The 112331-nt window shown below is 72.8% G+C and carries 101 protein-coding genes, 2 tRNA genes, 1 other RNA gene and 1 riboswitch (2 of these 105 cut by a window edge); of the genes, 74 read left to right on the plus strand and 30 right to left on the minus strand.

The genetic code is table 11. From position 1 onward, the window contains the following. Positions 1 to 152, minus strand: partial view of an ABC transporter substrate-binding protein gene (locus AB0411_RS13505; protein WP_366417449.1) — the 5' portion only. The gene continues 1231 nt to the left of window position 1, outside the view; the window shows 152 of its 1383 coding nt (coding positions 1-152); the start codon lies at positions 150 to 152; its stop codon lies off the left edge, out of view. A gap of 354 nt (positions 153 to 506) precedes the next feature. Beyond that, a complete protein-coding gene (locus AB0411_RS13510) occupies positions 507 to 4070 on the minus strand; it encodes an FtsK/SpoIIIE domain-containing protein (RefSeq protein ID WP_366417797.1) in 3564 nt (1187 codons plus the stop codon). A gap of 492 nt (positions 4071 to 4562) precedes the next feature. Here AB0411_RS13510 and AB0411_RS13515 point away from each other — a divergent pair, with 492 nt between their 5' ends. The 4 genes from AB0411_RS13515 to AB0411_RS13530 all read left to right on the plus strand — a co-directional run bounded on the left by AB0411_RS13515 (position 4563) and on the right by AB0411_RS13530 (position 10273). Continuing rightward, the gene (locus tag AB0411_RS13515) at positions 4563 to 6200 is read left to right on the plus strand and encodes a serine/threonine-protein kinase (RefSeq protein ID WP_366417450.1); all 1638 of its coding nucleotides are present in this window, start codon (positions 4563 to 4565) and stop codon (positions 6198 to 6200) included. 337 nt (positions 6201 to 6537) lie between these two features. Then, positions 6538 to 7845 carry a serine/threonine-protein kinase gene (locus AB0411_RS13520; protein ID WP_366417451.1) on the plus strand — a complete coding sequence of 436 codons (1308 nt, stop codon included), beginning with the start codon at positions 6538 to 6540 and terminating at the stop codon, positions 7843 to 7845. Between the two features lie 167 nt (positions 7846 to 8012). Further along, positions 8013 to 9119: a peptide chain release factor 2 gene (prfB, locus tag AB0411_RS13525; protein ID WP_366417452.1), complete on the plus strand. Its 1107-nt coding sequence runs from the start codon at positions 8013 to 8015 to the stop codon at positions 9117 to 9119. 323 nt (positions 9120 to 9442) lie between these two features. Further along, on the plus strand, positions 9443 to 10273 hold the full coding sequence (locus AB0411_RS13530; protein WP_366417454.1) for a hypothetical protein: 831 nt from the start codon (positions 9443 to 9445) through the stop codon (positions 10271 to 10273). A gap of 102 nt (positions 10274 to 10375) precedes the next feature. Here the strand turns inward: AB0411_RS13530 and AB0411_RS13535 are convergent, their stop codons facing one another. Beyond that, positions 10376 to 10570, minus strand: a complete 195-nt coding sequence (locus AB0411_RS13535; protein WP_366417456.1) for a hypothetical protein — start codon at positions 10568 to 10570, stop codon at positions 10376 to 10378. A gap of 250 nt (positions 10571 to 10820) precedes the next feature. On the opposite strand from AB0411_RS13535, the gene ftsE reads away from it, so the two are divergent. From ftsE to AB0411_RS13575, 8 genes are all read left to right on the plus strand, one after another. After that, positions 10821 to 11510, plus strand: coding sequence for a cell division ATP-binding protein FtsE (gene ftsE, locus AB0411_RS13540; protein WP_018091242.1), 690 nt, complete (start codon positions 10821 to 10823; stop codon positions 11508 to 11510). Between the two features lie 32 nt (positions 11511 to 11542). Next, positions 11543 to 12457, plus strand: a complete 915-nt coding sequence (gene ftsX, locus AB0411_RS13545) for a permease-like cell division protein FtsX (protein ID WP_366417457.1) — start codon at positions 11543 to 11545, stop codon at positions 12455 to 12457. A gap of 68 nt (positions 12458 to 12525) precedes the next feature. Then, complete coding sequence (locus AB0411_RS13550) at positions 12526 to 13743, plus strand: S41 family peptidase (protein WP_366417458.1); 1218 nt, start codon at positions 12526 to 12528, stop codon at positions 13741 to 13743. An 18-nt stretch (positions 13744 to 13761) separates the two neighbouring features. Next, positions 13762 to 14259 carry an SsrA-binding protein SmpB gene (smpB, locus tag AB0411_RS13555; RefSeq protein WP_350251211.1) on the plus strand — a complete coding sequence of 166 codons (498 nt, stop codon included), beginning with the start codon at positions 13762 to 13764 and terminating at the stop codon, positions 14257 to 14259. Between the two features lie 122 nt (positions 14260 to 14381). Continuing rightward, positions 14382 to 14751: a transfer-messenger RNA gene (gene ssrA / locus AB0411_RS13560) on the plus strand. Between the two features lie 252 nt (positions 14752 to 15003). Beyond that, positions 15004 to 15303, plus strand: coding sequence for a hypothetical protein (locus AB0411_RS13565; protein WP_366417459.1), 300 nt, complete (start codon positions 15004 to 15006; stop codon positions 15301 to 15303). Next, positions 15303 to 16259 carry a WXG100 family type VII secretion target gene (locus AB0411_RS13570; RefSeq protein ID WP_366417460.1) on the plus strand — a complete coding sequence of 319 codons (957 nt, stop codon included), beginning with the start codon at positions 15303 to 15305 and terminating at the stop codon, positions 16257 to 16259. The genes AB0411_RS13565 and AB0411_RS13570 overlap by 1 nt, the downstream gene beginning before the upstream one ends. Beyond that, positions 16256 to 16939 (plus strand): hypothetical protein, encoded by a 684-nt coding sequence (locus AB0411_RS13575; protein WP_366417461.1) that lies wholly within the window; start codon positions 16256 to 16258, stop codon positions 16937 to 16939. Before AB0411_RS13570 ends, AB0411_RS13575 begins: the two co-directional genes overlap by 4 nt. On the opposite strand, the gene AB0411_RS13580 is transcribed toward AB0411_RS13575, so the two are convergent. Further along, a complete protein-coding gene (locus AB0411_RS13580) occupies positions 16932 to 18218 on the minus strand; it encodes an MFS transporter (RefSeq protein ID WP_366417462.1) in 1287 nt (428 codons plus the stop codon). The genes AB0411_RS13575 and AB0411_RS13580 overlap by 8 nt on opposite strands. Positions 18219 to 18348: 130 nt before the next feature. Between AB0411_RS13580 and AB0411_RS13585 the strand changes: the two genes are divergently transcribed. Together AB0411_RS13585 and AB0411_RS13590 are read left to right on the plus strand one after the other, a co-directional pair. Further along, positions 18349 to 19323 (plus strand): LysR family transcriptional regulator, encoded by a 975-nt coding sequence (locus AB0411_RS13585; protein ID WP_366417463.1) that lies wholly within the window; start codon positions 18349 to 18351, stop codon positions 19321 to 19323. A gap of 135 nt (positions 19324 to 19458) precedes the next feature. After that, the gene (locus tag AB0411_RS13590; RefSeq protein ID WP_366417464.1) at positions 19459 to 19998 is read left to right on the plus strand and encodes a DUF4232 domain-containing protein; all 540 of its coding nucleotides are present in this window, start codon (positions 19459 to 19461) and stop codon (positions 19996 to 19998) included. 6 nt (positions 19999 to 20004) lie between these two features. On the opposite strand, the gene AB0411_RS13595 is transcribed toward AB0411_RS13590, so the two are convergent. Then, complete coding sequence (locus AB0411_RS13595; RefSeq protein WP_366417465.1) at positions 20005 to 20265, minus strand: DUF397 domain-containing protein; 261 nt, start codon at positions 20263 to 20265, stop codon at positions 20005 to 20007. Further along, positions 20262 to 21047, minus strand: a complete 786-nt coding sequence (locus AB0411_RS13600) for a helix-turn-helix transcriptional regulator (RefSeq protein WP_366417466.1) — start codon at positions 21045 to 21047, stop codon at positions 20262 to 20264. Before AB0411_RS13600 ends, AB0411_RS13595 begins: the two co-directional genes overlap by 4 nt. Positions 21048 to 21200: 153 nt before the next feature. On the opposite strand from AB0411_RS13600, the gene AB0411_RS13605 reads away from it, so the two are divergent. The 11 genes from AB0411_RS13605 to AB0411_RS13655 all read left to right on the plus strand — a co-directional run bounded on the left by AB0411_RS13605 (position 21201) and on the right by AB0411_RS13655 (position 33901). Beyond that, the gene (locus tag AB0411_RS13605) at positions 21201 to 21605 is read left to right on the plus strand and encodes an ATP-binding protein (protein ID WP_366417467.1); all 405 of its coding nucleotides are present in this window, start codon (positions 21201 to 21203) and stop codon (positions 21603 to 21605) included. Between the two features lie 172 nt (positions 21606 to 21777). After that, positions 21778 to 23244: a nitrate/nitrite transporter gene (locus AB0411_RS13610; RefSeq protein WP_366417468.1), complete on the plus strand. Its 1467-nt coding sequence runs from the start codon at positions 21778 to 21780 to the stop codon at positions 23242 to 23244. 259 nt (positions 23245 to 23503) lie between these two features. After that, positions 23504 to 24700, plus strand: coding sequence for a uroporphyrinogen-III synthase (locus AB0411_RS13615; RefSeq protein WP_366417469.1), 1197 nt, complete (start codon positions 23504 to 23506; stop codon positions 24698 to 24700). A 325-nt stretch (positions 24701 to 25025) separates the two neighbouring features. Then, positions 25026 to 25559 carry a hypothetical protein gene (locus AB0411_RS13620; RefSeq protein ID WP_366417470.1) on the plus strand — a complete coding sequence of 178 codons (534 nt, stop codon included), beginning with the start codon at positions 25026 to 25028 and terminating at the stop codon, positions 25557 to 25559. Between the two features lie 45 nt (positions 25560 to 25604). Beyond that, on the plus strand, positions 25605 to 26414 hold the full coding sequence (locus AB0411_RS13625; protein WP_366417471.1) for a hypothetical protein: 810 nt from the start codon (positions 25605 to 25607) through the stop codon (positions 26412 to 26414). A gap of 259 nt (positions 26415 to 26673) precedes the next feature. Next, complete coding sequence (locus tag AB0411_RS13630) at positions 26674 to 27342, plus strand: CGNR zinc finger domain-containing protein (RefSeq protein ID WP_366417472.1); 669 nt, start codon at positions 26674 to 26676, stop codon at positions 27340 to 27342. A 101-nt stretch (positions 27343 to 27443) separates the two neighbouring features. After that, on the plus strand, positions 27444 to 27983 hold the full coding sequence (locus AB0411_RS13635) for a sigma-70 family RNA polymerase sigma factor (protein ID WP_088797889.1): 540 nt from the start codon (positions 27444 to 27446) through the stop codon (positions 27981 to 27983). After that, entirely contained in the window at positions 27980 to 28723 is a 744-nt protein-coding gene (locus tag AB0411_RS13640; protein WP_366417473.1) for an anti-sigma factor family protein, read from the plus strand. Before AB0411_RS13635 ends, AB0411_RS13640 begins: the two co-directional genes overlap by 4 nt. A gap of 221 nt (positions 28724 to 28944) precedes the next feature. Continuing rightward, the gene (locus AB0411_RS13645) at positions 28945 to 31446 is read left to right on the plus strand and encodes a HelD family protein (RefSeq protein ID WP_366417474.1); all 2502 of its coding nucleotides are present in this window, start codon (positions 28945 to 28947) and stop codon (positions 31444 to 31446) included. Between the two features lie 437 nt (positions 31447 to 31883). Next, positions 31884 to 33317, plus strand: coding sequence for an NAD-dependent malic enzyme (locus AB0411_RS13650; protein WP_366417475.1), 1434 nt, complete (start codon positions 31884 to 31886; stop codon positions 33315 to 33317). Between the two features lie 302 nt (positions 33318 to 33619). Next, positions 33620 to 33901, plus strand: coding sequence for an HU family DNA-binding protein (locus AB0411_RS13655; protein WP_006605312.1), 282 nt, complete (start codon positions 33620 to 33622; stop codon positions 33899 to 33901). A gap of 747 nt (positions 33902 to 34648) precedes the next feature. Here AB0411_RS13655 and murA read toward each other — a convergent pair. Continuing rightward, on the minus strand, positions 34649 to 35995 hold the full coding sequence (murA, locus tag AB0411_RS13660; protein WP_018091261.1) for a UDP-N-acetylglucosamine 1-carboxyvinyltransferase: 1347 nt from the start codon (positions 35993 to 35995) through the stop codon (positions 34649 to 34651). Between the two features lie 296 nt (positions 35996 to 36291). Here murA and AB0411_RS13665 point away from each other — a divergent pair, with 296 nt between their 5' ends. From AB0411_RS13665 to AB0411_RS13705, 9 genes are all read left to right on the plus strand, one after another. After that, on the plus strand, positions 36292 to 36963 hold the full coding sequence (locus AB0411_RS13665; RefSeq protein ID WP_366417476.1) for a YqgE/AlgH family protein: 672 nt from the start codon (positions 36292 to 36294) through the stop codon (positions 36961 to 36963). A 176-nt stretch (positions 36964 to 37139) separates the two neighbouring features. Continuing rightward, on the plus strand, positions 37140 to 37820 hold the full coding sequence (locus AB0411_RS13670) for a hypothetical protein (RefSeq protein ID WP_366417477.1): 681 nt from the start codon (positions 37140 to 37142) through the stop codon (positions 37818 to 37820). A gap of 272 nt (positions 37821 to 38092) precedes the next feature. Continuing rightward, positions 38093 to 38386, plus strand: coding sequence for a DUF3039 domain-containing protein (locus tag AB0411_RS13675; protein WP_078568732.1), 294 nt, complete (start codon positions 38093 to 38095; stop codon positions 38384 to 38386). Positions 38387 to 39079: 693 nt separating this feature from the next. Beyond that, positions 39080 to 40735 carry a beta-N-acetylhexosaminidase gene (locus tag AB0411_RS13680; protein ID WP_366417478.1) on the plus strand — a complete coding sequence of 552 codons (1656 nt, stop codon included), beginning with the start codon at positions 39080 to 39082 and terminating at the stop codon, positions 40733 to 40735. Positions 40736 to 41066: 331 nt separating this feature from the next. Beyond that, positions 41067 to 41963, plus strand: coding sequence for an FAD binding domain-containing protein (locus AB0411_RS13685; protein WP_366417479.1), 897 nt, complete (start codon positions 41067 to 41069; stop codon positions 41961 to 41963). Positions 41964 to 42063: 100 nt separating this feature from the next. After that, entirely contained in the window at positions 42064 to 44337 is a 2274-nt protein-coding gene (locus AB0411_RS13690; protein WP_366417480.1) for a 2Fe-2S iron-sulfur cluster-binding protein, read from the plus strand. A 73-nt stretch (positions 44338 to 44410) separates the two neighbouring features. Then, entirely contained in the window at positions 44411 to 46741 is a 2331-nt protein-coding gene (locus AB0411_RS13695; protein ID WP_366417481.1) for a xanthine dehydrogenase family protein molybdopterin-binding subunit, read from the plus strand. Positions 46742 to 47322: 581 nt separating this feature from the next. Then, a complete protein-coding gene (locus tag AB0411_RS13700; RefSeq protein WP_366417482.1) occupies positions 47323 to 49407 on the plus strand; it encodes an ATP-binding protein in 2085 nt (694 codons plus the stop codon). Continuing rightward, the gene (locus AB0411_RS13705) at positions 49398 to 50933 is read left to right on the plus strand and encodes an ABC transporter substrate-binding protein (protein WP_366417483.1); all 1536 of its coding nucleotides are present in this window, start codon (positions 49398 to 49400) and stop codon (positions 50931 to 50933) included. The genes AB0411_RS13700 and AB0411_RS13705 overlap by 10 nt, the downstream gene beginning before the upstream one ends. A gap of 223 nt (positions 50934 to 51156) precedes the next feature. On the opposite strand, the gene AB0411_RS13710 is transcribed toward AB0411_RS13705, so the two are convergent. Both AB0411_RS13710 and AB0411_RS13715 read right to left on the minus strand, forming a co-directional pair. Next, positions 51157 to 51228: transfer RNA gene (locus tag AB0411_RS13710), tRNA-Cys, on the minus strand. Between the two features lie 173 nt (positions 51229 to 51401). Continuing rightward, a complete protein-coding gene (locus AB0411_RS13715; protein WP_366417484.1) occupies positions 51402 to 52265 on the minus strand; it encodes an alpha/beta fold hydrolase in 864 nt (287 codons plus the stop codon). A 166-nt stretch (positions 52266 to 52431) separates the two neighbouring features. Here AB0411_RS13715 and AB0411_RS13720 point away from each other — a divergent pair, with 166 nt between their 5' ends. The 4 genes from AB0411_RS13720 to AB0411_RS13735 all read left to right on the plus strand — a co-directional run bounded on the left by AB0411_RS13720 (position 52432) and on the right by AB0411_RS13735 (position 58037). Next, the gene (locus tag AB0411_RS13720; RefSeq protein ID WP_366417485.1) at positions 52432 to 54063 is read left to right on the plus strand and encodes an MFS transporter; all 1632 of its coding nucleotides are present in this window, start codon (positions 52432 to 52434) and stop codon (positions 54061 to 54063) included. Positions 54064 to 54245: 182 nt separating this feature from the next. Next, positions 54246 to 56042, plus strand: coding sequence for a DEAD/DEAH box helicase (locus tag AB0411_RS13725; protein ID WP_366417486.1), 1797 nt, complete (start codon positions 54246 to 54248; stop codon positions 56040 to 56042). A gap of 475 nt (positions 56043 to 56517) precedes the next feature. Continuing rightward, positions 56518 to 57159: an IclR family transcriptional regulator gene (locus tag AB0411_RS13730; protein WP_366417487.1), complete on the plus strand. Its 642-nt coding sequence runs from the start codon at positions 56518 to 56520 to the stop codon at positions 57157 to 57159. A gap of 98 nt (positions 57160 to 57257) precedes the next feature. Continuing rightward, on the plus strand, positions 57258 to 58037 hold the full coding sequence (locus AB0411_RS13735) for a S16 family serine protease (protein WP_366417488.1): 780 nt from the start codon (positions 57258 to 57260) through the stop codon (positions 58035 to 58037). Between the two features lie 143 nt (positions 58038 to 58180). On the opposite strand, the gene AB0411_RS13740 is transcribed toward AB0411_RS13735, so the two are convergent. The 5 genes from AB0411_RS13740 to AB0411_RS13760 are packed head-to-tail and all read right to left on the minus strand — an operon-like array spanning position 58181 to position 62431. Continuing rightward, positions 58181 to 59194, minus strand: a complete 1014-nt coding sequence (locus AB0411_RS13740) for a glycine betaine ABC transporter substrate-binding protein (RefSeq protein ID WP_403147632.1) — start codon at positions 59192 to 59194, stop codon at positions 58181 to 58183. Continuing rightward, positions 59191 to 60075, minus strand: coding sequence for an ABC transporter permease (locus tag AB0411_RS13745; protein ID WP_403147630.1), 885 nt, complete (start codon positions 60073 to 60075; stop codon positions 59191 to 59193). Before AB0411_RS13745 ends, AB0411_RS13740 begins: the two co-directional genes overlap by 4 nt. Further along, a complete protein-coding gene (locus tag AB0411_RS13750) occupies positions 60072 to 61310 on the minus strand; it encodes an ABC transporter ATP-binding protein (RefSeq protein ID WP_366417489.1) in 1239 nt (412 codons plus the stop codon). The genes AB0411_RS13745 and AB0411_RS13750 overlap by 4 nt, the downstream gene beginning before the upstream one ends. Continuing rightward, positions 61303 to 61950, minus strand: coding sequence for an ABC transporter permease (locus AB0411_RS13755; protein WP_366417490.1), 648 nt, complete (start codon positions 61948 to 61950; stop codon positions 61303 to 61305). Before AB0411_RS13755 ends, AB0411_RS13750 begins: the two co-directional genes overlap by 8 nt. A gap of 13 nt (positions 61951 to 61963) precedes the next feature. Beyond that, positions 61964 to 62431 (minus strand): Lrp/AsnC family transcriptional regulator, encoded by a 468-nt coding sequence (locus AB0411_RS13760; RefSeq protein ID WP_086715635.1) that lies wholly within the window; start codon positions 62429 to 62431, stop codon positions 61964 to 61966. 129 nt (positions 62432 to 62560) lie between these two features. Here AB0411_RS13760 and hppD point away from each other — a divergent pair, with 129 nt between their 5' ends. From hppD to AB0411_RS13790, 6 genes are all read left to right on the plus strand, one after another. Beyond that, positions 62561 to 63715, plus strand: a complete 1155-nt coding sequence (gene hppD, locus AB0411_RS13765) for a 4-hydroxyphenylpyruvate dioxygenase (RefSeq protein ID WP_403147627.1) — start codon at positions 62561 to 62563, stop codon at positions 63713 to 63715. A gap of 248 nt (positions 63716 to 63963) precedes the next feature. Beyond that, positions 63964 to 65328: an FAD-binding oxidoreductase gene (locus tag AB0411_RS13770; RefSeq protein ID WP_366417491.1), complete on the plus strand. Its 1365-nt coding sequence runs from the start codon at positions 63964 to 63966 to the stop codon at positions 65326 to 65328. Between the two features lie 302 nt (positions 65329 to 65630). Further along, the gene (locus AB0411_RS38105) at positions 65631 to 66398 is read left to right on the plus strand and encodes a hypothetical protein (protein WP_437041973.1); all 768 of its coding nucleotides are present in this window, start codon (positions 65631 to 65633) and stop codon (positions 66396 to 66398) included. Beyond that, positions 66395 to 67384 carry an antibiotic biosynthesis monooxygenase gene (locus AB0411_RS13780; protein WP_366417492.1) on the plus strand — a complete coding sequence of 330 codons (990 nt, stop codon included), beginning with the start codon at positions 66395 to 66397 and terminating at the stop codon, positions 67382 to 67384. Before AB0411_RS38105 ends, AB0411_RS13780 begins: the two co-directional genes overlap by 4 nt. Positions 67385 to 67472: 88 nt before the next feature. Further along, positions 67473 to 67766, plus strand: a complete 294-nt coding sequence (locus tag AB0411_RS13785; protein ID WP_366417493.1) for a ribosomal protein L7/L12 — start codon at positions 67473 to 67475, stop codon at positions 67764 to 67766. A 72-nt stretch (positions 67767 to 67838) separates the two neighbouring features. After that, the gene (locus AB0411_RS13790) at positions 67839 to 69317 is read left to right on the plus strand and encodes a dihydrolipoyl dehydrogenase family protein (protein ID WP_366417494.1); all 1479 of its coding nucleotides are present in this window, start codon (positions 67839 to 67841) and stop codon (positions 69315 to 69317) included. An 18-nt stretch (positions 69318 to 69335) separates the two neighbouring features. On the opposite strand, the gene AB0411_RS13795 is transcribed toward AB0411_RS13790, so the two are convergent. Both AB0411_RS13795 and AB0411_RS13800 read right to left on the minus strand, forming a co-directional pair. Then, on the minus strand, positions 69336 to 69761 hold the full coding sequence (locus AB0411_RS13795; protein ID WP_366417495.1) for a tetratricopeptide repeat protein: 426 nt from the start codon (positions 69759 to 69761) through the stop codon (positions 69336 to 69338). A 118-nt stretch (positions 69762 to 69879) separates the two neighbouring features. Further along, the gene (locus AB0411_RS13800) at positions 69880 to 70356 is read right to left on the minus strand and encodes an SsgA family sporulation/cell division regulator (protein ID WP_366417496.1); all 477 of its coding nucleotides are present in this window, start codon (positions 70354 to 70356) and stop codon (positions 69880 to 69882) included. Positions 70357 to 70591: 235 nt separating this feature from the next. Here AB0411_RS13800 and AB0411_RS13805 point away from each other — a divergent pair, with 235 nt between their 5' ends. Both AB0411_RS13805 and AB0411_RS13810 read left to right on the plus strand, forming a co-directional pair. Then, complete coding sequence (locus AB0411_RS13805) at positions 70592 to 72130, plus strand: RDD family protein (RefSeq protein ID WP_366417497.1); 1539 nt, start codon at positions 70592 to 70594, stop codon at positions 72128 to 72130. Positions 72131 to 72318: 188 nt separating this feature from the next. After that, positions 72319 to 73194 carry an RDD family protein gene (locus AB0411_RS13810; RefSeq protein ID WP_366417498.1) on the plus strand — a complete coding sequence of 292 codons (876 nt, stop codon included), beginning with the start codon at positions 72319 to 72321 and terminating at the stop codon, positions 73192 to 73194. Positions 73195 to 73210: 16 nt separating this feature from the next. Here the strand turns inward: AB0411_RS13810 and AB0411_RS13815 are convergent, their stop codons facing one another. Next, the gene (locus AB0411_RS13815; RefSeq protein ID WP_366417499.1) at positions 73211 to 73567 is read right to left on the minus strand and encodes a hypothetical protein; all 357 of its coding nucleotides are present in this window, start codon (positions 73565 to 73567) and stop codon (positions 73211 to 73213) included. Between the two features lie 481 nt (positions 73568 to 74048). Between AB0411_RS13815 and AB0411_RS13820 the strand changes: the two genes are divergently transcribed. Together AB0411_RS13820 and AB0411_RS13825 are read left to right on the plus strand one after the other, a co-directional pair. Then, a complete protein-coding gene (locus AB0411_RS13820) occupies positions 74049 to 76439 on the plus strand; it encodes an immune inhibitor A domain-containing protein (RefSeq protein ID WP_366417500.1) in 2391 nt (796 codons plus the stop codon). 123 nt (positions 76440 to 76562) lie between these two features. Further along, complete coding sequence (locus tag AB0411_RS13825; protein ID WP_403147614.1) at positions 76563 to 76952, plus strand: hypothetical protein; 390 nt, start codon at positions 76563 to 76565, stop codon at positions 76950 to 76952. A 17-nt stretch (positions 76953 to 76969) separates the two neighbouring features. Here AB0411_RS13825 and AB0411_RS13830 read toward each other — a convergent pair whose 3' ends face one another. Beyond that, positions 76970 to 77566, minus strand: coding sequence for an isochorismatase family protein (locus tag AB0411_RS13830; protein ID WP_366417503.1), 597 nt, complete (start codon positions 77564 to 77566; stop codon positions 76970 to 76972). Positions 77567 to 77760: 194 nt separating this feature from the next. Further along, on the minus strand, positions 77761 to 79089 hold the full coding sequence (locus AB0411_RS13835; RefSeq protein WP_366417505.1) for a nicotinate phosphoribosyltransferase: 1329 nt from the start codon (positions 79087 to 79089) through the stop codon (positions 77761 to 77763). A 152-nt stretch (positions 79090 to 79241) separates the two neighbouring features. Between AB0411_RS13835 and clpS the strand changes: the two genes are divergently transcribed. The 8 genes from clpS to AB0411_RS13875 all read left to right on the plus strand — a co-directional run bounded on the left by clpS (position 79242) and on the right by AB0411_RS13875 (position 85330). Further along, positions 79242 to 79595 (plus strand): ATP-dependent Clp protease adapter ClpS, encoded by a 354-nt coding sequence (gene clpS / locus AB0411_RS13840; protein ID WP_403147612.1) that lies wholly within the window; start codon positions 79242 to 79244, stop codon positions 79593 to 79595. Further along, a complete protein-coding gene (locus tag AB0411_RS13845; RefSeq protein WP_366417506.1) occupies positions 79592 to 80185 on the plus strand; it encodes a DUF2017 domain-containing protein in 594 nt (197 codons plus the stop codon). The genes clpS and AB0411_RS13845 overlap by 4 nt, the downstream gene beginning before the upstream one ends. A gap of 321 nt (positions 80186 to 80506) precedes the next feature. Next, the gene (locus tag AB0411_RS13850; protein WP_366417507.1) at positions 80507 to 81973 is read left to right on the plus strand and encodes an amino acid permease; all 1467 of its coding nucleotides are present in this window, start codon (positions 80507 to 80509) and stop codon (positions 81971 to 81973) included. Positions 81974 to 82077: 104 nt separating this feature from the next. Continuing rightward, entirely contained in the window at positions 82078 to 82503 is a 426-nt protein-coding gene (locus AB0411_RS13855) for a M67 family metallopeptidase (RefSeq protein ID WP_366417508.1), read from the plus strand. Between the two features lie 84 nt (positions 82504 to 82587). Continuing rightward, positions 82588 to 82761 carry a putative leader peptide gene (locus AB0411_RS13860; RefSeq protein WP_366417509.1) on the plus strand — a complete coding sequence of 58 codons (174 nt, stop codon included), beginning with the start codon at positions 82588 to 82590 and terminating at the stop codon, positions 82759 to 82761. A 139-nt stretch (positions 82762 to 82900) separates the two neighbouring features. After that, entirely contained in the window at positions 82901 to 83233 is a 333-nt protein-coding gene (locus tag AB0411_RS13865; protein WP_366417510.1) for a MoaD/ThiS family protein, read from the plus strand. Next, positions 83233 to 84183 (plus strand): PLP-dependent cysteine synthase family protein, encoded by a 951-nt coding sequence (locus AB0411_RS13870; protein ID WP_366417511.1) that lies wholly within the window; start codon positions 83233 to 83235, stop codon positions 84181 to 84183. The genes AB0411_RS13865 and AB0411_RS13870 overlap by 1 nt, the downstream gene beginning before the upstream one ends. 394 nt (positions 84184 to 84577) lie before the next feature. After that, positions 84578 to 85330 carry an MBL fold metallo-hydrolase gene (locus AB0411_RS13875; protein WP_366417512.1) on the plus strand — a complete coding sequence of 251 codons (753 nt, stop codon included), beginning with the start codon at positions 84578 to 84580 and terminating at the stop codon, positions 85328 to 85330. A gap of 103 nt (positions 85331 to 85433) precedes the next feature. Here the strand turns inward: AB0411_RS13875 and AB0411_RS13880 are convergent, their stop codons facing one another. Then, positions 85434 to 86687 carry a PTS transporter subunit EIIC gene (locus AB0411_RS13880; protein ID WP_366417513.1) on the minus strand — a complete coding sequence of 418 codons (1254 nt, stop codon included), beginning with the start codon at positions 86685 to 86687 and terminating at the stop codon, positions 85434 to 85436. A 216-nt stretch (positions 86688 to 86903) separates the two neighbouring features. Beyond that, positions 86904 to 88217, minus strand: coding sequence for a PTS transporter subunit EIIC (locus AB0411_RS13885; RefSeq protein ID WP_366417514.1), 1314 nt, complete (start codon positions 88215 to 88217; stop codon positions 86904 to 86906). A gap of 215 nt (positions 88218 to 88432) precedes the next feature. Between AB0411_RS13885 and AB0411_RS13890 the strand changes: the two genes are divergently transcribed. The 5 genes from AB0411_RS13890 (at position 88433) to rdgB (ending at position 91089) form a co-directional block, all read left to right on the plus strand. Further along, complete coding sequence (locus tag AB0411_RS13890) at positions 88433 to 88672, plus strand: glucose PTS transporter subunit EIIB (RefSeq protein WP_208683897.1); 240 nt, start codon at positions 88433 to 88435, stop codon at positions 88670 to 88672. A gap of 99 nt (positions 88673 to 88771) precedes the next feature. After that, positions 88772 to 89503: a ribonuclease PH gene (gene rph / locus AB0411_RS13895; protein ID WP_366417515.1), complete on the plus strand. Its 732-nt coding sequence runs from the start codon at positions 88772 to 88774 to the stop codon at positions 89501 to 89503. Between the two features lie 122 nt (positions 89504 to 89625). Beyond that, positions 89626 to 89769 (plus strand): SCO1431 family membrane protein, encoded by a 144-nt coding sequence (locus tag AB0411_RS13900; protein ID WP_107421253.1) that lies wholly within the window; start codon positions 89626 to 89628, stop codon positions 89767 to 89769. 273 nt (positions 89770 to 90042) lie between these two features. After that, on the plus strand, positions 90043 to 90444 hold the full coding sequence (locus AB0411_RS13905) for a hypothetical protein (RefSeq protein ID WP_366417516.1): 402 nt from the start codon (positions 90043 to 90045) through the stop codon (positions 90442 to 90444). A 9-nt stretch (positions 90445 to 90453) separates the two neighbouring features. Further along, positions 90454 to 91089 carry an RdgB/HAM1 family non-canonical purine NTP pyrophosphatase gene (gene rdgB / locus AB0411_RS13910; RefSeq protein WP_366417517.1) on the plus strand — a complete coding sequence of 212 codons (636 nt, stop codon included), beginning with the start codon at positions 90454 to 90456 and terminating at the stop codon, positions 91087 to 91089. Between the two features lie 54 nt (positions 91090 to 91143). Here rdgB and AB0411_RS13915 read toward each other — a convergent pair. The 4 genes from AB0411_RS13915 to AB0411_RS13930 form a co-directional block, all read right to left on the minus strand. Next, a tRNA-Leu gene (locus AB0411_RS13915) sits at positions 91144 to 91218 on the minus strand. A 48-nt stretch (positions 91219 to 91266) separates the two neighbouring features. After that, positions 91267 to 92097, minus strand: a complete 831-nt coding sequence (locus AB0411_RS13920) for an HNH endonuclease signature motif containing protein (RefSeq protein ID WP_366417518.1) — start codon at positions 92095 to 92097, stop codon at positions 91267 to 91269. A gap of 9 nt (positions 92098 to 92106) precedes the next feature. Beyond that, complete coding sequence (locus AB0411_RS13925; RefSeq protein ID WP_366417519.1) at positions 92107 to 92727, minus strand: HNH endonuclease; 621 nt, start codon at positions 92725 to 92727, stop codon at positions 92107 to 92109. A gap of 191 nt (positions 92728 to 92918) precedes the next feature. After that, complete coding sequence (locus AB0411_RS13930; protein WP_366417520.1) at positions 92919 to 94457, minus strand: MFS transporter; 1539 nt, start codon at positions 94455 to 94457, stop codon at positions 92919 to 92921. Positions 94458 to 94803: 346 nt separating this feature from the next. Here AB0411_RS13930 and AB0411_RS13935 point away from each other — a divergent pair, with 346 nt between their 5' ends. Together AB0411_RS13935 and AB0411_RS13940 are read left to right on the plus strand one after the other, a co-directional pair. Next, positions 94804 to 95310 (plus strand): hypothetical protein, encoded by a 507-nt coding sequence (locus tag AB0411_RS13935; RefSeq protein WP_366417521.1) that lies wholly within the window; start codon positions 94804 to 94806, stop codon positions 95308 to 95310. Continuing rightward, positions 95310 to 96617: a sensor histidine kinase gene (locus tag AB0411_RS13940; protein ID WP_366417522.1), complete on the plus strand. Its 1308-nt coding sequence runs from the start codon at positions 95310 to 95312 to the stop codon at positions 96615 to 96617. The genes AB0411_RS13935 and AB0411_RS13940 overlap by 1 nt, the downstream gene beginning before the upstream one ends. Before the next feature lie 460 nt (positions 96618 to 97077). Here AB0411_RS13940 and bcp read toward each other — a convergent pair whose 3' ends face one another. Beyond that, positions 97078 to 97545, minus strand: coding sequence for a thioredoxin-dependent thiol peroxidase (gene bcp, locus AB0411_RS13945; RefSeq protein WP_366417523.1), 468 nt, complete (start codon positions 97543 to 97545; stop codon positions 97078 to 97080). Positions 97546 to 97771: 226 nt separating this feature from the next. On the opposite strand from bcp, the gene AB0411_RS13950 reads away from it, so the two are divergent. The 3 genes from AB0411_RS13950 to AB0411_RS13960 all read left to right on the plus strand — a co-directional run bounded on the left by AB0411_RS13950 (position 97772) and on the right by AB0411_RS13960 (position 99074). After that, the gene (locus tag AB0411_RS13950; protein ID WP_366417525.1) at positions 97772 to 98089 is read left to right on the plus strand and encodes a DUF3618 domain-containing protein; all 318 of its coding nucleotides are present in this window, start codon (positions 97772 to 97774) and stop codon (positions 98087 to 98089) included. 154 nt (positions 98090 to 98243) lie between these two features. Next, complete coding sequence (locus AB0411_RS13955; protein ID WP_048828920.1) at positions 98244 to 98546, plus strand: GroES family chaperonin; 303 nt, start codon at positions 98244 to 98246, stop codon at positions 98544 to 98546. A gap of 116 nt (positions 98547 to 98662) precedes the next feature. Next, a riboswitch (guanidine-III (ykkC-III) riboswitch) is annotated at positions 98663 to 98723 on the plus strand. 30 nt (positions 98724 to 98753) lie between these two features. After that, on the plus strand, positions 98754 to 99074 hold the full coding sequence (locus tag AB0411_RS13960; RefSeq protein ID WP_152104457.1) for a DMT family transporter: 321 nt from the start codon (positions 98754 to 98756) through the stop codon (positions 99072 to 99074). A gap of 60 nt (positions 99075 to 99134) precedes the next feature. Here AB0411_RS13960 and AB0411_RS13965 read toward each other — a convergent pair whose 3' ends face one another. Next, complete coding sequence (locus AB0411_RS13965; protein WP_366417526.1) at positions 99135 to 101336, minus strand: transglycosylase domain-containing protein; 2202 nt, start codon at positions 101334 to 101336, stop codon at positions 99135 to 99137. A gap of 290 nt (positions 101337 to 101626) precedes the next feature. On the opposite strand from AB0411_RS13965, the gene AB0411_RS13970 reads away from it, so the two are divergent. From AB0411_RS13970 to AB0411_RS13985, 4 genes are all read left to right on the plus strand, one after another. Then, positions 101627 to 102421 (plus strand): ABC transporter permease, encoded by a 795-nt coding sequence (locus AB0411_RS13970; RefSeq protein WP_366417803.1) that lies wholly within the window; start codon positions 101627 to 101629, stop codon positions 102419 to 102421. A gap of 67 nt (positions 102422 to 102488) precedes the next feature. Then, on the plus strand, positions 102489 to 103253 hold the full coding sequence (locus AB0411_RS13975) for an ABC transporter permease (protein WP_366417804.1): 765 nt from the start codon (positions 102489 to 102491) through the stop codon (positions 103251 to 103253). A gap of 67 nt (positions 103254 to 103320) precedes the next feature. Next, a complete protein-coding gene (locus tag AB0411_RS13980) occupies positions 103321 to 104418 on the plus strand; it encodes an ABC transporter ATP-binding protein (RefSeq protein WP_366417527.1) in 1098 nt (365 codons plus the stop codon). 9 nt (positions 104419 to 104427) lie between these two features. Next, positions 104428 to 105153, plus strand: coding sequence for a DUF1707 SHOCT-like domain-containing protein (locus AB0411_RS13985; protein WP_366417528.1), 726 nt, complete (start codon positions 104428 to 104430; stop codon positions 105151 to 105153). 25 nt (positions 105154 to 105178) lie between these two features. Here AB0411_RS13985 and AB0411_RS13990 read toward each other — a convergent pair whose 3' ends face one another. Continuing rightward, positions 105179 to 106489, minus strand: a complete 1311-nt coding sequence (locus AB0411_RS13990) for an SGNH/GDSL hydrolase family protein (protein WP_366417529.1) — start codon at positions 106487 to 106489, stop codon at positions 105179 to 105181. Positions 106490 to 106772: 283 nt separating this feature from the next. On the opposite strand from AB0411_RS13990, the gene AB0411_RS13995 reads away from it, so the two are divergent. From AB0411_RS13995 to AB0411_RS14010, 4 genes are all read left to right on the plus strand, one after another. Further along, positions 106773 to 108125: a DUF445 domain-containing protein gene (locus tag AB0411_RS13995; protein ID WP_403147598.1), complete on the plus strand. Its 1353-nt coding sequence runs from the start codon at positions 106773 to 106775 to the stop codon at positions 108123 to 108125. A 66-nt stretch (positions 108126 to 108191) separates the two neighbouring features. Continuing rightward, positions 108192 to 108977, plus strand: coding sequence for a class E sortase (locus tag AB0411_RS14000; protein ID WP_366417532.1), 786 nt, complete (start codon positions 108192 to 108194; stop codon positions 108975 to 108977). A gap of 32 nt (positions 108978 to 109009) precedes the next feature. Then, positions 109010 to 109243 carry a DUF3311 domain-containing protein gene (locus tag AB0411_RS14005; protein ID WP_366417533.1) on the plus strand — a complete coding sequence of 78 codons (234 nt, stop codon included), beginning with the start codon at positions 109010 to 109012 and terminating at the stop codon, positions 109241 to 109243. Then, a complete protein-coding gene (locus AB0411_RS14010; protein WP_366417534.1) occupies positions 109240 to 110814 on the plus strand; it encodes a sodium:solute symporter family protein in 1575 nt (524 codons plus the stop codon). Before AB0411_RS14005 ends, AB0411_RS14010 begins: the two co-directional genes overlap by 4 nt. Here AB0411_RS14010 and AB0411_RS14015 read toward each other — a convergent pair. Further along, positions 110798 to 111763 carry an SCO0930 family lipoprotein gene (locus AB0411_RS14015; RefSeq protein ID WP_366417535.1) on the minus strand — a complete coding sequence of 322 codons (966 nt, stop codon included), beginning with the start codon at positions 111761 to 111763 and terminating at the stop codon, positions 110798 to 110800. The genes AB0411_RS14010 and AB0411_RS14015 overlap by 17 nt on opposite strands. 184 nt (positions 111764 to 111947) lie before the next feature. Then, positions 111948 to 112331, minus strand: the 3' end of a protein-coding gene (locus AB0411_RS14020) for an NADH-ubiquinone oxidoreductase-F iron-sulfur binding region domain-containing protein (RefSeq protein WP_366417536.1). 1167 nt of this gene lie beyond the right edge of the window; only the last 384 of its 1551 coding nucleotides appear in the window; the start codon falls outside the window, past its right edge; it ends in the stop codon at positions 111948 to 111950.

Raw genomic sequence — 112331 nt, forward strand, 5'->3', positions numbered from 1 at the left:
CTGCCCCCCTTGGCGGCGCCGCCGCCGTTGTCCTTCGTGCCGCCGCCGCTGCCACACGCCGCCAGCACCAGGGCGAGCGCCGAGGCCGCCGCCACAGCGGTCGTGGCACGTACCGTCCTGCGGTCGAACGTGCCGTCGAGTCGTCCGCGCATCCCCGTAGCCCCCTATCGCCGCGCCTGCCGTGCCGGTGCCGAGGGGGCCGTGCCACGTCGTGCCGCGGCGCCCCTGCCGTGCCGTTCGCGTCCTGCCGTTCGCGTCGTGCCCTGCGGTGGTGCGTGATCGCGCTGCGCCTCGTCGTGCTCTGCGGTGTCCGACAGTCCTACGCCCTGCCCCCGACCACCGCAATACCGCCTCCCCCACCAACTCCCCTTTCGTGACGGTGCCGTTATGGCGGGAGGGGGCGCTGGGGGCGTACGGCGCGGGCCCGCGCGCCGGGCCTCACGGCAAGGGCGCTTCGCGCAGGAGTGAATTGCCCAGGGGCGAATTGCGCAGGGTGGGGCGGCAGGTCACAGCAGGGGTGGGGTGGCCGCCGCGCCCGAGGACTGGGCGGCCCGCTGCAGGGCGCTGGCGAGCAGGGCCAGGTCCGTCGGGCCGTTGCCCAGCTCGCGCAGCGGGCGCCGGGCCGGCGGGTCGCCCATCCGCTGCCACTCCAGCGGCACGACCGTCGGCCGGAGGGTGGACGTCCGGGGTATCCGGCCGGTCACCCGGCCCGCCTGGAACGGCGTCGAGGAGCCGTCCGCCGCGCGGTGCAGCCGTCCGCGGCCCGGGGGCACCGGCTCGGACGGATCGTCGAGGGCGCCCAACTGGACGCGCAGGCCGGACCGTTCGCTGGTCGCGGTCTCCGCCGTACGGTCCGGGTGGCCGGTGGCGGCTATCAGGTGGACCCCGAGCGCCACCCCGTCCCGGGCCACCGCCTCCAGGGCGCGCACCACGGAGCCGGCGGCGGGCCGGCCGGTGCTGCCGAGGGCGGGGGCGACCAGGGCGTCGAAGTCGTCGACGAGCACGAAGAGGCGGGGCATCGGTGCGGCCGCGGCGGGTGCGCCCTCCGGGTCGGCCGCGCCGGTGGGGGACGGGCCGGTGGCGGGGGCGCTGCGGGGGGCGCGGAGGCGGAGGGTTCCGGTGGTGGACGGGTCCGCCTCTGCGCCGCCGCCCGTTCCACTATCACGGCAACGATTACGGTGAGTAATCGGTTCCTGCTCTCCGTCACCATCGGCGCGGCTCTCGGCCGGGCGGCGCGGGGCGACGATGCGGGGAGCCGGCAGGTGCTTGGCGCGCCATTCGGAGAACGGGGTGCCGGCGAGTATTTCCGCCCGCCGCTTGAGTTCGGAGGAGAGCGCCTGGGCGAACTCCCGCATGCGGACCGGGTCCGAGGCGGCGAGGTGGGTCGTGACGTGCGGCAGGTCGGTGCAGACCCGCAGCCCTTCACCGCGTTCGCTGCCGCCGCCGTCCACCAGCACCAGCGACAGCAGGTCCGGGCGGTCGGCGGCCGCCAGCGAGGCGGCCAGGGAACGCAGCAGTTCGGTCTTGCCGGTGGCCGCCGCGCCCTCCACGACGAGGTGTGAGCCGTCGGCGGCGAGGTCGGCACAGAGCGGGCCGTGCGGTCCGGCGCCGAGTACCGCGGCGGCGGCGGGCCGGTCGGTGTCCAGCGCGGCGGCCCAACGGGCCATCAGGGAAGCCGGGGTGGCGCGGGCCAGCCCCAACTCGTCCAGCAGCCGCGCCGCGTCGGGCAGCGGGACGGCCGCGCGCGGCGCCCGGCCGCCGGCCGCGGCCGCCGTGTCGCTTTCGCGCAGCGGCGCCAGCGCCCGAGCGAACCGCTCGGCCCAGGCGCCGGAGACCGCGTCCACCGTCGCGACGGTGCCGTTGGGCCCGGAGCCCGGCTGGACGACGCGCAGCGCCGTGGCGACGTCGCCGCTGAGCACCGCGACGGCCCCGCACTCGCCGAAGGCGGGCGACGCCGCCCGGGCCGCTTCGTACGTCGCGGCCAGTGGGAAGGCGGGGGAGGCGGCCGGGGTCTCGGCCAGGCACAGGAGGTGGATGCCGGCCGCCGGGCCGCCCGCGGCGAGCCGGGCGGTGGTCTCGCGCAGCGCGGAGCTCCCGGGGTCGCCGTCGACGATCACGAGGGTGGACGGGCCCCGGTGGCGGGCGGCGGCGGAGGCGATCTCGGCGCGTTCGGCGCTGGCCCAGCCGGGGCCCAGCGGGCCGTCGCCGAGCCGGCGCACCAGCTCGGAGGTGCGGGCCGCGGCCTGTTCGGGGTCGTAGGCGAGGAGCAGCCGGCAGTCCTGGCCGTGGGCCGGGCGGACGTGCGGCAGCCAGCCGAGCCAGGACCACTGCGCCACCCGTTCCTCGGCGGGGCGGGAGCGGTCCGTGCTGATCAGTACGAGGTCGAGGGTGCCGGGGGAGTGCAGGGCCGTGAGCTGGGCGAGGGCGGCGCGGGCCAGTCCGGTCAGCCGGGCGCGCGGCCCGGCGAGGCCGAGGGAGCCCGCCCGGCGCAGGTCGACGGTGACCGGCGCGGCGGTCCGGCCGCCGTGCCGGGCGGCGGTCCCCAGCCGGACGGTCAGCGCGTCGGGGTGGTCCGGGCCGCGTTCCCAGAGCCGGGGGCCGGGCCCCAGCGCGGTGAGCAGGACGGCGGCGGCATCGGGCCAGCGTTCGTCCGCGGCCGGCCCGGAGAGCGTTTCGGGCGCCGGGGCGCCGTCGGGGGTGTCCGGGAAGGCCGGCCGGGAGGCGCCGGCCGGTTCGTACTCCGCCGTGAAGGCGTCGGCCGGCCGCTCCACGGCGGGCCGGCCACCGGCCAGTCGCCGGGCCCAGGCGCCGATGCCACCCCGCCGCCCGCCTTTGCGGCTTGCGTCCTCGACCGGTGCCAAGGACTGCTGCCCGCCGTGCGTCGGGTCCTGCGCACCGGTCGGGAAGCCGTCGCCGTGCTCCCGTACGCCGGGGCCCAAGCCGTCGGCCGGGCCGCCGGCGGGGGCGCGGTCGTAGATGTGGCCCGTGGAGGCACCGGGGAAGGGCGGAGCGGCGGCGCCGTGCTCGGCGCCCCGGCCGGGGGCGTCGTACCGGGCCGGGGTGCCGCGCAGGGGCGTGTCCCGCCGGCCCGGTACGACACCGCCCGGTGCCTGCGCGGAGGCGGGGGTGGTGGGCGTGGCAGGGGCGGAGACACCGGTGGCGGGCGCGGGATCGGCCGCGCCGTCCGTCGCCCGGCCGCGGCCCCCGGCTCCCGCGTAGCCGCCGTCGGCCGCCCGGGCGCGGCTCCCGGCTCCCGTAAAGGCGCCCCCCGCGGCGGAGGTGGCTCCCCGCGGACCCACTGCCTCTCCGTGCTGCGCGTATTGCTGCTGCCCGTACTGCCCGTACTGCCCGTGTCCCGGTGTCCGGCCCGCCGCTGCCGCCTCCGGGGCCGGACCGGCGCTTCCCGGGGCGATCCGCAGATGACCCTCGCCATCGGGGGCGGCCGGCAGGGCGGGGTCGGGGGCGGTGGGGGCGGACTGGAGGCGCAGGGCGGATTCGCCGATGCGCAGCAGGGCGCCGGGGCGCAGCGGGGCGGGCCGCTCGCCGAGGTCGGTGCCGTCCACGGCGGTGCCGTTGGTGGAGTGCAGGTCGGCGACGTACACCGCGCCGTCCGGTTCGACGGTGACGGCGCAGTGCAGCCGGGACACGTCGGGGTCGTCGAGGGGGACGTCGGCGTCGGCGGAGCGGCCGATGCGGATCTGGCCGCCGTGCAGCAGGTGCACGCCGCCGGCGTCGGGTCCGGAGACGACACGCAGGCGGGCGGAGCCGTGCGGCAGGCCGTGTGCCGGGGCGGGGCCCGGGGCCTGGAGGGAGAGCACCGCGCCGTCGATCAGCGGGGGTTCGCCGAGTGCCGCGCGCTGCGGATCGAGGCGTTCGGGTCCGGCGTAGAGCACGACGGGGCCGCTGCCGCCGCCCGCGCCGCCGACGTCCGCACCCGAGCCGGCCACGGAGGCCGCGAGCGAGCCCGCCACCGCCGCCAGGGCGGTCCCGGCGGGGGCCGTCACGAGCACGTCGCAGGTCCGTGTGGTGTGGCCGCTGCGCGGCCCGAGGACGGTCAGCCGGATCTGCATCGCCGTCAACGGTCCCTTCTGCCGGGATCCGGCAGGGGCCCGCACACTCCCCCCACCGCACCCGGGCACGTCGGCACGTACAAGTCCCAAGTGCACGTCGCGACAAGGGCCGCGCGCCCCCACCGCATCGTGCTGGGTGCATCCTCGCACCTGCCACTGACAACACGCCCGCCGACCGCCATTCAGTGATCTTGATTGGTCTTCTAAGGGCGAAAAAGTGCCTGCTTGCGTGCCGTGCCCGGCCTGTTTGCGACTGCCGTGGTCAGCTCGGAGCGGTCCGCGGCAGGATGGGGCCGGCCGGCCCCGGCACCGGTCGGGCGCGGCAGGCAACCATCCGTTCCGGAAGTGCGTCTTCCCCACAAGTCCGTCCCGGGCCGCCGGACCGAAAAGTTTGTACGACGGCACTACAGTGGGTCGGACGGGCCGCGCGGAGTTGATCAGCTGAACCCGGCGGGCCGGCAAGAGAGCCATCACGACCAGGGAGCGCATGACGTGCGGCCGGTAGGCAGCAAGTACCTGCTCGAGGAGCCGCTGGGACGCGGTGCCACGGGCACCGTCTGGCGTGCCCGCCAGCGGGAGACGGCGGGCGCCGAGGCCGCCGTGGCAGGAGAGCCCGGTGAGACGGTCGCGATCAAGGTCCTCAAGGAGGAGCTGGCGCACGACCCGGACGTGGTGATGCGCTTCCTGCGGGAGCGCTCCGTCCTGCTGCGCCTGACCCACCCCAACATCGTCCGCACCCGCGACCTGGTCGTCGAGGGCGATCTGCTCGCCCTGGTCATGGACCTGGTCGACGGCCCCGACCTGCACCGCTACCTGCGGGACAACGGCGCCCTCAGCCCGGTGGCCGCGTCGCTGCTCACCGCCCAGATCGCCGACGCGCTCGCGGCCAGCCATGCCGACGGCGTGGTGCACCGTGACCTCAAGCCCGCCAACGTCCTGCTCGCCGGGTCGGACGGCAGCGGCGAGATGCACCCGATGCTGACCGACTTCGGCATCGCCCGCCTCGCCGACTCCCCGGGCCTGACCCGCACCCACGAGTTCGTCGGCACCCCCGCCTATGTGGCGCCGGAGTCCGCCGAGGGCCGCCCGCAGACCTCCGCCGTGGACATCTACGGCGCCGGCATCCTGCTGTACGAGCTGGTCACGGGCCGCCCGCCGTTCGCCGGGTCGACCGCGCTGGAGGTGCTGCACCGCCACCTCAGCGAGGAGCCGCGCCGCCCCAGCACCCTCCCCGAGCCGCTGTGGACGGTCATCGAGCGCTGTCTGCGCAAGCGCCCCGAGGAGCGGCCCAGCGCCGAGAACCTCGCCCGCGCGCTGCGCACCGTGGCCTCCGGTGTCGGGGTGCACGCCACTCCGGCCGCGGCCGAGGCCGCGCTCGGTGTCGCCGCGCTGCTCGCCCCCGACCCCGCGCCCGCGACCGTTCCCGGGACGGGCGCGGACGGTGCCCAGGCCGGCGGGGGCGACGCCGACCCCACCCAGGTGCTGCCGTCCGGTGCCGGGTCCTACGACCCGGCGGCGGCCACCAGCGTGCTGCCGTCCACGGGCGGCCCCGGCGGCCAGGGCGCCGACCCGACCCGCGCGATGCCGCCGATGCCCATGGGCGCACCGTCCGGCGGACCGCAGGACCCCGACGGCCCCCATCCGTGGCAGTCGCAGATGCGGGCCGCGCGCGACCGCAACGAGCAGACCCAGGTGCAGTACCTGGATCCTTCCGAGGACCCGCTGCGCCGCCGTCCGCAGCGCCAGGCCGCTCCCCAGCAGCCGCCGCAGCGCCCGCAGCAGCCGCAGTACCGGCAGCCCGCTCCGCCGCCGTACGCCCAGCAGCAGCCGCAGGCGCCCCAGCGCCGCCAGGAGCCGCCGCCGCAGCGCTACGAACCGCAGCGCCCGCCCGCCCCGGAGCCCCGGCCCCGGCGCGAGCCCCGTCAGCGCAGCGCCAACCCCATGAAGATCCCGGGGCTGGGCTGTCTCAAGGGCTGCCTGTTCACGCTGATCCTGCTGTTCGTGGCGGCGTGGCTGGTCTGGGAGCTGACCCCGCTCCAGGAGTGGATCGGCACGACACGGGGCTTCTTCTCCCAGGTCGGGCACGTCTTCCACAGCGTGCAGCGCTTCGTGGAGAAACTCGGCGGCTGACCCGCCCGCCCGTGGGCCCGCCGCGGTCCGCGGGCGTCCGTGCACCCGTGCGCGCTCCTTACCGGGCCCGTGCCGCCTGTCCGCAGGCCGGCCGGGCCCGCGGCGTTTCCGGGCTCCGGGGTGCCGGTGCCGCCGGGCCCCGGTGCGTCACTGCGCCGACGTGCCGGACCGCCCTGTGAAGCGACCCAGTTGATTTGTCGACTTCCGACGGACAATTTCGCTCACAGAAGTGAAGGTTGCCACGTTCCGGGGCACGGAACCCCCTGGCACCCGCGTAGCTTTGACGCCAACCTCAGCCCCCGCAGGACGCTCGGGGGCCCGACACGTCGGAGCAGTCTTGGCACGGAAGATCGGCAGCCGGTACACCGCCCACCAGATCCTGGGGCGGGGCAGTGCCGGCACGGTATGGCTGGGCGAGGGCCCCGAAGGGGCCGTGGCCATCAAGCTGTTGCGCGAGGATCTCGCCTCCGACCAGGAACTCGTCGGCCGCTTCGTGCAGGAGCGGGCGGCGTTGCTGAGCCTGGCGGACCCGCATGTCGTCGGCGTCCGCGACCTCGTCGTCGACGGCAACGACCTGGCGCTGGTCATGGACCTCGTGCGGGGCACCGACCTGCGCACCCGGCTGGAGCGCGAACGCCGGCTGGCCCCGGAGGCGGCCGTCGCCATCGCCGCCGACGTCGCCGACGGGCTGGCCGCGGCGCACGCCGCGCGGATCGTGCACCGTGACGTCAAGCCGGAGAACGTCCTGCTGGACATGCAGGGGCCGCTGGGCCCCGGCGGCGCGCACCCCGCCCTGCTCACCGACTTCGGCATCGCCCGGCTCGTCGACTCGCCGCGCCGCACCCTCCAGCCCCCGGCCGGGGGGAGCTCCGGCGCGCTCCGCTCGGCCAAGGTCATCGGCACCCCCGACTACCTCGCCCCGGAGATCATCGAGGGCCTTCCGCCGCGCGCCTCCGTGGACGTCTATGCGCTGGCGACCGTCCTGTACGAGCTGCTCGCCGGGTTCACGCCGTTCGGCGGCGGGCATCCCGGGGCGGTGCTGCGCCGCCATGTGACCGAGAGCGTGGCGCCGCTGCCCGGCATCCCGGACGAGCTGTGGCAGCTGCTGCTGCAGTGCCTGGCCAAGGCGCCGGCCTCCCGGCTGCGCGCCCCGGAGCTCGCCGCCCGGCTGCGCGAGCTGCTGCCCGGCCTGGTGGGCATCCCGCCGCTGGACATCGACGAGCCGGAGGACGAGCAGGCCGAGGACGAGCCGGAGAGCGCCGCCGCCTCCCGCGAGGAGCCGTTCTACCCGGCGGTGCCCGCGGGGGATGCCACCCCGCCGCGCGGCGCGGTCCCGCTGGTCCAGGGCGCGGTCCCCGACTCCAACCGGGAGACGCACACCAGCATGCGGGTGCCGGGCCCGGACGAGCTGGCGGGCGGCGCCCACGGCACCGCCCGTGCCCCGCGCGCCGCCGGGGAGCGCCGGGCGGGCTCGGCCCGGCACCGCTCGTCGCCGGACGCGGTGCGCCGCCGCCGGATCCGGCTCGGCGCGGCCGCCGCCGCGGTGGTCGTGGCGGCGGGCCTGGGCGGCTGGCTGGCCTCGGGCGACGACTCGGCGGGGGACGCCACACCGGGCGTCCACCAGCCGGAACCCGACACTCCGTGAGCGCCCGCCGCGCGCCGGCCGGGCCCGGGGGACGGCCGCCCGGCCCGGCACCGGCCGGTGTACGGGGCGGCGGGCGGCCCGCCGGGGACCGGCCGTCCGCGGTGACCGGCGGACCGGACCTGGCGGGGCCGGGTCACGCTGACGGTGGCAGCCGTTAGGCTGGGTGCGTGGCAGTCGTCGATGTATCCGAAGAGCTGAAGTCCCTCTCCTCGACCATGGGGTCGATCGAGGCCGTCCTGGACCTCGACAAGATGAGGGCCGATGTCGCCGTGCTCGAGGAGCAGGCCGCGGCGCCGTCCCTGTGGGACGACCCGGAGAACGCACAGAAGATCACCAGCCGGCTGTCCTACCTCCAGGGCCAGCTGCGCAAGGCCGAGGACCTGCGCGGCCGGGTCGACGACGTCGAGGTGCTCTTCGAGCTCGCCGAGGCCGAGGGCGACGAGGACGCGCGGGCCGAGGCCGAGGCCGAGCTGACCGCCGTCCGCAAGGCCGTCGACGAGCTGGAGGTCCGCACCCTCCTGTCCGGCGAGTACGACTCCCGTGAGGCGGTCGTCAACATCCGCGCCGAGGCCGGTGGCGTGGACGCCGCCGACTTCGCCGAGAAGCTGCAGCGGATGTATCTGCGCTGGGCCGAGCGGCACGGCTACAAGACCGAGCTCTACGAGACCTCGTACGCGGAAGAGGCCGGCATCAAGTCGACCACCTTCGCCGTCCAGGTCCCCTACGCCTACGGCACGCTCTCCGTCGAGCAGGGCACGCACCGCCTGGTGCGCATCTCGCCGTTCGACAACCAGGGCCGCCGCCAGACGTCGTTCGCCGGTGTCGAGGTGCTGCCCGTCGTCGAGCAGACCGACCACATCGAGATCGACGAGTCCGAGCTGCGGGTCGACGTCTACCGTTCGTCCGGCCCCGGCGGCCAGGGCGTCAACACCACCGACTCCGCGGTCCGGCTGACGCACATCCCCACCGGCATCGTCGTCTCCTGCCAGAACGAGCGCTCGCAGATCCAGAACAAGGCGACCGCGATGAACGTCCTCCAGGCCAAGCTCCTCGAGCGCCGCCGCCAGGAGGAGCAGGCGAAGATGGACGCGCTCAAGGGCGACGGCGGCAACTCCTGGGGCAACCAGATGCGTTCGTACGTCCTGCACCCCTACCAGATGGTCAAGGACCTGCGGACCGAGTTCGAGGTCGGCAACCCCACCGCTGTGCTGGACGGCGACATCGACGGCTTCCTGGAGGCCGGTATCCGCTGGCGCAAGCAGCAGGAGAAGTAGCGGATCCGCGCGCTCCGTACGTGAAACAACTGCCTCCTTCAGGGAGGCAGTTGTTTTTGCTGTGGCGGTTTGGTCACAGTCGTATGTCCATGTACCGCCCACCGCTTGGCAATTCGGGCATCGGGACTTTATTCGACCTTGACGATAGTGGCCGAACTGGGAAGGCTGAGCGCGGCATGCGTATGTCTGGGGCGCGTGTAGGAACGGGGATTGGAGCGGCCCGCCCGTAATGGCGGCGCCGAAGCTCGTGCACCCCGACATCGGCTCGTCGCCCCGCGCAACGGTGCTCCAATGACGAGTTCAGCTACTGGGGGTAGCAGTACATGACGAAGAAGACGCGGCTGCGCGTAGCGCGCATTGCGGCCGGCGCAGTGATTGCGGCCGGTGCGTCGCTCACCGCCGCCGGCGCCGCCTCCGCCGCCAGCCCGGGTGAGACCCCGGGCCAGGGCGGCGGGTTCATCGGCGGCCTTGTCGGCGGGCTGATCGGCGGTGACTCCGGCGGTGACTCCTCGACCGGTGGTGACTCCTCGACCGGTGGCGACGACAGCACCGGCGGCGAGATCGGCGGCAGCGTCGGTGGCGACGAGACCATCGGTGGCACCGCCACCGGCGGCGACGACAGCACCGGCGGCTCGACCACCGGTGGCGACGAGACCACGGGTGGCTCGACCACCGGCGGCGACGAGACCACCGGCGGTTCCACCACGGGTGGCGACGAGACCACGGGTGGCTCGACCACCGGCGGCGACGAGACCACGGGTGGTTCCACCACCGGCGGTCACGAGACCACGGGTGGTTCCACCACCGGCGGCGACGAGACCACCGGCGGTTCCACCACCGGCGGTCACGAGACCACGGGTGGCTCGACCACCGGCGGCACCACCGGCGACCAGACCGGTGGCAGCAGCACCGGTACCGGCACCGACAACGAGGGCACCAAGCCGATCGAGCAGCCCGGCCAGGGCAAGGAGCAGATCGCTGACACGCCCGGCAAGGCGAAGCAGCAGGCCAAGGGCGGTGAGCTGGCGGAGACCGGTTCCTCCGGCACCACCTTCCTGCTGATCGGCGCCGCGACGATGATCGCGGGCGGTGTGGGCTTCCGTATGCTGCCCCGCCTGATCAACAAGAACGGCGGCGGCGCCGCGGCGGCCTGACGCTGACGCGCCACAAGCTGGAGGGGCCCGGGACGCACTGCGTCCCGGGCCCCTCGGCGTCGGCAGCGACCGTACCCGGCCGGAAAGGGTCTCGTACGGGTGTCAGACAGCCTGGTGGAGCAGTACGGACACCGCGATCAGCACGATCATCAGTGCCACCAGCATTGCTGGGCTGAGCTGGGCGAACATGCCGCCCGCTTGCTGCTGAAGACGTTCTCTGCTCGCCCGGCACACGGGGCAGCGGCCCTCGCTCACAGGGGCCGCGCAATTGGCGCACACCAGTCGGTCGTACGTCATGCGACCTCCTTCTCCACTGCACCAACGCACCGGGGGGCGCATTGGTTCCCTCTTCCACTGTGCCAGCACATCGCCGGAACGGCGCGTCCCGCGGGATTGTGCGCCCTTTTGTCCTGTAGGTGCCGTGAATAAACGCACCAACCCCCTACGCCGACTGCGCCGCCGCGCGAGGTTCGCGTATGGTCACGCACACCGACGGGAGCCGCAACTCGGCAACCGTGCCCCTATTCAGGTCGACCGTGGTGCATCAGTGATCCGATTCGACAACGTCTCCAAGACTTACCCGAAGCAGAACCGCCCTGCACTCAGGGACGTCTCGCTCGAGATCGAGCGCGGCGAGTTCGTCTTCCTGGTGGGGTCCTCGGGCTCCGGTAAGTCCACCTTCCTGAGGCTGCTGCTGCGCGAGGAGCGCGCCAGCCACGGCCATGTGCACGTCCTCGGCAAGGACCTCGGGAAGCTCTCCAACTGGAAGGTCCCGCAGATGCGGCGCCAGGTGGGCACGGTCTTCCAGGACTTCCGGCTGCTCCCCAACAAGACTGTCGGGGAGAACGTCGCCTTCGCCCTCGAGGTGATCGGCAAGCCGCGCGGCCAGATCCGCAAGACGGTTCCCGAGGTCCTCGAACTCGTCGGCCTCGGCGGCAAAGAGGACCGTATGCCCGGTGAGCTCTCCGGTGGTGAGCAGCAGCGCGTCGCCATCGCCCGGGCCTTCGTCAACCGGCCCATGCTGCTCATCGCGGACGAGCCCACCGGCAACCTCGACCCGCAGACCTCGGTCGGCATCATGAAGCTGCTGGACCGGATCAACCGGACCGGTACGACGGTGGTCATGGCCACCCACGACCAGCAGATCGTCGACCAGATGCGCAAGCGGGTCATGGAACTCGAAAAGGGCCGGCTCGTACGCGACCAGTCGCGCGGCGTGTACGGCTACCAGCACTAAGCGTGTACGGCCCCCAGCACTGAAAGGACGCCATGCGCGCCCAGTTCGTCCTGTCGGAGATCGGCGTCGGTCTCCGCCGAAACCTCACGATGACCTTCGCCGTCATCGTCTCCGTAGCCCTCTCGCTCGGCCTGTTCGGCGCCTCGCTGCTGATGCGCGACCAGGTCAGCACGATGAAGGGCTACTGGTACGACAAGGTCAACGTCTCCATCTTCTTCTGCAACAAGAACGACGCCGACACCGGTGCCAACTGCGCCAAGGGCGCCGCCACCCAGCAGCAGAAGAACGACATCAAGGCCGAGCTCGACCGGCTGCCGATCGTGCAGAAGCCGGTGGTGTACGAGTCCAGCGACCAGGCGTACAAGCACTACAAGGAGCAGTTCGGCGACACCCCCGTGGCCGGGCTGGTCACCCCCGACCAGCTTCCGGAGTCCTTCCGCGTCAAGCTCAAGGACCCGACGAAGTACACCGTCATCAAGTCGGCGTTCTCCGAGCGGCCCGGCGTCCAGGAGGTGCAGGACCAACGGGACACCGTCGAGCCGCTGTTCAACCTCCTCAACGGCATGAACATCGCCGCGCTGGTCGTGATGGGGCTGATGCTGGTCGTTGCGCTGATGCTGATCGTCAACACCGTGCGGGTGTCGGCGTTCAGCCGGCGGCGGGAGACCGGGATCATGCGGCTGGTGGGAGCGTCCAGCTTCTACATCCAGATGCCGTTCATCCTGGAGGCCGCCATCGCGGGCCTGCTGGGCGCCGCCTTCGCCTGTGTGCTGATCGTCGGCGGCAAGTACGTCCTCGTCAACAACTGGCTGGCGAAGAAGATCCAGGTGATCAACTTCATCGGCTGGGACTCGGTGGCTGCGGTCCTCCCGCTGGTCCTCCTGATCGGGCTGCTGATGCCCGCGCTCGCCGCGTTCTTCGCGTTGCGCAAGTACCTCAAGGTGTGAGCTTTGCCAAGGGGCGCCGTACGGTCAACTTGCCGTACGGCGCCCTTTTGTCCCCTAGACTCACCGGCATGTCGGGCCCGTGTTCGTACGACCGGCCCCGCCGCATTCGCCGCGGGGCGGCCCTGACGTTGTTCCTCGCGAGCGTGCTCGCCACCGGCGCCGCGACCGGCACCTGGAGCGAGGGCGCGCAGGACTCGGCCCGGCGGCCCGCCCCGGACGGCAGGGCCCTCGCCGCACACGCACCCCACTCCGCCACCGCGGACCGCGCGGCCGTCGAACGGGCCGCCGCCGAGGCCGTCGCGGACGGCAAGTCCGGTGCCCAGGCCGCCGCCGACGTCGTCAGCCGCAGCGGCGACCGCTGGTCGACGATCTACAGTCCCGGCGAGTTCAAGGACTTCCAGGCGCAGTTGGACGGCGGCTATGTCGGCGTCGGGCTCTGGGTCCGGCAGGCGCCGCACGGCCGGATCGAGGTGTCGCGGGTGCAGCCCGGCGGCCCCGCCGCGCGGGCCGGTGTCGCCGTGGGCGACCGGCTGCGCGCCGTGGACGGCCGCGCCTCCCGGGGCGCGCCGGTCACCGAGGTCGTCGCCCGGCTGCGCGGCGCCGCCGCCGGCGCGAGCCGCGGCCCGGCCGCTGTCGGCAGCCCCGTGACGCTGGACCTGCAGCGCGGCACCCGCCGCTGGTCGGCCACCTTGCACCGCACCCGGCTCAGATCCCGCAACGTCGTCGTCGACCGCCCCGCCGGCGCGCACGGCCCGACCCGCGTCAAGATCGCCGCGTTCGCCAAGGGCACCGGCGCCGCGGTCCGCCGGGCGGTGCGCGACGCCTCCCCGGAGGGCGGCATGCTGCTCGACCTGCGCGGCAACACCGGCGGCCTGGTCACCGAGGCCGTGGCGGCCGCGTCCGCCTTCCTCGACGGCGGCCTGGTCGCGACGTACGACGTCCGCGGCAGCCAGCGCGCGCTGTACGCCCGCCGCGGCGGCAACACCCGTCTCCCGCTGGTCGTCCTCGTCGACGGCGGCACGATGAGCGCCGCCGAGCTGCTGTCCGGCGCGCTCCAGGACCGGGGGCGGGCGCTCGTGGTGGGGTCGCGGACCTTCGGCAAGGGCTCGGTGCAGATGCCCAGCACGCTGCCGGACGGTTCGGTCGCCGAGCTGACCGTCGGCCACTACCGGACCCCGGCCGGCCGGAACCTCGACGGCGGCGGACTCACCCCGGACGTCGTCGTGGGCAGCGGCGCGGAGAAACGGGCCCGCACAGTATTGAGTGGCCTCGGGGGCGGGGCGTAGTGCGAAAATGGCCGCACTATGGCTAAGGACAAGGGCAAGGACAAGACCCCCGGGCGCAAGCTCGTGGCGCAGCACAAGAAGGCGCGGCACGACTACCTCATCCTGGACACCTACGAGTGCGGCCTGGTGCTGACCGGCACCGAGGTGAAGTCGCTGCGGCAGGGCCGGGCGTCGCTGGTGGACGGTTTCATCCAGATCGACCGGGGCGAGGCCTGGCTGCACAACGTACACATCCCCGAATACGCCCAGGGCACCTGGACGAACCACAGCGCGCGGCGCAAGCGGAAGCTGCTGATGCACCGCGTGGAGATCGACAAGCTGGAGGCCAAGAGCCAGGAGTCGGGGCACACGATCGTGCCGCTGGCCCTCTACTTCAAGGACGGCCGGGCCAAGGTCGAGATCGCCCTGGCCAAGGGCAAGAAGGAGTACGACAAGCGGCAGACGCTCCGCGAGCAGCAGGACCGCCGGGAGACGGACCGCGCGATCTCGGCGGCGCGGCGGCGGCAGCGGGCCTGACCGGCCCCCGCGGGACCGTTCCGGCCGGTCGCGGCGGAATACGCTGGCAAGGGCGCGCGTTGTTCCCGTACGATGGCATCGCACCCCACGAAGGGGTGTGCACCACCTTGATAAATCAACATGGGGATGATCGGTTTCGACAGCGGATGTCGAAGCAGGGGAAGCGAGTCGAGGAAGCGGCAATGATCTCGTTAACCATATGTCGCAACCAATAATCGCCAACACCAAGCGCGATTCCTTCGCCCTCGCTGCCTAAGTAGCGACTTGCGAAGTGTCAGCCCGGGGCTGTTCCCGACCCGGATCCTGGCATCAGCTAGGGAACTAAACTTCTAGACCCGGTCACGGGGTCTAGGAGGAAATCAAACAGTGGCTGAGCCCGTCGGAGACTTGTCCGCGTGATCTCCGGGGCCGAGAAAATCGCAGCGGACTGCACTCGGAGAAGCCCTGATTCCGCACCGTTGGACGCGGGTTCGATTCCCGCCATCTCCACTCATCCCATGTGAGGCCCAGGCCCCGCTGTCCCACCGGACAGCGGGGCCTGAGTCGTTTTCTCCCCCCGATTTTTCCCCGGGGGGAGTTTTTACGGGTTTCCGGTCGGTGAAGAATTCGGCCCCATATGCGAGCTTCCGGCCGTGTGGCGGGGAAATGCCCCAGAGGTGTTTGACGAATCCTTGACCCCGGGTGTGTCATTGCGCGGTAAAGCGAAGGCAATGGCCGAGCAACGGGGGAGCAATGGGTCAGGGCATGGACGTCGAGAGCGAGGCGCTGCGCCGCTATGCCCGCGCGGCGGAGAGCGCGGCGGACCGGATCGACAAGATCCGCAAGCGGACGGCCGGGCTGGATCTGTCGGACGGAGTGTTCGGGCAGCTGCCCGAGGCGAACGGCCTGCGGGCCGACTACATCGAGCAGAAGGAGCAGTCGGGCACCGACCTCGAAGGGGCCGGCGAGATGCTGCGGTCCATCGCCGACGCGGTCCGCGGCTCCGCCGACCACTACGACGCCAACGAAGAGGAGACCGCGCGCGGCTTCGGGGGCGGCGCCTAATGGGCGCGGGGCAGGCGGCGTCGAGCGCCCTGGACCGGATCAACTACACCCTGGACTGGAGCAATCCGCTCGCCGCGACCCTCGACGAGATCATCAAGGGCGTCCTGACGCAGTGCGGCGCCGACGACTGGTTCGACTGGGTCACCGGCGACAGCGAGCTGCTGGAGGAGACCGCGCGGGAGTGGCGGAGCGCGGCGCGCGATCTGCGCGGGGTGGTCGAGGACCTGGTGGCGGAGCGCAAGGCCGTGCAGCACGCGTGGCAGGGCGACGCCGCCGAGGGGTTCGACCGGACCATGACGGACTTCGAGCAGGCGCTGCTCGGTGAGGCCGACGACATGGACACGGTCGCCGAACTCCTGGAGATGGCGGCGGCGGCCTGCGCCATGGCCGAACAGGCCATGACCGAACTCCTCGTGGAGATCGTCGAGGCGCTGATGGTCACCGCCGCCACGACGGCGATCCTCTCGCTGCTCACGGCCGGTGCCGCCGCGGCGATCGGGCCGATGGCGGGCGCGGCGAACGTCGCCTACCGGGCCGCGAAGGCCACCCGGATCGCCGCCAAGCTCGCCGACAAGCTCGCCGACCTCGCCAAGCGGACGCAGGCGCTGGCCAAGCTCTCCCGGCTCCGCCGGTACCTGCGGGGGCTGGACCGGGCGAAGATCAAGGAGTGGAAGGGCGCACGGCGGCGGATCGCCGGCGACCTGCTGCACGGCAACCGGCCCTCGGGCACGGATGTCGCCCAGTTCCTCGCCTGGAAGCAGGGCAAGAAGATCGCCAAGGGTGTCCTCGGGGTCGATCCCGGGGGTGCCCTGACGGGCGCGATGATCGAGAACGGTCCGGCGCTCGCGGAGGAAACAGTGGAGTACGAGGCGCGCCCGGAGCCGAAGAGCTTCGATGAGCGCATGGACGAGTCACCGGCGCGGGCCGAGCGTTCGGTGCGGGAGGCCTTCGGGTGACATTCGCCGACAAGCTGTGGACCGGGCTCAAGTCCGCCGTGGTGCCCGTGGACCGGCATGCGCTGGCCCGTGCGGCGACGGAGCGGGCGGCGGCCGTGCTGCCGCCCGGCGAGCGGGTCGTCGCCGGCCATCCGATCGAGGCGGGCGAACAACTCCCCGAGCCGCCCCGGCAGTTCCGCCATCAGGCGTTCGCGGCGCAGCGCACCGCCGGGGACCGGCTCGTCGACGGCATGGGCCGGGCCGAACGGGGACTGCACCGCCTCAATCCCGTCAATGCCGTGGTGGACCGGTTCGACGACCGCCACCACCGCGACACCCTCCAGCTGTCCGGCGGCTGGCAGAGCCTGGCCGGGCAGCTGGCGGCCGCGCTGCGGCCCCGCTGTTCGTTCCGGTACCTGTCGGTGCTGCTGGTGACCGAGCAGCATCTTCATGTGGTGCGGGTGCGGCTGGCCGGCAACCGGCGGGAGCCGATGGCCGGTGCACCGGCGGTGGAGCACGCGTGGCGGGCGGAGCGGCGGCAGGCGGCCTGGGTGCGCAACCGCACCGACGTGCGGCACGGCACGCACGAGGCCGGCTTCACGGACGGTTCCTGGGTGACGTTCGCCTTCACGGTCGGGGGGTACGGCCCGGTCGTGGACACCTTCCCGCGGCGGCTGCGGCACACGGACCCGCTCACCTGACGGGCGCCGGCGGGCGGTCCGTGCGACGGCCCGCCGTGACCAGGGCGACGGCCGCCGCGAGGGCGGCCGCCGTCGCGGGCACCCCGTAGGCGGCGCCCGCCCCGCCCAGGTGCTCGACCGCCCAGCCGCCGCCCGCCGACCCGGCCGCGATCCCGCCCAGCAGCGCGGTCACGGCGAGCGTCATGCCCTCGTTGAGCCGGCCGGGCGGTGTCAGCGCCTGGACGAGTCCCATGCCGGTGACCATGGTCGGCGCGGTCGCCATGCCGGCCAGGAGGAGCGCGACGGCCAGCGCCGCCGGGCTGCCCGTCGCGGCCGCGGGCAGCGGGAGCAGCATCAGGGCCGCCATCGCCGCGGTGCAGACGGGGAAGCGGCGGCCGGCCGGGCCCCTCGGGCGGCGCAGGCCGTAGAGGAGCCCCGCCGCGCAGGAGCCCGCCGCCTGCAGGGCCAGCATGCCGCCCGCCGCGGCCCGGATGCCGTGCCCGTCGGCGAAGGCGATCGTCACGACCTCCAGGGAGCCGAAGACCGCACCGGTGGCGAGGAAGCCGGCCAGGAGCGGCGGCAGCCCCGGCAGGCGCAGGGGGGAGCGGGTCCGGCCGGCGGCCGGTGCCGCCACCGGGGGTTCGGTGCGGCGCCGGCCCGCGAAGAGCAGCATCCCGGTCAGCAGCAGCGCCGCGGCCACCGCCGTGCCCGCCTCCGGGAAGAGGGTGGTGCACAGCAGCGTGGCGAGCACCGGCCCGAGCAGGAAGCACAGCTCGTCCGCGGCCTGTTCGAAGGAGTGGGCGGTGTGCCGGGCGGCCGGGTCGTCGCGGAAGAGGTGCGCCCAGCGGGCACGGGACATCCCGCCGGTGTTGGGGGTGGTGGCGGTGGCGGCACAGGAGGCGAAGAGGGTCCAGTCGGGCGCGCCGTAGTGGACGCACAGGAGGAGCGACAGCGAGCCGAGGACGGCGAGCGCGGTGGCCGGGACGGCGACACGGGCCTGCCCGTGGCGGTCGATCATCCGGGCCGTCCACGGCCCGACCAGTGCCGTCGCCGCCAGCCCGGTCGCGGTGACCGCCCCGGCCAGCGCGTACGAGCCGCGCGAACCGGCGATCATCAGCACCGCGCTGACGCTGAGCATCCCCATGGGAAGCCGGGCCAGCAGGTTGGCGGCCGTGAAGGCGCGGGTGCCGGGGAGGGCGAAGATCCGGCGGTAGGGGGCGAGGAAGCGGGGGCGGGCACGCCGAGGGACAGGGCGTACGGGCGGGGCCGTGACGGGCCGGGCGGCGAGGAAGAGGATCATGCCTCTACGGTCGTGGCCGCGGCCGCCGCCCGTCCAACACCTGATCAGGCCGCATTCACGCACCTGGGTTGTTGAATCGTCGCGGCCTTCGGAAGGGGCCAGAGGGGACCGGCCCTGCCAGGATGACCCGATGCCGTACGACACCGATCCGCGTCTGCTGCGCGCCTTCCTCGCCGTCGCCGAGGAGCTGCACTTCACCCGGGCCGCCGCCCGGCTGTACGTCGCCCAGCAGGCGCTGAGCCGCGACATCCGGCGCCTGGAGCGGGAGTTGGGCGCCGCGCTGTTCCTGCGCACCACCCGCCGGGTCGAGCTGACGGCGGACGGGACGCGGCTCCTGCCGTACGCGCGACGGGTGGTGACCGCCCACGACGAACTCGCCGACGCCTTCCGGCCCGCCCCCGAGCGGCCGCTGCTGGTCGATGTGGGCGTCCCGATCGGCACCGCCCACGGGGTGCTGGAGGCGGCCAGGGAGCGGGTGCCGGACAGCTGCGAGCTGGTCGCCCGCTTCCACAGCGGGCTGACCGGGGCGGCGGCGGAGATGGCGGACGGCCGGCTCGACGTCTCCTTCGGCCGGATCGCGGCGCTGCCGCCCGGGGTACGGGCCGGTCTCGACCATCAGCCCGTCAGGCTGGAGCCGATGGCGGTGCTGCTGCGCGAGGACCACCCGCTGGCCGCCCGGCCCGCCGTCCCCCTCGCGGAGCTGGCCGGCGAGACGCTCTACGCGGCCGCCGGCAACCCCCAGACCGCGGAGTGGACGGACCTGGCCGAGCGGCTCTTCGCCGGGCGCGGCATCGTCACCGCCGCGCCGTTCCCGGAGATCGAGGGCAAGCAGGAGTTCGTCCGGGTGGTGCGCAAGCGGGGCTGGTCGGTGCTGGCGAGCGTGGAGTTCATCGAGGTGCCGGGGATGGTGCTGCGGCCGCTGGTCGCTCCCGTGCCGCTCTCGCCGGTGTCCCTGGTGTGGCGGCGCGGGCTGCGGCATCCGGGCCTGGACGCGCTGCGGGCGGCCGTCCGCGAACTGGCCCGGGAGCGGCAGTGGTTGACGCCGCCCGGGAGTGCGTGGTGGCTCCCGGAGGCGGATGCGCGGGTGATGGGCGTACGCCGGTGACGACCGGGCGTACGCCGGTGACGACCGGGCGTCCGCGGCGGCGCAGGCAAGAATGTTCGGCGCCGAAGCAACCACGGACGCGCGAAATGTTTCCTTAACGGCAGGTAATTCTCTGCGGAACGAACAGGGGGAGCCGTGCGACGGCGTTCACTTCTCGCGGCGGTGGCGGCCGCGCTGACCTTGACCGTGGCGGCGGGCGTGGCCCTGACCGGCTGCGGCTCGGCGCGGATGGCGGCGCTGCACGCCAACTGCACGACCAAGGGCCTGCGCTGGAAGCTCACCGTCCTGAAGAAGAAGCCGCACAGCGAGCAGCGCGAGGCCCGGCTCTCCATCGCCAACAAGGGCGCGGGCCCCTGTGTGTTCCACGGCTTCCCGGCCTTCGAGGTCCATCTCGGCAAGGGCCCCGAGTCGGACGCCCGGGGGCACGGCAAGGCCCTGCCGATAGACCTGGGCCGCGGCGGCACCGTCACCGCCGCCCTGCGCTACCGGGACTGCCCCACGGGCACCCCGCCCGACCCCATCATGGTCACCAACGACCTGGCCGTGGTGTCCGCGCCGCGCGACTACCCCGGCCGGCAGGCGGTCGTGGCACGCGACGAGAAGGGCAAGCGCCTGCGGATGACCGTCTGCGCGGACCGGATATGGATGGACCCGCCGCGCGAGGCGGCCGAGTAGCCGCGGTTACGGGGCCGTTGCGACGGCGGCGGCCCGCGCCGCGTACGAGGTGAACGAGGCCCAGGCCCCCGGCGAGAAGTCGAGGTGCGGGCCCTCGGGGTCCTTGGAGTCGCGGACGTGGATGGTGGAGGGGTGGGCGGCGACCTCTACGCAGTTGCCGCCTTCGTCGCCGCTGTGGCTGGACTTGCGCCATTCGTAAGCCACTTCGAGGCAGTTGCCACCCTCGCTGCCGCTATGGCTGGACTTGAACCACGTCAGATGGGTCATCGCTCTCCTAGCAGCCGGTCCAGCAGACCCACGGTTTCCTCTGCGTTGAGAGCCTGCATTCGCAGCATTCCATATTTCTGAGCGAGGATGCTGACCTCATCGGCGTCCGAAGTCAGCTCGCTGCTGCGTTGCGCCTCGGTATAGGCCAAGTGTTGATGGTCGGGGGTTTCCAGCAGCACGAACGGTCCGTCGAGCCCGGCGTGAAGCTCGCGCTTCAGTGGCAGGATCTGAATGGATACGCCGGTGAGTTCCGCGCACTGACGCAGATGGGACATTTGGCCCCGCATGACCTCGCGACCCCCGATATTGCTCAGCAAGACTGCCTCGGAGAGGACGAAGCTGGCGGAGACGGGGTCCTGTTGGCGCAGGATCTGCTGACGCTCCAGTCGGTCCGTGACGCTCTGCTCGATCTTCTCCTCGCTGAGGTGCGGGATTTTGCTGCGGAACGTGGCGCCCGCGTATCCCTCGGTCTGCAGGAGGCCGGGGACGACACCGTTTTCGTAGCCGCAGAGGGAGATCGCCTCCTGCTCATAGGCGATGAACTCCTCGGCCCAGATCGGATACTTCTCCTTCGGCGGGAGCTTCGCCACCCCCGCCGCCAGTGCCCCGCCCGTGGTCAGGAGCTGGTCGAACTCGGTCGCCAGGTGTGGCATCAGGGCCCGCCTGCCCTGTTCGATGGAGGCGATGGTCTCCTCGGAGGCGGTGGAGCGGTCGGCGAGGCTGCGCTGGGTGAGGCCGGCGTTGATGCGGTACAGCGCCAGTTGGGCGCCGATGACTTCCATGGCTGCGGAGTGTCGGTTCCTGGGCTTCGTTCGCGGCTGCATGGCGTTCCACTCCCCGTACTTCGACGCCGGTGACCGTGTGCGCACCCGTACTCACCGCGAGTACGGGTGCACGCACTGTGCAGCATAGTTACTCAGTGCGACCGTCGCCGTATGAACGGAGAGATGCAACTCACCTGTCCACGCGAGCGGTTCTACCGGCGGGAGCGGCGATCGGTGCCGCTCGCGCGGGAGTTCGTGCGGGTGGCGCTCACCGAGTGGGGGGTCGGGGAGCGGGCGGACGCGGTGTTGCTGTGCGTGAGCGAGCTGGCGACGAACGCGCTGCGCCACGGGGTGCCGCCGGGGCGCGGGTTCCAGGTGTCCGTGTGGCCGCCGGCGGGCGGAGTGCTGCGGCTGGAGGTGCACGACAGCGGGGACGGGTGGCCGCGGGTGCGGACGGGCGCCGGGCCGGTGGACGAGGCCGGGCGCGGGTTGCTGCTGGTGGAGGCGCTGGCGGACAAGTGGGGGGTGGGGGAGCGGAGTCCCGGCAAGATCGTCTGGTGTGAGTTCGCTGTGTGAGTCCGCCGGGTGCGGGCGTCCCGTGCGGACCGCCCGGCCGCATCGCCCCCGCCCTCACCCGCCCGCGCCGCACCCGGTGAGCGCAAGGTTTCGTACGTGTCACCGGGCGGCACGGTACGGAAACCCGCCCTCCCTAGCGTCATTGCGCAGGACCCGACCCCTGGGAGGCGCGATGACGGCCGCGGCAGCAGACACCCGTAGCGACACACCCGACGACACCCCCGACGGCGGCCGGACGGAGGGCCGGGCGAGGCGGGGCGGCCGGTGGATCGAGCGCTGGGACCCGGAGGACGAGGGCTTCTGGCGGGAGACGGGGGAGCGGGTCGCGCGGCGGAACCTCGCCCTGTCCGTGTTCTCCGAGCACATCGGGTTCTCCATCTGGAGCCTGTGGTCGGTGATGGTGCTGTTCATGGGGCCGGAGTACGGGATCGATCCGGCCGGGAAGTTCTTCCTGGTGGCGATGCCGACGCTGGTGGGCGGGGTGCTGCGGGTGCCGTACACCTTCGCGGTGGCGCGGTTCGGGGGGCGCAACTGGACGGTGATCAGCGCCGTGATGCTGCTGGTGCCGACCGCGGTGGCGGCGGCGGTGCTGGAGCCGGGCACCTCGTACACGACGTTCCTGCTGGTCGCGGCGCTGGCGGGGGTCGGCGGCGGGAACTTCGCCTCGTCGATGACCAACATCAACGCGTTCTATCCGCTGCGGAAGAAGGGGTGGGCGCTGGGGCTGAACGCCGGCGGCGGCAACATCGGGGTGCCGGTGGTCCAGTTGCTGGGGCTGCTGGTGATCGGGACGGCGGGGGCCGCGCATCCGCGGATCGTGCTGGCCGTCTACGTGCCGCTGATCGTCCTGGCGGCGGTGCTCGCGGCGCTGTTCATGGACAACCTCGCCCCGGTGACGAACGACACCGGGGCGGCCCGCGACGCCGCGAGGGAGCCGCACACCTGGGTGATGTCGCTGCTGTACATCGGCACGTTCGGGTCGTTCATCGGCTACAGCTTCGCCTTCGGGCTGGTGCTGCAGAACCAGTTCGCGCGCACGCCCCTCCAGGCGGCGTCGCTGACGTTCATCGGGCCGCTGCTGGGGTCGCTGGTGCGGCCGGTCGGCGGGCGGCTGGCGGACCGGTTCGGCGGCGCGCGGATCACCCTGGGCAACTTCGCGGCGATGGGCCTGGCCACCGGGGTGGTGATCTACGCGTCGGGGGAGCGGTCGCTGCCGGTGTTCCTCGTCGGGTTCATCGCGCTGTTCGTGCTGTCGGGGCTCGGCAACGGCTCCACGTACAAGATGATCCCGGGCATCTTCCAGGCCCAGGCGCTGCGGCGCGGGCTCGCGGGCGAGGCGGCCGCGGTATACGGACGGCGGCTGTCGGGGGCGGCGATGGGGCTGATCGGGGCGGTGGGGGCGCTCGGCGGGCTGGCCATCAACCTGGCCTTTCGCCAGTCGTTCCTGGTGGCCGGGTCGGGCACGCCGGCGTTCGTGTCGTTCCTGGCCTGCTATGTGGTGTGCGGCGCGGTGACCTGGGGCGTCTACCTGCGTCCCGCGGTGCGCGGGCGGCGTGCGGCGCAGGTGGCAGCGGGTACGGAGGAGGCCGGTGCGGCGGCCGTGGACGGGGAGCGGGGGCCGGTGTACGCGGAGGTGTGAGCGGCGGGGCCGGGCGGCCGGGCGGCGGGAGCTGCCCGCGCCCGCCCGCCGTGGGTGTACCGCCCGTACGGCGTGGGCGGCGGCGCACCGTCGTAACCGCGGGGAAATACTGGAGGACCGGGACCGTCACGTGCCGTTGGCACCTTGGCATCTTGACACCCTGGTACCTCGTGCCGCCCGAGCCGCGGCGGGGCGGGACGGGACGGAAGCGGTACGCAGGCACACGGCAGCACACCACTCTGGGCGGAGCGGGACGACCATGCACGAGCAGCAGCAGGAGCACGACGAGCGGGAGCCGGCGGCGGAGACGACGCCGGCCGTCCGGCCGCTGGACGGGTTCACCGTCGGGGTGACCGCCGCCCGGCGGGCGGAGGAGCTGGGCGCCCTGCTGGAGCGGCGCGGCGCCCAGGTGACGCATGCGCCGGCGCTGCGGATCGTCCCGCTGCCGGACGACACCGAGCTGCTCGCCGTGACCCGGGACCTCATCGACCGGGTGCCGGACGTCGTCGTGGCCACCACCGCCATCGGCTTCCGCGGCTGGGTCGAGGCCGCGGAGGGCTGGGGCCTCGGCGAGGCGCTGCTGGAGCGGCTGGCCGGGGTGGAGCTGCTGGCGCGCGGGCCCAAGGTGCGCGGCGCGATCCGGGCCGCCGGGCTGACCGAGAAGTGGTCGCCGGCCTCCGAGTCGATGGCCGAGGTGCTGGACCGGCTGCTGGAGGAGGGCGTGTCCGGGCGCCGGGTCGCCATCCAACTGCACGGGGAGCCGCTGCCGGGGTTCGTCGAGGCGCTGCGGGCCGGTGGCGCGGAGGTGGTCGGCGTCCCGGTGTACCGGTGGATGCCGCCGGAGGACATCGGCCCGGTCGACCGGCTGCTGGACGCGGTGCTCTCGCGCTCCGTGGACGCGGTGACCTTCACCAGCGCGCCGGCCGCCGCGTCGCTGCTGCGCCGGGCCCAGGAGCGCGGGATCCGCGCGGAGGTCCTGGCGGCGCTGCGGCAGGAGGTGCTGCCGGTGTGCGTGGGACCGGTGACCGCGCTGCCGCTCCAGGCGGAGGACGTCCCCACCCTCCAGCCGGAGCGCTTCCGGCTGGGGCCGCTGGTGCAGCTGCTGTGCCGCGAACTCCCGGGACGCGTCAGGCCGTTGCCGGTGGCCGGGCGGCGGCTGGAGATCCGCGGGCACGCCGTCGTGGTGGACGGTGCGCTGCGGCCGGTGCCGCCGGCCGGAATGGCGCTGCTGCGCGCACTGGCCCGGCGCCCCGGCTGGGTGGTCTCCCGCGCCGACCTGCTGCGGGCCCTGCCCGGGGCGGGCCGCGACGAGCACGCGGTGGAGACCGCGATGGCCCGGCTGCGGGGAGCGCTGGGCGCACCCAAGCTGATCCAGACCGTCGTCAAGCGCGGCTACCGGCTGTCGCTCGACCCCCATGCGGACACGGACAAGTACGGCGGGGAGCAGGGCGAGTAGGGGGCGCGCGGGCCGGGGCGGGGCCGGGGCCGGGGGTGACGGGGCCGACCGGCGCCGCGTCGTTGAGGCCGTCCCGGCTTCTCCGCCCGGTCTCCTGACGGCACATTATGTGATTGCGCCCCGGCGTGCGCCCCCGTAGCGTGCGGTGTGCGCGGACGGTGAGGATCTTGCCGGCCGCCCACGGGGGAACGGGGATCACGGGGATGCTCTCGGCGCTGACGTCATGTCATGTGCCTGCGCTCGACCGGCGCGGGTACGGCATGTCCGAGATGTCATGGATACGTCAGCTCCCTCCACCGTCGGCACATTCCGCGCGCACGGATTCATGACCAACGGAGGACACCCCACCATGCGCATGCGCACCTTTCTGACCTCGGCGGCCGTGGCCACCGCGCTGCTCGCCGGCTCCACCGCCCCCGCGATGGCCGCGCCGGCCCCCGCGACCGCCGCACCGGCCCCCGCGACCGCCGCACCGGCCCCTGTGATGGCCGTGCCGGCCACCGCGAGCGGCGCCGGCGTCTTCATCACCAACGGCGACCGCGTGCACATCTCCAGCACCCCGCCGCGCACCGCGTCCGCCCACGCCTGGTGGACCCACGTCAGCGGCCCCGGCACCAAGGCCAAGGTCACCATCTGGCTGCAGATGAAGTCCGGCAGGACGTGGCACTCGGTCGCCAAGAACGCGAAGAACCTCAAGTCCGGCAACGGTGGCAGCGCCCGCCGGGTCGTCGCGCGCAAGAAGTGCGCGAACAGCAGCAGGCACCAGTGGCGCACCATGATCGACGTCGACCTCATCGGCGTCGCCGACTCGCCGGAGAAGGCCTACACCAAGCCGGTCACGGTCAAGTGCGGCGTCTGATTTTCTAGTTCCGCCCTTCCCTCCGCTCGATCCAGGAGTACGACCATGAGTGATACCGGTCCGGACGCCACCCTCATCGTGGGACTGCACGGGGTACTGGACCGGTATCCCTGGATCGACCGGGTGAGCGCCGAGTTCGACCTCGAAGAGGACGTCTTCGGCCTCGCCGTGAAGCGGGCGTCCGCCTACGCCTGGAGCTCCACCGCCCTGACGGACGAGCCCGCCGACAACCTCTGGGACCACCACGACGCGGACGGCGACTGGACGCAGGACGGCCGGGTCCGTCAGGTGGCCTGGCTGCACTCGTCGCTGCCGCGGCCCGTGAACATCCCGGGCAGGAAGCAGCGCGCCCGCCGCCTCCCGGTCCTGCCCGTCATCACGGTCCTCTCGGACGCGCTGCGCCGCGTCGGCACCCTCCGCCTCACCGGCACCCACGCCCTCGTGCCGCTGCACCGCGCCGGGGACGCCCGCATCGAACTCGCCGAAGTGGCCGACTGGTTCGCCCTCGCCGACCCGTCCGGCGCGGCGTCGCTGACGGTCACCGTGTCCGCCCTGCCGTCGGCCGGCCTCGCCGCGCGGGGCGCCGAGATCCGCGAGGCGGCGCTCGAACGCACCTACGGGCACATGACGGTGAAGGCCCTCAAGCCCGCCGGCGCGCCGACTCCGGGGCTCGCCCGTCCCCTCGCCGGGGAGGTGCAGGCCGAGGGCATGCGCCCGGCGCTCGCCTTCCGCTGCGAGGTGCGCGAGTGGTCCACGGACGTGGCCGCGTGGACGACGGAGGTGTTCGCGGACTCGGTCCGGGCGGTGACGGGACTCTCGGGCCTGATCCTCATCACGGTCTCTTCGGAAGGCTGAAAACCGCGGGTGGGGGAGGGCCCGCGGAGGCAGGGGCCGCGCGGGACCGGCGGGCCGGGACAGACGCGCGGCACGGCGGCCCCGCGCGGCACGGCGGCTCACGCGGACCCGGTCCATGACGCGTGGGCACACCGCGCCCACCCGCTGTGTCCGCGTGCGGTTCCTCCGTGGAGTGCCCGCTTCCGGAGGGTTCCGGCGGGCCAGGGGGCCGGGGCACTCTGGGAGCACACACGTTTGGTCCCTAAGGAGTGACAGGCACATGGCGGCGCCTTGCGACCTGCGGTTCGACTGCGGCCGGATCTGCCTGGACCTCGCGGCCACGTCCGGCGCCCCCGCCGAACGGTTCACCGGCGAGGGGCCCACCGGTGAACGGCTCACCGGCCCCGACCAGTTGCGGGCCTGGCTGCTCGGCGCGGGCCTGGTGCCGCGCGGGACCCCGCTGGACGGCGTCGACGGCAGCTGGGTGGGCCGCTTCCGTGCCCTGCGCGAGCTGCTGCGCCGCGTGGTGCACGAAGAGCTGCGGGGCCGGGCGGCCGACGCCGATCTGGCGCTGCTGAACTCCGCGGCCGCCTCCGGACAGCCGCCCGCCCCGTGCGCGGTCCGCACCGCCGACGGCGCGCTGGCCGGCGCCCTGCCCGGCCCGCCCGACTGCGCCGGGCTGCTGGCCGCGGTGGCCCGGGACGCCATCGGCCTGCTGACCGACCCGGCGTCGCGCGGGCAGCTGCGGCAGTGCGCGGGCGAGAGCTGCACGCTGGTGTATCTGGACACCTCGCGCGGCCGGCGCCGGCGCTGGTGCTCCAGCGAGGTGTGCGGCAACCGCGAGCGGGTGGCCCGGCACCGGCGGCGGACGACGGTGCGCGGCGGGCAGGACGGAAGTGCTGGTCAGGGCGTCGTGACCGGCGCGGAAAAATTTTCCGCCGAACTCTGAGTAACCCGCCCGGCCCGTCCGTACTCCTCACCGCAAGTCCGATTCATGGCAGGGTCCCCCGGCGATCTTGGGCGATCTGGGCTATCGACCCGGGAGTTGGAGTGCGTAAGGATGCCGTCGTGGCAGACAGGACGACACCTGACGAGGAGCTCATGCGAGCCCTCTATGACGATCACGCGGGGCCGCTTCTCGCCTTCGTCCTGCGATTGGTGGCGGGCGACCGGCACCGCGCGGAGGACGTGGTGCAGGAGACGCTGGTGCGTGCCTGGCGCAACGCCGACCAGTTGCAACGGGCGACCGGCTCGATACGACCCTGGCTGGTGACCGTCGCACGGCGGATCGTGATCGACGGGCACCGCAGTCGCAAGGCGCGGCCCCAAGAGGTCGATCCGACCCCTCTGGAGACGATGCCGGCCGCCGATGTCATCGACCGGGCGCTGCGCATGATGACCATCTCGGAGGCGCTGAGCGACCTGAGCCAGGCCCATCGAGAGGCCCTCGTCGAGACGTATTTCAAGGAACGTACGGTCAACGAGGCAGCGGAGGTGCTGCGCGTACCGGCCGGGACCGTGCGGTCCCGGGTCTTCTACGCGCTGCGCTCCCTGAGACTCTCGCTAGAGGAACGAGGAGTGACGGAGTGAACCCGCCCGCGCAGCCGGACCGGCACACCGACGTCGGCGCCTATGCGCTGGGCGTTCTGGACGGTGCCGACGCCGACCGGTTCGAGGCGCATCTCGTCGGCTGCCACCGGTGTGCGGCCGAACTGGAAGAACTCATGGGCCTGTCGCCGGTACTGGCCGAGTTCAAACAGACCGCGCCCACCCCGCAGACGATCACGGCCGTCCCCGGCCCGGGGCTGCTGGACGGGCTGATGAACGAGGTCGCCGCCACCCGGCGCGGCCGTGCCCGCCGGCGGCTGTTCCTGGTCGCCGCGGCCGTCGTGCTGATCGTCGGCGGGCCGCTCGCCGCGCTCCGGCTGACGCCCCAGGCGCCCGAGGAGCAGGCGGCGCCGCCGCTGGCGAACGCGGTGCGGGCCCAGTACGCGGCGGGCGAGAAGGCGAGCTCCGTCGACCCGGAGACCAAGGTCTCCGCGGGCGTGTCCATGGCGGCCCGCCCCTGGGGCACCCAGGTCGTCCTGGAACTCGCCAACGTCAAGGGCCCGCTCACCTGCGGCCTGGTCGCCGTCGGCAAGGACGGCAAGCGGCAGACCGTCACCACCTGGGCGGTCCCCAAGGGCGGCTACGGCATCCCGGGCGGCGCCGCGAAGTGGAACCGCGAGCCCCTCTACGCGGCGGGCGGCGCGGGCTTCAACCGCGGCGACATCGACCACTTCGAGGTCACCACGACGGACGGCAAGCGGCTGGCGAAGGTGAACGTCTGAGCGGTGCGAGCGGGCGCCCCGGCCGGGTACGGCACGGCGGCGCCCGTCAAGCACCGCCACGCCGTCGGTCGGCGCTCCCCTCGACCGGGTCACGCCCGACGTAAAGGCTTGAGTCGACATCCGACCGAACTCGCCCGATTTTGTCCCTTTCTCCAGGTGCGCGCGGTGCCTGGTTCGCGTACGGTTGACGGCTGCCCTACGCACAGCAGAAGGGGGCCTGGGTGGCCGCGCACAACGCCACGCACGCACCGGACCACGCTTCGGATTCCGTTCGCGACCGCGAGATCGAAGCCGAGCAGACGCATCTGGACCGCGTCTACCGGCGCCTCGAGGAGAAGATCCACGAGGCCGAGTTCCTGATGGACGACGCCGCCAAGCGCGGCCAGGTCGGCACGCCCGGCGCGCTCGCCGAGCGCGACGCCCAGGTCTTCCAGGCCGGCGTCCATCTCCACCGCCTGAATTCGGAGTACGAGGACTTCCTCTTCGGCCGGATCGACCTGCTCCTCGGCAAGGACGGCAAGAAGGGCCCGGACGGCGCCTTCACCTCCGTCGAGCCCGCCGACGGCGCGATCGAGAACAACCGCGCCACGATCGCCGAGACGCTGCACATCGGCCGCCTCGGCGTCCTCGACGCGGACTACTCCCCGCTGGTCATCGACTGGCGGGCGCCGGCCGCCGCCCCCTTCTACCGGGCCACGCCGGTCGCCCCCGGGCGGGTCGTGCGCCGGCGGGTGATCCGCTCCAAGGGCCGCAGGGTCCTCGGCGTCGAGGACGACCTGATGCGCCCGGAGATCACCGCGACGCTGGACGGCGAGGAACTGCCGGCGATCGGCGACGGTGCGCTGATGGCCGCGCTGGGCCGGGCCCGCAGCCACACCATGCGGGACATCGTCGCCTCCATCCAGGCCGAGCAGGACATGGTGATCCGCGCCCCCGCCGCCTCCGTCACCGAGGTCGAGGGCGGCCCCGGCACCGGCAAGACCGCCGTCGCGCTGCACCGCGCCGCCTACCTCCTCTACCAGGACCGGCGCCGCTACGCGGGCGGCATCCTGATCGTCTCCCCCACGCCGCTGCTGGTCGCCTACACCGAAGGCGTGCTGCCCTCCCTCGGCGAGGAGGGCCAGGTCGCCATCCGGGCACTCGGCTCGCTGGTCGACGGCGCGGAGGCGACCGCGTACGACCCGCCGGCGGTGGCCCGCGTCAAGGGCTCCGCACGGATGCAGAAGCTGCTGCGCAAGGCGGCCCGCGGGGCGCTGGAGCTGGCCGGACCCGCGGCCGCGGCGCCCGAGGCCGGGGCCACGGACGGGGACACCCAGCTCTCCCTGGAGGACCTCGTCGCCGCGCCCGACGGGAACGGCGCCGGCAGCGGCACACGCAACGGCCGCCGCACCCGCTCCAGACCCTCCCGCCCCGCCTCCGCCGCACCCGCCCGGCTGCGGGTCGTCGCCTTCGGCGGCCGGCTGGAGCTGGACGCCGACGAACTGCACGCCATCCGGCAGTCCGCGCTCGGCGGCACCGCCCCGGTCAACCTGCTGCGCCCGCGCGCCCGCCGGCTGATCCTGGACGCCCTGTGGGCCAAGTCCGGCGCCGCCCGCCGCTACACGGACCCCGAACTCGCCGCCGAGGCCCGCGAGGGCTTCGACGAGGACATCACCACCGAGCCCGACTTCCAGGAGTTCCTGGACGCCTGGTGGCCCGAGCTGACCCCGCGCGGGGTGCTCGCCGCGATGGCCGACGAGCGCCTCCTCGGCCGCTGGGCGCGCCGGCTCCTCAACCAGCGCGAGGTGCGCCAACTGGCCCGCTCCCTGCGCCGGTTGGACGACACCGGGCACGGCCCCCTGTCGGTGCACGACGTCGCGCTCCTGGACGAGCTGCAGACGGTCCTCGGCGCCCCGATGCGCCCGCCCCGGCCGCGCGAGGCCGACCCGCTGGACCACCTGACCGGCCTGGAGGAGCTCACGACCTACACCGAGCGCAACGGCGGCGGCCGCGGCCGGCGCGAACGGCTGGAGGAGGAGCGCACCGACTACGCCCACATCATCGTCGACGAGGCGCAGGACCTGACGCCGATGCAGTGGCGGATGGTCGGCCGCCGCGGCCGGCACGCCACCTGGACCGTCGTCGGCGACCCCGCGCAGTCCTCGTGGTCCGACCCGGACGAGGCCGCCGCCGCCCGCGACGAGGCGCTCGGCACCCGCCCGCGCCGCCGCTTCACGCTCACCGTGAACTACCGCAACCCCGCGGAGATCGCCGAACTGGCCGCCAGGGTGCTGGCGCTGGCGATGCCCGGCATGCAGTCGCCGAAGGCGGTCCGCTCCACGGGCCTGGAGCCGCGCTTCGCGCTCGTCGCGGAAGGCGGTGGGCCGGCCCCGGCCGACGGCGACGCGGCGCTGGAGCGGGCCACGGTGGCCGAGGCCCGGCGGCTGCTGGGCGAGGTGGACGGCACGGTCGGCGTCGTGGTGGCCATGAACCGCCGCGCGCAGGCCCGCCGTTGGCTGGCCCCGCTCGGCGACCGGGTGGTGGCACTGGGCTCCCTGGAGGCCAAGGGGCTGGAGTACGACGCCACCCTGGTCGTCTCCCCGGCCGAGATCGCCGACGAGTCCCCGGCCGGCCTGCGGGTGCTGTACGTGGCGCTGACCCGCGCCACCCGGCAGCTGACCGTGCTGTCGGCCGAACGGGACGAGCCGGACGGGGACGGCGTCCCCGACCTGCTGCGGGACTGACGGGCCGGCGGGGCACCCGTACGGCGGGCGCGGCCGGACGCCGCGCGCCGCCGTCCGAGGGGTCTTGAAATCGGGCCCGCGGGACGGGATTCGCTTCCGGGGATGGTTTGTTAGCCTGGGTGACGGCACCGGCTCGATCCAAGCCCCCGGGCCCAACCATCGTCGCTACGAGCGACCACTTGCCGCGAGGCGAGCATGGCGGGCCGGTGTCTCAGCCCTGAGAGGCCCACGTCACCCCGTGACGTGGGCCTCTTTGCTTGGCCGATCAACTCTCGTATGGTGGAATACGTTTTCCGAAGTTGCATTGGATGGTGAACACAACGTTCGCAATCCACCACGGCTACCGCGTACTCAGGGGTAGGTGCGACGATCGGACAGCACAACGCTGTGACCCGCAGCGAAACACAGCGAAACGGTGAAAGCAGAGGAAGTCGGCCATGGCAACGGCGCCCAGCGTCTCCTACTCGATGACGGTCCGGCTGGAGGTGCCCGCGAGCGGAACCGCGGTCTCCCAGCTCACCACGGCCGTCGAGTCCCACGGAGGCTCGGTCACCGGCCTCGACGTGACCGCGTCCGGCCACGAAAAGCTCCGCATCGACGTCACGATCGCGGCGACCTCCACCGCGCACGCCGACGAGATCGTCTCCCAGCTGCGCACCATCGAGGGCGTCTCGCTGGGCAAGGTCTCCGACCGTACGTTCCTGATGCACCTCGGTGGCAAGATCGAGATGTCGTCGAAGCACCCCATCCGCAACCGCGACGACCTCTCCATGATCTACACCCCCGGCGTCGCCCGCGTCTGCCAGGCCATCGCCGACAACCCCGAGGACGCCCGCCGGCTGACCATCAAGCGCAACAGCGTCGCGGTCGTCACCGACGGCTCCGCCGTCCTCGGCCTCGGCAACATCGGCCCCAAGGCCGCACTGCCCGTCATGGAGGGCAAGGCGGCCCTCTTCAAGCGCTTCGCCGGCATCGACGCCTGGCCGCTGTGCCTGGACACCCAGGACACCGACGCCATCGTGGAGATCGTCAAGGCCATCGCCCCCGGCTTCGCCGGCATCAACCTGGAGGACATCTCCGCCCCCCGCTGCTTCGAGATCGAGGCGCGGCTGCGGGAGGCCCTGGACATCCCCGTCTTCCACGACGACCAGCACGGCACCGCCATCGTGGTGCTCGCCGCGCTCACCAACGCGCTGCGCGTCGTCGGCAAGAAGATCGAGGACGTCCGGGTCGTGATGTCCGGCGCCGGCGCGGCCGGCACCGCCATCCTCAAGCTGCTGCTCGCCGCCGGCGTCCAGCACGCCGTCGTCGCCGACATCCACGGCGTCGTCCACGCCGGCCGCACGGACCTGGTCGACGCCGACCCGGACTCGCCGCTGCGCTGGATCGCCGACAACACCAACCCCGAGGGCGTCACCGGCACCCTCAAGGAGGCCGTGGTCGGCGCGGACGTCTTCATCGGCGTCTCCGCGCCCAACGTCCTGGACGGCGACGACGTCTCGAAGATGGCCGAGGGCGCGATCGTGTTCGCGCTCGCCAACCCCGACCCGGAGGTCGACCCGGCCGTCGCCCGGCAGACCGCCGCCGTCGTGGCCACCGGCCGCTCCGACTTCCCGAACCAGATCAACAACGTCCTGGTGTTCCCCGGCGTCTTCCGCGGCCTGCTGGACGCCCACTCCCGTACGGTGAACACCGAGATGATGCTGGCCGCGGCCGGCGCCCTCGCGGACGTCGTCCTGGAGGACGAGGTCAACCCGAACTACATCATCCCCAGCGTCTTCAACGAGAAGGTCGCGGGCGCGGTCGCCGGAGCCGTCCGGGAGGCCGCCAAGAGCGGCGACCCGGCTGTGACGGCCACCACGGCGGTCTGAGTACGGCGCGTCGCTGGACACGCCGTCGTTGGGGCCCCCATAGGGTGGCGGGAAGCGACCGCCGCCCTGTGGGGCCGGCCCGGAGCGGGAATGATACGGAGCGTCACCACGACGAGGCAGTGGCGCTTTTCGTGTGACCCTCCTGGGTGCCGGATTGGCTTTACCGCCGCAGGTGGGGGCAGGATGCGTAATCGGGCGCGAGGGTCTGGCACCAGACCCGGGTCCGGGGACTGTCCGAGGGCCCTGGCAGCATCGGCTTCGATCTCACGCCTCATTGGCAAGAAGAACACGGGAGTACAAACATGAACCGCAGTGAGCTGGTGGCCGCTCTGGCCGATCGCGCCGAGGTGACCCGCAAGGACGCCGACGCCGTTCTGGCCGCCCTCGCCGAGGTGACCGGCGAGGTTGTCGCCAAGGGCGACGAGAAGGTCACCATCCCCGGCTTCCTGACCTTCGAGCGCACCCACCGTGCCGCTCGCACCGCGCGCAACCCGCAGACCGGCGACCCGATCCAGATCCCGGCCGGCTACAGCGTGAAGGTCTCCGCGGGCTCCAAGCTCAAGGAAGCCGCCAAGGGTAAGTAACACCCCTAGCACGGCATAAAAGGCGGCCACCCCTCCCAGGGGTGGCCGCCTTTTCGTGTCCCCTGGGGGCGCGGCGGCCGTCCGGGGGCCGTCTGGGGCCGCTCCGGGCCCTGTGTGCGCCCGGAGCGGCCGGGGGCGGCGGAACCGGGAGGCTGCGGGGTCCACGGCGGTCAGAGGGGCCGCCAGGGGCGTGTGGGGCGGTGGTGTGGCGCCCGTAGGGGCGGTGGGGGTGCCCTCGATGGACAGGCGGCCACGGGGCGGCGGCGAGGCCGCGCGCGGGGGCCGGACGGGCGCAGGGGCCGGACGGTCCGCGCTCGGTGGGCACCGCTTCGGCGCACCCGGCCGGACGGTGGGGCGGCCGGCCGTCACCCTGGCGGTGAAGTCCCGGCCCGGCGGGGCAGCCGTACGGGTGACGTCGCAGGACACCCGGGAGCACGCATGGGGACGGGGGCAGCACGTCGCCGGGGGAGGGGAGCGCCGGCGACGATGCCGGTGCGGACCGTTCGCCTGCTCATGACGGCGGCTCGGAGCGTGGGGCACGGCCGGCCGGGCCGGGACTGCCGCGGCCGCGGCCTCTGGGGACATGAGGCCCCCGCAGGGGCGAACGCACCGCCCCTGCCGAGGAGTTGCCGGAGGGCGTGCGGGTGGGGAGCGGCGGAAAGCCGCCCCCCATCGCTCAGTCGGCGCTCAGCCGGGCAGGGGCCGGTGCCCCGCCGGGGCACTCGGCCGACCGCCCCACCGGGGCACTCAGTTGGGCAGTGCCCCGTTCGGCAGCTCGACGTCGGCGCCCAGTTCCACGAGCTTCTCCATGAAGTTCTCGTAGCCGCGGTTGATCAGGTCGATGCCGTGCACCCGGGAGGTGCCCTGGGCCGCCAGCGCCGCGATCAGGTACGAGAAGCCGCCGCGCAGGTCGGGGATGACCAGGTCGGAGCCCTGCAGCTTGGTCGGTCCCGAGACGACCGCGGAGTGCAGGAAGTTGCGCTGCCCGAAGCGGCAGGCGGAGCCGCCCAGGCACTCCCGGTAGAGCTGGATGTGCGCGCCCATCTGGTTGAGCGCGGACGTGAAGCCGAGCCGGGACTCGTAGACCGTCTCGTGCACGATCGACAGGCCCGACGCCTGGGTCAGCGCGACGACCAGCGGCTGCTGCCAGTCGGTCTGGAAGCCGGGGTGGACGTCGGTCTCCAGGGCGATGGCGTTGAGCAGGCCGCCCGGGTGCCAGAAGCGGATGCCCTCGTCCTCGATCTCGAAGGCGCCGCCGACCTTGCGGAAGGTGTTGAGGAAGGTCATCATCGACCGCTGCTGCGCGCCGCGGACGTAGATGTTGCCCTCGGTGGCCAGCGCCGCGGACGCCCAGGAGGCCGCCTCCAGGCGGTCCGGGAGGGCGCGGTGGGTGTAGCCGTCGAGTTTGTCGACACCGGTGATCCGGATGGTCCGGTCGGTGTCCATGGAGATGATCGCGCCCATCTTCTGCAGGACGCAGATGAGGTCCTCGATCTCCGGCTCCACGGCGGCGTTCGACAGCTCGGTGACGCCCTCGGCCAGGACGGCCGTCAGCAGCACCTGCTCGGTCGAGCCGACCGACGGGTACGGCAGCCGGATCTTGGTGCCGCGCAGTCGCTGCGGCGCCTCCAGGTACTGCCCGTCGGCGCGCTTCTCGATCGTCGCGCCGAACTGGCGCAGCACGTCGAAGTGGAAGTCGACCGGGCGGCCGCCGATGTCGCAGCCGCCGAGGCCGGGGATGAAGGCGTGGCCGAGGCGGTGCAGCAGCGGGCCGCAGAACAGGATCGGGATCCGTGAGGAGCCCGCGTGCGCATCGATGTCGGCGACGTTGGCGCTCTCCACGTGGGAGGGGTCGAGGACCAGTTCGCCCGGCTCGTCGCCGGGGCGCACCGTGACGCCGTGCAGCTGCAGCAGCCCGCGCACCACACGTACGTCACGGATATCGGGCACGTTGCGCAGTCGGCTGGGGCCGCTGCCGAGGAGGGCGGCGACCATGGCCTTCGGCACAAGGTTCTTCGCGCCGCGAACCCGGATCTCGCCCTCGAGCGGGGTGCCGCCGTGGACAAGCAGTACGTCGTCAGTAGAGACGGTCATGGATCTCGCGTTCCTGGAGACGGGCAGGGCCAAGCTGAAATGGTAAGGGCGGGCGGGGGTGAGTCCGTAGGCCCGTGCAGTGTCTGAGCATGTAATGGCTTTGTCACAACACGCTCCGCTACGATCCGCCTTTGATCTGTAATCGACCTTTGGCTGGAATTGCCGGGGAATGTCGTGAATGGCCTATCCGGTGCCGGTGCTGTGCGCCGGTGCTGCCGCCGTACGCCCTGCCCTGCTCTGGAGCGGGTACGGGCGTTGACTCCCCGCTTCGGGCGGAAGTGCGGGATCATGTGGCCATGACCGAGGTGTCCTCGCTCACAGGGCGGCTTCTTGTCGCGACGCCCGCGCTCGCCGATCCGAATTTCGACCGCGCGGTGGTGCTGCTCCTCGACCACGACGAGGAGGGCTCCCTCGGCGTGGTCCTCAACCGTCCCACGCCGGTCGGCGTCGCGGACATCCTCGCGCCCTGGGCCGCACTGGCCGGCGAGCCGGGGGTGGTCTTCCAGGGCGGCCCGGTCTCGCTGGACTCGGCGCTCGGGGTGGCCGTGGTGCCCGGCGGGCTGTCCGGCGAGGGCGGCATCGCGTCCGTGGACAGCGGCGCCCTGGCGGGCGGGGAGGGCGCGGAGACGGCCGGCGCACCGGCCGCCGACCGGGCGGGCGTCCAGTCGGGTGACGAGCCGCTGGGCTGGCGCAGGGTGCACGGCGCCATCGGTCTGGTCGATCTGGAGGCCCCTCCGGAACTCCTCGCGGCGGTCCTCGGCAGCCTGCGGATCTTCGCCGGGTACGCGGGCTGGGGGCCGGGCCAGCTGGAGGACGAACTGGTCGAGGGCGCCTGGTACGTCGTCGAGTCCGAGCCGGGTGACGTCTCCTCGCCCGACCCGGAGCAGTTGTGGCGCGCGGTGCTGCGCCGGCAGCGCAACGAGCTGGCGATGGTGGCCACGTACCCGGACGATCCGTCGCTGAACTGACCCTCGTCGGACGGCGGACGGGCGGTTCCGCGGCGGCCCGGATTTTGTTGACGACTTGATTATTGTGACGGCTTCGTCATGGGGAATTGTCGGACCCCGTCGCTATGGTTCGAGATGACAGGGGACGGTGCGCGGTCGCGTCGGCGGGACCGCGCTGGACGAGCGGGGGAGTCGCCATGCACAGGCCGAGCGTGCCCGAGGATCTGGACCACCCGGAGCGGCTGTGGGCGCGCGCCGCGACGCTGGCGGTAGTGGCGGCCGCCGTGGACGACTGGGACGAATTCTCCTGGGGCGACCAGGGATTGCAGTGCTGGAACGACGGCGGAAGCTACTGGTGGCGGCTGAAGCTGTTCGAGGACGGCCGGGCCCTGCTCTGCGGCCAGGACTCGGACGGCAGCCATACGCACAGCGGCGGCCGCCAGATCGACTTCCTGGCCGGCGGCCCCGCATGGCTGCCCTGGGAGCAGGTGCGCGAGGACGCCGAGGGCAACCTCTTCGGGTTCGTCTACTGGTGGCAGGACGGCGCCTGGGCCCGCGCCCCGTACCCCGAGAAGCTGCCGGACGACGGCCTGGAGATGGCCATGAGCTGGGTCGCGCCCGGTGACGACGCGGCCAGGGACATCGCCGAGGTCCTCGTGGCGCGCACGGAGACGGAGGTCGACGCCCTGGCGGCGGTCCGCGCCTTCCTGGCCGCCGCGGAGGCCCGCAGGGTCGCCGCCCAGGACATCACCGCCCTGCTGGACGCGGTCTGCGGCCAGGACTGCTGGTACGAGGTCCGGCCGGACGCCGCGCTGGCGTTCGCCGCGCGGCTGGGCCTGACGGCCGGTTCCCGGGGCGGGGTGGCCGTGGCTTCCTAGGAGGGTGGCGGCGGCTGTCCAGGGGCCGGTCCTCCGGGATGGCGGGGGCTTCCCGGGGGTGCCGCATCGCTCCGTCCGCACCCCCGTGGGCCCCGGCCCCGGTGCGCCCCGGGGCGGCGAAGGGCCCGGCGGGCAGGCGCTCGGGGCGGGGTCGGCGCCGTACGCGCTGCGCCCGCGTGACCGGAGGGGTGGCGGGGGGGTGGGGCGTGCGCTCCCTCCGGCGGCGGACCGACGCTCCCGGGTTGCGTCGGGCGTGAGTACCCTTGGCTGTTATGAGCACTGTTGAGCCCGAGCGCGGGGCAGGTACGGGGACCCTCGTAGAGCCGACACCGCAGGTGTCGCACGGCGACGGCGACCACGAGCGCTTCGCCCACTACGTCCAGAAGGACAAGATCATGGCGAGCGCGCTCGACGGCACCCCCGTCGTGGCGCTGTGCGGCAAGGTCTGGGTCCCGGGTCGCGACCCGAAGAAGTACCCGGTCTGTCCCATGTGCAAGGAGATCTTCGAGTCCATGGGCGCCGGTGGCGACAAGGACAAGGGCGGCAAGGACGGCGGCAAGAAGTAGCCACCGGCCGTGACACCCGGCCGGCCACGGCCGGGTGCCCGCGCACGAGCCCAGCAGCAGAGCCGAGGAGCCGCAGGACGCAGCCGTCCGTCGGGACGCAATCGTCCGTCGGGCCGTACCTGCCCCTCCCGGCGTCGGTGCCCCGCCTCGGCTCGCCGGCCCGGGGAGTACGGGCCGCGTCAACAGTGCGCGCGTACGAGCGCGTCCCGCCGGCCGCCTGCGCGCACGAGGTCCTCGGCAGCAGCTGTGAGAGTTCGGGCCCCGGTCCCTCGCGGACCGGGGCCCGTCCGGCGTTCCAGAACGCCGCTGCGTGTACCGGCGCCGCCCCGCACCGGGCCGCCCCGTGCCGCGCGCCCGGCAGCGGCCCCCGCGGGCGACCGGGAGCCTCCCCGTACGCAGGGACCGGGTGCCGCCCCGCACCGGGCAACCGGGCGCCGCCACCCGCCCCGCTCCGGCCGCACAATCTCCCCCGAACTCCCGGGAATTGCCCCACGCGATCGGCCCACGGCTTCACCGGTACGCCGGACGGGATCGGCCGGGGCGCGGTCACGGTGGCCCGGATCATGGCAGCATCGGCCGTGACGGCCGGCCCCGTGCCGGCCTTCTTCTCCACCTCGCATCCTCTTCGTACTCGGGTGTACTCGTGCGGGCCGACCGGTCCTGGGCCGGGCGGCGCGGTGAAGGGCGGACGGCATGCCGGACACGGACATCACCCCCACGGCGCCGGGCGGCGGACTGGTTCCGCTGCCGCTGAGCATCGACGGACCCGGTCGCAGCGCGGTCCGCCTCGGGCAGGACACGGCCCTGGCGGCCGCGCCCGGCACCGAGGACACCGCGCACTGGCTGCGCGCCACCCTCGGCGCGGCGTTCGGCCTGCCGCTGCCGCCCGGCTCCGGCGAGGCCGCGGACACCCTCGCGCTCGCCCTGGACCCCGCCCTCCCCGCGGAGGGCTACCGGCTGGAGGCCGATCCCCGGTGGGGCGTACGGATCACCGGCGGCGGCCCGGCCGGGGTCTTCTGGGGAGCGCAGACGCTGCGTCAGCTCCTCGGCCCGCACGCCTTCCGCCGGGCGCCGCTCGCACCCGGGCGCGCGGCCGTCCTGCCGCAGCAGACCATCGAGGACGGCCCCCGCTTCGCCTGGCGCGGCATGCTGCTGGACGTCGCCCGGCACTTCCTGCCCAAGGACGGGGTGCTGCGCTGCCTCGATCTGCTCGCCGCCCACAAGCTCAACGTCCTGCACCTCCACCTCACCGACGACCAGGGCTGGCGGATCGAGATCAAGCGCTACCCGAAGCTGACCGGCATCGGCGGCTGGCGGGAGCGCACCAAGATCGGTCACCGGGCCTCCCCCCTCTGGGACGAGCGCCCGCACGGCGGTTACTACACCCAGGACGACATCCGCGAGATCGTCGCCTACGCCGCCCAGCGGCATATCACCGTCGTCCCCGAGATCGACGTCCCCGGGCACTCGCAGGCCGCCATCGCCGCGTACCCGGAACTCGGCAACACCGACGTCATCGACACCACCTCCCTGAAGGTCTGGGACACCTGGGGCGTCAACCCCAACGTACTGGCGCCCACCGACACCACCCTGCGCTTCTACGAGCAGGTGCTCGACGAGGTCCTCGCGCTCTTCCCCTCGCCGTTCGTGCACATCGGCGGCGACGAGTGCCCCAAGGACCAGTGGAGGGAGTCCGCCGCAGCCCAGGCGCGGATCGCCGAGCTGTCGCTGGCCGGTGAGGACGAACTGCAGAGCTGGTTCATCCGGCACTTCGACCGCTGGCTCGCCGACCGCGGCCGGCGGCTGATCGGCTGGGACGAGATCCTCGAAGGCGGGCTGGCCGAGCGCGCCGCGGTCTCCTCCTGGCGCGGCTGCGCGGGCGGTGTCGCCGCGGCGAAATCCGGCCATGACGTCGTGATGTGCCCCGAACAGCAGGTGTACTTGGACCACCGTCAGCACCACTCCCCGGACGAGCCGGTGCCGATCGGCTTCGTGCGGACCCTGGAGGACGTCTACCGCTTCGAGCCGGTGCCGCCGGAGCTGACCGCCGACCAGGCCGCGCACATCCTGGGCACCCAGGCCAACGCCTGGACCGAGGTCATGGACAGTCAGCAGCGCCTCGACTACCAGGTCTTTCCGCGGCTGGCCGCCTTCGCCGAGGTCGCCTGGTCGCGGCTGCCCGCGCCGGCCGACCGCGACTACCAGGACTTCACCCGGCGGATGACTGTCCACTACGCCCGTCTCGACGCCCTCGGTGTCGACTACCGCCCGCCCGGCGGCCCCCGCCCCTGGCAGAAACGGCCCGGCGTGCTCGGACGCCCGATCGACGGGGCGCCCCCAAACGTGTGAGCCCCCGCCCAAGGAGGGCGCTCGCGCGGTCGGACCCTGGGACGGTGGTGCGGTACGGCAGCCGCCCCGCACCGCGGCACTGCCGTACCGGGCACCGCCGTACGGTCGGTGCGCCGTACCGGACGCCGTTGCCGGTGCGCCGCACCGCAGTTCCCGCACGGCCGGCGGCGGACGAAACCGGACCAGCACCCTGTTCGGGGACGGATCGCCGGTTCGCGGACCCTCGCGCCGGGGGCCCGGGAAGATGTGCCAGAGTTGCCACGTCCGGGCTGTGAGCACGTACCGTACGGCGGAGCGGAACTGCCGGGACACCGGGGAAGGGGCAGCTGGCTTGACCACGCACGCACCGCACGCGTCGCACACGGTGACGTTGCCGGCCTCGCTCGACGAGGCGGTGGCGGCGCTCACCGCCATGCCCGCCGCCGTTCCGGTCGCGGGCGGCACCGATCTCATGGCGGCGGTCAACGCCGGACTCCTCAGACCCGCAGCCCTGGTGGGCCTCGGCCGGATCAGCGAGATCCGCGGCTGGCAGTACCTCGACGGCCATGCGCTGCTCGGCGCCGGCCTCACCCTCGCCCGTATGGGGCGCCCCGACTTCGCCGCGCTGATCCCGGGGCTCGCCGCCGCCGCCCGCGCCGCCGGCCCGCCGCAGGTCCGCAACGCCGGCACCCTCGGCGGCAACATCGTGACCTCCGCGCCCACGGGCGACACCCTCCCGGTGCTCGCCGCCCTGGAGGCCACGGTGATCATCGCCGGTCCCGGCGGCGGCCGGCGCGAGATCCCGGTCAGCCACCTGCTGGCCGGCCGCGAGATGCTGAGCCCCGGTGAACTCGTCGGCTTCGTACGGGTGCCGCTGCTGCACGCCCCGCAGACCTTCCTCAAGGCCACCGCCCGCACCGGCCCCGGCCGGGCCACCGCCTCCGTCTCGCTCGTCCTGGACCCGGCCAGGCGCGGCGTGCGCTGCGCGGTGGGCGCGGTGGCCGCGATGCCGCTGCGTCCGCTGGAGGCCGAGCAGTGGGTGGCCTCCCTCATCGACTGGGACGGCGAACGCGGCCTGGTTCCCGAGGCGCTGACGGCCTTCGGCGACTATGTCGCGGCCGCCTGCATCCCGGACCCGGCGCCGCCGGAGGACGGTTCGGAACCGGCCACCCTGCCGCCCGCCGCACTCCACCTGCGCCGTACGGTGGCAGCCCTGGCCCGCCGCGCACTGGGAAGGGCACTCTCATGAGCCAGCGCCGAACGGGGGCCCGCCCGGCCGAGGACCGGGGGAACGTCATCAGGAGGTGCGCGCCTCGCGAATGCGAGGCCGAGCGAAGCGAGGGCTCGGCATGAGCGACGCAGACAACCGCCATCCGTACCAGCCGCATCCCGACCAGGGCTGGCAGCCGCTGCCGCAGGGCGGCGAGTACGAGTCGGAGGCGACGGCCTTCGTGCAGCTCCCGGAGGGCTTCACCAGCGGGGTCTACGGCGGCGGATCGCCCCGGTACGGCACCCCGGGAGCCGAGCCGCTCGCCGCGCCCGGTCACGGCTACACCCCGCCGTCCTCCTTCGCCCCGCACGACCCCGCGCCGCCGGTCGCGGACCCCGGCACCGACCCGGCGTCCACCGGCCAGTGGACGATGCCCTTCGCGGACCCGTCGGCCGGATACGCCGACCCGTCCGCCGGATACCCGGCCCATGCGGAGTACGCGGCCCACCACGGCCCCGCCGAGGGCTACCACGGCGACGCCCCCGAGGCGGCCCGGTCGTGGCACGCCGACCCGGTGGACTGGCCGGTCGCGGGCAGCCCGGAGGCGGGCGGCCACGCCACGTGGTCGGTCCCCGCGGCCGCCGACGACGGCCTGGAGGAATCCGGCGAATACCTGCTCGGCGACGACGGACTGACGGGGTATCCGGCACATACGGGCGGCCACCCGGGCCACCCGGGCCATCACGACCCTTCCGACCGGACCGGTCATACGGGTCACCCCGGCCATCCGGAACACCCCGGGCATTCCGGCCCCGCGGGAGTCGGTGGCGCCGAGGGCTACCAGGGCGCCGGATACCCGGGCGCGGGTGCGTACGAGGGCGCCGGGCACGCGACGGACCCCGGCGCGGCCGCCCACACCGGGCACTGGAACTTCACCGCCGGACCGGCCGCCGCGAACGGGGCCGGCACGGCCCCTGCCGCGCCGCAGGACGGCCCGCACGGCGGGGCGGCGCACGAGCACTTCGGCGCCGCCGACGACCCGTACGCGCGCGAGCGCGGCCTCCCGGAGCACGGCGCCGGGCCGGACGCCGAACTGCCCGGCGACGGCGGCGCGTCGGGCGGCGACCCGTACGCGGCCGGCGCGGGTGCCCTGAACGGCGGGGCGACCGGGCACTGGTCGCTGCCGGCCGACGCGCTGGCCCAGTGGCCGCCCGTCGCGGAGAGGGCACAGCCGCCGCACGACGAGGCGTCGCAGGAGCACGGGACGCCGCGGCCGCACGAGGCCGCGGACGGGCCCGACGGGGCGGCGGACACCCCCGGCACGGGCGGCTGGGCGGTCCCCGGAGCCGGCGGCCGACGGCCGGAGGAGTCCGGCGAGTTCGCGCTCAACGACGCGACCGGGCCCGTGCCGCACCCCGACGGCGGCACGGACGCACCACCGGAGCACGGCGAGCACCGCGACCGGACGGCCCGCGACGGACGCACGGCCCCCGACGGCTTCGCGGACCCGGCCGGCGCCGGGCACGCCGGCGAGGGCGCCGGGACGGACGAGAGGTCCGACGAGGACGGCACCGGCGGTGCCGGTGACCTGCGGTCCGCCGACGGCGCCGACGCCACCGGTGGCGGGATGCCCGCCGGCGGCCCCGAGGGCGTTGCCGGCCCCGAGGCCGCGACCGGCCCCGAGGCCCCCACGGAGTCCGCACCCGACGCCACGCCCGCTCCGGCCCCCGCCGCCGGCCAGGAGGACGACCCCCAGGCCGCGGGCGACCCCGCCGCCGAGGCCTTCGACGAACACCCCGCCGCGTCCTACGTCCTGCGGGTGAACGGCATCGACCGGCCGGTCACCGACGCCTGGATCGGCGAGTCGCTGCTCTACGTGCTCCGTGAGCGGCTCGGGCTGGCCGGCGCCAAGGACGGCTGCTCGCAGGGCGAGTGCGGGGCCTGCTCCGTCCAGGTGGACGGGCGGCTGGTGGCGTCCTGCCTGGTGCCCGCGGCCACCACCGCGGGCAGCGAGGTGCGCACGGTCGAGGGGCTCGCGGAGAACGGCGTGCCCTCCGACGTGCAGCGCGCGCTGACCGCGTCCGGTGCGGTGCAGTGCGGCTTCTGCGTACCGGGGATGGCGATGACCGTCCACGACCTCCTGGAGGGCAACCACGCCCCCAGCGAGCTGGAGACCCGCAAGGCGCTGTGCGGCAACCTCTGCCGCTGCTCCGGCTACCGGGGCGTGCTGGACGCCGTCGACGAGGTCGTCAAGGCCCGTGCGGAGGCCGCGGAGGCCTCCTACGGCCCGGGGGACGACTCCGACGGGGCGGCGCCGGCGGACACCGCCCGCATCCCGCACCAGGCGGGCCCCGCCGACCCCACGGGCCACGCCCCGCACGACCAGGATCCGCACACGGGAGGCTCCGCATGAGCGAGCGCAGCGAGCGATTCGGGGAGAGGCGTGCGCTGAGCGAATGCGAGGCCGGGCGAAGCGAGGTTGCGGCATGAGTGGCACGTCCGACGGCGCGGGTGCCGTCACCGCGACCCCGGCGGCGGGCACCCCGGTCCCCGCCGAGGAGCCGGCGCACGGCCTGGGCGTGTCCCTGCCGTCCGCCGACGCACCGGCCAAGGCCGAGGGCACCTTCCCGTACGCCGCCGACCTGTGGGCCGAGGGGCTGCTGTGGGCCGCGGTGCTGCGCTCGCCGCATCCGCGGGCCCGCATCCTGTCGATCGACACCAAGCCCGCCGAGGAGATGCCGGGCGTGCGCGTCGTCGTCACGCACGAGGACGTCCCCGGCGACGCGGGGCACGGCCGGGGCACCGCCGACCGGCCGGTCTTCGCCAAGGACGAGGTCCGCCACCACGGCGAGCCGATCGCCGCGGTCGCCGCCGAGCACCCCGACACGGCACGGCTGGCCGCCGCCGCCATCGCCGTCGAGTACGAGGTCCAGGACGCGGTCACCGACCCCCAACTGGCCTTCGAAGCAGAGCCGCTGCACCCGGACGGCAACCTCATCCGGCACATCCCGCTCCGCTTCGGCGACCCCGATGTCGTCGGCGAGGTGATGGTCGAGGGGCTCTACCGGATCGGCCGCCAGGACCCGGCGCCCATCGGGGCCGAGGCCGGGCTCGCGGTGCCGCGCCCCGACGGCGGCGTGGAGATCTACACCGCCTCCACGGACCCGCACACCGACCGCGATCTCGCCGCCGCCTCCTTCGGGCTGGAACCGGACCAGGTCAAGGTCGTGGTGACGGGAGTGCCCGGCGCCACCGCCGACCGCGAGGACCCCGGCATCCAACTCCCGCTCGGCCTGCTGGCCCTGCGCACGGGCTGCCCCGTCAAGCTCGCGGCGACCCGCGAGGAGTCCTTCCTCGCGCACGCCCACCGCCACCCCACGCTGCTGCGCTACCGCCACCACGCGGACGCCGACGGCACGCTGGTCAAGGTGGAGGCCCAGATCCTGATGGACGCCGGCGCCTACGCGGACACCTCCGCCGATGCGTTGGCCGCCGCGGTCTCCTTCTCCTGCGGCCCGTACGTCGTCCCGCACGCCGTCGTCGACGGCTGGGCGGTGCGCACCAACAACCCGCCGTCCGGCCATGTCCGCGGCGAGGGCGCGCTGCAGGTCTGCGCCGCCTACGAGGGCCAGATGGACAAGCTGGCCGCCCGGCTGGGCCTGGACCCCGACGAGATCCGGCTGCGCAACGTCATGGCCACCGGTGACCTGCTGCCCACGGGGCAGACGGTGACCTGCCCGGCCCCGGTCGCCGAACTCCTGCACGCCGTCAAGGAAGCGCCGCTTCCCGAGCTGCCCAAGGACGCGCCCGAAGCGGAGTGGCTGCTGCCGGGCGGTCCCGAGGGCGCGGGCGAACCGGGCGCGGTGCGCCGGGGCGTCGGCTACGCGCTGGGCATGGTGCACATGCTCGGCGCGGAGGGCACCGACGAGGTCTCCACCGCCACCGTCAAGGTCAGCGGCTCGGTGGCCACCGTCATCTGCGCCGCCGTCGAGACCGGCTCGGGGTTCTCCACCCTGGCGCGGCAGATCGTGCAGGAGACGCTCGGCGTCGACGAGGTGCATGTCGCGGGCGCCGACACCGACCAGCCGCCGGCCGGACCGGCCTGCCACGGGCGGCACACCTGGGTCTCCGGCGGCGCCGTCGAGCGCGCCGCCAAGATGGTCCGTACGCAGCTGCTGCAGCCGCTGGCCCACAAGTTCGGGATGTCCACCGAGCTGCTCCAGATCAACGACGGCAAGATCACCTCCTACGACGGGGTGCTCAGCACCACCGTCGCCGAGGCGCTCGACGGCAAGGAACTGTGGGCCACCGCCCAGTGCCGGCCGCATCCGACGGAGCCGCTGGACGAGTACGGCCAGGGCGACGCGTTCGTCGGCCTCGCCTTCTGCGCCATCCGCTGCGTCGCCGACGTCGACATCGAGCTCGGCACCGTCCGGGTCGTGGAGATGACCGTCGCCCAGGACGTGGGCCGGGTGCTCAACCCGCGCCAGCTGCGCGCCCGTATCGAGGCCGGTGTCACCCAGGGCCTGGGCGCGGCGCTGATGGAGAACCTGCGCACCACCCGCGGTCAGGTCCGCCACCCCGACCTGACCGGCTACTCCCTGCCGACCGCCCTCGACGCCCCCGACATCCGCATCGTCAAGCTCGTCGAGGAACGGGACGTCATCGCCCCCTTCGGCGCCAAGCCCGCCAGCGCGGTCCCGGTCGTCACCGCACCCGCCGCCGTGGCCTCCGCCGTCCGTGCCGCCACCGGCCGCCCCATCGGCCGCCTCCCGATCCGCCCCCAGGCGGCGGTGGCGCAGGTGGTCCAGCAGTAGAGCCGCCGCGCTCCTCTGAAGTATTTCCCCGCCGCCCACCCCCCTTCGGGGGGTGGGCGGGTGTATGTGTGCCGGCTTCGGGTGGGGAGGCGCCGCGTGGGGCCGGCCCGAGAGGCGGCGGGCCGGGGCCGGCCGGGGTCCGAGAGCCGGTTCGGCGCGGCCGAGTTCGGCTGCCGGGTGCGGTGTGGCCGGGCCCTGGTACGCCGTGCGGTGTGGCCGGGCCCTGGTACGCCGGCGTGGCGTGGGACGGCCGGGCCCGCAGGTGACGTGTTCGGCGTGGACGAGTGTCCTGGAATCGAGCGGCAGGGGCGGATTCCCGCGCGCCGGCGCGGCGCGGTGCCCGCGCGGAACCGGTCGCGGACCGGCATTTTCACGGTCCGTCACGGAGATTGTCAGTGAGGTCACTTAGAGTGATTTCCGGTGTGCGGGGCGGCGTCGAACGAGGGGAGGGAAGCGGCCAGAGGGAGCCAAAGTGCTTGCGGCGCACCGGAATTGGAGGATCCTGGGGCGGCCGGAGTGAGCGCCGACCGGCCAGGGGAATCGCGGGGATCACGGGGAACGCGAGGCCGAGGGGGAGCGGGATGCCACGGGAGTGGGCGGGGGAGTCCGGGCGGGACCGGGCCGTGGAGCGGTACGTCCAGGAGCTGTTGGTGCGCAGGCCGGGCAGCCGGCCCGAGTTGCCCGCCACGCTGCTGCTGGGGCCGCGTGGCAGCGGCAAGACGACCGTGCTGCGGCATCTGGCGGACTGGGCCCGGCGGGCACCGGTGGCCCGTCTCGACCTGGCGGCGCTGGGGCAGGAGGGCCGCAAGCCGATCGATGTGCTCGCCGCATTGGTCTTCCAGCTCAACGAGCGGAAGAAGGACTTCGCCCGGCTGCGGTTTCCGGCGTTCGGACTGTTGACGATCGCCGTCGCGGCACAGGTGGAGGCGGCCGACCGGGACGCCGCGGTACGGCGGATGGAGGAGGCGCTGGTCGGGCCTCCGGGCAGCCGCTCGGAGGTGATCAATCAGCTCGCCGCCTACGCCGCGACGGTCCTCGGCGCCCCGACAGCGGTGACCGCCGCGCTGCCGCTGCTGCCGGAGTGGCGCCGCCACTGGGCGCGCCTGCGGGTGCGCTGGCAACTGGCGCGTATCCGGCGCCGCAGCCGGGGCGCCGGCTCCGTCGACGGGTTCCTGATCGACCTCAACCAGCGCTACGGGGACAGGGAGGAGGCCGAGCGGCAGCGGGCCGAGGCGGTGCTCTTCGACGCCTTCCTCGACGATCTGCGCCGCGCGTACGCCTCGCGCGGTGGCGACGCACGGCGGACGACGCAGTGCCTGGTGTTGCTGGACAACGTCGACAGCCCGCTGGGCAACGACTTCCTCAAAGCGTTGTTGGACGCCCGGCGCAAGGCGGGGGCGCCCGACCCGCTGCTGGTGCTCGCCACCGCGGGCAGCTATCCGGCGGCGCTGGAGGGCTTCGCGTTCGGCGGGCCGCGTCGGGCCGGTGCGCTGCCCGGCCGGTGGCCCGCGGAGGAGGAGAAGTTCGTTCCGGAGCGGGTCGTGAAGGGTCTGGTGGTGGGCCGGCTGCGCGATCTGGCGCGCCACGAGGTCGAGCAGCAGGCCGAAGAGGTGCTGCGGTCGGCCGGCCGCCGGGTGCCGGTGCCGGCTGCCGACAACGGTGTGCAATGGCTGGGCTGGGTGGTGCACGAACTCACCCGCGGCCATCCGGCGGGCACCGCACAGCTGCTTCAGGCCCTGCTCGAATGCCCTGCGGAGACCGGTTGGGAGGCGCGGCTGCGGCAGGTCCTGCAGCCCTCCTCGGGCCTCGTCGACACCCTGCTGGAGCGGCTGTTGCCGATCGACGCGAGCGGTGAGCTGGCGCAGGCGCTGACCCGTGCCGCGGCCGCCGTCGATCTGGCCCAGACACAGGCGGGCCTGGCGCTGTGGGACGAGTCGAGCGCCCGGGTCCAGGAGGAGTTCAACGACTTCTGCACGGACGTGCTGCGCACCATGCACCTCGACAGCGGTGACGAGGAGGCCGACGGCCCTACGGAAACTCCCCATCCGCTGCTGCGCCTTCTGCTGCTGTGCCGGCTCGCCGCGGCCCCGGAGCCCGCCATGGGGACGGCAAGGGACGGTGGGGCCCCCGACGGAGCGTCCGGCATGCGCAGGTGGCGTGCCGTGCATGCCGCCCTGAGAGACCGGGCGGCCGCCTCGGGGGAGCAGTCCACCGCGGCCTATCACGCGCTGGCGGGCGGTGATCTCGCCGCGGCAGCCGCCTACCTGGACGACGCCTTCGACCGGCTCGCCCCCGAGGAGTGGTGTGCGCAGCTGTGCCGGCTGCGGCGCGCCCCGCTCCCCGAGGCGGACGGGGCCCTGGGCCAGCCGCTGTGGGAGCGCTACGAGCGGCTGGTGGACCACCTCGGCGACGGTGCGGTGGATCAGCGGCTGCGGACCATCACCCGGCTGCTCGCGGCGGTCTGGATCAGCCCCGAGCCGCCGGACGACCCCCGGACGGACCGGGTCGGCGACCCGTATCGCGATCCGCTCGGCGATCCCGCCGCGGAGCTGTACGGCGAGATCCAGGCCCGCTTCCACACCCTCGCGGTGCACGCCGACAGCGTGCCCTGGACCTCGGCGCTGCTGCGGAAGGCGAAGCAGTACGGAAAGGAGCCGTGGCTGTGAGCACCCGGATCTTCGAACCGCCCCGGCCGCCGCGGCGCTGGGGGCTGTGGATCGCTTCGGCTCTGGTGGTGGCGGCGGTCGCGGTCGTCGCCGTGGTGCAGATCGTCGACCGCGCCGGCCGCTGCGGCGACGGCGTCCGCGAGGTGGCCGGCGGTGAGTGCGTCGGCGTCACGGACGGCGCGTACGCCTTCGGGAACATGCAGCAGCTGAGCGCCAGGATCCGCGACGAGAACGAGAAGGTCGCGGGGTCCGGGCAGCGCTCGGTCGCCATCGCCTATGTCGAGGCCATGGCGGGCGGATCCGCCGACCGCGGGCCGGAGGCCACCCGGCAGGCCGTCAGCGGCGCCTACCTCGCCCAGCGCGCGCTGAACGCCGAGCGGGCGACCCTCCCCAAGATCCGGCTGCTGCTCGCCAACACCGGCAGCGGCGACCGCCATTGGAAACAGGTCGTCGACCAGCTCATCGCGATGAAGGACAAGGAGAATCTCGTCGCCGTGGCAGGCTTCGGACAGAGCAACGACCGGACGATGAGCGCCGTGAAGCGGCTGCGGGCCGCCGGGCTGCCGATGGTCGGCGCGACCGTGGCGGCCGACGGACTCAGCTCCCGCACGGCCGGGTTCTACCGGGTCTCCTTCCCCAACCGCGACCAGACCGCGGCCGCCGCCGGCTACCTCAAGGAGCAGCAGCAAAAGCACCCCGGCTACCGCGTCCAGGTGATCCGTGACGGCAACGAGAAGGACGACTACAACACCTCCCTCTACGAGGACTTCTCCTCGGCGGCCCGGCGTGCGGGCCTGAAGGTGGACGACGAGGTCGTCCCGTTCCGCTCCGGGGAGGGCGAGGAGGCGACGGCGGGCAATGCGCTGTCCCTGGTCGCCGACAAGGTCTGCGGTGACCCGAAGCCGCCGGACGTGGTGTATTTCGCCGGCCGGGGACGGGAGCTGCGCCGGTTCATCGAGGCGGCGGGGGAGGGAGGCCGGCACTGTCCCACGACCGTGCTCTCCGGATCCAGCGCGCTGGGCGTCTACTTCGACACCGGCGGCGACCGGCACCGTGCCGAGCTCGCCACCCTCGCCGAACGCTGGAAGCACAGCCGGCTGACCGTCTACTACACCGCCTTCACCCACCCCCGGATATCCGAGGAGGTCTACGGCGCCGCCGGGAACGGCCCGTTCGCGGACTTCGCGCGTGCCTACCAAAACGAGGTCGGCGGCCCGCCCTCCGCCCTCGCCAGCGGCCAGGCGATGCTCGGCCATGACGCCGTGTACACCATCGGCAAGGCCGCCCGGAGCGCCGTCGGCGTCTACGGCACCCGCCGGGTCACCGCCCGGATGGTCCTGGCCATGCTGGAGCAGACCAACGGCAGATCCCGGGTCCGTGGCATCAGCGGCTACATAGCCTTCGACCCGGACACGGGCGAGCCGGTGGACCGCCCCCTGGCGCTGGTGGAGCTGCGCCGCCCGACGGACGCGGGCGAGGCCGGGGACACCTACCGGTTCGTGGCCGCGCTGCACGCCGATGGCTGAGGTGCGGGGAGCGGCACGGCAGCCGGGTGTCCGGGGCGCCCGGCGGGCCGAATCCGCCGGGTCGAGGGAGGCGCCCCCTGCAATCGGAGGCGGCCCGCACGGGGGTGGGGACCGCCTCCGGAGACCGACGTGGTTCTCGCACGCCCCGCGCGCTCTTCGCGCCACCGGGTGATGCTCGCGGTGGCGCGAGACGGCGCGGCGCATCGGGACACGCGGTGCGTCGAGGCCGTGGCGGGAATCGAACCCGCGTAACTCGCTTTGCAGGCGAGTCCCTGAACCACTCGGGCACACGGCCGTGTTGCTGTGCTGATCCCGACTGTAGGCCGCGTGGCGGGGTGCCCGGCAAGGGTGCGGGGCGGGGTGCCATGGAGCTGTCATGCGGGGCAACGGGGAGCAACACGGGGCAACGAGGGGCAATGCGGTGTTCGTGAAGCAGGAAAGGGGGCCGGGCGCCGGGCGGGGTTGGGCTCAGGCTGCGTGCAGGAAGTCCTCGATCACCTGGCCGAAGAGTTGCGGTGCGTCCACCCAGGGGTAGTGGCCCACCTCGTGCAGGGTCCGCACCCGGGCGTCCGGGAAGGACTCGGCCACCAGCTCGCCCGCGCGCATGCCCGTCACCCCGTCCCGGTCGCCGGTCACCACCAGCACCGGGCAGGACGCGTCGCGCAGGCCGGCCAGCAGGGCCAGTCGCAGGTGTTCGTCCACGCCCTGCCAGAAGCCGGCGCGCGGCACCGGTCCCAACTGCTCGCCCTCCGTGGCGGCGTGGGCCTGCTGCGGCTCCTCCCACCGTCCGTAGGCGAGCGGCGCCGCGGCGAACAGCAGCTCCCGCACCTCGCTCAGGTCGGACGCCTCGGCCAGCTGCTGCACCGCCGCGGAGGCCGTGGGCCACCACTCCTCGTGCGCCCGCGCGGCGAAGATCTCCTGTGCGTCGTCGGGGAGTTCGCCCTGCAGCCGGGAGCCGGGGCAGACCAGGACCAGGCGGGTCAGCCGCTGTGGGTACCCCGCCGCGTACGCCTGGGCGACCGCGGCGCCCGCGTCGTGGGCGAGCAGCGCGAACCGCTCCAGGCCCAGGTGTGCGCGGAGTGCCTCGACGTCCTCGGCGAGCTGGGGGAAGGCGTAGCGGGCGGGGTCGGCGGCGGCCGGGGAGTCGCCGGTGCCGCGGCTGTCGGGGAGGATCAGCTGCCGGTCCTCGGCCATCCCGCCGAGATCGCCCAGATACGCGGCGTCCCGTCCGGGGCCGCCGGCCAGGCACACCAGGGGCGGCAGGGGCGAGTCGGCCGGGCCGAGCACGCGGTAGTGGAGCTCGGTGTCGTCGTACGTGCGGAAGTGCGGCATACGGACAGCTTGCCCGAAACGCGGGGAGGGAGACGTGCGGAGAGGGGGAGGGGAGGGGCTGGGGGGACGTGAGTGGGGAGGGGCCGGGCGTCGTAGGACCGGCGACCGAGCCGATCCCCGTCCTCCGACAGGGGCACCGGGCTCGTATGGCCCTTACGCTGGCTCGATGAGCGCTGACCGTCCCCGCGGCACCGAACCCCGCACCGCCCCGGGCCCCGGCACCGGGGCAACCGGGCCGACAGGACCCACCGGGACCACCGCGGCCACTGCGGCCACCAGGACCGATGGGACCACCGCGGCCACCACCTCCGCAGCGCCCGTCGCGCCTGCCGCCACCGCCGAAGCCGCGCCACCTGCCGCTTCCGCCCGAGCCGCCCCGCCCGCGCCCCACCCCACCGGCGGCATCCTCGGCCGGGAGTACCGGGCGCTCACCTTCGGGATCATTTCCGTCGTGTCGGTCGTCGCGTTCGAGGCGAGTGCGGTGAACACCGCGATGCCGGTTGCCGCCCGGGCCCTGGACGGCATCGGGCTGTACGCCTTCGCGTTCTCCGCGTACTTCACGGCGAGCCTGTTCGCGATGGCCCTGTCGGGGGAGTGGAGCGACCGGCACGGGCCGCTCGCGCCGCTGTTCGGCGGGATCGCCGGGTTCGGGGCGGGGCTGCTGGTCGCGGGCGGGGCGCAGAGCATGGGGATGTTCGTCGTGGGGCGCGGGGTGCAGGGCATCGGCGGCGGGCTGGTGGTGGTCGCGCTGTACGTGGTCGTCGGCCGGGCCTACCCGGAGCGGCTGCGTCCGTCGATCATGGCGTCGTTCTCGGCGGCCTGGGTGGTGCCGGTGATCGTCGGCCCGCTGGTCGCCGGGACCGTCACCGAACAGCTCGGCTGGCGCTGGGTCTTCCTCGCCATCCCGGTGCTGATACTGCTGCCGCTCGCGGTGATGCTGCCCGCGCTGCGCAAGCTGCCGCGTACGCGGCCGGGCCCGCGCGGCGGCGTGCGGCAGGTGCTGGGCAACCGGCGCTGTCTGCTCGCGCTGGCCGTCGCGGTGGGGGCCTGTCTGCTGCAGTACGCGGGGCAGCGGCCGGACTGGTCGGCGCTGGTGCCCGCGGCCGCCGGGCTGGCCCTGCTGGTGCCGGGCATCGTGCGGCTGCTGCCGCGCGGCACGTTCCGCGCGGGGCGCGGCCTGCCGAGCGTGGTGCTGATGCGCGGTCTGGCCGCGGGGGCGCTGGTCGCCGCCGAGAGCTTCATCCCGCTGATGCTGGTCACCCAGCGCGGGCTGTCCCCGACCCTCGCCGGTCTCTCCCTCACCGGCGGCGGACTGACCTGGGCGCTGGGCTCGTACGTGCAGAGCCGGCCGCGCCTGGAGCCGTACCGGGAGCGGCTGATGGGCCTGGGCATGGTGCTGCTGGCGGCGGCCATCGTCGCGGTGCCGCTGGCGCTGCTCGACGGTGTGCCCGTCGCGATCGTGGCGGTGGCCTGGACGGTCGGCGGGTTCGGGATGGGCCTGAACATCTCCAGCGGCGGCGTGCTGCTGCTGAAGCTCTCCCGTCCCGAGGAGGCGGGCAGCAACTCCGCTTCCCTGCAGATGTCGGACGCGCTGGGGAACGTCACCTTCGTCGGGATCAGCGGGGCGCTGTTCGTGGCCTTCGGCGGTGGTTCGATCGCGGCGAACGCGCCCGTGGCGGCGGCCGGTGCGGCCCCGGCGAGCCATCCGGCGGCCTTCGCGGCGGTGTTCGCGGCGATGGCCGTGGTGGCGTCGGCCGGGGCGGGGGTCACAAGCAGGTTGCGACCCGAGCGGGCCTGAGGGCGCTGCGCCGGCACCCGCCGCACCGTTCCCACCTGCGGATCCGCCGTCGTCCGGGCCCGGACCGCGAATGTGACCTCGGTCCCACCCCGGGGTGAGCCGGTGCCGTAACACGGGGGCGTGAACCGCCGCACGGGTAGGCTGACGCGGTTGCCGATCGCCGAGTTCAGCCGACGGAGACCGTGACTACCACCACCAGCGCCACCAATAACCATCACCTGTCCCCGGCCTTTCCGGGACGGGCCCCTTGGGGTACCGCGAACAAGCTGCGTGCCTGGCAGCAGGCGGCCATGGACCGCTACATCCAGACCCAGCCCAGAGACTTCCTCGCCGTCGCGACGCCGGGCGCCGGCAAGACGACCTTCGCGCTCACGCTCGCCTCGTGGCTGCTGCACCACCACGTCGTCCAGCAGGTGACGGTCGTCGCGCCGACCGAGCACCTGAAGAAGCAGTGGGCGGAGGCGGCGGCCCGGATAGGGATCAAGCTCGACCCGGAGTACAGCGCCGGGCCGCTGGGCCGCGAGTACCACGGTGTCGCGGTCACCTACGCGGGCGTGGGCGTACGGCCCATGCTGCACCGCAACCGCATCGAGCAGCGCAAGACGCTGGTGATCCTCGACGAGATCCACCACGCCGGCGACTCGAAGTCGTGGGGCGAGGCGTGCCTGGAGGCGTTCGAACCCGCGACGCGGCGGCTGGCGCTGACCGGTACGCCCTTCCGGTCCGACACCAACCCGATCCCGTTCGTGACGTACGAGGAGGGGAACGACGGCATCCGGCGCTCCTCCGCCGACTACACCTACGGCTACGGCAACGCGCTCGGCGACGGCGTCGTCCGGCCGGTCATCTTCCTCTCCTACAGCGGCAACATGCGCTGGCGGACGAAGGCGGGCGACGAGATCGCGGCCCGGCTCGGCGAGCCGATGACCAAGGACGCGGTCTCCCAGGCCTGGCGCACCGCGCTGGACCCGCGCGGCGAGTGGATGCCCAATGTGCTGCGCGCGGCCGACCACCGGCTGAGCGAGGTCCGCAAGTCCATCCCGGACGCCGGGGCCCTGGTGATCGCCTCCGACCAGGAGCAGGCGCGGGCCTACGCCAAGTTGATCCGGGAGATCACCGGTGAGGGCGCCACCCTGGTGCTGTCCGACGACTCCGGCGCCTCCCAGCGCATCGACGACTTCGCGCACTCGCACGACCGCTGGATGGTCGCGGTCCGGATGGTGTCCGAGGGCGTCGACGTGCCGCGGCTGGCGGTCGGGGTGTACGCCACCACCATCTCGACGCCGCTGTTCTTCGCGCAGGCCGTGGGGCGCTTCGTGCGCTCCCGCAAGCGCGGCGAGACCGCCTCCGTCTTCCTGCCCACCGTCCCGATGCTGCTCGGCTTCGCCAACGAGATGGAGGTCGAGCGCGACCACGTCCTGGACAAGCCGAAGAAGGACGGCGAGGAGGACCCGTACGCCGAATCCGAGAAGGAGATGGAGGAGGCGAACAAGGAGCAGGACGAGGACACCGGCGAGCAGGAGCAGTTCTCGTTCGAGGCGCTGGAGTCGGAGGCGGTCTTCGACCGGGTGCTCTACGACGGCGCCGAGTTCGGGATGCAGGCCCACGCGGGCAGCGAGGAGGAGCAGGACTACCTCGGCATCCCCGGGCTGCTGGAGCCGGACCAGGTGCAGATGCTGCTGCAGAAGCGGCAGGCCCGGCAGATCGCGCACAGCAAGAAGCGGCCGGACGAGGAAGCGGATCTGCTGGAGCTGCCGGCCGAGCGGCGCCCGGTGGTCACGCACAAGGAGCTGCTGGAGCTCAGGAAGCAGCTGAACACGCTGGTGGGGGCGTATGTCCACCAGAGCGGGAAGCCGCACGGCGTGATCCACACCGAGCTGCGGCGGGTGTGCGGCGGACCGCCGAGCGCGGAGGCCACCGCCGGGCAGCTGAACGAGCGGATCAAGAAGGTACGGGAGTGGGCCACGCGGATGCGGTGAGCCGCCCGTGGCCCGTGGGGGCGGTGCGCCGGTGATACGGCGCACCGCCCCCGCTGTCGTTCCCGGCGGGCGGGCGGACGACGCCGCCGTACCCGGTGCGCGGACGTGTCCGGGGAGCCGCCCCGCCGTCGTGTCCGGGGAGCCCCCGGGTGCCCTCCGGCCGCGCCGGGGGCCGTCGCCGGCCCGGCCCGGCGCGAGCGCCCAAATCGCCCGGACGGTCCTGTAGCCCTACCTGAAACACAACGGGACCTTCTGGACGGACCTACGGGGATATTCCGGGCGGGGGAGCCCGGATTCTGGACGGACTCTTCCGCTCACCGGACTGGCTCGCTACTGTCCCGGTCACGCACACGCCCCGTGGCAGCGCCGCCGCGGAGCGCAGCCGGTTGCCATGCGGCCGGCGGCCTCTAGCGCGCGCTGCTCCGGGATCCGCAGCGCGTCGCGTCCGAGGGCCGCCACTCACCCAGGAGGCGTCGTGACCGCAGAGACCTCCCAGACACTCGACCGAGGGCTGCGCGTCCTCAAACTGCTCGCCGACACCGACCACGGGCTGACCGTCACCGAGCTGTCCAACAAGCTCGGCGTCAACCGCACCGTGGTCTACCGTCTGCTGGCCACGCTGGAGCAGCACGCCCTGGTGCGCCGCGACATAGGCGGCCGGGCCCGGGTCGGTCTGGGCGTGCTGCGCCTGGGCCGCCAGGTCCATCCGCTGGTCAGGGAAGCCGCGCTGCCCGCACTGCGCTCGCTCGCCGAGGACGTGGGGGCCACCGCGCACCTCACCCTCGTCGACGGCACCGAAGCGCTGGCCGTCGCCGTGGTGGAGCCGACCTGGACCGACTACCACGTGGCCTACCGGGCCGGATTCCGTCATCCGCTGGACCGGGGGGCGGCCGGCCGGGCGATCCTCAAGGCCCGGCAGGGACGCCTCCAGGACGCCGGGCTCGCCCTGACACACGGGGAGTTGGAGGCCGGCGCGAGCGGTGCGGCGGCGCCGCTGCTCGGGGTGAGCGGCATCGAGGGGAGCGTGGGCGTGGTGATGCTCGCGGACACCGTCTCCGAGCGGATCGGACCGCGGGTGGTCGACGCGGCCCGGGAGGTCTCGGAAGCGCTGCGCTGAGGGAGCCGGGGCCACGGGGTGTGAAGGGGCGGTGGCCGTGTGGTGAGGCGGCAGCGCCTTGCGGCCCTGGTGGGGCGGGGGTCAATTAGGCTGGCTGAGTGTCCTCACGCACCCGCGCCCTGGCGGTCTGCTCCGCCCTCGTCCTGGCCCTCGTCCTCACGGCGGTCCTCGCCCCGCTGCCGTTCGCTGTCGCCTATCCGGGCATGACGGCGAACGTCCTCGGCAACGACAAGGGCAAACCGGTGATCACCATCACCGGCGCCGGGACCCGTAAGACGAGCGGGCAGCTGCGGATGACCTCGATCGTCGCCACCGGCCCGGACGCCTCCGTCCACCTGCCGGACATCGTCGAGGGCTGGTTCCGCACGGACGAGGCCGTGATGCCGCGCGAGGCGGTCTACCCGGTGGGCAACAACACCGAGGAGATCGCCGAGCACAACGCGAAGCAGATGGCTCAGTCCCAGGACACCGCCACCAGCGCCGCGCTCGGGCAGCTCGGCAGGTCCACCAAGGACATCAAGGTCAAGCTGAGCCTCGCGGACGTCGGCGGCCCGAGCGCCGGCCTGATGTTCGCCCTGGGCATCGTCGACAAGCTGGACGGCGACGGCGCGGGCCACGACCTGACCGGCGGGCGCACCATCGCCGGTACGGGAACCATCACCGCGGGCGGCAAGGTCGGCGCGGTGGGCGGGGTCCCGTTGAAGACGCAGGCCGCGCACCGCGACGGCGCCTCGGTGTTCCTGGTCCCGCGCAAGGAGTGCACCGACGCGCAGGCGGAGCTGCCCAAGGGGATGCGGCTGATCCCGGTCACGACGCTCGACAGCGCGGTGGACGCGCTGCAGGCGCTGCGGACGGGCGGCCGGGTTCCGCACTGCTGATTCCGCACTGCTGAAATCCCGCTGCCGAGCGGGCCGCAGCCGGGGCCGGTCGCCTGCCCCGCGCCCGGCGGCCGGCCCGTCCCGTTTCCGGCCCGCCCGCCCCGCGTCCGGACGTCCCGCATCCGGACGTCCCGCCCCGGGCCTCACCCCTCCTTGATGAACCCCTCCTGGATCAGCCAGTTCTTCGCGACCTCGTGCGGGTCCTCGCCGTCCACGTCGACCTTGCGGTTGAGCTCCTGGGCGACGGTGTTGTCGAGGGCCTTGGTCACCGGGGCCAGGACCTCGGCCATCGCCGGGTACTTCTTCAGGGCCTCGGCGTTGATCTCGGGAGCGACGTTGTAGTTGGGGAAGAAGTGCTTGTCGTCGGCGAGGACGTGCAGGTGCATCGCCTTGATCCGGCCGTCGGTGGTGAAGACCTCGCCGAACGCGCAGGTGCCCTTCTGCGTCTCGGTGTAGACGACGCCGCCGGTCATCTTGCGGATGTTGGCCGACGGCACCTGCATGCCGTACGCCCGCGCCATGCCCGGCAGGCCGTCGTTGCGGGTGGCGAACTCGTTCTCCACGCACATCGTCACGGCGCCGGGGTTCTTGTGGGACAGCGCCGCGACCTGCGAGAGGTTGTGCACGCCCAGTTTCTTCTGGTTCGCGGTGTTCAGCGCCAGCGCGTAGGTGTTGTTCAGCCTCGACGCCGGGAGCCAGACGATGCCGTTCTTGCGGTCCTCGTCGCGGACCGCCTTCCACTGCTTCTGCGGGTCGACGATCGGCTTGGTGTGGCCGAGGTAGGTGATCCAGCCGGTGCCGGTGTACTCGTACGCGGCGTCCGCCGTGCCGGACTTGACGGCCTCCCGCGCGCCGATCGAGCCCTGGATGCTGGTCTTGTCGATGACCTTGGCGCCCGCCGCCTCGAAGACGATGCCCATCATCTGGCCGAGGATGATCTGCTCGGTGAACTCCTTCGAGGTCACGGTCAGCTGCGCCCCGGTGAGCGGCCTGCCCGGGTAGCCGGCCTTCGGCCCCGGCAGCACGGTGTCGCTCATCGCGCTGCCGCTGACCAGGCCGCAGGCGCTGAGCAGGGTGGCGAGCAGGACGAGGAGGAAGCGGGCGCCCCGGCGCCTTCCGGGACGGCGGTGCGGGGCCGGATTCGGGCGGTTCCTCATGCCGTCGCCTCCAGTCCGCGCGGCCGCAGCAGGAGTTCGGCCAGCGACGCCAGCCACTCGACCAGCAGGGCGAGCGCCACGGTCAGTACCGAACCGAGGATCAGTACGGGCATGCGCTGGGTGACGATGCCCGCCGAGATCAGGTCGCCGAGGCCGCCGCCCCCGCCGAAGGTGGCCAGCGTCGCGGTGCCGACGTTCAGCACCAGTGCGGTGCGGACGCCGGCCAGGATCAGCGGTACGGCCAGGGGGAGTTCGACCTTGGTCAGCACCCCGGTGGGGGACATGCCGATGCCGCGGGCCGCCTCGGTCAGCGTCGGGTCGATGCCGCGCAGCCCGGCGATGGTGTTGGCGAGGACCGGCAGCACGGCGTAGATGACCATGCCGACGATCGCCGAGCGGGGCCCGATGCCCAGCCAGATGACCAGCAGGATCAGCAGACCCAGGGCCGGTACGGCCTGCCCGAGGTTGGCGAAGGCCATGGCGACCGGGGTGGCCCGGCGCAGCTTGGACCGGGTCAGTGCGATGCCCAGCGGGATCGCGATGATCAGTACGAAGAAGGTGGAGATCGCGGTGAGCTGGATGTGCTGCCGCAGCGCCAGCCACACCTTCCCGTTGTCGACCGCCTGGTGGGCGATGGAGTCCAGGCGGGCGCCGCGGAACCACAGCCAGGTGGCGAGCAGCGCGAGGACCAGGAAGGCCGGCATGAAGGTCCACTTCTGCCAGCTGATCCGGCGCCGTCCCGGGGCGGCGGACCGGACGGGTGCCTCACCGGCCGCGTCCTCCCGCTCCTGCATCTCGACGTCGTCACGGACGGCGAAGCCCTCGTGGTCGCTGGGCGGTCGCCCGCCGCGGTGCGGACTGCTCCCGTCGCGGGGGCTCATGCCTCCAGGCCTTCCTGTTCCAGCTGCGTCTGGCGGGCGCGCTGTTCCCGGAGCTGGTGCTGGTGCTCCAGGGCCTCCATCCGGTCCGCCTCCAGCAGTTCCTGGACGTTGTTCATCAGCGTCTCCATGTCGACCACGCCGATGTACTCGCCGCGCCGCCCGGTGACCGAGACCCGGCCGGCGCTGTCGGTGAGCACCGCCTCCAGGGCGTCGCGCAGGGTCGCGTCCCGGGTCACGGTGTGCTGGACCGGCGTCCCGGCCCGCGCCAGCGACTCCTTGGCCAGGGCCAGATCGCCGCGGCGCAGCCACTTGTACGGGCGGTGGTTGGGGTCCAGCAGCAGCAGTTCGTTGTGGGAGCCGGATCGCAGCCGGTCGAAGATGGACTCCAGCGGGTCGTCGATCCGGGCGGTGGGGAAGTCGACCACGCCCACGTCCCGTACGCGGGTGAGGTTGAGCCGTTTGAGCGCCGCCCCGGCACCGACGAAGCCGGAGACGAAGTCGTCGGAGGGGTTGGTGAGGATGGCCTCGGGGGTGTCGAACTGGGCGATGTGCGAGCGCTCGCGGAGCACCGCGATCCGGTCGCCGATCTTGATCGCCTCGTCGAAGTCGTGGGTGACGAAGCAGATGGTCTTGTGCAGCTCGTGCTGGAGCCGGATCAGCTCGTCCTGGAGGTGGTCGCGGGTGATCGGGTCGACGGCGCCGAACGGCTCGTCCATCAGCAGCACGGGCGGGTCGGCGGCGAGGGCGCGGGCCACCCCGACGCGCTGCTGCTGGCCGCCGGAGAGCTGGCGCGGATAGCGGCCGTGGAACTCGCCGGGGTCCAGGCCGACCAGGTCGAGCATCTCCTCGACCCGGTTCCTGGTCTTCGCGGCGGACCAGCCGATCATCTTCGGGACCAGGGCGATGTTCTGGGCGACCGTCATGTGCGGGAAGAGGCCGGACGCCTGGATGGCGTAGCCGATCTTGCGGCGCAGCTTGACCGGGTCCATGTCGGTGACGTCCTCGTCGCCGATCCGGATCCGCCCGGAGGACGGCTCGATCAGCCGGTTGATCATCTTCAGGGTGGTGGACTTGCCGCACCCCGAGGGCCCCACGAGGATCACGATCTCGCCGGCCTTGATCTCCATGTTGACGTTGTCCACCGCGGGGACGGGGTTGCCCGGGTAGACCTTCGTCAGGTTCTCCAGATGGATCCTCGCCCCGGTCGTGGCGGCGTTCTCGGGCGTCTCAGGCACGGATCCCCCTGGAGATGGTCAGGCGTCCGATCAGGACGTAGGCGGCGTCGAAGAGGAGGGCGAGGATCGCGATCCCGAGGGTGCCGGAGAGCACCTGGTTGAGGGAGTTGGCGCTGCCCAGCGAGGCGATCCCGCGGAAGATCTCGTTGCCCAGGCCCGGGCCGGAGGCGAAGGCGGCGATGGCGGCGATGCCCATCAGCATCTGGGTGGCGACCCGGATGCCGGTGAGGATGGGCGGCCAGGCCAGCGGCAGTTCGACGCGGAAGAGCCGGGCGGTGCGGGACATCCCGATGCCGGTGGCCGCGTCGACCAGGTCCGGGTCCACCCCGCGCAGCCCGACGATGGCGTTGCGGACCACCGGCAGCAGCCCGTACAGGGTCAGCGCGATGACCGTCGGGGGGACGCCCAGGCCGACGATCGGGATCAGCAGACCGATCATGGCCAGGGAGGGGATGGTCAGGATGGTGGCGGTCGAGGTGGTGGCGAGGTTGCCCGCCCATTCGCTGCGGTAGGTCACGACGCCGATGAAGACCCCCAGCAAGGTGGCGAGCACCATGCACTGGAAGACGGCACTGGCGTGCTGATACGTATCCGTCAGCAGCTGGGCGTGCCGGGTGCCGACGTACTCCCAGAAGCTCACTCGGTCTCCTCGGTCAGTCTGCCGATGCCTGTTTCACCAGCGGGACGATGCGCAACGGAACCGGATTTTCCATGACGATCGCCGTGGAAGCCCGCACGATCCCATCAAAGCCCACAACCCGGTCGATCACCCGCTGTAGATCGGCGTTGGACCGAGCGACGAGCCTGCAGAGCATGTCCCCGTGTCCCGTCGTTGTATGCAGCTCCAGCACCTCGGGAACGGTCGTCAAGTGGGCGCGTACGTCATTGCCTTGGCCCTGTTTGATCTCCAGCGTGGCAAAAGCGGTCACCGGATAGCCGAGCGCCGCGGGGTCCACGTCCGGCCCGAAGCCCCGGATCACTCCATTCGACTGAAGGCGGTCGAGCCTGGCCTGGACCGTCCCGCGCGCCACCCCCAGCCGCCGGGACGCCTCCAGCACGCCGATCCGCGGCTCCTCGGCGAGCAGCTCCAGCAGCGCCCCGTCCAGATGATCGATCGCCATCGTGCGCACCGTCCCTTTCGATGGTCATCATGTACAGATAGCTCGGCGGTTTCGCCTTTTCGCTATGCATAATGCCCAGAATTTTCGCGAACTATTGCGCACCTTGTGGATCGGAGGGACTCTGCGACCATGGCAGACACCACGATGCACACCCAGCCCACCACCCCTGACACGGCTCGGCAGGCGGACCCCTTCCCGGTCAAGGGGATGGACGCGGTCGTCTTCGCCGTCGGGAACGCCAAGCAGGCCGCGCACTACTACTCGACCGCCTTCGGCATGAAGCGCGTCGCCTACTCCGGTCCGGAGAACGGCAGCCGCGAGACCGCGAGTTACGTGCTCGAATCCGGCGGCGCCCGGTTCGTGTTCACCTCCGTCATCAAGCCCACGACCGAGTGGGGCCGCTTCCTCGCCGACCATGTCGCGGCCCACGGCGACGGGGTCATCGACCTCGCCATCGAGGTCCCGGACGCCCGCGCCGCCTACGAGCACGCCGTCGCCCAGGGCGCGACCGGACTGGAGAAGCCCTACGAGCTCACGGACGAGCACGGGACCGTCGTCCTGGCGGCCATCGCCACGTACGGCAAGACCCGGCACACCCTCGTCGAGCGCTCCGGCTACGACGGGCCCTACCTGCCCGGCTACGTCGCCGCCCAGCCGCTGGTGGAGACCGGCCCGCGCCGCTTCCAGGCCATCGACCACTGCGTCGGCAACGTGGAACTCGGCAAGATGAACGAGTGGGTGGCCTTCTACAACAAGGTCATGGGCTTCACCAACATGAAGGAGTTCGTGGGCGACGACATCGCCACCGAATACAGCGCGCTGATGTCGAAGGTCGTCGCCGACGGCACGCTCAAGGTGAAGTTCCCGATCAACGAGCCCGCGATCGCGAAGAAGAAGTCGCAGATCGACGAGTACCTGGAGTTCTTCGGCGGCCCCGGCGTCCAGCACATCGCGCTGGCCACCAACGACATCGTCGCCAGCGTGCGGGCGATGCGGGCGTCCGGTGTGGAGTTCCTGGACACCCCCGACTCCTACTACGACACCCTCGGCGAGTGGGCCGGCGAGACCCGGGTGCCCGTGGAGACGCTCCGCGAGCTGAAGATCCTCGTCGACCGCGACGAGGACGGCTATCTGCTGCAGATCTTCACCAAGCCGGTCCAGGACCGGCCGACCGTGTTCTTCGAGATGATCGAGCGGCACGGCTCCATGGGCTTCGGCAAGGGCAACTTCAAGGCGCTCTTCGAGGCGATCGAGCGGGAGCAGGAGCGGCGCGGGAATCTCTGAGCCGCTGAGCCTTGCGGCGGGGCGGTGCGCCCATGTCCGTGGTGGGTGAGGGGTGCGGGCCTCCGGGGCGGTGCGGGGACTGCTTCGCTTTCGTCCCCGTACCCGGCCCCTCCGGCCCGCCCCCTCCCGCCGGTGGGCGGCTCCCCTCGTCCCGGGGTACCCCTCGGAGCTGCCGGCCGGTGGGAGTCGTGGCGTCTCGGCCGGGCGGTGATCTTCCGTGTACGGCCCATGGATGCGAGGCTGAGGGTATGGACCTCATCGCACGTCTGCGTGCCGGGCTGCCGGGGGAAGCGGTGCTCACCGACCCCGATGTGACCGGCTCCTACGCCAACGACATGGCGAGCTTCTGTGAGGCGGGGACGCCCGCCGTGGTCGTGCTGCCGCGTACCGTCGAGCAGGTCCAGCACGTCCTGCGGACGGCCTCCGAGCTGCGGGTCCCGGTCGTGCCGCAGGGGGCGCGCACGGGGCTGTCGGGCGCTGCCAACGCCTCCGACGGCTGCATCGTGCTCTCGCTGGTCAAGATGGACCGGATCATCGAGATCAATCCCGTCGACCGGATCGCGGTGGTCGAACCCGGTGTCGTCAACGCCGTGCTGTCGCGCGCGGTGAACGAGCACGGGCTCTACTACCCGCCCGATCCCTCCAGTTGGGAGGAGTGCTCGATCGGCGGCAACATCGGCACCGCCTCCGGTGGCCTGTGCTGCGTCAAGTACGGGGTCACCGCCGAGTACGTCCTCGGCCTGGACGTGGTGCTCGCCGACGGGCGGCTGCTGACGACCGGGCGGCGCACCGCCAAGGGCGTCGCGGGCTACGACCTCACCCGGCTCTTCGTGGGCTCCGAGGGCAGCCTGGGCGTCGTCGTCCGCGCCGTCCTCGCGCTCAAGCCGGAGCCGCCCGGGCAGCTCGCGCTGGCCGCCGAGTTCCCCTCCACCGCGGCCGCCTGCCGGGCCGTCTGCGAGATCATGGCCCGCGGCCACGCCCCGTCGCTGCTGGAGCTGATGGACCGTACGAGCATCCGCGCGGTCAACGACATGGCACAGATGGGCCTCCCGGACAGCACCGAGGCGCTGCTGCTGGCCGCCTTCGACACCCCCGAACCGGCCGCCGACCTCGCCGCCGTCGCGGAGCTGTGCACGGCGGCGGGCGCCACCGAGGTCGTACCGGCCGAGACCGCCGCCGAGTCCGATCTGCTGCTGCAGGCCCGCCGGCTGACCCTGACCGCGCTGGAACGGGTCAAGTCCGCGACCATGATCGACGATGTCTGCGTCCCGCGGTCCCGGCTCGCCGAGATGCTCGACGGCACCGCCGCCATCGCCGAGAAGTACGGCCTGACCATCGGCGTCTGCGCCCACGCGGGCGACGGCAACACCCACCCGACCGTCTGCTTCGACGCCGCCGACCCCGACGAGTCCCGCCGGGCCCGCGAGTCCTTCGACGACATCATGGCGCTCGGCCTGCAGCTGGGCGGGACCATCACCGGTGAGCACGGTGTGGGCGTGCTGAAGAAGGAGTGGCTGGCGCGCGAACTGGGGCCGGTGGGTGTGGAGTTGCAGCGGGGCATCAAGAGCGTCTTCGACCCGCTGGGCATCCTCAATCCCGGAAAGCTGTTCTGAGGGACGCGGAAAGCGCTTCCGAGGAATGCGGGAATTCATCGTGCAGGCGCGGGCCGGGGGTTTCTCTTTCCGGTTCCCTCCGCGGCGACTGCGTATTTTACGGGCCGTTGCGGGTGTGTGCAGAGAGGGTGTTTTCCGGCCGGGGTGCCGGCGTGGCGGGAGCGGATTGTTCTGCCTATCCTGAACACGAATATCTGCGTCCGCCGGTCCTTTGCGAGCAGTCCGACCGCGTCGGCCCTAGGGATTCTGCCGCTTGAGGTGGCGCCGTTCCCCGCGCTTTTCGCCGTGAGGGAGATCGTCCCATGGACCTCAACACCATCACCGAAGTCGTCCGGCGACCGTCCGACCGGCCAGGCGCGAACTGGCGCCCCGGCGACGCCTGGCTCGCCGGGGGAACCTGGCCGTTCTCCGTGGAACAGCCGTGCCTGCCCCGTCTGCTCGACCTGACGGCGTTGGGCTGGGAATCCCTCGTCCCGGGCGAAGCGGGCCTCGGGATCGGCGCCGCCTGCACCATCCGCGATCTGTACGGCCATGAGCTGGTGGACGAGTGGAGCGCGGGCGCCCTCTTCCGTCTGCTGCTCACCGTCACCGCCGGCACCCGGCCGGTGCGCCTGGCCTTCGACACCCTGCCCGACGCCCGGACGCGGTGGCAGCGCATCGACGACCTGCCCGCCGGCCTCTGGTTCGCCGACCCCAACGGCACCCCCGGCCAGTGCCTGCGCACCTTCCTCCGCGCGCTCGGCCACCACGGCGTCAAGAAGGGCTGCGACGCGGGCGACTGCGGCGCCTGCACGGTGTGGCCGGACGGCAGTCCGGTGCACAGCTGCATCATCCCCGCCTACGCCGGCATCCCCCGCGCCGAGGTGCTGCTGGTGGACTCGGCGGACTCCGTCGGGCCCCTGCGGCCGAAGGGCATCGCGGAGCGCTGCGTCAACCCGGTCGCGCCCGCGCCGGCGAACGCCCTGCACGACGCCACGGGCGTCCGCTGCCGCGCGCTGCCCCTGACACCGGAACGCGTCCACCGACGGCTGTGCGCGGGCGCGTCGGCGGCGACGGGCCCGGACCGATGACCACCGGGAAGGCCGCGGGCGCCGGGAAGGCGGCCGGCGCCGAGGCGACGGTCATCATCGGCCAGAAGGTCCGGCCCGGACGGGAGCGGGAGTTCGCGGCGTGGCAGGAGGAACTCAACGCCGCCGCCGCCGAGTACGCCGGGTTCCTCGGCGCCGAGGTCTCCCGGCCCACGGACCTGCAGCCCGACTGGGTGGTGGTCTACCGGTTCGACTCGATCGCCCACCTGCAGGCCTGGACCAACAGCGCCACCCGGCAGCGCTTCCTCGACCGGGGCGCCGCCTACGCGGACGGTCCGGCAACCCAGCAGGTCGTCAGCGGCGGCATCCGGCCGCCGGACCCGCTGGTGACCGTCGTGGTCACCCACCGCGTCCACCCGGACCACACCGACGCCTTCCTCGACTGGCAGCGCCGTATGAACCAGCGGGAGAGCGCCTTCGAGGGCTTCCGCGGCACCGAGCTCTTCCGGCCGGTCGAAGGGCTCCAGGACGAATGGACCACGCTGTACCGCTTCGACAGCGCCGCACACCTGGAGGCCTGGCTGACGTCGGCCGAGCGGAAGGAACTCCTCGCCGAGGGCGAGAAGTTCCACGACTTCCGCATGCGCACCATCGACAACTCCTTCGGCAGCTGGTTCGCCTTCGAGGAGAACGGCAGGGAGATGCCGCCGCCCTCGGAGACCAGGACCTCCGTCGCCGTCTGGGTCGGCCTCTACCCGACCGTGGTGCTGCTGACCCTCGCCCTGTCCCCGCTGAAGATGCCGCTCTGGCTCGGGCTGCTGGTGGGCAACCTGCTGTCGAGCTTCATCATGAGCTTCGTGACCATGCCCTTCTATGTGAACCCGCTGCTCAAGCGGTGGCTGCGGCCGCGCCCCGACGCACCGAGGGCGAGGACCCACCTCGTCGGACTCGGCACGGTCGCCGCGGTGATGGTGTTCTGGGCCGCGGTCTTCTACCTCGTGACGACCCGTATCTGGCATCTGCCCTGACCCGGCGCGCCGTCCGATCGCGACCGGGTGCGCCTCGCGGCGCCTGCCGTGTGCATGGCAGGCGCCGGGGCCTCATAGAGTCTGCGCCATGGAATACGCGTCCTTCATCGCCCTCGTCCTTGTCCTGCTCGCCGTCTACCCGCTCGCCCAGGCCGGTGACCGGCAGGCCAAGCGGACGGACCTCCGGCTCCGGCGGCTGGAGCGCAAGGTGGATCTGCTGCTCGCGCACGCCGGGATCGCCGAGCCGGCGGACCCCAGGATGGCCGAGATCGACCAGCTGCTCGCGCAGGGCAAGAAGATCCAGGCGATCAAGGTGCACCGCGAGGTGACCGGCTCCGGGCTCGCCGAGGCCAAGGAAGAGGTGGAACGCCGGATGCGCTGACGGCCCGTTGGGCAGAGGATGTCCGGGAAGGATCCGCCGGGCCCCTCACGCCCCCGCAGGAAGCGAGAGCCGATGGCAGCGACCGAAGCGACCCGAGCCGCCGACGAGGCGTACGACGTCATCGTGCTGGGGGCCGGGCCGACCGGCGAGACCGTCGCCGACCGGGCGCACGCCGCCGGGCTGAGCGCGGTGGTCGTGGAGAGCGAACTGGTCGGCGGCGAATGCTCCTACTGGGCGTGCATGCCCAGCAAGGCGCTGCTGCGCCCGGTCGCCGCCCGCGCCGAGGCCCGCCGGGTCCCCGGCCTCAAGGACGCCGCCGACGTCCCCCTGGACGTGCCGGCGGTGCTCGCCCACCGCGACGCGTTCACCTCCTACTGGAAGGACGACGGGCAGGTCCGCTGGCTGGACTCGTCCGGCATCGACCTGGTGCGCGGCCACGGCCGGCTGGCCGGGCCCCGGCGGGTGGTCGTCGACGGCGCGCGGGTGCTCACCGCGCGGCATGCGGTCGCGGTGTGCACCGGCAGCCGCGCGGTGCTGCCGCCCGTCCCCGGCCTCGCCGAGGCCCGGCCCTGGACCAGCCGTGAGGCCACCAGCGCCAAGGCCGTACCGGGCCGCCTGGTGGTGGTCGGGGGCGGCGTGGTGGGCGTGGAGATGGCCACCGCCTGGCGGGCCCTGGGCTCCTCCGTGACGCTGCTGGTGCGCGGCGACGGGCTGCTGCCCCGTATGGAGCCGTTCGCCGGCCACCTGGTCGCGGAGTCGCTCGCCGAGGCCGGGGTCTTCCTGCGCACCGGCGTCGAGGTGCGCGAGGTGCGCCGGGAGGCACCGGGCGGCCCGGTCACCGTCCTGCTGGACTCTTCCCCTGGGCCTGGCGGCCCGGGAGGCACCCCCGGCGACGAGATCGTCGCCGACGAACTGCTGATCGCCACCGGCCGGTCCCCGCGCACCGAGGACATCGGCCTGGAGACGGTCGGCCTGACCCCCGGCTCCTGGCTGGACGTCGACGACAGCCTCCGCGTGACGGGCGTGACCGGCGGCTGGCTCTACGGCGTCGGCGACGTCAACCACCGCGCGCTCCTGACCCACCAGGGCAAATACCAGGCCAGGATCGCCGGCGCCGCGATCTCCGCGCGCGCCCGGGGCGTCCCGATCCTGGAGTCCGACCGCTGGGGCGCGCACGCCGCCACCGCCGACCGTCTCGCCGTCCCGCAGGTCGTCTTCACCGACCCCGAGGCCGCCTCGGTGGGCCTGACCGCCGCCGCCGCCGAACAGGCCGGCTACCGCACCCGGGTCATCGACCAGGACCTGGCGGCCGTCGCCGGGGCCTCCCTGTACGCGGACGGCTACCGCGGCCGGGCCCGGATGGTCGTCGACCTGGACCGCGAGGTGCTGCTCGGCGCCACCTTCGTCGGCTCCGGGACCGCGGAACTGCTGCACTCCGCGACGGTCGCGGTGGCCGGCGAGGTCCCCCTCGAGCGGCTGTGGCACGCGGTGCCCTCCTACCCGACGATCAGCGAGGTGTGGCTGCGGCTGCTGGAGGCGTACCGCGGCTGAGCCGTCCGCGCCCGCCGGTCAGGCGCCGTCCGCGCCCAGCGCCGCGGCGATCCGCAGCTGCCCCGCGCCCTCGTCGGCCCGCCCCTGGCGCTCCAGGGTGCGGCCGAGCATCAGGCGGGCGTACGACTCGACCGGGTCGCGCTCCAGGACGGCCCGCAACTCGGCCTCGGCGCGCTCCAGCCGGGCGGAGTGGTAGTAGGCGCGGGCCAGCAGCAGCCGGGGTGCGACCGGTTGCGGGTCCCCGTCCACCAGGCCGCGCAGGATCCGGGCCGCGGCCGTGAAGTCCTTCGCCTCGAAGAACAGCTGCGCCCGCGCCCAGCGCTCGGCGGCGGTGCCGTGCTCGTAGTAGTCCGCTTCCCGGCCCCCGCCGTACGCCACCGGGCCGGTGCCGTACGCCGTGACAGCGGTGTCCTGGCCCGTCCGTGCGCGGAAGCTCTCGTTCATACCGCGCCCAACAGCGCGGCCCGGCGGAACATTCCACCGGGCGGGCCGCCCCGTCCGGCCGGCGCGGCGCCGGCCTCTCCGTTGCGGCCCGCCCCTTCGAAAACCGGTCCGCCACCCCCTACGCCCCGGGCTCGGGGGTCTCGTCCGAGGGGCGGGGGACGCCCGGCAGCAGATCGTCGGTCGGCGCCATGGCGAGCAGGTCGCTCAGTCCTTCGTCGAGGCCCAGGTGTCCCCGCTCGGAGCCCGGCGGGACCACCCGCAGGGTGCGCTCCAGCCAGGCGGAGACCGCGGCGGCCGGTGCCTCCAGCAGCGCCCGGCCGTCCGGCGAGTCCAGCTCCATGCAGACCAGGCTGCGGCCGTCGGACTTGGTCGGCCACACCCGCACGTCGCCGTCGCCGCACGGCCGGAAGACGCCCTCGACGAGCAGTTCGCGGGCGAAGGTCCACTGCACGGGGGAGTGGGAACCGATGTGGAAGGTGACATGGACGGCGTAGGGGTCGTCCGTCCGGTACGTCAGCCGGGCCGGCACCGGAACGCTCCGCTCCGGCGACAGGACCAGGCCCAGCTCCAACTCTCGCTCCACCACGGTGTGCATGACGTCCGCCTTTCCTTGCTCCCCGCGGGCCCCCGGTTCGGGCCCGCGCAGTGGAAGAGGCGCCGGGCGCCGAACCATTACACGACTTCGTACAACTTTTTTCCCGCGCCTCTTCCAGGTGGTCGTGGGCGGGCACGGGCCTGGCGTGACCCGGGGTCTGATAGATGTGGACGCCGCGTTGCGGCAGACTGCACCCCACACCCACCAGGCCGAGTACAGATACGGGACTTCGGACATGAGCGCCCCTACCTCAGGATCCGCCGGCGGCAGCCCCACGCCAGGCTTCTACCCGGACCCGTCCATCCCCGGCTACATCCGGTACTGGAACGGTGCCGCATGGGTGCCGGGCACCAGCCGGCCCGCCCCCGCCGAGGGGGAGGCGATGCCCGCGCCGCCGCCGGGCGCTGCCCCGCCCGCCGTCGAGGAGACCGGCCCGGTCTTCTTCGACGAGGAGGAGGCCGCCGGCGGCTCCGCCCTCCCGGCCGTCCGCCGCGGCGGCGAGGTCGAGCCCCGGCCCGCCACCGGCTGGGACGACCCGGCCCGGCTGCACGGCACCGGCCCCGAACCGGCCGCCTCCTGGCAGGCCGACGCCTCCCGGCAGGGCGGCTACGGCGGCGAGAACGACCGCCGGATCTCCTGGGGTTCACCGGACCAGGCGCCCGCCGGCACGCCGTCGGGCGGCGCCGCCTGGGGCGCGGTGCCGCCGCAGCGCGAGGAGGGCGCCGAGGCACCGGCCGCCGAGGCCCCCGCACGCCCGGAGACACCCACCGACGGGACGGTCGCCATCCGTGCCGTGAACCCGGCGGCGCGCCGCGGCGCGCCCTCCGGCGACCAGGGCACCACCGCCATCCGCGCGGTACGGCCCGACGCCGGCAAACCCGCCAAGGGCGGCGAGACGATGGCGATCCGCGTCGCCGGCGGCGGCCGCGCCCCGTCCGCCGCGCCCGACGACGGCGCCCCGCAGTCGCTGCCGTCCGTCGGCGCCCCGCAACAGGGCCGCCCGGCGCCCCAGCAGACCCCGGCGCCCCAGCAGACCCCGAGCCCGGCACCCCAGCAGCAGGCCCCGCAGAACCCGGCACCCCAGCAACAGGCCCCGCAGCGCCAGGCGCCCCCGGGCCCCGCGCAGCAGACCCCCGGTCCGCAGGCGTCCGCGTCCGCGGCCGGCTTCCCGCCGCAGGGCGGGGCCGCACCGGCCGCGTCCGGGGCGCAGGGCGCCGACTCCGACGGCGTCATCCCCTGGAAGCCGCCGGCCGCCGCCGACGCCTTCTTCGCCGCCGCCCAGGCCGCGCAGGGCCACCCGGCGGGCCTCGGCCGCAGGCTGGCGGCCCGGCTGATCGACACGCTGGTGCTGGGCGGGCTCACCGCCGCGGTGGCCGTCCCCATGTGGAGCACGGTCACGGACCACATCGACGCCAAGGTCGAGGCGGCCAAGCAGTCCGGGCGCCAGGTCACGGTCTATCTGATCGACGGCACCACCATCCCGGTCTTCGCCACGATCCTGGCCGTCCTGCTGCTCGGCGGTGCGCTCTACGAGGTGCTGCCGACCCTCAAGTGGGGCCGCACCCTGGGCAAGAAGCTGTGCGGCGTACGGGTCCTCGACATCGAGAGCCATGACACCCCGCCCCTCGGCGCGGCGCTCCGGCGGTGGTTCGTCTACGGCGTGCTCGGCGTGCTCGTCGTCGGCGTGGTGAACGTCGTCTGGTGCGTGGTCGACCGGCCGTGGCGCCAGTGCTGGCACGACAAGGCCGCGCGGACGTTCGTCGCCGCGGGCTGACGGACCCTCGCGGGGACGGCGGACGGCCGTCCCCGAGCCCGTCCCCGGTCCGCCCCCGCGTCCGTTCCGCGTCCCGCCGCGGTGGCCGTCCGCCGCCGCGGCGCACCGGGTCCCCGGCGGGCGGACATCCGTCCCCCGAACGGACTTCGCCGGATGCGGCGGGCCGCGACAAGGGGTCGACTCGGGCCATGAGTACCGACCAGCCCCGCCCCGGTCCCGGTGAGCCGCCGGAGGACGACCCGTTCCTGAAGATGCCGCAGGAGCCCCCGGCGGACGGCGCGGTGCGCAACAGCTCGCCCCGCGAGAACGGCGCCCCCCGCAACCACGCTCCGCGCGGCAACGGCACGGGCGGCGGCGGTACGGGTGCCGGTGAAGGCGGCACCCCGCCTCCCGGCGGACCGCCCCCGGGCGGAACTCCGCCGCCTCCGGGCGGTACCCCGCCGCCTCCGGGCGGAACTCCGCCGCCCCCGGGCGGTACCCCGCCGCCTCCCGGTGGCACCCCGCCGCCCTACGCGGGGACCCCGTACGGCAGCGGCCCGTACGCCGGCGACCCCTACGGCGGGCAGCCCGGTCCGGCCGATCCGCTGGCCGGGATGCCGCCGCTGGCGAACCGGGGCCGCCGGCTCGTGGCGCGCATCATCGACGCGATCATCATCGGGGTGCCGGTCTCGGTGATCATGACGCTGATCGTCGGCGGGGTGGACTACTTCAGTACCGACAGCGTGGACGCCGGCCGGCAGTCGACGGTCTCGGGCGTGACCATGCTGGTCTACCTCGTCTACGAGGGGCTGATGATCTCCAGCCGGGGCCAGACCCTCGGCAAGATGGCGATGAAGATCCGGGTGGCGATGCTCTCCAACGGCTCGATCCCCACGGCCCAGGCGTCCTGGATCCGGGCGGCCGTCTACACGCTGCCGGAGATCGTGCCGTGCTGCGGCTTCATCTTCTGGCTGGTCAACGTCCTGTGGTGTACCTGGGACCAGCCGTACCACCAGTGTCTGCACGACAAGGCGGCGAAGACCGTGGTGGTGTCCACGGAGACGGGCGGCGCCCCCGCGAAGTGAGGCCCGCCGGTCCGGCTCAGCGTGAGTGCTCGCCGATCCGGGCGTCCGGGGCGGCGGCCGGTCCGGTGAGGCTGCTCCAGCGGGCGCGGCCGGGCCCCGCCACGGGGCGGACGTGCTCGGCCGGTGCGGGGACGGCCCGCAGCGGCGTGGCCGCGGCGGGCGCCTCGGCGCGCGCCAGACGACGGCGGACCACCCGCGGCACCCCGGGCATCGGGGCCGTCATGGCGACCAGCAGCCCGAGCCCGAGTCCGGCGATGGCGATGACCGCGACCCCGACCCCGGTCTGCGTCTGCGAGAGCAGCAGCATCGCGAGGGTGGAGAGAAAGACGGTGGCCGAACCGTAGACGAGCTGTGCGGCAGTCGGACGAGGCATGGCGGAATCCGTCCTCGGAGGGTCGGCAGGGGGGTCTCGGTCAAGGGCGCGCCGGCACACGAGCCTACGGTCGTTACTGCCCGGACGGAACGCCAAGTAAGCGTGACCTAACCCACGGTTCCGAAGCACAGGGGGCGCACGATGCCGCCCCCTCTTTGCGCGCCCTCGGCCGTCATGGCTGCTGGGGGCAGGGGCGCATGCCCGGCGGGCATATACGCCGGACCTCTGCCCGGCGAGGCGCCCGCCCCGGGTGATCTTGCCGCGCGGTGCCCGAGCAGGGCGTGACGCAGGGCGCGATGCCGCCCCGGCGGGGTGCCCCGAGGGGCCACGGAGGCAGCCCGCCGCGCTGTCCGATACCCGTAACTCGCGGACCGAGAAACGTACTTCGCTGACGTGCCCAAGTCAAGATCTGTCTTTTTCCCCGTACTTCCGGTCGAATGCCGTCGAACAGTGACCGGTTCGAAGGGGAGGACAGCGCCAAGTGAGAGACAACAGAACGGTGTTCAGATCGGCCGCCCTGGCCACGGCGATTGCCGCGATCGGGGCGGCCGCTTTGTCTTCGGGGGTGGCCGCGGCCGACGCTCAGGGACCGTCGCCCGTTGCCAGGCGCCATGACCCGGCCCCCGAGCGGACCGTGGACCACGACCTCAAGGGCCCGTTCAGCGAGCGGCAGGCAGCCCAGCGCAAGGAAGCCCTCCAGCAGGTCATCTCCGGCGACGCCAAGGCGACCGAGCGGGGCGGCTCCAAGGTCGTCAAGCTCGGCAAGAGCAAGTACGTCGAGCTCGCCCGGCAGAAGACCGACAAGATCTTCACCGTCCTCGTGGACTTCGGCAGCAAGGTCGACGACACCACGATGTACGACCCGGACGGCGACGGCCCCAAGCCGCCGGTGAAGAAGTACGGCGGCGACCCCGGCCCGGCGCACAACAAGATAGCCAAGCCGGACCGTGCCACGGACAACAGCACGGCCTGGCAGAAGGACTTCAACCAGAAGCACTTCCAGGACCTCTACTTCTCGCACGACAAGAAGAAGCAGTCGCTGGCCAAGTACTACGAGAAGCAGTCCTCGGGCCGTTACTCGGTCCAGGGCGAGGTCTCCGACTGGGTCAAGGTCGACTGGAACGAGGCCCGTTACGGCTCCAACTACTGCGGCCAGACCAACTGCGCCAGCGCCTGGGACCTGATCCGCGACGGCGTCAACCAGTGGGCCAAGGACCAGAAGGCCAAGGGCCGCACCGACGCGCAGATCAAGGCCGACCTCGCCAAGTACGACCAGTGGGACCGCTACGACCACGACGGCGACGGCAACTTCAACGAGCCCGACGGCTACATCGACCACTTCCAGATCGTGCACGCCGGCGAGGACGAGTCCGCGGGCGGCGGCGTCCAGAAGACCAACGCGATCTGGGCGCACCGCTGGTACGCGTACGGCACCGACGCCGGCAAGACCGGTCCCACCGCCAACAAGGCCGGCGGCACCCAGATCGGCGACACGGGGATCTGGGTCGGCGACTACACCATGCAGCCGGAGAACGGCGGCCTCGGCGTCTTCGCCCACGAGTACGGCCACGACCTGGGCCTGCCGGACGAGTACGACACCAGCGGCACCGGCGAGTCCTCGGTGGACTTCTGGTCGCTGATGTCGGGCGGCTCCTGGCTCGGCACCGGCAAGGACTCCATCGGCGACCTGCCCGGCGACATGAGCGCCTGGGACAAGCTGCAGCTGGGCTGGCTCAACTACGGCAAGGCGAAGGCCGCGAAGAAGTCCACCCACAAGCTGGGCGTCGCCGAGTACAACACCAAGAACAAGCAGGCGGTGGTCGTCGAACTGCCCGCCAAGGCGGTCAAGACCGAGATCGTGCAGCCCGCGGAAGGCTCCCAGCAGTGGTGGAGCGGCATGGGTGACGACCTCAAGAACACCCTGACCCGGCCGGTGGACCTCACCGGCAAGTCCAAGGCGTCGCTGACGCTCAAGGGCTGGTGGGACATCGAGAAGGACTACGACTACCTCTACGCCGAGGTCTCCACCGACGGCGGCAGCAACTGGACGGCCCTGGACGGCACCGCGGGCGGCAAGGCCATCCCGCGCGACGGCAGCGACAAGCCCGCCCTGACCGGCACCGTGGCCGCCTACCAGGACCTCGTCTACCCGCTGGACGCCTACGCGGGCAAGAAGATCGACCTCCGCTTCCGCTACCAGACCGACGGCGGCGCGGCGCAGAAGGGCTTCGCGGCCGACAGCATCGGCGTCACCGCCGACGGCCAGGCGCTGTTCAGCGACAACGCCGAGGGCGGCGACAACGGCTGGACCAGCAAGGGCTTCTCGCGCATCGGCGCGTCCTTCACCAAGGACTACCCGCAGTACTACATCGCCGAGAACCGCCAGTACGTGTCGTACGACAAGACCCTCAAGGTCGGCCCGTACAACTTCGGCTGGACCACCGCCAAGCCGAACTGGGTGGAGCACTTCCCGTACCAGAACGGCGTGCTGGTCTGGCTGTGGGACACCTCGCAGGCGGACAACAACGTCGGCCTGCACCCGGGCCACGGGCAGATCCTGCCGGTCGACGCGCACCCCAAGGCCGAGCGGTGGACCGACGGCAAGCTGATGCGCAACCGCTTCCAGTCCTACGACTCGACCTTCACCGGGGCCAGGACGGACGCGCTGACCCTCCACAAGGACGGCAAGACGGTCAAGATCAAGTCGAAGCCGGGCGTGACGCTCTTCGACGACCGGCACGGCGTCTACTACGACACGGCGAACCCGACGGGTGGTGTGATCGTTCCTGACACCAACACCCAGATCAAGATCACCAAGGAGGCCCGGGACGGCTCCACGGTGACGCTCCGGGTGGGTCGCGCCGGTAAGTAAAACGTAAAATCGCAGGTCAGAGGCTATTCGGCCGTCGCCCCCTAGCGGGCGGCGGCCGATTCGCGTTTAGATGCGTTCTACAGTTCCTTGTTGACGCGAAGTCTCACGGGGGGAGATATGAGAATGTCCGGTGGCGGTTTCACCAGGCTTCCCGGCGGAAGCGTGGTGGTCGCCCTCTCGCTGCCCAGACCGCCCCACGGGGCGCGGGGCGGCCTGTACGACTGCGGTTGCCGGGTGCGGGTCCTGGTCCACGCCGTGAACCGCCAGCGCGCCCTGACCAGGCTGCGCAACCTCGGGCTGCGGGCCGTCTACCTGCGCGGCAACACCGAGCCGCCCACACCCGACGAGATCACGGCCGTACTGCACCACCCCGACGGCCTGGTCTGGCGCGAGACCCCGGAGGACGACACCGAGTCCTGGCACCCGATACGGGCGCTGCTGCGCAATGCGGCGTTCCCGGTCCGCGGGGAGGACCCGGACGGGGACGACGAGCGCCCCGCTTCGGCCGCCTGACGGCCCCCGCGGGCGGCTCAGGCGCCGAGCACCACCGGCTTGCCGGTCAGCTCGGCGCCGGCCGCCCGCAGCTCCTCCAGCGCCCGCTCGGTGGTGTGCGCGGCCACCCCGGCGGTCAGGTCCAGCAGGACATGGGTGCGCAGCCCGGCGCGGACCGCGTCCAGGGCGGTGGCGCGCACGCAGTGGTCGGTGGCGATGCCGACCACGTCGACCTCGCTGACGCGGTGCGCGCGCAGCCAGTCGGCGAGCGGGACGCCGTTCTCGTCCGAGCCCTCGAAACCGCTGTACGCGCCGGTGTGGGAGCCCTTGTCGAAGACCGCGTCGATGGCGCCGGAGGCGAGCGCCGGGGCGAAATTGGGGTGGAAGCCGCTGCCTTCCGTGCCGGCCACGCAGTGCACCGGCCAGGAGTGCTCGTAGTCCGGGGTGGCGGAGAAGTGGTCGCCGGGATCGATGTGGTGGTCGCGGGTGGCGACGACATGGCGGTAGCAGCCGCCGGCCGCCTGGCCGATCAGATCGGTGATGGCCGCCGCGACATCCGCACCTCCCGCCACCGCGAGGCTGCCGCCCTCGCAGAAGTCGTTCTGCACATCAACGACGATCAAAGCCCGGTGCATGGTGCGTGCCTTCCGGCTGGGAATCGGGGGAGGGGCGCGGCGAGCGGTGGTGTGACCGAGGGTAGCCACTGGCGGGGGATTGCGGGAGTGGTCCGGAGCCCGGCAGCACGGCGGATGCCGGGCCCGGCGCGCCCCGGCCGGGGCCCGGCGCCCCGCCGCCCGGCCGGGCCGCCGGACCGGACGCGGCCGAGGGGTCAGACGTACTCGGTGGCCAGGACGGGCTCGCCGCGGGAGAGCTGGGTCGCCGACAGCGGCAGCCGGGCGCGGGCGGCGATGTGCCGGTCGCGGGCGGCGTCCAGCGGCTCGCGGGCCACCACCTCGCCGGCGCTCACCAGCGGCACCGACAGCTGCTGGTCGGCCAGCTCCGCCGGGACCGGCCCGGTGCCGATGACCTCGGCCACGGCCACCCCGTCCTCGTCGAGCCGGCGCGCGGCCCACTTGCGGCCGCCGAGCGAGGTCTTGGCGCCCATCGACTTCTTCGCGACCGGCCGCAGCGGCGCTCCGGGTTCCTCGCTGTCGGCGCGGGCGACCAGCTTGTAGACCATCGAGCAGGTCGGGTGCCCGCTGCCGGTCACCAGCTGGGTGCCGACGCCGTACGCGTCCACCGGCGCGGCGGCCAGCGAGGCGATGGCGTACTCGTCCAGATCGCTGGTGACCACGATCCTGGTCTTGGTGGCGCCCAGCTCGTCCAGCTGCTGGCGCACCCGGTGGGCGATCAGCAGCAGATCGCCGGAGTCGATCCGGACGGCACCGAGGCCGGGTCCGGCGACCTCGACGGCGGTGCGCACCGCCTCGGTGACGTCGAAGGTGTCCACGAGCAGGGTGGTGCCGCTGCCGAGGCTGTCGACCTGCGCGGTGAAGGCGTCCCGCTCGGTGTCGTGGAGCAGGGTGAAGGCGTGGGCGCTGGTACCGACGGTGGGGATGTGGTAGCGGAAGCCGGCCGCCAGGTCGGACGTGGTGTGGAAGCCGCCGACGTAGGCGGCGCGGGACGCGGCCACCGCGGAGAGCTCGTGGGTGCGCCGGGCGCCCATCTCCATCAGCGGGCGGTCGCCGGCCGCCACCGACATCCGGGAGGCGGCCGCCGCCACCGCGGAGTCGTGGTTGAGGATCGAGAGGATCACCGTCTCCAGCAGGACCGCCTCGGCGAAGGTGCCCTCGACCCGCATGATCGGGGAGCCGGGGAAGTAGACCTCGCCCTCCGGGTAGCCCCAGATGTCGCCGCGGAAGCGGAAGTCCGCCAGCCATCGCAGCGTCGGCTCGTCGAGGATGGCGCGCTCGCGCAGGAAGCCGAGGATCGTCTCGTCGAAGCGGAAGTTCTCCACCGCGTCCAGCACCCGGCCGGTGCCGGCCACCACGCCGTAGCGGCGGCCCTCGGGGAGCCGGCGGGTGAAGACCTCGAAGACCGAGCGCCGTTCCGCGGTGCCGGACCGCAACGCGGCCTGCAGCATGGTGAGTTCGTACTGGTCGGTGAAGAGCGCAGTCGACGGCACGGCCACCGGCAGCCCCAGGTCTGCTGTGTTCATGGGGGAGATGCTACCCCCATTACTCGTCACTTTGACGATAGTGCTCCGGGGGCGACAAAAGACCGCCCGCGAGCCCCGTGGGCGGCTCGCCGACGCGGCCCGCGCGAGGGGCATTTGTGCGTCGCCCGCCCCCGGGTGGCAGCATGGGGCCTGTGAGCGCCCACCCGTCACCCACGATCACGCTCCGGCCGCATCGCTGCACCCTCAGTGTCCCGGTCGAGACCGAGCGCCCCGAGTCGAGCGAGGCCCCCTTCGAGGTCGCCGAACCCGACGTCCCGTGGGTCACGATCGTCCACAACGACCCGGTCAACCTCATGAGCTACGTCTCGTACGTGTTCCAGTCGTACTTCGGCTACTCCAAGGACAAGGCGCACCAGTTGATGCTCGACGTCCATCACAAGGGACGCGCGGTGGTCTCCAGCGGCAGCCGCGAGGAAATGGAACGCGACGTGCAGGCCATGCACGGCTACGGCCTGTGGGCGACCCTCCAGCAGGACCGCCGATGACCGGGCACTTCGAGCCGCAGCCCGGCGGCGGCGCCGCCGTACCCCTCGACGAGGTCGAGATCTCCATCCTGCGCAGCCTCGCCGTCCAGCTGATGGAGCTGATCGGTCCGGGCGAGGAGCCCGGCGGCCGCGAGGGCGACGACCTGCTGGCGTCGGTCTTCAACGACGGCCCCAGCGAGCCGCCCGCCGACCCGGTGCTGGCCCGCTTCTTCCCCGACGCCTACGGCGGGCCCGATCTCGTCCCCGACGACGACGTGCGCGCCGCCTCCGCGGAATTCCGCCGGTACACCGAGAACGACCTGCGGGCGCGCAAGCGCGAGGACGCCCTGGCGCTGATCCGTGCGCTGGACACCCTGGCGCCCGCCGGTGACAGCGCCACGCTCCGCCTCGACGCCCGTGAGTGCCGTCAGTGGCTGGGTGCCCTCAACGACCTCAGGCTGGCCATCGGCACACGGCTTGAAGTGACCGACGAAGAGGACGGCGGCGAGCTGCTGCGGCTCCCGGACAGCGATCCGCGCAAGCCGATGGTGATGGCGTATCTGTGGCTCGGGGGGCTCCAGGAGACTCTCGTCGAGTCCCTGATGGGCTGAAATCAGGGCGTAGTGCCCCGGATGTTTCCGCAGTGTTCGCTCAGCGGAGGCTCAAATCCGGATAACGATCGCATCACCGCCGCCATGTGAATTGCGGCACTTCGAGGGCCTTGTCCCCTTTTTCTCGTGGTTTGATTTGCGCCATCCCTAGGCGATCTCAGAGACGCCGTGATACATGTTCACGACCTGCCGTGAGCGACGCCACCCCTGTCGCCGCGGGAGCGCTGTGCCGGCCGACCGTCGGCGTGCAGGAACTCCATCCGGGGGGATCGGGACCCGATCCGGACAGACCGGGTCGGAATGGAGAAAGGCGCACCACTCATGACCTCTGTGCAGGTCGACAAGCAACACGACGGCAATGAGGCAGCTGAAAAGGCCCCCGAAGAGGGCTATCAGCGGGGTCTGGGAAACCGTCAGATCCAGATGATCGCCATTGGTGGCGCCATCGGTACCGGCCTCTTTCTCGGAGCCGGCAAGGCGATCTCGATGGCCGGGCCGAGCATCATCCTCGCCTACGCCATCGTCGGTCTCGTCATCTTCTTCATCATGCGGGCCCTGGGCGAGCTGCTCATGTACCGGCCCGTTTCCGGCTCCTTCTCGGAGTACGGACGCGAATTCCTCGGCCCGTTCATCGGCTTTGTGACCGGCTGGACGTACTGGCTGTTCTGGGTCGTCACCGGCATCACCGAAGTGACCGCCGCCGCCACGTACGTGCAGTACTGGAACAAGGGCATACCGCAATGGGCCGCGGCGCTCGTCTTCACGTGCGCACTCTTCGGTATCAACCTGATCTCCGTGAAGATCTTCGGTGAGCTGGAATTCTGGTTCTCGATGGTCAAGGTCACCGCGATCATCGGCATGATCCTGATCGGCCTCGGCGTGATCACCCTCGGTTTCTCCAACGCCGGTGACACCGCCTCCTTCACCAACCTGTGGTCCGACGGCGGCTTCTTCCCCAAGGGCATCGGCGGCACGCTGATGACGCTGCAGATCGTGATGTTCGCCTTCCTGGCCGTCGAGCTCGTCGGCGTCACCGCGGGCGAGGCGAACAACCCCAAGAAGGTCCTGCCCAAGGCGATCAACACCGTGCCGTGGCGGATCGGCCTCTTCTACATCGGTGCGCTGATCATCATCCTGTCCGTCGTCAGCTGGACGGTCTTCGAGCCGGGCGTCAGCCCGTTCGTCCGCGCCTTCCAGGAGATCGGCCTGCCCGCCGGCGCCGGCATCGTCAACTTCGTCGTGCTGACCGCCGCGCTCTCCTCGGCCAACTCCGGCATGTACTCCACCGGCCGGATGCTGCGCGACCTCGCGCTCAACGGCCAGGGCCCGAAGGTCTTCACCAGGCTCAGCAAGAACGGCCTGCCCACCTGGGGCACCGGCGTCTCGGTCGCGATGATGCTGTTCGGCGTCTACATCAACTACCAGTGGCCCGGTGAGGCGTTCAACTACGTCGTCTCCTTCGCCACCATCTCCGGTATGTGGGCGTGGATCGTCATCCTGGCCTCGCAGCTGCGCTACCGCGCCAAGGCGAACCGCGGCGAGCTGCCGCAGTCCGACTTCAAGGCTCCCGGCAGCCCCTACACCTCGGTCTTCGCGCTGGCCTTCATCGCCATGGTGATCGTGATGATGGGCGTCGACCCGGACGCGCGGATCTCGCTCTACGCGGCTCCCGTGTGGGCGCTCATCCTGGGCGTCGGCTACCTCTGCATCAAGCGGCGGGACGCGGCGAACGGCCTGACGGCCGGCACGACGCCGCAGGACGCCCCCGCCAAGGGCACCAAGGACTGAGGCGCCTTTCGGGCGGAACGGGGCGAATCCCCCGGTCGTCCAGCATGCGGGCCCGTGTGTACCACTCTTCGGTACGTGCGGGCCCGCTGTTTATTCTTGGCGCCATGCTGACCCTCACCAAGGCGCTCTTCGACCAGATCGTCGAGCACGCCCGCCAGGACCACCCCGACGAGGCCTGCGGCGTGATCGCGGGCCCGGCGGGCAGTGGCCGCCCCGAGCGGTTCATCCCGATGCTGAACGCCGCCCGGTCGCCCACGTTCTACGAATTCGACTCCGCCGACCTGCTCAGGCTCTACCGCGAGATGGACGACCGGGACGAGGAGCCCGTGATCATCTACCACTCGCACACCGCCACCGAGGCCTACCCCTCGCGCACCGACATCTCCTACGCGAACGAGCCCGGTACGCACTATGTCCTGGTATCGACCGCCGATGCCGATGACGCCGGGCCCTTCCAGTTCCGCTCCTACCGGATCGTGGACGGCGAGGTCACCGAGGAAGAGGTCGAGGTCGTGGCGGCCTACTCCTGAGGCCGTCCCACCTGGTGTACACCAATCGTCCGCATCATGGGACACGGTTCCAATACCCGGACCGGGAATCGATACGATGACCGCATGGTTGACCACGACGTGAGCGAGAAGAGGCCGGGCAAGCTGCTGCTCGCTCCGCTCGCCACGCGTCGCTCCGCATCCGCACTGCTCGGCGCGTTCGGCTGCGGAGCCGCACGGCTGCACGTCGATCTGTGCCGCCTTTCCAGCGCCATCTGTCCGCGCTGCGCCGCCGCCTGACCCGGCCCGTACGGGCGCGCGGCACGCGCCCCGCACCGCCCGCACCTTCCGGCGTCACCCGACGCCCTCCCGGCACGCCGTAGCGCCGTGCACCCGGGACGCACCGCCCCCGCCACCGCACTCCGACAGGAGCACTCTCATGGCCATCGAGGTCCGAATCCCCACCATCCTGCGCACCTACACCGACGGCCAGAAGGCCGTCGAGGGCAGCGGAGACACCCTCGCCGACCTCTTCGCCGACCTGGAGAGCCGGCACGCCGGCATCCGCGAGCGCCTTGTCGACGGCGAGCAGCTGCGCCGCTTCGTGAACGTCTACCTCAACGACGAGGACGTCCGCTTCCTGGAAGGCATCTCCACCAAGCTCGCCGACGGCGACAGCGTGACGATCCTCCCGGCAGTGGCGGGAGGTGCCGGGGCGCAGCCCCGTCCGGCAGGGGCGGCGGTCGGGTGGCGGGCGGGAGGCATGCGCTGATGCGGTACGACTCCCCGCTGGCGGCGGTCGGGAACACCCCTCTCGTCCGCCTCCCGCGCCTGTCCCCCTCCGAGGACGTCCGCATCTGGGCGAAGCTGGAGGACCGCAACCCCACGGGCTCGGTCAAGGACCGGCCCGCGCTGCACATGATCGAACAGGCCGAGAAGGACGGCCGGCTCACCCCCGGCTGCACCATCCTGGAGCCGACCAGCGGCAACACCGGCATCTCGCTCGCCATGGCGGCCAAGCTCAAGGGCTACCGCATCGTGTGCGTCATGCCGGAGAACACCTCCTCCGAGCGGCGCGAGCTGCTCGCCATGTGGGGTGCCGAGATCATCTCCTCGCCCGCCGCGGGCGGCTCCAACACCGCCGTCCGGGTGGCCAAGGAGCTGTCCGCCGAGCACCCCGACTGGGTGATGCTCTACCAGTACGGGAACCCCGACAACGCCGGTGCGCACTACGCCACCACCGGCCCCGAGATCCTCGCCGACCTGCCCTCCGTGACCCATTTCGTGGCGGGTCTGGGCACCACCGGCACGCTCATGGGCGTCGGCCGCTACCTGCGCGAGCAGGTGCCCGGTGTCCAGATCGTCGCCGCCGAGCCGCGCTACGACGACGTGGTCTACGGGCTGCGCAACCTCGACGAGGGCTTCATCCCCGAGCTCTACGACGAGTCCGTGCTCACCACGCGGTTCTCCGTGGGCTCGCACGACGCGGTCCGCCGCACCCGTGAACTCCTCGCCGAGGAGGGCATCTTCGCGGGCATCTCCACCGGCGCGGCGCTGCACGCCGCGATCGGCGTCGGCCAGAAGGCCGTCAAGGCGGGCCAGGGCGCCGACATCGTCTTCGTCGTCGCCGACGGCGGCTGGAAGTACCTCTCCACCGGCGTGTACACCGCCGAGACCACGGAAGCGGCGATCGCCACGCTGCACGGCCAGCTCTGGGCGTAGGGCCCGGCCGCCCGGCGGCGGGACGTCGTTCATCCGGGGGTGCACCGGCGGGGGCCGGGGCACCCCCGCGGCATCTTCTCCGCGCCGCCGGCCGGCCCCCGCGGCGAGGGGCCGGCGGCACGCCCGGCGGCGCCGCCACCGCTTACGGGCGTACGGGCGTACGGGGCGACAGCCCAGACTGGTGATTCCGCCCACAGCTCGCCCCGCCGGAGGAGCCACAGCCCCCTTTGCGCCTTACGCTCGGGGGCACCGCACCGACCGCCAAGGACCCGGCACCACCCGGCAAGGCCCCGCCGGGAAGCCCCGCATGGAGCCTTCCCCGCGCTCTCCACTGCGTCCGAGCAGGGGGGAGGCCCCCGTCCGCCGCCCCCGCCCACGGAGGTTCACGCCCGCTATGAAGCTCACCGTCGTCGGATGCTCGGGGTCGTTCCCTTCGATGGAATCGGCCTGTTCGAGCTACCTCCTGGAGGCCGACGGCTTCAGGCTGCTCCTCGACATGGGCAACGGCGCCCTGGGCGAGCTGCAGCGCCACATCGGCCTCTACGACCTGGATGCCGTACTCCTGTCGCACCTGCATGCCGACCACTGCATCGACCTGTGCGGCTACTTCGTGGTGCGCTACTACCGCCCGGACGGCGGACGTTGCGCGCCGATGCCGGTCTACGGGCCGGCCGGCACCGAGCGCCGGCTGACCGTCGCACACGCCGACCTGCCCTACGACGGCGCCATGAGCGAGGTCTTCGACTTCCGCACCCTGACGCCGGGCACCTTCACCATCGGGCCGTTCACGATCCGCACCGAGCGGGTCAGCCACCCCGTGGAGGCCTTCGCCTTCCGCATCGAACACGGCGGCAGGTCCCTGACCTACTCCGGCGACACCGGCCCCTGCGACGCGCTGGAGCGCCTCGTCGCGGGCAGCGACTTCTTCCTGTGCGAGGCGTCCTTCACCTACGGCAAGGAGGACATCCCGGACCTGCACCTCAACGGCCGGGAGGCCGGCGAGATCGCCACGAAGGCCGGTGCGGGGCGGCTGGTGCTGACCCACATCCCTCCGTGGACCGACCCGGCCATCAGCGTCCGCGACGCCCAGAAGGCCTACGACGGACCGGTCGAGGTCGCCAAGGCGGGGGCGGTCCACGAGGTCTGACCGAGGGCGCGCGGCGCGCGGCGACCGCGTGCGGCAGACGACGACGAAGGGCCCCGGAACCGAGTGGTTCCGGGGCCCTCGTGCTGCGCGGGGCCTGCGGGGCTCACGCCTTCGTCAGGTCCTCGACCTCCTCCTCGGGCTCCCGGCCCGGGGTGGTGAGGTTGAACTTGGTGATCGCGAAGCGGAACAGCAGGTAGTAGACGGCGGCGAAGACCAGACCGATCGGGATGATCATCCAGGGCTTGGTGGCCAGGTTCCAGTTCAGCGCGTAGTCGATGAAGCCGGCGGAGAAGGTGAACCCGTCGTGGACGCCGAGTGCCCAGGTCAGGGCCATGGAGACGGCGGTCAGCACGGCGTGGATGCCGTAGAGCACCGGGGCGATGAACATGAACGAGAACTCGATCGGCTCGGTGATGCCGCAGACGAAGGAGGTCAGCGCGAGCGAGATCATCATGCCCAGGACGGCCTTGCGGCGCTCGGGGCGGGCGCAGTGCGCAATGGCGAGGGCGGCGGCCGGCAGACCGAACATCATGATCGGGAAGAAGCCCGACATGAACTGCCCGGCGGAGGGGTCACCGGCGAAGAAGCGGCCGATGTCGCCGTGCGCGACCTTGCCGGCGGCGTCGGTGAAGTCACCGAGCTGGAACCACGAGACGGTGTTGACGAACTGGTGCATGCCGATCGGCAGCAGCGCACGGTTGATCAGACCGAACAGGCCGGCCCCGCCCGCGCCCAGGCCCGTCATCCACTCGCCGAAGCTGGAGATGGCGCTGCCGACGGGCTCCCAGACCAGCAGGAAGAGCACGCCGACGGCGGTGCCCACGAACGCCATGATGATCGGGACGAGCCGGCGGCCGTTGAAGAAGCCCAGCCAGTCCACCAGCTTCTTGCGGTGGTAGCGCTGCCACAGGACCGCGGCGAGCAGACCCATGATGATGCCGCCGAGGACGCCGGGGTTGTTGAGGACCGGCTCGACCCACTTGCCCTTCTCGATATGGCCTTCCGTGACCGGGAACGCCTTGAGGACATTGCTGTAGACCAGGAAGCCGACCAGCGCGGCGAGCGCCGTGGAGCCATCGGACTTCTTCGCGAAGCCGATGGCCACGCCTATGCAGAACAGCATCGGGAGGTTGTCGAAGACCGCGCCGCCGGCCGCCGCGAAGACCTTGCTGACGGCGACCCAGCCGAGGCCCTTCTCGCCGAAGACGTCCGGCTGGCCGAGGCGGTTGAGGATGCCCGCGGCGGGCAGGACGGCGATCGGCAGCTGGAGGCTGCGGCCGATCTTCTGCAGGCCCTGGAACAGGCCGGATCCCCGCTTCTTCGCGGGAGCCGCCTTGGTGGCGGTGGCCGTACTCATCGGATTCCTCCTGGTGAGGCGGGCACTCGAAGGGGGGACGGCCCGCACTTGGTCTACACCTTGGTCTACACCACTAGTGGTTTAGACCATTCTTAGCACGTAGACCCGACATAAAGGAATCCATTCTTCCAAGTGGTGTGGACCACACGACGACCGGCCCCCGGGAGGAGATCCCGGGGGCCGGCGGAGGCGGGGCGGGGGGGCTTGCCCGCCCCGCTACTTCACGTTCTCCCGCTCCATCGCGTCGCCCACCTCGTCCGGCTCGCGGCCCGGTGTCGGCAGGCGGAACTTCGTGATCACGAAACGGAAGAGGGTGTAGTAGACCACCGCGAAACACAGCCCGATGGGGATGATCAGCCAGGGCTTGGTCGCCAGTCCCCAGTTGATGACGTAGTCGATCAGGCCCGCCGAGAAGCTGAAGCTGTCGTGCACCCCCAGCGCCCAGCTCACCCCCATCGACACCCCCGTCAGCACGGCATGGATCACGTACAGCGCGGGCGCCACGAACAGGAACGAGTACTCGATCGGCTCGGTCACCCCCGTCACGAAAGATGTCAGGCCGACCGACAGCATCATGCCCGCGATCTCCTTGCGGCGATGGGGCTTGGCGCAGTGGGCGATCGCCAGCGCCGCGGCCGGCAGCGCGAACATCATGATCGGGAAGAACCCGGTGGTGAACTGCCCCGCATGCGGGTCGCCCGCCAGGAACCGGTTGATGTCACCGTGCACGACCGTGCCGTCCGGCTTGGTGAAGCTGCCGAACTGGAACCAGACGAACGTGTTCAGGAACTGGTGCAGGCCGATCACCAGCAGCGCACGGTTGGCGACGCCGAAGATCCCCGCGCCCCACGACCCCAGCCCCGACAGCCACTCGCTGAAGCTCGTCAGCGCGTCACCGATCGGCTGCCAGACGAACAGGCACAGCACCGCGAACACCAGGCCCACGAAGGCCATGATGATCGGCACCAGCCGGCGGCCGTTGAAGAAGCCCAGCCAGTCCACCAGCTTCACCCGGTGGAAGCGCTGCCAGAGCCAGGCGGACAGGAACCCCATGACGATGCCACCGAACACCCCCGGGTTCTGGAAGGACGCCTGGGTCACCGTCAGCGTCCGGTCCACGCACACCCCGCTCCACAGGCCGGCCTGGGTGTACGTCTGGCCCGCCGCGCAGCCCGCCGGGAAGGCGTGCATGACCGAGAAGTAGACGAGGAAGCCGGTCACCGCGGCCAGCGCCGTCGACCCGTCCGCCTTCTTGGCCATGCCGATCGCCACGCCGATGCAGAACAGCAGCGGCAGCCCGAGCCCCGAATCCAGCAGCGCACCGCCCGCGGCCGCGAAGACCTTGCCGACCGCGTCCCAGCCCAGTCCGTCCGCGCCGAACACATCCGGCTGGCCGAGGCGGTTGAGAATCCCCGCAGCGGGCAGGACGGCAATCGGCAGCTGCAGACTGCGCCCCATCTTCTGCAGGGCCTGGAAGAGATTCGCCCCCCAGTTCCGCCACGGTGCCGCCGCCGCTGCGTCCGAACTCATCCGTGTCCTCCCGGCAGTCGGCCCGTCGGCAACCGGCCTCGCGCTTGCCGCATACTGGTGGTGTAGACCACTCGTGGTGCACGCCGTCCCGGTGTGCACTCCGGTGATCGCCATCCTTCGTCAGACGGCGGACAAACGCCCACATAGTTGGGCTGAACGTGCGTTACGGTGTGAAAACCGCACGGCGGAACCGCCGGCGGCCGAGACAAGCAGGAGTGGACATGGCCAGCAAGGCTGAGAAGATCGTCGCCGGGCTCGGCGGACTCGACAACATCGAGGAGGTCGAGGGCTGCATCACCCGCCTCCGCACCGAGGTCGTCGACTCCTCCCTCGTCGACGAGGCCGCCCTCAAGGCCGCCGGCGCCCACGGCGTCGTCAAGATGGGCACCGCGATCCAGGTCGTCATCGGCACCGACGCCGACCCCATCGCCGCCGAGATCGAAGACATGATGTGAGCTGACGAGCCGGCCGCCAGGCCGCCGCTCCCGAAGGCCCCGCCCCGGACGTCCACGCCCCGGAGTGGGGCCCTCGCCGTTCCCGATAGGGTCTGTGCCATGTCTCGCATCGACGGCCGCACCCCCGAACAACTCCGCCCGGTCACCATCGAACGCGGCTGGAGCAAGCACGCCGAAGGCTCCGTCCTCATCTCCTTCGGCGACACCAAAGTCTTCTGCACCGCCTCCGTCACCGAAGGCGTCCCGCGCTGGCGCAAGGGCACCGGCGAAGGCTGGGTCACCGCCGAGTACTCGATGCTGCCCCGCTCCACCAACACCCGCGGCGACCGCGAATCCGTCCGCGGCAAGATCGGCGGCCGCACCCACGAGATCAGCCGCCTCATCGGCCGCTCCCTGCGCGCCGTCATCGACTACAAGGCCCTCGGCGAGAACACCATCGTCCTCGACTGCGACGTCCTCCAGGCCGACGGCGGCACCCGCACCGCCGCCATCACCGGCGCCTACGTCGCCCTCGCCGACGCCATCGACTGGGCCCAGGGCAAGAAGCTCATCAAGCACGGCCGCAAGCCGCTGACCGGCACCGTCTCCGCCGTCAGCGTCGGCATCGTCGACGGCACCCCCCTCCTCGACCTCTGCTACGAGGAGGACGTCCGCGCCGAGACCGACATGAACGTCGTCTGCACCGGCGACGGCCGCTTCGTCGAGGTCCAGGGCACCGCCGAGGCCGAGCCCTTCGCCCGCGAGGAACTCAACGCCCTCCTCGACCTCGCCGTCGCCGGCTGCGCCGACCTCACCGAGGCCCAGCGGGCGGCACTGGCCCGCACCCTCTGAGACACCCGCCCGCGCCACAGGGGGAGGAGCCCGGAACCTCCCCCTGTGACCGCCTGTGACCCTTTTCTCAATAGGGTCCGCGACTCTGGAAAAGCCCCCGCGGGCGGCGCATGGTGGGCCCCATGCCCACAACTGCCGTGACCGCGCCCCGCGTCCGCGCCCGCACCGGCGGGCCCCAGGACGACTCCCGGCTCCTGGAACACCTCCTCGGCTGGACCCTCGTCGTCGTCCTCGCCATGCTGCTCACCCAGACCGGCCTGATCTGACCGGCGGGGGCGGGCCCCGCTTCAACCGACCGGCGGCGGGCCCCGTCACGGGCTCCCGCTTCCGGCCCCGGTGGTGGCTCCGCTTCCGGGCCCCGATCCCCGCTTCTCCGGCGTCCGATCCCCGCCCCCTGGCGTCCGATCCCGCCCCCGGGGTGTCCGAACCCCGCCCCGGGTGTCCGATCCTCGACCCCGCCCCGGCGGCCGGGCAACCAAACCACCCCGCCCCGCGTTTCTTCCTTTGCCCGAGCATGACCCGAAGGAAGGAACCGCACCATGGCCCCGCGCCCGCACCGCCGCCCCGCCGTCACCGCACTCGCCGCGTTAGCAGCCGCCACCCTGGCGATACCGCTGCTCTCCGCCTGCGGAGCGGTCAACAAGGCCATGGACTGCGCCCACGCCGCCACCTCCGCCGTCAACGCCGTCGACAAGCTCCAGCAGGCCGCGGACAACGCCCTCACCGACCCGCAGAAGACCGAACAGGCCCTCGACAACATCGACAGCAACCTGAAGAAGCTCAGCAAGGACGCGGACGACCCCGCGCTGTCCAAGGCCGTCGACAAGACCAACAACGGCATCAAGGCCGCCCGCAAGGCCCTCGACAACAACAAGGCCCCCGACATCCAGCCGATCGTCGACGGGACCAGCGAGATGACCAAGATCTGCACACCGGGATAATCACGTCCCATGCAGCCTCACACCGGCGGACGCCCCGCAAGCCCCCGTCGCCTCATCCTCGCCACCCGCAACGCCGGCAAGGTCACCGAACTCCGGGCCATCCTGGAAGCCGCCGACCTCGACGTCGACCTCGTCGGCGCCGACGCCTACCCCGACGTCCCCGACGTCAAGGAAACCGGCGTGACCTTCGCCGAGAACGCCCTCCTCAAGGCCCACGCCCTCGCCCGGGCCACCGGCCACCCCGCCGTCGCCGACGACTCCGGCCTCTGTGTCGACGTCCTCGGCGGCGCGCCCGGCATCTTCTCCGCCCGCTGGGCCGGCCGGCACGGCGACGATCAGGCCAACCTCGACCTGCTCCTCGCCCAGCTCTCCGACATCGCCGACGAACACCGCGCCGCCCACTTCGCCTGCGCCGCGGCCCTCGCCCTCCCCGACGGCACCGAGCGCGTCGTCGAGGGCCGCCTCGAAGGCACCCTCCGCCACACCCCCGCCGGCACCGGCGGCTTCGGCTACGACCCGGTCCTCCAGCCCCTCGGCGACACCCGCACCTGCGCCGAACTGACCCCCGCCGAGAAGAACGCCATCAGCCACCGCGGCCACGCCTTCCGGGCACTGGCACCGGTGGTGCGGGAGTTGTTGGGCTGAGCCTGAACACACAACGGCCTCCTTGCCGAAAGGCAGGGAGGCCGTGCACGCAGGTGGGCCCGGTGGGACTCGAACCCACGACACACCGGACCTAAACCGGCGCCCTCTTGCCAGCTGGGGTACGGGCCCGCGGTCGTCTACCTTACTGTGCTCGACCGGCCGGCGGCGCGGGGATGGTCATGTGCGCCGGCAGCGGGAGAAGGTCCTCGTCTGACTGTGACAGGAGGGGCACAGGTAACGCAGGTTCTCCAGGCGGTTGTCCAGCCGGTCACCACTGAGGTGATCGATCTCCAGGACGAGCCGTCTGCCCTGCCAGATGTTGCCGATGCCGCACGCCCCGCACGTGCGGGGCACCCCCTTCTCGTCGAGAGCACGGCGCAGCAGCACCGTCTTCTCCCGTCGGGACCCGGGTTCGAGGCGCCGCAGGATGTCGTCCGCGGATCTGCGGGCCGGCGAGGGCAGGCCGCGCCCGTGCCCCTGACCGGTGAAGTGCGCGGTCGAAAGGCCGTACTCCGCGATGCCGTGTCGGACGCTGTGCCGAGATGCGGTAAGGCCGGTGCTGCGGAGGCGTCGGAGCACCTCGGCGAGGCTGTGGGAGACGGCTACGGCCTTGGCCAGTTCACCGCGCGGGAGCAGTAAGGACCCGTTCCTGCGGCGGGTGAAGTGCGAAGTGTCGATGCCGAATTGGTCCAGTTTCCTGCGGAGGTGGCTGTACGCACTGCCGTACGGCGGAACGTCCAGATAGGCCAGCATGTCCCGGATGCTGTGGGAGTGTGCGGCGGCTTCGCTCAGCAGGGGCCGGGTGTAGGCACGACGCGGACGGCGGGAGAGCGGCTCCTCGACGAAGTGCGTCGTGTCGATGCCGTAGTGCCTCAGCCGGTCCCGCAGATATCTGTACGCGCTGCTGCCCAACGGCGCGTCGAGCCGGCGCAGCATGTCGGCCAGGCTGGTGGAGACGACGGCGGTGCGGGTCAGCAGGTCCCGGGTGTACGCAATGCGTGCGACCATGCCGGCACCTCACCTCCGCCGTTTCCGGCCGCGGTACGTATCGGTCACCGCATGGCAGTTGGGGCACAGCAAGCGGAGGTTGCCGGGGCGGTTGTCCCACCAGTCCCCGTTGAGATGGTCCACCTCCAGGCGCAGTGGCCCGCCGTTCCATTCCGCGCCCGTGCGGCACATCGCACACTGCTCCGGAGTCCCTCGCCGCAGGAGTTCCCTGTGCAGGCGCCGTCCACCGATGCGGCCGTCCGCAGGAGAACCCAGAGTGAGGCGGTGCCGGATTCCGGCTTTGGGGCCCCGCCGTGGCGCGGCGGTGAAGTGGCCCGTGTCCAGGCCCAGTTCGGCGATCCGGCGCCCGATGTGGGCCTGGTTCCCGCCGACCGGGCTGATGCCGAGGCGCCGCACGACTTCGGCGACGCTGTGCGAGCAGGCCACCAGTTCGCACAGTCTGGCCTCGGTGTGGCGCACACCCGCGGGTGCGAAATGGGTGGTGTCCACGCCCGCCTCGCGCATCCTGGCGCGCAGGTACTGCCTTCTGCCGGGTGTCGGCGTCCTGCCGAACCACCGCACGGCGTCGTCGTAGGACGACGAGGCGTGTGCGGCTTCCGCCAGGTGTTCCCGTGTGTAGACGACCGGCATCGTTCCCCCTCCGTCCCGTGCGCCGGGACCACCCCCGCGCACCCCCTCGAACACATCAACGATCGAACGTCGGGCCGGTTACGGCCGTGGTGGCCGGTGGGAGCGGGGGTGGGGCCGGGACCGGGAGCGGAAATGGCCGCGGGCCTCGGGGAGGGGGGTCCCGAGGCCCGCGGAGGGGGTGTGGCGTGGGGTCAGAAGCGGGGTTCGGGGGTCTGGGACTCGATGAGTTCGACGGCTTCTTCCTTGGTGGCGACCGAGGGCGGGGAGCCCTCCAGGGGCTGCTGGGCGGTTTCCTTCATGCAGGCCACGGCGATGACGCCGACGAGGGCGGCGCCCATCGTGTAGTAGGCGGGAACCATGACGTTCTGGTGGAAGCCGTCCATGAGGGCGGTGATGACCAGGGGGGTGGTGCCGCCGAAGAGGGAGACGGCCAGGTTGTAGCCGATGGAGAGGGAGCCGTAGCGGACGTTGGTGGGGAAGAGGGCGGGGAGGGCGGCGGACATGGTGCCCAGCAGGCAGACCAGGGACAGGCCGAGGAGGGCCATGCCGCCGATGACCGCGCCGAGGCTGCCCTGGTTGACCAGGAGGAAGGCCGGGATGGCGGTGACGAAGAAGCCGAGCATGCCGGCCATCAGGAGCGGCTTGCGGCCGTAGCGGTCGTTCAGCTTGCCGACGGTGCTGATGATGCACATCAGGGCGATCATGGTGCCGAGAAGGATCAGCAGGCCGTGGGACTCCTCGTAGTGGAGGGTGTCCGTCAGGTACGTCGGCATGTACGACAGCAGCATGTAGTCGGTGATGTTGTACGCGCCGACCAGGGCGATGCACAGGATGAGGGTGGGCCACTGCTGGGCGAAGATCTCGCCGATCTTCTTCTTGGGGGCGTTCTCCGAGAGGTGGGAGAACTCGGCCTCGGCCTCGACGGCGGAGCCGGTGGCGCTGTGGGTCTGGGCGGCCTCGAACTTCTGGAAGGCGGGGGTCTCGTCCAGCTTGACCCGGAGGTAGAGACCCACCAGGCCGAGCGGACCGGCGATCAGGAACGGCAGGCGCCAGCCCCAGCTGTTCATCGCGGCATCGCCGACGGTGGTGTTGAGCAGCAGCACGATGCCGGCGGCGCCGGTGTAGCCGATGAGGGTGCCCATCTCCAGGAAGCTGCCGTAGAAACCGCGCTTCTTGTCGGGGGCGTACTCGGCGATGAAGGTGGAGGCGCCGCCGTACTCGCCGCCGGTGGAGAAGCCCTGGACCAGGCGGAAGAGGATGAGCAGGGCCGGGGACCAGAAGCCGATGGCCGAGTAGGAGGGGATCAGGCCGATGCAGAAGGTGCCCAGCGCCATCATGATCATGGTGAGGGCGAGGACCTTCTTGCGGCCGATCCGGTCGCCGAGGGGGCCGAAGTAGGCGCCGCCGAGGGGGCGTACGAGGAAGGCCACGGCGAAGGTCGCGAAGGACGACAGCAGGCTGGTGGTGTCGCTGCCGCCGGGGAAGAAGACCTTGCCGATGGTGACCGCGAGATAGCTGTAGATCCCGAAGTCGAACCATTCCATGGCGTTGCCGAGTGCCGCGGCCTTGACGGCGCGCTTGACGACGCGTTCGTCGGTGACGGTGATGTCGGTGCGCCGCAGTTTGGGGTTCCTGCGCCGGGCGACGGCACGGAAGAGCACCCGGTGACGCTTGAGCGCTTCCCGGTCCTGGTCGGGAGTGGGTTCTGCTTCGGTGCTGCCGGTCGGCACGAGGCGGTCCTCTCGGTCTGAACAGTGCGCGGTGCGCGGTGGGGATATACGACAGGTGCGCCTGCGCAGTGGAGCGAGGATCCAAACCACTCCGGGGCGAGGAATCGAGATACGTCACATGCGGCTGGGCTGTCCGGCCCCCCGGGGGCGGGTTCCGGCGGGGTCGGGGCGGGGCCGGCGCCAGGGGTGCGACGGGCCTTGTTACAGGACTGGTACACAGCCGAGCGGTCACCGCAGCGTTCGGGCAATCACCCTGTGTCGGGGGTCCGGGAGAGTGGGGCGTCGGGCGCGGCATTCATGGGTGCTGGGCGGGGGTACGGGGCGTGGTCCCCGGAAGGAGATCGTGATGACCGACCGCGAAGGGTCCCGCTGGGTCCGGGGGCGTACCGCGCTGGCGGCCTTTGTCGTGGTGACGGCGCTGGCGGCGGGCGGGGTGTGGTTCGGGCAGGCGTCGGACCGTGCCTCGGCGGTGGACGCCGCGCCGAAGACGTCGGCGGTGCAGGACGTGAAGGAGGACGCCAAGGAGCCGGGCGGGCTGCCGGGCGTCCGGGACTGCGGGATCGGCAAGCGGGCGGTCAAGCCGCATGTGATCAGATTGACCTGTGCGGATGCGGGGATGGTGGCGACCGCGATCCGGTGGAAGGTGTACGGGGCGCGGGAGGCGTACGGGGCGGGTGTGGTGCAGGTGGAGAAGACCGCCGCGGGGGCGGGCGGGGACGCGGGTTTCCCGGCGACCTTCCGGCTCTACGGGCCGAAGCCGGTCGACGGCACGCTGCTGTTCACCGGTCTCGAGGTGAGGTACGAGGGCTCGACGCCGCTCGGTGACACGACGGAGATGTACAACCTCGCGTGATGGGCATTCGAGGCCGGATCGCCCTGGCCATTTCCTGTATGACGGCGCTGGCCGTGGTGGTGCTGGGGTTCGCGGTGCACCACATAGCGGATGCGGAGCGCGAGCGGTCGGCGCGGGCGTATCAGGACGACCGGCTGAGTTCGGCGCTGCAGATCTACGAGCGGGACGGCACGCTCGCGCTGGGCGCGCGGCTGGACGACGGGACGCTGCCGTCGCCGTTGCGCGACGCGGTGTTCAAGAACCGGTCGGGGACGTATGTCAGCGGCGGTGAGGACCCGCGGGTGTGGGCGGCGACGGGGGTCGGCAACGATGCGGAGAGCGCCCCGACGCGGTCGTTGTCGGTGTCGGCGCCGTATCCGGACGACGATCCGGCGGGGCGGGCGCTGAGCCGGGCGTTGCTGATCGCGGGGTGCGGCACGGTCGTGCTGATGGCGGTGGTGTCGTGGTTCGTGGCGCAGCGGCTGTCGCGGCGGCTGCGGATGAGTGCGGCGGCGGCGCGGCGGATCGCGGCGGGGGAGGCGCCGAACGCGGATGCGCTGGCGAGCAACGGCCGGGACGAGGTGGCCGAGTTGGGCCGCAGCGTGCACCACATGGCGATGTCGCTGGCCGCCCAGGCGCAGGCGGAGCGGGAGTTCACCGCGGATGTGGCGCATGAGCTGCGGACGCCGGTGGCCGGGCTGGTGGCGGCCGCCGAGCTGCTGCCGCAGCCGCGGGCGGTGGAGCTGGTGCGGGACCGGGCGCAGGCGATGCGGCGGCTGGTGGAGGACCTGTTGGAGGTCTCGCGGCTGGACGCGGGTGTGGAGCGGGCGGATCTGGACGCCTGTGAGCTGCCGTCGCTGGTGCGCGGGATCGTGCAGCGGGCGGCGCGCCAGCGCGGGGTGGACGAGGTGTCGGTGAGCGTGGAGGGGGAGCCGCGGATCGTGGAGACGGACCGGCGGCGGGTGGAGCGGGTGCTGGTGAACCTGCTGGCGAACGCGGCCAAGCACGGCCGGCCGCCGATCGAGGTGGTGGTCGCGGGGGCGCGCATCGTGGTGCGCGATCACGGTCCCGGCTATCCGGCGGAGCTGTGTGCGGAGGGGCCGCGGCGGTTCCGTACGGCGGCGCCGGAGCGGGGGACCGGGCACGGTCTGGGGCTGACGATCGCGGCCGGCCAGGCGGATGTGCTGGGGGCGCGGCTGGACTTCGGCGCCGCCGCGGAGGGCGGCGCCGAAGCCGTACTGGAACTGCCGGACCATACGGCGGCAGCGCCGGGGGCCGGTGTTCCGCTTACCGGTACCGGCAACGGCTCCTGCCCCGGGTCACCCTGACGCGGGGTCCCGGCTCCGTGCTGGAACTGCCGGCCCATGCGGCGGCGGTGCCGGGGATGGGTGTTCCGCTTACCGGGACCGACGACGGCTCCTGCCCCGGGTCACCACGATGCGGGGCGCCGGCTCCGTGCTGGAATTGCCGGCCCATGCGGCGGCGGTGCCGGGGATGGGTGTTCCGCTGGCCGGGACCGGCGACGGCTCCTGCCCCGGGTCACCACGATGCGGGGCGCCAGCCGTGCTGGAACTGCCGGACCATACGGCGGCGGTGCCGGGGATGGGTGTTCCGCTGGCCGGGACCGACGACGGCTCCTGCCCCGGGTCACCACGACGCGGGGCGCCAGCCGTGCTGGAACTGCCGGCCCATGCGGCGGCGGTGCCGGGGATGGGTGTTCCGCTGGCCGGGACCGGCGACGGCTCCTGCCCCGGGTCACCACGATGCGGGGCTCCCCGCAGCCTACGGCTACAGCCCCAGGTCCTTGATGATCTTGGCGACGTGGCCGGTGGCCTTGACGTTGTAGAGGGCGCGCTCGACCTTGCCCTCCTCGTCGACGATGACGGTGGAGCGGATGACGCCGGTGACGGTCTTGCCGTAGAGCTTCTTCTCGCCGAAGGCGCCGTACGCCTCCAGGACCTGCTTGTCGGGGTCGCCGAGGAGGGTGACCTCGAGCTCTTCCTTCTCGCGGAACTTGGCGAGCTTCTCCGGCTTGTCGGGGGAGATGCCGATGACGTCGTAGCCGTGGCCGGCGAGGAAGTCGAGGTTGTCGGTGAAGTCGCAGGCCTGCTTGGTGCAGCCGGGGGTCAGGGCGGCCGGGTAGAAGTAGACGATGACCTTGCGGCCCTGGTGGTCGGCGAGCGAGACCTGCTTGCCGTCCGCGTCGGGCAGGGTGAAGGCGGGGGCGGTGTCGCCGGGCTGCAGTCGCTCGCTCATGGCTCTCCTTGGTGTGGGTCCGTACGCCCCCGACATTAGCCAGCCGGCGCGGGGAACGGTGCCGGGGGCGTCTCGGGGGGCGAAACGGGGGTGCTGTGGGGCGCATGGGGGCGTGAGCTGACAGACTGTCCATCACGAATCGGCAGTCAGTCAGGTGGGCCGGTTCCGTACGGGGCCTCGTGCCCGGCCCTCGTACGCATCGGCGCGAGACGACGGAGGCAGCGCGGTGGCGGAAGCCAGGACCCCGACGCAGATCGAGGCGGACATCGTCCGCAGGCGGCAGGAGCTCGCCGTCACGCTCGACGAGATCGGTGTGCGGCTGCACCCGAAAACGATCATGGATGACGCGAAGGCCAGGGCGGCGGCCGCCGTGGACCGTACGGCGGGGCGGGCGTATGTGGCCGCCAATCGTGCGGTCTCGGACGTGCGGGCCCAGCTGGTGTCGGAGGACGGGGCGCCGCGGCTGGAGCGGATCGTTCCGGTGGCGCTGGTCGGTGTGGCCGTGGTCGGCCTGCTGACGCTGCGCTCCCGGCGCCGCCGCTGAGGCCCGGTCCGCCGGATGGCGCACCGGCCCCGGCGGACCGCCGGGAGCCGGGCCCGGGGCGGCCCGCGGTGCCTCCCGGGCGCCGCCGGGCAGGTACGGTCATGCCGTGAGCCCGAATAACGCCAAGGACACCCACGACAAGCTGCCGATCCGGATGCTGCACGACCGCGTGCTGGTCCGGACGGACATCCCCGAGGGCGAGCGCCGCTCGTCGGGGGGCATCGTCATTCCCGCGACCGCGGCGGTCGGCCGCCGCCTGGCCTGGGCCGAGGTGGTGGCGGTCGGGCAGAACGTGCGGACCGTCGAGGTGGGGGACCGGGTGCTGTACGACCCGGAGGACCGGGCCGAGGTCGAGGTGCGCGGGGTGGCGTACGTGCTGATGCGCGAGCGCGATCTGCACGCGGTGGCCGCGGAGCGCCTGGAGGGCGCGGAGGACGCGACCGGGCTGTACCTGTAGTTCCTTGACAGGCCGCGGGGCCCGCGCCACGGCGGCGCGGGGGCCCGCGGCTCCCTTCTGCGGGCCCCGGGGTCCGGCGGGCGGTGACCGCGGTCACCGCCCGTTCCGCTGCCCTTTGCTAGCCTCGGGACCACCCGACGAGACGCGCCGTACCGGGTCAGGACAAGACGACGCACCCCTGTTGAAGCTCTTTCACGGAGGTGCCCCATGGCATGGATCCTGCTCCTGGTCGCCGGGCTGCTGGAGGTCGGCTGGTCGGTCGGGATGACGTACACCGACGGCTTCACCCGGCTGTGGCCCAGTGTGTTCACCGGCGCGGGCATCGTCGCCAGCATGCTGCTGCTCTCGTACGCGGCCCGGACCCTGCCGATCGGCACCGCCTACGGCGTGTGGGTCGGCATCGGGGCGGCCGGCGCGGCGGTGCTCGGCATGACGGTGCTGGGCGAGCCGGCCACCGCGGCCCGGATCTTCTTCATCTGCCTGCTGCTGGTGGCGGTGGTCGGCCTCAAGGCGACGTCGGGGCACTGACGGGGCGGGGCCGGGCCGCCCGGTCCGCCTGCCGTGCGGCCGCCGGGTGCCCGCGGCCGGCTAGCCGCCGCCCCACCGCCACCGCAGCCGCTGTTCCAGGTCGTCGCTCTGCGGCTCGAACGTCGGGAAGTCGTTGGTGGGCTCGGCGGTCGGCGTGGGCTCGGCCGGGGAGGTGGGGGTGGCCGGTCCGTCGGTCGGCCGGGTCGGGCCGCCGGGGGTCGGTGTGGGGGCGCCGGGGGAGTCGCTCGGGCCGGTGGACGGCGAGCCCGATGCGTCGGGCGAGGCCGAGTCGCTGCCGGACGGCGAGGGCGAGGCGGACTCCGCGCCCTCCTCCAGGCGCAGGCTGAAGCCGCGGACCGGGCGGCCCTTCAGCGCGGCCGCGGTGTAGTCGGCCCAGATCTGGGCCGGGTAGTCGCCGCCGTTGACCCGTGCCAGGCCCCCGGCGCCGTACAGGGGCTCCTGTGCGGCGCTCTCCGGGTTCTGGCCGAGCACCGCGACGACGGTGGCGAGGTCGGGGGTGTAGCCCGCGAACCAGGCGGCCTTGTCGTCCTCCGCGGTGCCGGTCTTGCCGGCCGCGGGCCGTCCGGCGCCCTGGGCGGCGGTGCCGGTGCCGCCGTCGACGACGCTGCGCAGGATCGAGGTGGTGGTGTCGGCGGCGGTCCGCGGGACGGCGGTGGTCTCCTCGCGCTCGGGCAGCTCGACGTCCTCCTCGCTCTTGGAGACCTTGTCGACCAGGGAGTAGGGGCGGTGGGTGCCGTGGTGGGCGAGGGTGGCGTAGACCTGGGTCATGTCCAGGACGCTGGGGGTGGCGGTGCCCAGCGAGATCGCGCCCTGGGACGAGGCGAGGCTGGGGGTGCCGGCGGGGATGCCCAGGTCGACGGCGGTGGCCTTGACCTTGGCGGGGCCGACGTCGATGCCCATCTGGGCGTAGACGGCGTTGACGGACTTGTCGGTGGCCTCGGTGACGGTGATCGGGCCGTAGGAGCGGTCGTCCTCGTTGGCGGGCGCGAAGCCGGTGGAGCGGCCGTGACTGACCGTCATCCGCTTGTTGGTGCCGTCGTAGACGGTGTTGGGGGTGATCCGGGCGCCGTCCTGGGTGGTGGAGTCGTTCTGCACGGCGGAGGCGAAGACGATCGGCTTGAAGGTGGAGCCGACCTGGTAGTCCCTGCGGGTGGCGCTGTTGACGAACTGCTTGGCGTAGTCGATGCCGCCGTAGAGGGCCACGACCCGGCCGCTCGCGGGGTCGATGGAGGCGCCGCCGGCCCGGACGTAGCGGTCGACCTTCCGGGAGTCGTCGAGGCGGTCCATCAAGCGGGTGTTGACCGCTTTGACGAGGGCGTTCTGGCGCTTCTTGCTGATGGTGGTGGTGATGCGGTAACCGCCGGCCCGCAGGGTGTCCTCATCGAGGATCTTGTGGTCGACGAGGTAGTCCTTGACCGTCTCGACGAGGTAGCCGCGCTGGCCGGACAGGCCCGCCGAGGGCTTGGCGGGCCGGGGCATGGGGAACTCCAGCGCGGCCCGGTCGGCCTTGCTGAGCCACTTCTGCTTGACCATGCCGTCCAGGACGTAGTTCCAGCGCGCCAGCACCCGCGCGCGGTTCGCGGGGCGGGCGGTGATGTCGTAGGCGCTGGGGGCGTTGAGGAGGGTGGCGAGGTAGGCGCCCTGGGCGGTGGTCAGCTGCTCCGCGTTGCGGCCGTAGTAGGACTGGGCGGCGGCCTGGATGCCGTAGGCGTTGCGGCCGTAGTAGCTGGAGTTGAGGTAGCCCTCCAGGATGTTGTCCTTGCTCACCTCGCGGTCCAGCTTGATGGCGATGAAGAACTCCTTGGCCTTGCGGGTGACGGTCTGTTCCTGGCCGAGGTAGTAGTTCTTCACGTACTGCTGGGTGATGGTGGACCCGGACTGCTTGCCCTTGCCGGTGACGGTGTTCCAGGCGGCGCGGAGCATCGCGGCGGGATCGACCGCGGACTCGGCGTAGAAGTCGCGGTCCTCGGCGGCGAGCACCGCCTGCTGGACGGATTTCGGGACCTGGCCGAGGGTGACGTTCTGCCGGTTGACCTCGCCGTCGCGGGCCAGCTCGGAGCCGTCGGAGTAGAGGTAGACGGTGCTCTGGGCCTTGGCGGCGCTGTTGGCCGGCGGGATCCCGACGAGCAGGTAGCCGGTGACCAGCCCGCCGATGATGAGCAGCAGGAAGAGCAGCACGGTGCCCAGCACCGTGCGCCAGGTGGGGAGGACACGGCGCCAGCCCGTGCGTTGTCCGCTCATGTGGGTAAGGACTCCTCGGCCGCCGCCGAAGGTTGTACTGCGACGGTCGTGTCGTGTCGGGGGGATTCGTGCGGTGCGCCGCAAGAGCAACTGCCGCCCGCCCGGAAACTCTCGCATCCTGGGCCCCGGTCAGGCGGGGTGGCGCGCACCGAAGTCCGCGAGCTGACCGGCCGAACGGCGCCCATGGCTCACCCGAAGCGGTGATAAAGCGATGGCGGGTTGCCGTGCTCCGGGCCTAGGCTCCGGTGCTTTGGCCGTCCGACGGCAACGAGGCCGGGGGGAAGAGCGTCGTGTGGTACCTCGCGGTGGCGGCCGGCAGCTTCCGGCGGTACGCCACCTATCGCATCGCCACCGTGGCGGGAGTGTTCACCAACACCGTCTTCGGCTTCATCGTGGCGTTCACCTACCTCGCGCTGTGGCACGAGCGGCCGCATCTGGGCGGCTACGACCAGGCGCAGGCGCTGGCCTTCGTGTGGACCGGGCAGTCGCTGCTGGCCTCGACCGGGCTGATGGGCGGCGGCCTGGACGAACTGCAGGAGCGGATCCGCAGCGGCGACATCGCCGTGGACCTCTACCGGCCCGCTGACCTGCAGCTGTGGTGGCTCGCCGCGGACCTGGGGCGGGCCGGATTGCAGCTGATCGGCCGCGGGGTGGCGCCGATGGTGGTGGGCGCCCTGGCCTTTCCGCTGGCGCTGCCCGGCGATCCGCTGACCTGGGGCGGGTTCCTGCTGTCGGTGCTGCTCGGGGTGGTGGTCGGGTTCTCGCTGCGCTACCTGGTCGCGCTGGCGTCGTTCTGGCTCCTCGACGGCGCGGGCCTGGCCCTGATCAGCGGCCTGGCCTGCATGTTCTTCTCGGGGATGGTGCTGCCGCTGCGGGTCTTCCCCGGCGCGCTGGGCGAGATCGCCCAGCTGCTGCCCTGGGCGGCGGTCCTCCAGGTGCCGGCCGATGTGCTGGTGGGGGCGCGCAGCGGCGGCGCGGTGCTGCGGGGGCTGGTGTTCCAGGCCGCGTGGGGCGGGGCGCTGCTGGCGCTGGGGCGGCTGGTGCAGGCGGCGGCGACCCGCAAGGTGGTGGTGCACGGTGGCTAGCGGGGAGCCGGGCGACGGCGGGGGCCGGGTCGCGCAGGGGTTCCTGGCGTACCGGCTGATCGTGCGGATGTGGGTGCGCTCCGCCCTCGCCTACCGGGCGTCGTTCCTGATGATGGCGTTCGGCAACTTCGCGGCCAACGCCCTGGACTTCGTCGCGATCATGCTGATGTTCTCGGGGATCGACGCCCTCGGCGGTTTCTCGCTGCCCGAAGTGGCGTTCCTGTACGGGACGTCCGGGGTGTCGCTGGGGCTGACGGATCTGCTGCTGGGCAGCATCGAAGGACTGGGCCGGCGGGTGCGGGACGGCACCCTCGACGTCCTGCTGCTGCGGCCCGCACCGGTCTTCGCGCAGGTCGCGGCGGACCGTTTCGCGCTGCGCAGGCTGGGCCGGCTCACCCAGGCGGTGCTGGTGCTCGGCTGGTCGCTGCCCCGTATCCCGGTGGACTGGACGGTGGGCCGGGTGCTGATGGTGCCGCTGATGGCGGTGTGCGGGGCGGCCATCTTCGCGGCGGTCTTCACGGCGGGCGCCGCCTTCCAGTTCTGGGCACAGGACGCGGCCGAGGTGCAGAACTCCTTCACCTACGGCGGCAACGCGATGCTGCAGTACCCGCCGACGGTGTTCGCCAGGGAGCTGGTGCGCGGGGTCACCTTCCTCGTCCCGCTGGCGTTTGTGAACTGGCTGCCCGCCCTGTGGCTGCTGGGCCGCCCCGATCCGCTGGGGCTGCCGGGCTGGGTGGACTTCCTGGGGCCCGTGGTGGCGGCGCTGATGTGCACGGGGGCGGGGCTGGCGTGGCGGCTGGGGCTGAGGTCCTACCGCAGCACCGGCAGTTGACAGGGCATCAACGGCCCCGGCGGCGTGGTGCTCCGGGACCGCGGCAGCAGACGGCTAAGGAGGACGGGTGACGGACGAGAGGGCCGGGGCGGAGCCGCTGATCGAGGTGGACGGCCTGGAGAAGGTGTTCTCGGTGCGGCGCAAGGCCGGCCGGCTGCGCCGGGTGCGGCAGGAGGTCCGGGCCGTGGACGGCATCTCCTTCCGGGTGCCGCGCGGCGAGATGGTCGGCTACATCGGCCCGAACGGCGCCGGGAAGTCCACCACCATCAAGATGCTGACGGGCATTCTGGTGCCCAGCGGCGGCCGGTTGCGCATCGCGGGGATCGACCCCTCCCCGGGTGCCGGGCGCCGCCCCCGGGACCGTGACGCCGCGGCCCCCGGGTTCCTGCGCGGGGGGCACTCGGACCGCGAGCGGACCCGGCTCGCCCGCCGGATCGGGGTGGTCTTCGGGCAGCGCACCACCCTGTGGTGGGACCTGCCGCTGAAGGACTCCTACGAGCTGGTGCGGCGGATGTACCGGGTCCCGGACGCCGTCTACCGCGCCAACCTGGAGCGCTGTGTCGAGCTGCTGGACCTGGCCCCGCTGCTGCCCGTACCGGTACGGCAGCTGTCGCTGGGGCAGCGGATGCGCGGCGATCTCGCGGCGGCGCTGCTGCACGACCCCGAGGTGCTCTACCTCGACGAGCCGACCATCGGCCTCGACGTGGTCAGCAAGGCGAAGGTGCGCGGGTTCCTGCGCGAGGTGAACGCCGAGCGGGGCACCACGGTCCTGCTGACCACCCACGACCTCACCGACATCGAGCAGCTGTGCCGCCGGGTGATGGTCATCGACCACGGCCGGCTGGTCTACGACGGGGGCCTCGACGGGCTGCGGGCGGCCGGCGGCGGCGAGCGGACGCTGGTGGTGGACCTGGAGCGGCCGCTGCCCCCGATCGAGGGCGTGCCGGGCGCCCGGACGGTCAAGGTGGACGGGCCCCGGCAGTGGCTGGCGTTCCCGGCCGCGCAGAGCGCGGCGCCGCTGGTGGCCGCGGTCGCCGCGCGCTACCCGCTGGTGGACCTGTCGGTGCGGGAGCCGGACATCGAGACCTTGATCGCCGAGCTGTACGCGGGCGGGAAAGGGGCGGATACCGGGCGGAGCGGGGGCAAGGAGGGCCGCGCCCTCTAATGTGTCCGTATGACTGAAGAACTCCCGGAACTGCGCGCCGCCGACGCCGACCGCGAGCGGGTCGCGGAGATCCTGCGGGACGCCGTCGCGGAAGGCCGGCTGGCGATGGAGGAGTTCGACGAGCGGCTCGACGCGGCCTACCGGGCGCGCACCTACGGGGAGTTGGAGCCGCTCACCGCCGATCTGCCGGTGTCCGCCGCCGCGCCGGCCCCGCTGTCGCTGCGCAAGGAGAGCGCGGCGCCGGCGCCGTGGGCGGAGCGGATCGCCGCGGACGGCGCGAAGGGGTCCACGGCCGGCCTCGCCGTGATGGGCGGCTTCCAGCGCAAGGGCCGGTGGACGATCGGGCGCCGCTTCACCGCGGTCTGCCTGATGGGCGGCGGCGAGATCGATCTGCGCGAGGCGGACTTCGCCGGGCCCGAGATCGTCATCAGCTGCTGGGCGGTCATGGGCGGGGTGAACGTCGTGGTGCCGCCGGGCGTCGATGTCGAGGTGCGCGGCCTGGGCATCATGGGCGGCTTCGACTCGCGCGAGGACGGGGTGCCGGGCGAGCCCGGCGCGCCGCGCGTGATCGTGGGCGGGCTGGCGCTGCTCGGCGGCGTCGGGGTCGAACGCAAGCTGCCCAGGGCGGAGAAGCGGCGGCTGAAGGACGAGCAGCGGCGGCTGAAGGACGAGCAGCGGCGCCAGAAGCAGGAGCGCCGCCGCCTCGGGGACGACTCGCGGGGGGAGTTGGACTGAGGCGGCGGCGTCTGCTCCGTTCGCGTCAGAGCGCGGCGGGCGCGGCCAGCTTGAGGTGGGCGAGGTTCACCGTGTGGGCCATCGCCCGGAAGCCCTCGTCGTTGGGGTGGAGATGGTCGCCGGAGTCGTAGGCGGGCCGCAGCCGCACCGGCGCCGCCGGGTCGCGCAGCGCCTTGTCGAAGTCCACGACCTCGTCGTAGACGGTGCCGGAGCGGATGATGCGGTTGACCCGTTCGCGCGTCGAGTTCAGCAGGGTGGAGTACCCGCGGTGACCCCCGAACGGGGTGAGGGTGCTGCCGGTGACGCGCAGGCCGCGGGCGTGCGCCTGGCGGACGATCTCCCGCATGCCCGCGACGATCTTCTCCGGGTCGAGCTGGCGGGGCGTCTTGAACAGGTCGTTCAGCCCGATCTCGACGATCACCGCCTTCACGCCGGTGCGCGAGAGCGCGTCGCGTTCCAGGCGGGACAGCACGCTGGGCCCGTTGTTCGGGGAGAACCGGGAGCCGTTGACCAGCAGCCGGTTCCCGCTGATGCCCTGGTTGAGGACGCCGTAGCGGGGCGCGCCGGGCTCGTTGCGCAGCCGGGCCGCGAGGAAGTCCGTCCAGCGGTGGTTGGCGCCCGCGGTGGAGGTGATGCCGTCGGTGATGGAGTCGCCGATCGCCACGACCGAGCCGCGGGCCTGGGTGCTCCACACGTCCACACCGGTCAGGTAGCGCCAGTACGGGCTCTGCTCGGTGTACGCCGCGCCGGTGGCGTCCTCCGCCCGGTCGCCGCGCGCCAGGTAGGAGGTCTGCCGGGCGTACGGGTGATAGGTGGCGGGCCCCGACGGGGACGGGGAGTACGTGGTGACCAGCAGATCGGCGTCGCCGGGCACCTTGAGCCGGGTCGGGTCGCTGGTGACCGCGCCGCCCGCCGGGATGGTCACCGCGGGCTTGCCGTTGAAGGACAGCCGCCGCATGGTGCCGCTCGCGGCCGTGGGGTTGCTGGGGGCCGCGGCCAGCGCCAGGGTGGCATGGCTCACCACCAGCGGGCGGGTGCCGTAGAGGTTGGAGAGCTGGATGCGGACGCCCGAGCCGCCGACGCTGGTGTGGACGACATTGCGTATCGACATTCCCGCGTAGCCGTTGAGGGTGCCGGGCTCGGCCGCCGCGGCGGCCGCCGACCAGGTGCCGACCCACTGCCCGGAGACCGCCGGCGCGGCCGGGTCGCGCGGCTTGTGCGAGGCGTCGCCCGGGCCGCCGTCGTCGCCACCGAAGCCGACGAATATCGCGGTCGAGATCAGCACCACCACTGCTGCCAGACCGGCGAGCAGGGAGTAACCCACACTTTTCTTCATGCGGGAGGGGTCTCCTGGGTAAAGCGGAGCAACACGCTCCGGGCGGGCAAGGGCAGCGGATGATCAGCGGCACCGTTGCGGTCCGATCGGTCCCCCATGATCCCACGGACCTCCGGCGCGCCGCCCGGCGCCCCGCTCGATGCCTCCCTGGCATGGACGCGGGGAACTCGTGGTTCGTTCCAGGAGTAGGTCACAGTGGGGTATACGGCCGGACCGGCGGCCGGCGCGCGGAGCCGGACGGTCCGGATGGATGGCGGGGGGCACGGTGGGAACGGTGGAACGGATGGAACGCACATCTGCGGACAGGACGCCGCATGCGGGACGGGCCCCGGCGCCGGGCGCGCCGCAGGGGGGCCGGCCCGCGCCGGCCGGCGGCTTCGCGTACGGCGCCGCCGACGAGGAGCGGCGGCGTGCCGTACGCCGGATGAAGACGCTGGCCACCGGTCTGCTGCTGGCCGTCGCGCTGGTCTACGCCCTGGCGAAGTGGGCCGGGGCCTCCGGGGCGGGCGGCTGGACCGGGTTCGTCGCGGCGGCCGCGGAGGCCGGCATGGTCGGCGCGCTGGCCGACTGGTTCGCGGTCACCGCGCTGTTCAAGCGGCCGATGGGGCTGCCGATCCCGCACACCGCGATCATTCCCACCAAAAAGGACCAACTGGGGCAGAGTCTGGGTGATTTCGTCGGCGAGAACTTCCTCTCCGGCGAGGTCGTCCGCCACCGGCTGCGCTCCGTCGGCATCGGCCGCCGGGTCGGCGGCTGGCTCGCCGAGCCCGGCAACGCCGACCGGGTCACCGCCGAGCTCTCCACCGCGCTGCGCGGCGCGCTGACCGTGCTGCGCGACTCCGATGTGCAGGCGGTGGTCGGCGAGGCCATCACCCGCCGCGCCGACGCCCAGGAGATCGCGCCCGGGATCGGCACGATGCTGGAGAAGGTCGTCGCCGAGGGCGGCCACCGGCGGGTGGTGGACCTGCTGGTCTCCCGTGTCCACGACTGGCTGGTCGAGCACGGCGACTCCGTGATGAGCGCGGTCTCCGGCGGCGCGCCCGGATGGACCCCGCGGTTCGTCGACCGCAAGGTGGGCGACCGGGTCTACAAGGAGCTGCTGCGCTTCGTCACCGAGATGCGGGACATGCCCGAGCACCCGGCGCGCGGGGCGGTCGACCGCTTCCTGCGGGACTTCGCGGACGATCTGCAGTCCGACCCGGCCACCCGGGCGAAGGTCGAGCGGCTGAAGTCCGAGGTGCTGGGGCGCGGCGAGGTGCAGGACCTGATCGCCTCGGCCTGGGGCTCGGTGCGCGCGATGATCGTCGCCGCGGCCGAGGACGAGCGCAGCGAACTGCGGATGCGGGTGCGGGCCGCGCTGCTGTCCCTGGGCCGGCGGCTGGCCGGCGAGGAGCGGCTCCAGGGGAAGGTGGACGGCTGGCTGGAGGGCGCGGCCGTCTATGTGGTGACGAGGTATCAGAGCGAGATCACGGCTCTGATCACCGACACCGTCGCCGGCTGGGACGCCGAGCAGACCTCGAAGAAGATCGAGGCGCACATCGGCCGGGACCTGCAGTTCATCCGGATCAACGGCACCGTCGTCGGCGCCCTGGCCGGGCTCGCCATCTACGCGGTCTCGCAGGCCTTCGGCGGCTGATCCCCGCCGCGGACCGGGCGCGCGCCGCCTCTGGTGGCTTCGCCCCGCAGGGCTTACGGTGCCCGCGTGCGGGAGCGGATACCGGTAGTCGTACAGGGGCGGCGCACCCGCCGCTCCCGTGCCGCGCGGGCGCTGTGGACGGGTGCGGAGCTGGCCGTGACGCTCGGCGCCGTGCTCCTGCTGCTCGTCGTCCACCAGCTGTGGTGGACCAACCGTCAGGCGCAACGCGCGGCGCACGACCAGGTGGACCGGCTGGAGCGGCAGTGGGACGCCCGGCCCGCCGCACCGGCCGCGCCCGCACGGCCCGGTGACGGCGGCGCGGCGGGGCGGACCGCGCGCGGCGGCCCGCCGTCCGGCGCAGCAGCCCGCCGCGACGCGGGACGGGCCCCGGCGCCGCCGCGGAACCTGGCGTACGCCGTCCTGCGCATCCCGCGGATCGGCCTGACCGCCCCCGTCGCCGAGGGCGTCGGCAAGGCCGCGGTCCTCAACAAGGGCTACGTCGGCCACTATCCGCACAGCGCCCAGCCCGGCGAGCGGGGCAATGTCGCGCTGGCCGGGCACCGCAACACCCACGGCGAGCCGTTCCGCCGCCTCGACCGGCTGCGCACCGGCGACACCGTGCTCCTCGACACCGCCCGGGCCCGCTACACCTATGTCGTGCGGCGCACCCTGGCGCGTACCACCCCCGCGGACGGCACGGTCCTCGCCGCCGTTCCGTACAGCAGCGTGCACCCCGCCTCCCGCTTCACGGCGCCCGGCGCCTATCTGACCCTGACGACCTGTACGCCGGAGTACACCTCCACCTACCGGCTGGTGGTCTGGGGCGTGTTGCGGTCGACACAGTCACGCTGAGGGCGGCCGTGCGTCGCCTAGGCTCTCCCCCCGTGCGAAAAGAGACCTTTGGCGGGCGGGCCCCGGGTTCGAGAAGGCGCCCCGCGCTGCTGTGGCTGCTGCTGCCGTACGTGGTGTTCCTGGCGGTGCTGCCGCTGGTGAACCGGGTGACGCCGACGGTGCTCGGCCTGCCGTTCCTGTTCTTCTGGATGCTGGTGGCGACGCTGGCGACCCCGCTGTCGGTGGGGCTGGCGCGGCGCGCCGACCGCAAGCGGGGCCGGGTGTGAACGCCGCGGTCGCCACCGCCGTCTTCGGGGCCTTCATGGTCCTCACCGTCGTCCTCGGCCTGCTCGCGGTGCGCGGCCGCGGCTCCGGCGGGGGCCTTGCCGAGTGGTCGGTGGGCGGCCGGAGCCTGGGGACGGTCTTCATCTGGGTGCTGATGGCCGGCGAGAGCTACACGAGCTTCAGCTACCTCGGCGCGGCCGGCTGGGGCTACCGGTTCGGTGCCCCGGTGCTCTACGTCCTGGCCTACATGTCCTGCGGCTATGCGCTCGGGTACGTCGTCGGGCCGATGCTGTGGTCCTACGCCCGCCGGCACCAGCTCGTCGGCATCACCGACATGGTGGCGCACCGCTACCGGGCGCCCTGGCTCGGCGCCGTCGTCGCCCTGCTGGCCACCGTCTGCCTGCTGCCGTACATCCAGCTGCAGATCACCGGCATGGGCGTGGTCGTCTCGACCATCTCCTACGGTGCCATCAGCCTCAACTGGGCCTATTTCATAGCCTTCGCCGTCACCACCGGCTTCGTCGTGATCAGCGGGCTGCGCGGCAGTGCCTGGGTGTCGGTGCTCAAGGACGTCCTCGTCATCGCGACCCTCGGCTTCCTCGCGGTCTATGTGCCGCTGCACTACTTCGACGGTTACGGGCCGTTCCTGCACCGGATCGTCGCCGAGCGGCCGCAGTGGCTGACCTTCCCGGGCCATGCGTCGGGCGGACTGGGCCCGGTCTGGTTCGTCACCACCACGGTCGTCAACTCCCTGACGGTGGTCGTCTTCCCGACGACCGTGGCGGGCTATCTGGGGGCCCGCAACGCCGAGGTGCTGCGCCGCAACGCCCTCTACCTCCCGTTCTACAACGTGCTGTTGTTCGTGCCGATGCTGCTGGGGATGGCAGCGCTGTTCGTGGTGCCCGGGCTGGTGGGAGCGGGCTCCGATCTCGCGCTGTTCACCATGGTGGTGGACTCCCTTCCGGCCTGGGCCGTGGGACTGATCGGGGTGGCCGCCGCCCTCTCCTCCATCGTGCCGATGGCCGTGTTCATGCTGGTCATCGGCACGATGTGGGGGAGGAGCGTGCTGGGGGCGCGCTCGGGCGGCGGCGGGGGAGCCGGGGAGGCTTCCGGGGACGGCGGTCGGCGGACGGTCGGCGGACGGCAGAAGCTGTGGTCGCAGCTGGTCGTGGTGGGGGCCGGGGCGCTGGCGCTGGCACTGACCTACACCGCCCCCGACACCCTCGTCAGGCTGTCCTTGATCTCGTACGAGGGCATGGCGCAGCTCGTGCCGATGCTGCTGCTGGGGCTGGTGTGGCGGCGGCTGACGCTTCGCGCCGCGGTGAGCGGCCTGGCGGCGGGCTTTGCGCTCGTCTGTGTCCTGGTCTTCGGGGGACACGACCCGGTCTGGGGGATGAACGCGGGGCTCGTCGGGCTCGCCGTGAATGTGGCGGTGGCGCTCGGGGTCACCTGGCTGGGACCGCGCGATACGGACGAGAGGCCGGACGCCGAGGTGCTGGCGCTGGACGACGAGTTCCCCCGGGGCGGTGCGGTGGCGCCGGGCGGGGCGGTCGGCCCTACGGCGTCGTCGTGATCTTCTTGCCCTCCTTGGAGACCGCGAACCACAGGCCCATCTTGCCCTGGCCGTTGATGTCACCGGGCTGCTTGTCGCCGGTGAACCAGTAGACCGGCCAGCAGTCGACGGCCAGCTGGCGGGTGCCGTCGGGGCGGGTGACGGTGGAGATGAGCTTGGGGGCGATGCCGTTGAGCTTGGAGCGGTCGGCCGGCTTGGCGGGCTTCCAGGTGTCCAGGCAGGCGTCGTTGCAGCCGAACTTCATCGGCCAGGCGCTGTCCTTGTTGAAGCGGTAGAGGGTGCGGCCCTCGCCGTCGACGAGGATCGAGCCGAGCTGCGGGTGGTCGAACACCGAGACGTCGCCGGGCTTTTGGGCGCCGGCCTTCTTGCCGTCGGCGGCCAGCGCGTTCCAGGTGCCGCCCACGCCCTGGCCCTTGGTGTCGCCGGGCTTGGTGTCCTTGGCGTAGCGGTAGGCGGGCCAGCCGCCGATGGTGAGCTGCTTGGTGCCGTCGGCGCGGGTGACCGAGCCCAGCTTGCTCTTGTCGATGCCGGCCGGGGCGCTGGCGCCGTCGGCGGGGACCACCGGCCAGGTGGTGGCGCAGGAGCCGGAGCAGTTGGACTTGGACGGGTCCGCGGTGTCCTTGTCGAAGCGGTAGAGGGTCATGCCCTTGGAGTCGGTGACGACCGGGCCGAGCTCGCTGTCCTGGTGCAGGGCCAGCGTGCCGGCGCTGGGGGCGGCCTGCGGGGCCTTGCCGCCGTTGTCGCCGCCCGCCTGGCCGCCGTAGCCGCCCGCGCCGGAGTCCGACCCGGAGGAGCCGTAGCCGTAGTCGCTGGTGCCCTGCCCGGCGGGCTGGACGTTGTCGGCGGTGGGGGTGCCGGCGCTCTGGTTGTCGCTGCTGCCGCAGGCGGCGGTCAGGGCCAGGGTGGCGACCGCCATGGCCGCGAGACCCGCACGACGTCGAGTGCTCATGTTGTCTCCTTGGTCGGTGGTGTTGCGTCGCTTGCTGAGGTGAGGGCCGGGACGGTGGCCCGGCCCTGTGGTGGCCCGGAGCCCCCGGCGGGGTGCCGTCGCCGGGGGAATACGCGCTACGGGGGGCCGGGCGTTCAACGCGGCCGGAGAATTTTCTCCGCGCGCAAAAACCGGGCCACCGGCGTCAGTTGCCGCCCTGCACGCGCAGCGCGAGTGCCGGGCAGCGGCGGACCGCGAGCTGCGCGCGGCGCCGCATCCGGGCGGGCAGCGGCATGCTCGCCTTCTCCGGATAGCCGTCCGGGCCCAGCTTGATGATGCCGGGCACCACGTCCGCGCACAGGCCGTGGCCGCGGCACAGCGTCCAGTCGACCAGCAGCCTCTCCTGCGGCGGCGCGGCCGGCCGGGAGGGCGCGGGCGCCGGCTGGGGGACGGTGGAGGGCAGCGGCCGGCTCCCGGTGACCGGCAGCGCGCCGGTCACCGGGCGGCCGCATCCGAACCCCTGCGCATGACGCTCGAACTCCTCGGGGAAGGCGGCGAGGGCCGAGGCGACGAAGCGCGCGGTGCCGTC

It is taken from the genome of Streptomyces angustmyceticus (assembly GCF_040701845.1).
Taxonomy (GTDB): Bacteria; Actinomycetota; Actinomycetes; order Streptomycetales; family Streptomycetaceae; genus Streptomyces; species Streptomyces angustmyceticus_A.

Excerpts from the sequence above, each read along its gene's own strand:
- AB0411_RS13510 (WP_366417797.1), bottom strand. The coding sequence starts at position 4,070 with ATGCAGATCCGGCTGACCGTCCTCGGGCCGCGCAGCGGCCACACCACA.
- AB0411_RS13530 (WP_366417454.1), top strand. The coding sequence starts at position 9,443 with ATGACGAAGAAGACGCGGCTGCGCGTAGCGCGCATTGCGGCCGGCGCA.
- AB0411_RS13535 (WP_366417456.1), bottom strand. The coding sequence starts at position 10,570 with ATGACGTACGACCGACTGGTGTGCGCCAATTGCGCGGCCCCTGTGAGC.
- ftsX (WP_366417457.1), top strand. The coding sequence starts at position 11,543 with ATGCGCGCCCAGTTCGTCCTGTCGGAGATCGGCGTCGGTCTCCGCCGA.
- AB0411_RS13550 (WP_366417458.1), top strand. The coding sequence starts at position 12,526 with ATGTCGGGCCCGTGTTCGTACGACCGGCCCCGCCGCATTCGCCGCGGG.
- smpB (WP_350251211.1), top strand. The coding sequence starts at position 13,762 with ATGGCTAAGGACAAGGGCAAGGACAAGACCCCCGGGCGCAAGCTCGTG.
- AB0411_RS13565 (WP_366417459.1), top strand. The coding sequence starts at position 15,004 with ATGGACGTCGAGAGCGAGGCGCTGCGCCGCTATGCCCGCGCGGCGGAG.
- AB0411_RS13570 (WP_366417460.1), top strand. The coding sequence starts at position 15,303 with ATGGGCGCGGGGCAGGCGGCGTCGAGCGCCCTGGACCGGATCAACTAC.
- AB0411_RS13580 (WP_366417462.1), bottom strand. The coding sequence starts at position 18,218 with ATGATCCTCTTCCTCGCCGCCCGGCCCGTCACGGCCCCGCCCGTACGC.
- AB0411_RS13585 (WP_366417463.1), top strand. The coding sequence starts at position 18,349 with ATGCCGTACGACACCGATCCGCGTCTGCTGCGCGCCTTCCTCGCCGTC.
- AB0411_RS13595 (WP_366417465.1), bottom strand. The coding sequence starts at position 20,265 with ATGACCCATCTGACGTGGTTCAAGTCCAGCCATAGCGGCAGCGAGGGT.
- AB0411_RS13600 (WP_366417466.1), bottom strand. The coding sequence starts at position 21,047 with ATGGAAGTCATCGGCGCCCAACTGGCGCTGTACCGCATCAACGCCGGC.
- AB0411_RS13605 (WP_366417467.1), top strand. The coding sequence starts at position 21,201 with ATGAACGGAGAGATGCAACTCACCTGTCCACGCGAGCGGTTCTACCGG.
- AB0411_RS13610 (WP_366417468.1), top strand. The coding sequence starts at position 21,778 with ATGACGGCCGCGGCAGCAGACACCCGTAGCGACACACCCGACGACACC.
- AB0411_RS13615 (WP_366417469.1), top strand. The coding sequence starts at position 23,504 with ATGCACGAGCAGCAGCAGGAGCACGACGAGCGGGAGCCGGCGGCGGAG.
- AB0411_RS13620 (WP_366417470.1), top strand. The coding sequence starts at position 25,026 with ATGACCAACGGAGGACACCCCACCATGCGCATGCGCACCTTTCTGACC.
- AB0411_RS13625 (WP_366417471.1), top strand. The coding sequence starts at position 25,605 with ATGAGTGATACCGGTCCGGACGCCACCCTCATCGTGGGACTGCACGGG.
- AB0411_RS13630 (WP_366417472.1), top strand. The coding sequence starts at position 26,674 with ATGGCGGCGCCTTGCGACCTGCGGTTCGACTGCGGCCGGATCTGCCTG.
- AB0411_RS13650 (WP_366417475.1), top strand. The coding sequence starts at position 31,884 with ATGGCAACGGCGCCCAGCGTCTCCTACTCGATGACGGTCCGGCTGGAG.
- AB0411_RS13655 (WP_006605312.1), top strand. The coding sequence starts at position 33,620 with ATGAACCGCAGTGAGCTGGTGGCCGCTCTGGCCGATCGCGCCGAGGTG.
- murA (WP_018091261.1), bottom strand. The coding sequence starts at position 35,995 with ATGACCGTCTCTACTGACGACGTACTGCTTGTCCACGGCGGCACCCCG.
- AB0411_RS13665 (WP_366417476.1), top strand. The coding sequence starts at position 36,292 with ATGACCGAGGTGTCCTCGCTCACAGGGCGGCTTCTTGTCGCGACGCCC.
- AB0411_RS13670 (WP_366417477.1), top strand. The coding sequence starts at position 37,140 with ATGCACAGGCCGAGCGTGCCCGAGGATCTGGACCACCCGGAGCGGCTG.
- AB0411_RS13675 (WP_078568732.1), top strand. The coding sequence starts at position 38,093 with ATGAGCACTGTTGAGCCCGAGCGCGGGGCAGGTACGGGGACCCTCGTA.
- AB0411_RS13680 (WP_366417478.1), top strand. The coding sequence starts at position 39,080 with ATGCCGGACACGGACATCACCCCCACGGCGCCGGGCGGCGGACTGGTT.
- AB0411_RS13690 (WP_366417480.1), top strand. The coding sequence starts at position 42,064 with ATGAGCGACGCAGACAACCGCCATCCGTACCAGCCGCATCCCGACCAG.
- AB0411_RS13695 (WP_366417481.1), top strand. The coding sequence starts at position 44,411 with ATGAGTGGCACGTCCGACGGCGCGGGTGCCGTCACCGCGACCCCGGCG.
- AB0411_RS13700 (WP_366417482.1), top strand. The coding sequence starts at position 47,323 with ATGCCACGGGAGTGGGCGGGGGAGTCCGGGCGGGACCGGGCCGTGGAG.
- AB0411_RS13715 (WP_366417484.1), bottom strand. The coding sequence starts at position 52,265 with ATGCCGCACTTCCGCACGTACGACGACACCGAGCTCCACTACCGCGTG.
- AB0411_RS13720 (WP_366417485.1), top strand. The coding sequence starts at position 52,432 with ATGAGCGCTGACCGTCCCCGCGGCACCGAACCCCGCACCGCCCCGGGC.
- AB0411_RS13740 (WP_403147632.1), bottom strand. The coding sequence starts at position 59,194 with ATGAGGAACCGCCCGAATCCGGCCCCGCACCGCCGTCCCGGAAGGCGC.
- AB0411_RS13745 (WP_403147630.1), bottom strand. The coding sequence starts at position 60,075 with ATGAGCCCCCGCGACGGGAGCAGTCCGCACCGCGGCGGGCGACCGCCC.
- AB0411_RS13760 (WP_086715635.1), bottom strand. The coding sequence starts at position 62,431 with ATGGCGATCGATCATCTGGACGGGGCGCTGCTGGAGCTGCTCGCCGAG.
- hppD (WP_403147627.1), top strand. The coding sequence starts at position 62,561 with ATGGCAGACACCACGATGCACACCCAGCCCACCACCCCTGACACGGCT.
- AB0411_RS13770 (WP_366417491.1), top strand. The coding sequence starts at position 63,964 with ATGGACCTCATCGCACGTCTGCGTGCCGGGCTGCCGGGGGAAGCGGTG.
- AB0411_RS38105 (WP_437041973.1), top strand. The coding sequence starts at position 65,631 with ATGGACCTCAACACCATCACCGAAGTCGTCCGGCGACCGTCCGACCGG.
- AB0411_RS13780 (WP_366417492.1), top strand. The coding sequence starts at position 66,395 with ATGACCACCGGGAAGGCCGCGGGCGCCGGGAAGGCGGCCGGCGCCGAG.
- AB0411_RS13785 (WP_366417493.1), top strand. The coding sequence starts at position 67,473 with ATGGAATACGCGTCCTTCATCGCCCTCGTCCTTGTCCTGCTCGCCGTC.
- AB0411_RS13790 (WP_366417494.1), top strand. The coding sequence starts at position 67,839 with ATGGCAGCGACCGAAGCGACCCGAGCCGCCGACGAGGCGTACGACGTC.
- AB0411_RS13795 (WP_366417495.1), bottom strand. The coding sequence starts at position 69,761 with ATGAACGAGAGCTTCCGCGCACGGACGGGCCAGGACACCGCTGTCACG.
- AB0411_RS13800 (WP_366417496.1), bottom strand. The coding sequence starts at position 70,356 with ATGCACACCGTGGTGGAGCGAGAGTTGGAGCTGGGCCTGGTCCTGTCG.
- AB0411_RS13805 (WP_366417497.1), top strand. The coding sequence starts at position 70,592 with ATGAGCGCCCCTACCTCAGGATCCGCCGGCGGCAGCCCCACGCCAGGC.
- AB0411_RS13810 (WP_366417498.1), top strand. The coding sequence starts at position 72,319 with ATGAGTACCGACCAGCCCCGCCCCGGTCCCGGTGAGCCGCCGGAGGAC.
- AB0411_RS13815 (WP_366417499.1), bottom strand. The coding sequence starts at position 73,567 with ATGCCTCGTCCGACTGCCGCACAGCTCGTCTACGGTTCGGCCACCGTC.
- AB0411_RS13825 (WP_403147614.1), top strand. The coding sequence starts at position 76,563 with ATGTCCGGTGGCGGTTTCACCAGGCTTCCCGGCGGAAGCGTGGTGGTC.
- AB0411_RS13830 (WP_366417503.1), bottom strand. The coding sequence starts at position 77,566 with ATGCACCGGGCTTTGATCGTCGTTGATGTGCAGAACGACTTCTGCGAG.
- AB0411_RS13835 (WP_366417505.1), bottom strand. The coding sequence starts at position 79,089 with ATGAACACAGCAGACCTGGGGCTGCCGGTGGCCGTGCCGTCGACTGCG.
- AB0411_RS13845 (WP_366417506.1), top strand. The coding sequence starts at position 79,592 with ATGACCGGGCACTTCGAGCCGCAGCCCGGCGGCGGCGCCGCCGTACCC.
- AB0411_RS13850 (WP_366417507.1), top strand. The coding sequence starts at position 80,507 with ATGACCTCTGTGCAGGTCGACAAGCAACACGACGGCAATGAGGCAGCT.
- AB0411_RS13855 (WP_366417508.1), top strand. The coding sequence starts at position 82,078 with ATGCTGACCCTCACCAAGGCGCTCTTCGACCAGATCGTCGAGCACGCC.
- AB0411_RS13860 (WP_366417509.1), top strand. The coding sequence starts at position 82,588 with ATGGTTGACCACGACGTGAGCGAGAAGAGGCCGGGCAAGCTGCTGCTC.
- AB0411_RS13865 (WP_366417510.1), top strand. The coding sequence starts at position 82,901 with ATGGCCATCGAGGTCCGAATCCCCACCATCCTGCGCACCTACACCGAC.
- AB0411_RS13870 (WP_366417511.1), top strand. The coding sequence starts at position 83,233 with ATGCGGTACGACTCCCCGCTGGCGGCGGTCGGGAACACCCCTCTCGTC.
- AB0411_RS13875 (WP_366417512.1), top strand. The coding sequence starts at position 84,578 with ATGAAGCTCACCGTCGTCGGATGCTCGGGGTCGTTCCCTTCGATGGAA.
- AB0411_RS13880 (WP_366417513.1), bottom strand. The coding sequence starts at position 86,687 with ATGAGTACGGCCACCGCCACCAAGGCGGCTCCCGCGAAGAAGCGGGGA.
- AB0411_RS13885 (WP_366417514.1), bottom strand. The coding sequence starts at position 88,217 with ATGAGTTCGGACGCAGCGGCGGCGGCACCGTGGCGGAACTGGGGGGCG.
- rph (WP_366417515.1), top strand. The coding sequence starts at position 88,772 with ATGTCTCGCATCGACGGCCGCACCCCCGAACAACTCCGCCCGGTCACC.
- AB0411_RS13900 (WP_107421253.1), top strand. The coding sequence starts at position 89,626 with ATGCCCACAACTGCCGTGACCGCGCCCCGCGTCCGCGCCCGCACCGGC.
- AB0411_RS13905 (WP_366417516.1), top strand. The coding sequence starts at position 90,043 with ATGGCCCCGCGCCCGCACCGCCGCCCCGCCGTCACCGCACTCGCCGCG.
- rdgB (WP_366417517.1), top strand. The coding sequence starts at position 90,454 with ATGCAGCCTCACACCGGCGGACGCCCCGCAAGCCCCCGTCGCCTCATC.
- AB0411_RS13920 (WP_366417518.1), bottom strand. The coding sequence starts at position 92,097 with ATGGTCGCACGCATTGCGTACACCCGGGACCTGCTGACCCGCACCGCC.
- AB0411_RS13925 (WP_366417519.1), bottom strand. The coding sequence starts at position 92,727 with ATGCCGGTCGTCTACACACGGGAACACCTGGCGGAAGCCGCACACGCC.
- AB0411_RS13935 (WP_366417521.1), top strand. The coding sequence starts at position 94,804 with ATGACCGACCGCGAAGGGTCCCGCTGGGTCCGGGGGCGTACCGCGCTG.
- AB0411_RS13940 (WP_366417522.1), top strand. The coding sequence starts at position 95,310 with ATGGGCATTCGAGGCCGGATCGCCCTGGCCATTTCCTGTATGACGGCG.
- bcp (WP_366417523.1), bottom strand. The coding sequence starts at position 97,545 with ATGAGCGAGCGACTGCAGCCCGGCGACACCGCCCCCGCCTTCACCCTG.
- AB0411_RS13955 (WP_048828920.1), top strand. The coding sequence starts at position 98,244 with ATGCTGCACGACCGCGTGCTGGTCCGGACGGACATCCCCGAGGGCGAG.
- AB0411_RS13960 (WP_152104457.1), top strand. The coding sequence starts at position 98,754 with ATGGCATGGATCCTGCTCCTGGTCGCCGGGCTGCTGGAGGTCGGCTGG.
- AB0411_RS13965 (WP_366417526.1), bottom strand. The coding sequence starts at position 101,336 with ATGAGCGGACAACGCACGGGCTGGCGCCGTGTCCTCCCCACCTGGCGC.
- AB0411_RS13975 (WP_366417804.1), top strand. The coding sequence starts at position 102,489 with ATGTGGGTGCGCTCCGCCCTCGCCTACCGGGCGTCGTTCCTGATGATG.
- AB0411_RS13985 (WP_366417528.1), top strand. The coding sequence starts at position 104,428 with ATGACTGAAGAACTCCCGGAACTGCGCGCCGCCGACGCCGACCGCGAG.
- AB0411_RS13990 (WP_366417529.1), bottom strand. The coding sequence starts at position 106,489 with ATGAAGAAAAGTGTGGGTTACTCCCTGCTCGCCGGTCTGGCAGCAGTG.
- AB0411_RS13995 (WP_403147598.1), top strand. The coding sequence starts at position 106,773 with ATGGAACGCACATCTGCGGACAGGACGCCGCATGCGGGACGGGCCCCG.
- AB0411_RS14015 (WP_366417535.1), bottom strand. The coding sequence starts at position 111,763 with ATGAGCACTCGACGTCGTGCGGGTCTCGCGGCCATGGCGGTCGCCACC.